This window comes from Polyangium sp. 15x6, from assembly GCF_029960785.1.
In the GTDB taxonomy this organism is placed as follows: Bacteria; Myxococcota_A; Polyangia; order Polyangiales; family Polyangiaceae; genus Polyangium.
Genome location: NZ_JASBQE010000047.1, coordinates 1 through 94,460 on the forward strand (window position 1 = coordinate 1; position 94,460 = coordinate 94,460).

Below are 94,460 nucleotides of genomic sequence, written 5' to 3' on the forward strand. Positions count from 1 at the left end.
CGAACAGGCCGTTTCAAGACCAGCCACGACCCTGCCAATCAAGACGGCCGCACTGCCATTTCGATCGGCAACGCGGTCCAACGGGCCCGTTGGAAGAACTGCGCATCGCGCAGTTCTTCCACCCCGAGTCCAGCGCTTGCGCTGGTCCGGGTCGAGGGGCGGATAGCCCCCGCGGGGTCCGGGGCAGAGCCCCGGCGCACCGGCCCCCAGCCACGATTCCCGCGGCGGCTTCCGCGGGCTAGCATCACGGCCCGATGACCGATCTCTCCGGGACTGTCGATACGCTTCGGTTTCGTGTGCTGGTCGTCGAGGACGAGTGGCCTGCGCGTAATTACCTCGTCGAGCTGCTCGAAGGCTCGCGCCTTGCCGAGGTCGTCGGCGCGGTCGCGAGCGTCGGTGAGGCGCGCCAGGCCTTGCAGCCGGCTCCTGCTGGGCTCGAAGTGGACGTCGTCTTCGTCGACATCGCGCTCGAGGGCGACGACGAGACCGGGCTCGACCTCGTGCGGACTTCGACGCGCAACCCGCGCCGGCCGATGTTCGTGCTGGCGACCGCGTTCAAGGACCACGCGATCGAGGCGTTCGACCTCGGCGTCGACGATTACCTCTTGAAGCCCTTCACCGAGGAGCGCGTCGAGCAGTGCCTCCGGCGCCTCGCTGCCCGACGCCGCCTCGTCGTGCCCCAGAGCCAGAGTCCCCTCCGGATCGTCGCGCGCCGTGGACGAAGCCTCGTGTTCCTCGAACAGAACGAGGTCTGGGCCTTCGAAGCGGCCGACCGGCTCACCTCGGTCCACACGCCCCACGGCACGTTCGACCTCGACCTCTCCTTGTCCGCCATCGAGGCCTCGTTCGGCCGGGCGCTCACGCGTGTCCACCGCAACTGGCTCGTGAACGCCGCCCATATCAAGGAGCTCGAACGGGACGGCGGTGAGACCCGCATCTTCGTCGGCGTCGGCATCGGCCCCGAGCGACGCGGCGTGAGCGTCCCCGTCTCGCGCGAGCGCGCCCAGGCCGTGCGGGAGATGTTGCTCGCCAGCGCCACGGGGCTCCGCCGCATCTGAGCACCGGCGCTCGCGCGTCGGACCTCTGGCCGAGTTTTTTTTCGGTGACCGTGCCATCGCGGCGGCCTCGCGTTCCCAAAGAGGCGACACGGCAACCTCAACGAAGGAGCGCCGCCCATGAACTTGCGTCGTCTTTCTCTTTTTCCTTTCGCCACCCTCGCCATCGCCTCTCTCCCCGTCGCCGGCTGCGGATCGCAAGTCGACCCGACCTACCAGGGCGAGGCCCTCGCCACCGTGCAGGGCTCCGTCGTCAACGACGGCAGCTCCGTCTCGGCCGCCGAGGTGGCCCTGATCTGGTCGCTCCCCCAGCAATCCCCGGACGGCCTCTTCGGCACCAGCGCCGCCGTCAGCGGCCAGTTCCCCGCGGGCTTCACCCTGCCGATCTTCACCCCTCCGCCCGACGGCGCCCTCATCACCGCGGAGGAGACCGGCCAGGACAAGGTCGGCTTGGCCCTCATCCTCGCCGTCGAGCCGGGCATGAGCGAGGGGTCGATCACGGACTTCGAGCAAGTCGAGGCCAACATGCTCGGCATGAGCGAGGACCACGTCCTCGTGTACGTCGACCATGAGCTCGAGCCGAATAGCGTGTGGGAGAGCCTCTTGGGGGGCCGACCCTCGCCCGGCTACCACCTCATGGAGGTCGTGCGCAAAACCCCCGCGGAGAAGGAGGCGATCCAGGCGTGCTACCAGCAGTACGGCGACGCCATCAACGCCTGTTTCGGTGCGTGCGAACAGGGCGCCATGTACGACGCGTGCATCCAGGCGTGCGACGAGCAGAATCCCGAGCCGGACTGCGGCAGCGGGAAGGACACCTTCCGCGAGGCGCCGAACGGGTTCGGCACCACCATCACGGTGCACCTCGGCACGCCGACGCAGGGCATCGACTGGTTCTGAGCGGACGGCATGCTGGCACGGCAGAGCATCGAGCAGGTCTATCGGACGCACGGACACTCGGTGCTCCGCCGCGCCGCGCGCCTCCTCGGCAACGAGGCCGACGCGCGCGAAGCGTTGCAGGAGGTCTTCGCCTCGCTCCTCGAGCGCCCCGATCAGTTCCAGGGGACGAGCTCGCTCACCACGTGGCTCTACAGCGCCACGACGAACCTCTGCCTGAACAAGCTGCGTGATGGCAAGACGCGCTCGCGGATCCTCAACGAGCGCGTCGCGCCCGCCGGCGGCGAGGCCGTGCCGCCCTCCGCGGAGGCCAGCGCGCTCGTGCGCGACCTGCTCGCCAAGCTGCCCGAGGACCTCGCGACGGCCGCCGTCTACTACTACCTCGACGACATGACCCACGAGGAGATCGCCGCGGTCATGGGCTGCTCGCGCCGGCATGTCGGCAACCTGCTCGATCGGCTGAAGACGTGGGCCGCGTCCCACGCGGAGGGTGAACCATGCGACCTGTCCTGACGCGATCGCGACCGGAGACCTGCCTCTCCGATCTGCGCCTCGACCGCCTCGTCGCCGGCGAGCTCGACGCTGCGGCCGGGCGCGATGCGCGCGCCCACCTCGATGGCTGCGCGCGCTGCGCGGCGCGCCTCGCCGAGATCGAAGCCGACCGCCGAGCCTTCCTCGCCGATCCGCCCCCGCTCCCGGCCGCGCGCCCGGTGCCCAAGGCGCGGCGCCTCGCTCGCTGGGCCCCGCGGGTCGCCGTGGCGCTCGCCGCCGCCGCCGCGTTCGCGTTCTGGTTCCGGGCGCGACCCGCCGTCGACGATCCCGAGGAGCCCGGAACGCGCATCAAGGGCCGCCCCCGCGTCGGCTTCTACGTGAAGCACGGCGCTGCGGTGACGCCCGGCGCGGCCGGCGAGAGCGTCTATCCCGGCGACACCCTCCAGTTCACGTACACGATGCAGCGCGACGACGCCTATTTCGCCCTGATCAGCGTCGACGGCGCGCGCAAGGCCAGCGTCTATTACCCCTCCGCGCCGCGGGCCGTGCGCATCACGCGTGGCAACGACGTGCCGCTCGACCAGAGCACGGTGCTCGACGACGTCCTCGGCGCGGAGACCACGTACGCCCTCTTCTGCGCCGATCCGATCGAGCTCGAACCTTTGCGCGTCGCCTTCGAGGCCGCGCCGGACAGCCCGCCGATCCCCGCCGGCTGCGAGGTCGATCGCGTCTCCTTCGTCAAGCGGACCGCTCCATGAAGTCACTCTGGATCCTCGGCGTCTTCCTCGCGACCCTGCTCCAGACAACCTTCGCGTGGGCGCGGATCGAGCGCTTCGCCGTGATCATCGGCAACAACGCGGGCGCCCCGGGCGACGTCGAGCTGCGTTACGCCGAGTCCGACGCGTCGCGGGTTCACGACGTGCTCAAGGACCTCGGCGGCTTCCCCCCGGCGAACATGGTGCTGCTTCGGGGCGAGGGCGCAGACACCGTCCGCGCCACGTTGATCGCGATGAACGATCGGATCCGCCAGGCGGCGGCGCCGGACGTCCAGATCATCGCCGTCGTTTATTACTCGGGGCACGCCGACGCGACGGCGCTGCACCTCGGCAAGACCACGCTCGATCTGCCGCAGCTCGAGCAGCTCGTGCGCGGCTCGGCCGCGAGCTTCCGCATCCTCGTCCTCGACGCTTGCCGCTCCGGCGCGCTCACGCGGGTGAAGGGGGGCAGCCCCGCGGCGCCGGTCGACATCCGCATCGACGGCCGCCTCGCGGGCGAGGGCGTCGTCTTTCTCACGGCGAGCTCGGCCAACGAGGACGCGCAGGAGTCCGATGCCCTCAAGGGCTCCTTCTTCACGCATTACTTCGTCTCCGGCCTGATGGGCGCCGCGGACGACAACGGCGACGGCTTCGTCGAGCTGGAAGAGGCGTACGATCACGCCTACGACAACACCCTGCGCGCCTCGAGCCGCACGCTCGCCGGCACGCAGCACCCCACCTTCCGCTACGAGCTGCGCGGGCAGGGCAAGGTCCTGCTCACCTCGCTCCCGGCCGGGGCCTCCGGCCGCGCGACCCTGGCGTTGCCCGCGGGCCGATCGTACCTGCTCTTCGGGGGGAGCAGCGCCGGCCCGGTGGTCGCCGAGGTCTCCGCGCGTGATGTCGCGCGGAAGATCAGCCTCAAGCCCGGCACCTACTTCGTGCGCGGCCGCGAAACGGACTACCTCCTCGAAGGCTCGATCACGCTGAGCGCCGGCCAGGCGGCCACCCTGCGCGACGACATGCTGACCCAGGTCGCCTACGCGCGCCTGGTGCGCAAGGGGCAGGCTCGCGCGGGCGCCGCGCATGGCCCGCAGGCTGGCTACCGCCTGCGCACGGCGTTCTGGAAGGGCGCGTCGCCTTGCCACGGCTTCTTCGCCGGGTACGCGATCGAGACCGAGCACGTGAGCCTCACGCCGCGTCTCGGCGCCTGCCGCGGCGGCTTCACCAACGACTTCCTTTCGGCGGACACCGACGAGCTCGACCTCTCGTTGCGCGTGGCGCACGCCTGGGATTTCCCCATCGTGAGCCTCGACCTCGGCGTCTCCGCGGGGGCGGCGCTCTTGCACGAGTCGTTCGACACGCGGGGCGTCGCGCCTGCCCGCACGAGCTTCGCCGGTCACGTGGGCGCGGGCCTCGACGCCATGGTGGATCTGCCCGCGGGCTTCTACCTCCTCGGCGAGGTGGCGGCGGAGACGTACTTCTTCCGCCAGCAGGACGCCGTCGATCCGAAGGAGAGCGCGATCACCGCTGCGTTCGCGATGCGTCTGCTAGGCGGTGCGGGCAAGCGCTTCTGAGACCGCGATCACTTCCGCTCTCCCGCGGCATCGATCGGCCATGCGGGTGAGAATGATCGGCCATGCGGTGGCGAATGATCGGCCATGCGGTGGCGAATGATCGGCCATGCGGTGGCGAATGATCCGCCATGCGGGCGGGAAGGATCGGCCGTGCGGGCGGGAAGGATTGGCCGTGCGGTTGGGAAGGATCGGCCATGCGGGCGGGTCTCGACCCTCGATCAGGGCAGACAGAGCCCCGCCAATTCCTGGCAGGCGTTGCAATCGGCGCCCGGGCAGGGGTCGACCGCGACGCCCTCGCACGTCCCGCCGTTGCAGTCCGCGTCCGAGCTGCACCCGTCCACCGGGTAACAGCCCTGCGGGAAACCCCCCTGCACAGCGAAGCAGTCGGGGTAGGCCAGCCAGCGACAACCCTGGGCGTTGCCGCACTGGTTCATGTCCAGCATGGCGCACGCCGAGGTCGGCGTGCACGACGAGGGGCTGGATACCCACACGCCATTTTCGCAGGCAATCTGGGCCGGGCAGCCACTCGCATCGAGGTACGCGCAGGTGTCCGACGAGCAGCATGCGTCGCAAGGCGTGCCGTCGACCGGCAGCGTGTCCGGGCAAGTCCGCTGGCAGGCATAGCCAGTTTCGCTGACGTACCACGTCTCGCCATCACACGACGCCTCGGCGCCGCCCCCGTCGCAGAGCGGATCGGGGTACCAACACCCCGTATAGTTGATGTCGCACGCGCTGCCATGGACGGGCTTCTCGGCAGGGCAAGGCTCCTCGCAGTCGCACCCGCACCCGGCGGGGTCGTAATAGGTGATGTCCCAGGCCCCGTCCGTGCACTCCGCCACGGGGCCGTAGCCGCATTTGTCGGTGTAGCTGCACACCTGGCCCTCGACCGAGCAGAGGCCGAGCGAAAGGCTGAACTCCGGACAGCTCGGCTCGCACTGCGCGGGATCCTGGCACCCACCCGAGCCCCCGCCGCCGCTGTTCGTCGCCCCCGTGCCGCCGTCGCCCCCGTTTCCACCCGAGACCACCGCGTTCCCGCAGGCCGTGGTGACGGCAGCCGCGAGGAAGAGGGCTGCGAGGGCTCCGATGCGCTTCGTCAGGTTCATGGTCTTCAAGCTCCTCATCCAAGGCACAGCCCGGCGCAGGATGGCGCGTCCGGCGTGCATCCCGGGCGCACGTTGCAACATCAGGGCCGGTATGCTCGGGGGCGTCTCGCCGGGGCTCTGCCCCGGGCCCCGCGGGGGCTATCCGCCCCTCGACCCGGACCAGGGCAAGCCCTGGACCTCAGGGGGAAGAACTGCGCGATGCGCAGTTCTTCCCACAGGCCGGTGGGACCGCCCCGCCCGTCGAGACGTCAGCGCTGCTGTCTTGGTTGGCAGGATCGCTCGCCGGTCTTGACTTGGGCCTGTTCGATGAACTGCGCATCGCGCAGTTCATCGACCCCGGGTCCAGCGCTTGCGCTGGTCCGGGTCCAGGGGTGGACAACCCCTGGTCGGGTCCGGGGTGAAACCCCGGCGCCACGGTTCGTGCTCGTCAGCGCTTCTTCGTCGCCCGTGTCTTCGTCGTGCGCGACTTGGTCGTCGTCGCGGGCAGCGCGCGTTTCTTCGTCGTGGCCTTCGTGGGCTTCTTGCGCGTGCCCTCTTCCGTCGTGCCGGGCTTGGTTGCCCGCTTTGCCGGGGCGCGCTTCTTCGTCGTGGTCCGCGCTGCCGCTGCGCGCGTGGCTGCGGGCGTGCGCGAGCTCGGGCGGGGCGAGCGCTTCGCCGTGGTGCGCGCTCGCGCTGGCTTTGGCGCTGGCTCCGAGGGCGCTGCCTCCTCCTCGGCGGGCTCCTCGACGGGGAGAACTGCGCCGTTGCCGTTCGCGTGATGCGGCGGCTCGGGCGCCTCCGGCGTCGGTGCGACCTTCGTGCGCGGCTGCGCGCGGGCTGGCTCGGCAGGTGAGGGCGGGGGAGACACGGGGGCGAGCGTCGAGACGAGCGGCGCGCCTGCGTCGGCGAGGAGCGTGTCGACCTCTGCCGCGAAGGCCGTGACGTGCATGTCGACGTCGCGCGCGTCCTGCTCCGAGAGCGGCGTGTAGACGACACGCACGCTGCGGCCGTCCGGGATCTCCCACTGCGCCGCGTTGCCCGTACGGCGCAGCGTGCGCGTGGCCGCGCGATCGATGAGGCGCGTCAGCCGCGCGCGCTCCGAGGGGCTGACCTCGCGCGTGAGCGGTGCCTTGCGTTCGAGCGTCGGCAGCTCCACCACGCCTTGCTCGACGAGCGCGCAGAGCTCGTCCGCGACGGCCTCTTCCAGCTCGAGGTGCAAGTCCGGATCTGCCGGCGGCTCGGGCACGAACACGGCTTCGCGCGCGGCCGCATCGTAACTGTCGAGACGCGCGCCCGCGACCACCCCGGCGCGCTCGAGCGCGATCACGAGCGACTGCGGTCGCGCGCGTTTGCCCGCGGTGGCGGCGACGTACCCGAGCAGATCGAGCTCGACACGCACGACCGCTTCGTCTTGCGAGGCGCTCGCCTCACGCAATGCGTGGCGGGCCGCGTCGAGCACTTCGCGCTCGACGACGCTGCGATCTGCGAAGACGTCTTCGAGATGCTCGGAGGCGAGCAGCGCTTGCGCCACACGGCCCGTGAGACGCGAGAGCGCCTCGCGTGTGGCTGGATCGTCGGCGGCTGCGTCGGGGCGCAGCGCGCGCTCGGCGAGTGGCTCGACATAACCGGACATCGCGTCGTCCACGGCTCGGACGAGCGCGGCCGTCCCGCCCTTGACGACGAGGATCCGGCCTCGACCTTTGAGGCCCTCGACGATGCGGGAAGCGAGCCTCCGCGAGAGGTTCAGCGCGTTCACGAAGCGTGAAGCTTACACGCTTTGGTGCGCGTGGGCCGCCGATTCGGCCGCGCAGCATGCGTGCAAAAAGATGGCGGCGATACGAGGGGAGGGGACGAGACGAACGTCCGCGCAGAGCGGCGGACGTCCGAGGCGCTAGTCGGCCTCGACGATCTTGACGACGACGTCGCCGACGCGAGCGGGCACGCGGGCCTTCGCCTCGGCGAGCGTTCCGGGGCGAACGCTCACGCGCACGACGAACCCGATGCCGTCTTCGCGCTCGACGCCGACGCCGGCGCAGAAGGGTTCTGCGCCAATCTCGTTCTTCAGTTGTTCCTTCGCGCGGCGCGCGGAGCCGACGTCACTCATGAGATCACTCGCTGTAGCCGACGGCGAGGACGCGGAAGGTGTCGGGCGGAGCGGCGACGTTGTAGATCTTCGCCGTGAAGATGCCGCCCGAGTTCGAGTCGAGATCGTTGCCGGCGACGAGGGCCTGATCCGCGCCGCAGATCTTGCCTTCCTTGTCGTAGAGCGAGACGAGCGCCCACACGCTCTTCGCCTTGAACGCGCTCTCGTTCGTGATCTTGCCCTCGACCTGGTGGGGGTTGAAGCCCTTCTTGGCCGTGAACTTGGTGTCCGAGATCTTGAGCTTCGCGGCCTTGCCCGTGAAGAACGGCTTCATCGGGTTCGACTCGGTCTTGTACGAGGCCCACTTCGTCGTCTTGAAGAGCGAGAACGTGCAGGGGACCTTCTCGCCCGGCGCGAGCTCGCGGATGAGGCTCGAGCAGGTGCCGCTGTCGATCGCGGTGTTCGCGTCGTCGTAGAACGTCACCTTGATGTTCGGGAAGCCGAGCGGATCCTTGCCCGTGTTGTGGATCTCGCCGACGAAGTGGATCGTGCTGCCGTACTCGGCCTTGTAGTGGCGGAGATCCTTCAGCTCGGCCTTGAGATCACCGGGCTTCGCGGGCTTGGTGAGGTCGCCGAGATCGCCGAGCTTCGGGCCGTCCGGGTTCGCAGAGTCGAGCGGGATCGCCGCGATCGCCTCGGACGTCTTCTTGGCCGCGTACCAGAAGAAGCCGACGACGCCGATGATGGTGACCAGGAGGAGGCCGCCGCAGCCGAGGCCGATGATGAGGCCCATGTTCGGGCCCTTCTTCTGCTGGGGCATGATCGGACCGCCCATGGGAGGTCCACCCATCGGAGGCCCGCCCATCGGAGGCCCGCCGAAGTTGCCGCCGGGAGGAGGGCCGTAGCCGCCACCGGGAGGAGGACCGTAGCCGCCGCCGGGAGGCCCGCCGGGAGGACCACCGAAGCCGCCGCCGCCGGGAGGCCCGCCGGGAGGACCACCGAAGCCACCGCCGCCGGGAGGACCGCCGCCGGGAGGACCACCGAAGCCGCCGCCGCCGGGAGGCCCGCCGCCGGGAGGAGGACCGTAGCCGCCGGGAGGCGCGCCGGGAGGAGGACCGTAGCCGCCGGGCGGGCCACCGCCGAAGCCGCCAGGCGGGCCACCGCCGCCGAAGTTGTCACCACCGGAAGGCGGCGCCCCCGGGGGAGGTGCCGGAGGCGGCAATCCACCCCCACCGGGTCCAAATCCATTTGCCATGCGCGGCTCGCCCGTCGTGTGCTCGATCATGGCGACGGAGTATGCCGCAAAATGGGGAAGGACGGGCAAACGGATCCAGACGAGACGAACAGGATCCGCCGGCCGGGGCTGCGCGGCTGCTGCTAGGATCGTCCCTCATGACGAGCCTGTCGCGGAAGGCGACCCGCACTATCCTTGCGATTTCCATGGTCTTCGTGTTCGCCGGGGGAGGCCCGCTCGGCTGCGGAGGGGCCTCCGAGGGCGCGGCCGGGCCCGAGACAGCGGCGAGCCAAACCGCCCCGAAGGCCGAAGAACCGGAGCAGGAGGAAGTCGTGGAGGACTCGGGGACCCTCGACATCCTCTCGGATCCCCCGCAAGACGTGGTGCTCGACGGCAAACCGATCGGAAAGACGCCGCTCACGAACTATCGCGTGAAGGCGGGGAGCCACGACGTGACGTTCCTCGATCCGGCCGAAGGTGATCGGACGATGAGCGTCAATGTTTCGCCGGGCGATCACCAGACGGTGAAGCTCGATCACCCGCCGAAGATTCGCGAGCAGAAGTAACTCGACGTGTGACGAGCAGCGACGTGTCGCTGCGCGAGGTCGCGAAGCGAGCTCGCCTCGGGGGGTGAATCGGCCGGGCTTTGCCCGGACGCGAGGCGTCCCCCTCGGGACTAAAGATGGCGGCGCGCGATCTCGGCCCACGTGCCCGTGGGTTCGATCTCGAGGTACTTGCGCCAGCACGGCCTCGCCTTCGCGCTCTCGCCGACCTGCTCGTACGCCATCGCGAGGTTGAAGTACGCGTCGGCGAAGCGCGGATCACTCTCGATCGCGCCGCGGAAAAACTCGACGGCCTGGGCCGCGTGCCCGCGTTCGAGCATGACGTAGCCGAGGTTGTACTGCGCCTCGGGTTGCTTGCGATCGATCTCGAGCGCGCGTCGATAGAGCGACTCGGCCTGCACCTCGTCGCCGCGACGGAAGCAGATGTTGCCGAGGTTCGTGTACGCGATCGCGAGCCACGGATCGACCTCGAGCGCGCGTCGATAGAGCTCCTCGGCCTCGGTCATCGTGGACGGGTTCTCGTCGAGCTGGCTGGCGCGCACGTAGATCTCGTACGCGGTCTTCGCGCGATCACGACCGACCATCGGACGGAGGACGCGCACGACGTCGTCGCGCAGCGACTTCACGTCGAAGTCGAGCACCATCTGCCCGGTGAGCGGTTCGAACGTGCCCGCCGCGCTCTTCACGACGACGCGTTGTCCATCGGAGACGATGCGCAGCTCGGCGAGCGGGCGCGTGACCTTCGGCAGCGCGCCGCGGATGTTCTCGACCGCGCGCGCGACGTCGCGGAGGCGCACCTTGCGCGCGAGGAGGTCTCGCGCGGCGCGCAGCGCGATCACGTCCGAGAACGTGTACGCGCGGCGGCCCTTGCGGCGGCCGCTCGGCGACACGATGCCCGCGCGATCGAGGGATCGCAGGCGACCCGCGGAGATGCCGAGGAGCCGACAAACCTCGGCGCCGGTGAACATGTCGCTCACGGGCTCGCGCGTCTGCGGCACGGGTAGCTCCGCGGGCAAACGCGCCGGGTCGGGATCGGGTAGGCGCTTCGGAGGCTCGGCGACGCGTCCACCGCCCGGCCCGAAGATCACGTGGATGACCTTGTTTTGCTCGGGGTCGCGGCGTTCTTTGTTGTTCATAACGCTAGAGAGGTCGCGAGGAGCGAGCTTAGCGCGACGCGCCGCTCGCGGCGGAGGCATGTACGACGGCGACGACGTCGACCACGACGGCGACACCCGCGGAGGATGTGCGCACCTCGATCTCGGCGCGCACGGGTCCGAGCTCCCCCTGCACACGTGTACACGCCTCCCTTCGCGCGATGCGGAGCGCGCGGAGCTTGAGGTGCGGGTCACACGCGAGGAGCGCGGCCATGGACGCGAGGTCGGGATCGGGCAGCGTGCCACCGCGGGAGCGCGCGAGCAAAAGGACGCTCGTCGAGCCGTAGTAGACGACGCCGTCTCCTTCGGTGATGGGCATGCCCTCGCTGACGATGTCCGCGCCTTCGACCATGGCACGGACGAGGCCGTCCTCGGCGGCGACGAGCTCGAGCTGCCTGCGCCGGACGAGAGGCCCCGGGCCTGCCTTGACGATGCCCGGACGCTGGAAAGGAGGGCGGTTTGCCATCGGCGGCGGATCGTAGAGATCAAGCGCGCCGGGATCGAAAAACCGGCCACGATCGCGTGGGAACTTGCGCTCGGGGGCACTTCCGTGCCTTGGCGGTTTCGTGCGCGAGGCCGCACGAACTTGGCCCTCGCGCGCGTGGTCTGCGAGGGTCGCGGACGAGGAGCGAAACCGAGATGGGATACCCTGGCGTCGAGCGTCGAAGGCACTGCGTCTACGTCACGCGAAACACGGAGTACCACATGCGCGACGGGGTCTGCGTCGCGGTGCGGGACAGGCGGACGGGGAAGTTCGTCCCCGCGCACATCGCGGTCTCGTTGAAGCTCGAAGGGGGCGTGCGACTGTTCCCGAACGGCGCGGTGATCCCGCGCATCGAGACGCCCGGCGTGGGGGACGCGATCTGGTTCGCGACGGCCGTCGACGCGAGCCGGCAGATCGTGACGAGCCGGATCGAGGCGATCGAGCGTCCGTCGAAGGACGTCGTCGCCTCGTACGCGTGAGCGTGATCAGCCGATGTTGCAGAAGTGTTCGTAGTCGATGTAGCTCGTGATCGTCGGATCCGAGCCGCAGACGGGGCAGGTCTTGTCCTTGCGGAGCTTGAGCTCGCCGAACTTCATGCGCAGCGAATCGTAGGTGAGCAGGCGGCCCACGAGCGGGCTCCCCTGGCCGAGCACGAGCTTGATCGCCTCGGTCGCCTGGATCGTGCCCACGACGCCCGGGAGGATGCCGAGCACGCCGGCCTCCTGGCAGCTCGGCGCGAGGTGCGGCGGCGGCGGCTCGGGGTAGAGGCAGCGATAACAAGGGCCGCCGGCCGCGGGGTGGAAGGTGGTGACCTGACCCTCGAAGCGGAAGATCGAGCCGTGCACGACGGGCTTCTTCATCCACACGGAGGCGTCGTTCACGAGGTAACGCGTGGGGAAGTTGTCGCAGCCGTCCACGATGATGTCGAAGTCGCGGAAGATGCGTTCGACGTTGTGGCTCGTGAGCCGCTCCTCGAACTTCACGACCTTCACGTCGGGGTTGAGATCGCGGATCGTCTTCTCGCCGCTCTCGACCTTGGGCATGCCGACGCGCGACGTGGCGTGCATGATCTGGCGCTGGAGGTTCGAGGCGTCGACGACGTCGGCGTCGACGAGGCCGATGGTGCCGACGCCCGCCGCGGCGAGGTAGAGAGCCGCGGGGCTGCCGAGGCCGCCCGCGCCGAGCAGCAGGATCTTCGACGCGAGGAGCTTGGCTTGCCCTGCTTCGCCGACCTCGGGGAGGAGCAGATGGCGCGAGTACCGATCACGCTGCGCGTCCGAGAGCTGGGGCGGGGTCTCCATCGGATACCCGAGATCCTTCCAGCGCACGAAGCCGGGGTTCGCGCTCTCGACGTGCGTGTAGCCGAGATCGACCAGCGTCTTCGCGGCGAGCGCCGAGCGCGTGCCGCCCGCGCAGTAGAGGACCACGGGCGCGTTCTTGTCGGGGACCTTCTGCTCGATCTGCATCTCGAGGAAGCCACGAGGGACGCTGATCGCGCCCGGGATGTAGCCGGCGCGGTTCTCCTCTTTCTCGCGCACGTCGACGAGCACCATCGGCTCGCGGGCCTCGAGGCGGCGCTTGATCTCCTCCAGAGTCACGGTCGAGATGGTCTTGCGGACCTCGGCGATCAGATCGGTGTAGGTCGTCGGCATGCGGCTCCTCGGTGGGCGGAGACGTGTTCGTCGTTCGGAGGCGTGATGCCGTCAAGGGTGGCCCGGACGGCCGACCCGCGCACGTGGCGGGTCCTTGCTCACTTGGGCGCGGGCAGGTCCTCGGGGCGCGCGCGCAGGCCGGGCAGGACCTCGTCCTTGCGAAGGCCACCCTCGCACACGAGCTTCACCGTGCGCTGATCGGGCAGGATCTCCTCCAGCGTGACGATCTGCGTCTTCGCCTGGCAGAACGCGACGAGCTTCGCGCCCGTCTGGAGGCGGCCGAGGCGCAACGTGCCGCGCTTGACCTGGATCTCCTTGTCGTCGGCGAGGCGCTTGACCGTGACGTCCTGCCCCTTCACGGCCGAGACGATGCCGAGCTCGAGGTTCGCCTCGCCCTGGCGGAGCGGCGCCCAGACGCGCGTGCCGACGAGCTGATCGTCCGGCGGGATCCAGTCGGTCGTGTTCTTCGGGGCGAGCCGCGCGAGGGGCGCCCAGCCGACGGCGCGCTCGAGCTGCACGTCGAGCGAGGCGCCCGCCGGATCGACGTCCGTGACGAGCGCGAGGTCCTTGGTTTGTCCGAGGACCCACACCTCGGTGGCGGCCGCGAGATCCCGCTTCGACGGGGCGTCGCTCTTCGCGGCGGGCAGGACCGCGATCTTGCCGTGCGCCCAGCGCTTCTCGGCCTTCTTGCCGGGCTTCATCTTCACGCGCTGGGCCTCGACCCAGACCGCGAGCGCCTGGCGCTTCTTCGCCACGACCTCGGGCGCCGCCTTGTCCTTGGCGACGGGCGCCATGTCCGGGCCCATGATCTCCCAGCGCGCGAGCTTGATGAGCTTGTCGACGTCTTCGAGCGCCTTCGGCGCCTCGCGGCCTTGCCCCACGGCGCGCGCCGCCATGCCCGCGATCTCGGGCGTGATCGCCGCGCGCACCACGCCGAGCAGGCCCTTCGCGCCCTCGTCGCCGATGTCGCCGTTCTTCTGGGCCTCGTCGATCTTCGCGAGCGCGTCGGCCCAGCGCTTGGCCTTGAGCGGCTCTTCGAGCTCGGCCTTCTTCGCCTCGAAGATCGTGGTGTCGACCTCGCTCACGAGCTTCTTCTGCGCGGCGCCGCCGAGCACCGTCTTCGTATCCTCCGCGGAGACGAGTGCGCGCGCCGAGGCGTACTTGCCCCCCGTCGTGGCCTCGTCGATCCGCGACTGCACGCACGCGAGGGCCTGCGCGCCGATGAGGCGACGGAGCTCGCGGACGAAGACCTCGCTCTCGAGATCCCGCATCGGGCCCGCGATCTCGCCGAACGCGCCCTTGCAGTCGCCGTCCTTCAGCGACGGCTCGATCTCGTTCGCCCAGAGCTTGGCGTGGCGCTTGTCGACCTTCTCGAGCTGCTCGTTGATCTGGTAGCTCAGCGACTCGACGTTCAGGTCCTTCGCCTGTCCGAGGAGCTTTCGCGCCTCGTCGAAGTCCTTGGCGTTGTAGGCCTCGTCGGCCTTCTCCATGAGCTTCTTGGCGTCTTCGATCTTGGACTTCTCGGCGCGCTCTTCCGCGCTCTCCGGCGGCTTCGCGGGCTCCGGCGGCGGGCCGCACGCGACGAAGGTCGCGGCGAGGCAGGCCGCGGTCGCGAAGCGCGCGAGGATCGTCGCGGCGCGCTGCGAGGTGCTCGGGAAGGGGCGGAGGCTCGTTCGCATGGCGCGGGACTCTCCCATCCCACAACCTCGATCGTCAACTCGTGCGAGCGCCGAAACCTCTCGGCTTGACCGAGGTCCCCCGCCGTCCTACGACGGCCGGGCCATGGCGGACGAGTCGAAGCAGGGGGAGCAGGGCCCGACCGAGGGCACCCGCACGTTCAACAAGCCGCGGGTCACCATCAACCGGGTCTACACGAAGAAAGGCGACTCCGGCGACACGGGCCTCGTGGGCGGCCAGCGGGTCCCCAAGGACGACGCGCGGATCGAGGCCTACGGGACGGTGGACGAGCTGAACTCGTTCGTCGGCGCGGCCCGGCAGTCGATCCTGGAGGGGCTCACCGCGGCGAATACGCGCCCCGAGAGCGCGGCGCCGCTCGGGGCGCTCGCCGATTCGCTCCGCCGGGTCCAGCACGAGCTCTTCAACCTGGGCTCGCTCCTCGCGACGCTGCCCGAGGACGTGCACCCGCGCCAGCCCCGGGTCACGGCCGCCGACGTCGAGCGGCTCGAAGAGGAGATGGATCGCTGCCAGGAGGAGCTGCCCGTGCTGCGGTCGTTCGTGCTGCCGGGCGGCTCACGCGCGAACACGGACCTCCACGTTTGTCGGACGGTGTGCCGGCGCGCCGAGCGGCTCTGCGTGTCGCTCGCGCGGGAGACGGAGGTCGATCCGCTCGCCGTGACCTACCTGAACCGCCTGAGCGACGCGCTCTTCGTGTGGAGCCGCTTCGTCGCGCTCCACCTCGGCACGGGCGAGGTGCTCTGGGAGCCGGACAAGTCGGCGACGGGCCAGTCGAAGGCCCGCTGACGAGCCGAGGCCTCGCCCACCGCGAGAAAGAGGCCGTAGACGATCGCCACATACGCGAGCCCGAGCACCACGTCGAGCACGTAGTGGTGCCCGAGGTAGACCGCGGCGAACGGCATCATGAGCGCGTAGGCGATCTGCAAGGCACGCGAGGGCGCGCTCGCGGTGCGAAACGTCGCGATCAAACCATAAAGCGGATACGTGACGTGGAGCGAGGGGAGCGCGCCGAAGACCACGGCGCCGTGCCCGTAGAGCGAGGCGAAGTAGCCGTACCCGAGCCACGCGTCGACACGCGTGAGCGCGGCCGGTGAACCCTGCGCGGCGAGATCGACCGCGCAGCCGTGCGTCGCGACGTACCAGGGCGGCGCCGCGGGCAAGAGTAGGTACGTGGCGAAGCCGAGGACGTGCGTGCCGAGCGCGAGCCGCGTGAAGATCCGCGCCGCCTCGGGCTTTTTCACGCAGAGGTAGGTGTACTGCGCCGCCATGATGCCGAGGTACGAGCCGTACGGCACGGCGCAGAGCAGATCGAGCGCGGGATGCGCGAGGCCCGCGAGCCACTCGTTCGGCGTGACGATCGCGCCATGCACGCTCACGCCGAAGAACGCGAGCTCCACGTCACGCAGCTCGCAGCCGAGGACACGCGAGGCCGAGACGCTCACGGGCCACAGGTACCGCAGCGCGTCGTACAGGACGAAGAGCGTGAGCGCCGGGATCGCGCCGACGTAGAAGCGACGCGCGCGCTCCCCGCAGCAGGCCGCCGTCGTGGCGAGGACCGCGGCGAGCAGGATATCCCAGCGCAGCCTGTCGACGGCCGCGACCAGCGCCGCGTATCCGAGCCAGGGGAGCGCCGGTAGGAAGAACCAGCGCCGCCAGAGAGCGCGCGCTCGCGCCGTCATGGTTCGCCTCAGTGCTCGACGGGGAGCGGACCACGGGCGCCGGCGCCCTTCCGCGCGAACGACTTGCGCGCGTCCTTCGAGGCCGCGGGCCGTGGATCCCGCAGCGCCGCGCGGGTCCGCGCGACGAGCACGATCGACGCGACCGTGCCCACGACCGCCACGAGGCCCACGCCCGCGAGCGTGAGCGGGCGAGGCATGCCGCCGAGCACGTTCGTATACGGGACGAGCGGCCCGAGGAGCAGCGATGCCGAGAGGTACACGACGCGCTCGTGCCTGCGCATGAGCCCGTTCGGGAGCACGAGGTTGTGCTGATCGGCCTTCGCCCGCGCGTAACTCACGAGCGACGAGGCGACCATCGCCGCGAGCGGGATGACGAGCGAGAGGACGTTGTGCCGGTAGTAGATCGCGAGCCCGATGAAGGGCGCCGCGTCCGCGATGCGATCGACGAACGAGTCGAGCACCGCGCCCGACGGCGACGCGACGCCGCGCGCGCGCGCCACCATGCCGTCCAGGGCATCGAGCACCGATCCCACGATGACCACGGCCGCGGCCTCGGCGAAGCGCCCCGTCGCGGCGAGCGGCAGGCTCGCGCAGCAGAACACGAGCGAGGCGTACGTGCAGGCGTCCGGCGAGACGTGCAGCGCGATGAGCGCTCGTCCCGGCGCGTGCATCGCCCAATAGAAGGCCTCGACGAGCCAGCCGGGCAAGAGCGCGCTGCCGGGCGAGGGCCCGAGCCGCGGGTGCGACGCCCGTCCAGAGCGGGCCACACGAGTCGCGTAAGCCGCGACCACCATCGTGCACAGAAGAAGCGCCACGAGCGTGATGACCATGGTCACGACGTCCACTCGTGCACGAGGCGCGCCCGCCCCCGTCATGCGGTTTTCTGGCGGGCGCGCTGCATGGTTTGCTCGCTCGTTCGCTGTCAGTCGCAGCCGACCCGGCGCATCCGGATTCCGGCGTCTTTCTCGGACCACGCCACGCCGAGCTCGCTCCCCGCGAACGCGACCGCCGGGTAGCGGGCGTTTTTGCCCGAGACGCGGAGCGTGGCGCCGTCACGCGCGAGATCCGGGCCGAAGACCGAGAGGAAGATCGAGGGCGGACCGCCCTGGAACTGGTAGTAGGCGACGGCCGTGCGCTCGCCCATGACGGTCACGATGGGCCAGTTCGCGCTGCCCTCCGCGTCCTCGACGCGCACCTCGCCCTGCTTCGCGCCGCTCGAGGACGCGCGCGCGAGATAGATGCGCTCCACTCCCTCGCGCGTGTCCTCCCACGCGACGATCGACGCGCCGCTCGCGTCGATCGCCACGCTCGGCAGCCGCGCCTCGCCGGCGCCCGTCCGCACCACCGTCCCGGTCACCGAGCTTCCGGGCATTCCCGTCGTCCGTGCGATCGAGAGCTCAGCGCCCGAGCTCCACGCCACGGCGAGCTCGTTGCCTCGGCTCGCGAGCGCCGGGAAACGCGCCCCGGGCAGCGCCGTCGTCGAGCTCATGCCCCCGCTGCTCACGAGCCCGAGCCGCGCGCCCGGCGTCTCCATCCACGCCACGGCGAGCCCGCCGGACATCGGCGCCGTCGCGGGGCGTGCTTCCGTCGCATCGCTCGTGCCGAGCTGCATCGGCTGCCCGGTCGGCGCCCCGTCCGCGTCGAGCGTGTGCGCCTGGATCACGAGCCCGGACGGACCCGTGTCCTCCCACGTGATCATCGGCCCGCTGCTCGTCGTCTGCAGCGAGGGGACCGCGTGCACGCCTGCCAGCGTGGCCACGACGTGCGCAGGCGACACACTGCCGTCCGTGCCGATCCGCGCCACCCGCACCTCCTCCGTCCCGCCCGTGAGCGTCTGCCACGCGACGAGGTAGCTCCCGTTCACCCACAGGATCGAGGGCGTCGTCCCGTCCTCCTGGCTCACGACCACCGTCCCGCCGAGCGGCGTGCATGCCGCCTTTTCGCCGCCCGGCCCTGCATCGGTCGTCGCCGGCGGCTCGGGAGGCTTCGCCCCGGACGGCTCCGGCGCCTCGTCGCTCCCGCAACCGAGGGCCCCGAGCGCCGCTCCGAGCCCCAGCACAAACATCAAGGACATCCGCACCATAGGTATCCCCCCTGATCACGCGCCAGCCTGCCCGGGGCGCCGCGCGCGCACGCCGCGCCGCGAGGTTCGTGCGTGGTTCAACGCCCGCATCCCTCGCTCGGACCTCCGGCCAAGATTCGATTCAGTATGCGATGCCACCAACTCTCGGCCACGCCGTACGCTGGCAACGAATTCGTCCGTTCATACACCACGAATGTGCGTGAATGTGTTTGTTGGGGCACAATCGATCGCATGCAGCATCGAGTGCGCGGAGGGGGGCGCTTCCGGTGGATCGGGGCGCTGGGGCTCGTGGGGGTCCTCGGGGGCGGGGAGGCGCGCGCAGAGCCTGCGCGGGGAGGGGCGCCCGCGACGGCGAACCCAACGACGGTGGCGGTCCCGATTCCGGGATCCGATCTCGTGCGAGGGCGCGCGAAGGTGATCGTCGCCGCGCCGATCGACGCCGTGCGCGCGCGGGTGCTCGCGTTCGGCGACTACGCGCGGTTCATGCCGCATTACAGCCGCTCGAAGATCCTCGGCCGCACGAAGAGCGGTGATCGCGAGATCTACATGGAGGTCACGGCGCTGCACGGCGCGGTGCGCTTCTGGGCGCGGATGGCCGTTCGCAAACTCGTGGCAGCAGCGGGAGGCGTCGAGACCTACGACGTCTCGATGCTGGAGGGCAACGTGAAGGACTTCCACGCGGTGTGGCGCCTGCGCGCGATCGACGAAGCGCACACCGAGCTCGAACTCGAGCTCTTCCTCTTGCCGCGCTTGCCGCTGCCCACGACCTTGCTCAACACGGAGAACCTCCAGGGCGCAAGCAAGGGCGTCCGCGCGATGCGATCGTTCGTGGAGGGAAAACGCTGAAGGCTCCCCTGGGAGCCGTTTCGCTGGGGCGTTGCCCCAGGCCCCACCGGGGCTATCCGCCCCTGGACCCGGACCAGCGCAAGCGCTGGACCCAGGGTCGATGAACTGCGCGATGCGCAGTTCATCGAACAGGCCGAGTCAAGACCGGCGAGCGCCCCTGCCCATCAAGACAGCCGCGCTGCCCTTTCGACGGGCAAGGCTCTCTCACGGGCCCGTTGGAAGAACTGCGCATCGCGCAGTTCTTCCACCCCGAGTCCAGGGCTTGCCCTGGTTCGGGTCGAGGGGCGAACAGCCCCCGCGGGGTCCGGGGCAGCGCCCCGGCGAAGCGCCCCAGACGAGACCAATGCTTGGGGGTGAGGGACTCGTCCCGCTACGGACAACCGGCCGGCGCCGTGTCCGTGTACGCCGTGATCACACAGCCTTCGAGCGCTGGGATGAGGTCCTCGCACGTCGCCTTCGCCTTGTAGAACTCGAGGCAACCGTCGACGCTGCCCTTGTCGTACTGCAGGCACTCGGCGCTGAACTCCGCGCGCAAAAAGCCCGGACACGTGCGCGACGAACCCACGCATCCGAGCGAGAGCATCCGATCGCTGTGAGCGTCGATGAGCGTGTTGCACGCGTCGTCCTCGGTCGTGCGCTCGCCGCTCGCTGGCGGACGGAACCTCCCGTCGTCGGGCAGGGGCGTGAGGTCGATATCGTCTCCGCCGCACGCGGCGAGGAGCATGGAGAGGACGATCGCGACGCGGAGCTCTCGCACGGGGCCTACTCTTTCTCGTTGAGGAGGGCTAGCGCGAGCGAGCCGAGCACGTCGCGGGCCGAGGAGACTTTCCGCGGCGGGAGCTTCGAAAGCGAGCGCCGTACGGTGGCCTCTACCGTGCCGATCTTCAGCCCGTCGAGCTCGCGCCCGCGCGCCGTCAACTCGAAGAGCGCGCGACGCGCGTCGTCCGGATCGGGCTTGCGTCCGATGATGCTGCGCGACTCGAGCCGCTTCAGGATCCCCGTGAGCGTGCTCGGGTGGATGTGCAGCACGCTCGCGAGCTCGCCCGCGGAGATCCCCGGGAAGCGCCCCACGATCCGGATCACGAGGCGTTGCGGGCCCGTGACGCCGAGCGACGCCTCCATGCGCTTCGACATCGACTGCAGGGCGTGATCCACGGCCCAGAGCAGGCGCATGAAATCCAGGACCTCGCCGAGCTTCTCGGACTTGTCCGCCTTCTGCTTCTTCTTTTCGCTCTTTTCGCTGGGTGCTGCGCTCATGACCGAGCCAATTCCCTTTCCGCCGAGCGAGCCACGCTAGCCCACCTCGCCCCGTCGATCGAGATCGTCGAAGGGTGCACCGCGCTGAGACTCGCGCGGCGGCGCCAGACGACCCGTCGGAACGAAACGCGTCGAGGTTCCCCACGGACGATCGTTTTTTGCTCCGACGGTTTTTCTTTTGAGGGGCAACGACAGGCAGGCCATCCTTGCCCTGTGCGACTCGAGGATCTTGCCGTCATCGGAAACTGCCAATATTCCGCGCTGATAGACCGCATGGGGTCGATCGTGTGGTGTTGCCTGCCGCGCTTCGACGCCGAGCCGGTCTTCTCCTCTCTGCTGGACGAGCAGGGCGGGGGGGTCTTCACGGTCGGCCCGGCGGGTGGTGAGCCGGGAGTGCAGCGATACCTTCCGAACACCAACATCCTCGAGACGACCTTCCGGTCGTCCTCCGGCGCCTTCCGGGTGCTCGACTTCGCGCCGCGTTACTTCCAAAATGATCGGTTCTTCCGGCCGACCATGATCGTGCGGATCGTCGAGCCGATCTCGGGCATGCCGCGCGTCCGCGTCCGCTGCGAGCCGCGGCTCGGCTGGAGCAAGGGCACCCCCGGCCGGCTCGTCGGCTCGAACCACATCCGCTACGAGGGCTTCGGCGCCCCGCTCCGCCTCACGACGGACATCCCGCTCTCGTACATCACCGACATCCCGTTCGCGCTCACGGGCAGAAAGCACCTCGTGCTCGCGTGGGGCCCGCCGCTCGAGGAGTCGCTCCCCACGGCCTGCGCTCATTTTCTCGGGCAAACGCAGCGCTACTGGGAGCGCTGGGTCATGCACTGCGACATCCCGCCGCTCTTCCAGCAAGAGGTCATCCGCTCGGCGCTCGCGCTCAAGCTTCATTGCTTCGAGGACACGGGCGCGATCGTCGCGGCCATGACGACGAGCATCCCCGAGGCGCCGGGCAGCGGCCGCAACTGGGACTATCGTTACTGCTGGCTGCGCGACGCCTACTACGCGCTCGCGGCGTTCCGGCTGCTCGGCCACTTCGAGGAGCGCGAGCAGTTCATCCAGTACCTCTTCAACATCGCCGAATCCGCCGCGCCTTCGCTCTCGCTCGGCCCGCTCTATCGTGTCGACGGCACGCCCGACCTCGAAGAGTCCATCCTCGACGCCTGGCCCGGCTACGAAGGACATGGCCCGGTGCGCGTCGGCAACGCGGCGTCCACGCAGCTCCAGCACGACGTCTTTGGGGAGATGGTCCTCGCGCTCGCGCCCGTCTTCCTCGACGATCGCTTCGTCGCCGAACGATCGACGCACGGACTCGATCTCCTGGAGCGGCTCGCGCAGAAGGCGATCGAGGTGGCGGGCACGCCGGACGCGGGCATCTGGGAGTTCCGCTCGGACGCGCGCCCGCAGACCTTCTCGAGCCTCATGTGTTTCTGCGCCGCCGAGCGCATGGCGCGCGTCGCCGAGCGCCACCGCCCTGCGCGGGCGAACCATTACCGCGCCGCGGCCGAGCGCATCCGCGCCGAGATCGTGGAGAGGGCCTGGCGCCCGGATCTGAACTCGTTCGTATCGAGCTACGGCGGCGAGGAGCTCGACGCCGCGCTCCTCCAGATGGCGCCCTTGCGCTTCTTGCCGCCGAACGATCCACGCCTGCACGGCACGATCGACGCCATCCGTGATCGCCTCTCGCAGGGCGGCTGGCTCATGCGTTATCGCGGCGACGAGTTCGGCGAAACGAGCGTCGCGTTCATCATCTGCACGTTCTGGCTCTGCGAGGCGCTCGCGGCCGTGGGCCGCAAGGCCGAGGCGCGCGAGGTGCTCGACCGCGCGCGATCCGCGCTCTCGCCGGTCGGCTTGCTCTCGGAGGATTACGAGACCCGAAACCTGCGGATGTGGGGTAATTTCCCCCAGGCCTACTCCCACGTGGGCCTCATCCACGCAGCGTTCGCGTCCTCGCCACCGTGGTCCGACATCCTTTAAGGAGGAGCCTCCTCCTCTTCTTCCTCCTCTTCGGCGCGCTCCTTCCTTCGATCGCCTTCGGCTCGGAGGGGAGCGCGCATGCCGATCCCATCGGCGCCGTCGTCCTTTACCTCGCCGTGATCCTCGCCGCGGCCAAGCTCGGAGGGGATCTCGCGGTCCGGATCGGCCAGCCGGCCGTGCTCGGCGAGCTCGTCTTCGGCGTCTTGCTCGGCAACCTCGGCGCGCTCGGGTTCTCGGGGTTCGAGCCGATCAAGACGGACGCGAGCATCGACATGCTCTCGCGGCTCGGCGTGCTCGTCCTCCTCTTCGAGGTCGGGCTCGAATCGACGGTCGCGCAGATGCTCGAGGTGGGCGTCACGAGCTTCTTCGTGGCCACGCTCGGCGTCGTGGCGCCCTTCGCGCTCGGCTGGCTCCTCGGCGCGTGGATCCTGCCCGATGCGAGCCCGTACGTGCACGCCTTCCTCGGCGCCACGCTCACCGCCACGAGCGTCGGCATCACCGCGCGCGTGCTGCAGGATCTGAAGGAATCGCAGAGCCCGGAGGCGCGCATCATCCTCGGCGCGGCCGTCATCGACGACGTGCTCGGGCTCGTGATCCTCGCGGTCGTCACGGGCATCATCGGCGCGGCCGATCGCGGCGGCTCGATGAGCTACGGCGAGATCGGGATCGTCTTCGGCAAGGCCCTCGCGTTCCTCGTCGGCTCACTCGTGATCGGCGCGAAGGTCTCCCGGCGCCTCTTCTCCATCGCCTCGCGCCTGCGCGCCCGCGGCGTCCTGCTCGCGCTCGGGCTCGCGTTCTGCTTCCTCTTCGCGTGGATCGCGGGCCTCATCGGCCTCGCCCCGATCGTGGGCGCGTTCGCCGCGGGCCTCGTGCTCGAGGACATGCACTTCCGCGACTTCACCCTGCGCGGTGAGTCGACCCTCGAGCACCTCATCCAGCCGATCTCGTCGTTCCTCGTACCGATCTTCTTCGTGCTCATGGGCATGCGCACGGACCTCGGCGCCTTCGCGCAGCCAGGCGTGCCGCTGCTCGCGGCGGCGCTCACGGGCGCGGCGATCGTCGGCAAGCAGGCGTGCTCGCTCGGTGTGGGCAAGGGGGTCGATCGGCTGAGCATCGGGATCGGCATGATCCCCCGCGGCGAGGTCGGGCTCATCTTCGCGAACATCGGCCAGTCGCTCACCGTGGGTGGCAAGCCCGTGGTCTCCGGCGCGGTCTTTTCGGCCGTGGTGGCGATGGTCATCGTCACCACGATGGTCACGCCGCCCGCGCTCGAGTGGAGCCTGGCCCGGCGCGCGGCCAAGCCGCCGAAGACGCCGCTCCCCGACGCGCATTGACCTTGCGAGGCGGTGCTCGTAACACCGATCTGTGGACGCGCTGCGCACCGACCTCTACCAGCTCACGATGGCCGCGGGGTACTTCCACCGCGGCATGCAAGACAGGCGCGCGACGTGCGAGATGTTCGTGCGCCGCTTGCCGCGGAGGCGTCGGTACCTCCTCGCGATGGGGATCGAGCGGCTGCTCGGCTACCTCGAGGACCTCTCCTTCACCGAGGACGAGATTCGCTACCTGCGCGATATCCCGGCGCTACGCGACGCGATGACGGAGCCGTTCGTCGAGTACCTCCGGCGCTTCCGGTTCCGGGGCGACGTCTCGGCCGTCCGTGAGGGCACGGTGGTGTTCGCGAACGAGCCGCTCGTGCGGATCTCGGCGCCGATCATCGAGGCGCAGATCGTCGAGACCTTCCTGCTCTCGGTGGTGAACCACGCGACGATGATCGGGTCGAAGGCGGCGCGCGTGGTGCGCGCGGCGGGGAGCGCGGGCGTGATCGAGTTCGGCACGCGGCGCACGCACCCGGAGGCGGCCGTGGACGCGGCACACAGCGCGTACGCCGCGGGGTTCGTGGGCACGTCGAACGTGGAGGCGGGCAAGCGCTTCGGCATCCCCGTCATGGGCACGGCCGCGCACATCTGGACCATGGCGCACGCCACGGAAGAGGAGGCGTTCGAGAACTACGTCGCCACGTTCCCGAACGCGTCGATCCTGCTCATCGACACATACGACACGCTCCGTGGGGCCGAGCGCGCGGCGCGCATCGCCAAGGACAAGCTGAAGGGCGTGCGGCTCGACTCGGGTGATCTGCTCGCGCTCTCGCGCGCGGTGCGTCCCATCCTCGACGCGGCCGGGTGCACGTCGGCGAAGATCGTCGCGTCGGGGGATCTCAACGAATACAAGATCGAAGCGTTGCGCCGCGCGGGCGCGCCGATCGATCTGTACGGCGTGGGCACGGATCTCGTGGCGAGCATCGACTCGCCCGCGCTCGGCGGCGTCTACAAGCTCGTCGAGATCGAGCAGGAGGGGAATGTCGTCCCGATCTGCAAGTTCTCCGAGGGCAAGGCCACGTTCCCCGGGCCGCACCAGGTCTACCGCTTCGTCGACGGCGCGGGCGTGCTCGCGCGTGACGTGATCGCGCTGGCCGACGAGGATCCGCGCGGGCTCGGCGAAGGAGAGCCCGAGGCGTTGCTCGTGCCGCGCATGACGAACGGAGCGCGCACGGAGCCGGCCGAGGGGCTCGACGTGGTGCGCGCGCGGGTCGCGCGGGAGCTAGCGCGTTTGCCGGAGGCGCTCCACGTGCTCGACGAGGCGCCGCCGCCCACGGAGCGCACGGACGAGCCATTCCGCGCCGTGCCCTCCGCGCGACTGCTCGAGCTCGTGGAAGATGTACGCGCCCGGGTCGTGGGGGCAGCGACGTAGGAGGGAAGGATCATGCGAACGATCTTCGTCGACGTGGATGTGCAGAACGATTTCTGCGAACCGAGCGGCTCGCTTTACGTGAAGGGATCGCCGACCGACGCGATGCGGAAGCTCGTCGCGTACGCGGTCGCGCATCACATCCCGATCGTCGGATCGGTCGACTCGCACGCCTGGGACGCGTGGGAGTTCGCCTCCACCAGCGGCACGGGTCCGAACGGGGAAAAGCCCAACTTTCCGGACCACTGTGTGAAGGGTACGCCGGGCTGGCTGAAGGTCGACGGCACGCTGCCACCGCGCTTCCGGTTCGTGCCGAACGTCGCGGACGCGCCGATCGCGCCGATCGTGGACGAGGTCGTCCGCGGCGCCACGCAAGGCGTGTACTTCGAGAAGGAGGTCTACAGCCTCTTCGTGAATCCACTCGCCGATCCGTTCGTGAAGGCGCTCGCCGCTCGGTACGACGAGCCGCTCTCGTTCGTCGTCTTCGGCGTGGCCACGGACTACTGCGTGCGCGCCGCGGCGCTCGGGCTCGCGGAGCGCGGGTATGCGACGACGCTGGTCACCGATGCGAGCGCAGGCATCACGGAGGAGGGCGTCGCGCGTGCGCTGGAAGAGATGAAGAGCGCCGGCGTGAAACTCGCGAAGTCGTCCCAGGTGATGCGGTGAGCGACAAGGAGTACCCGAAGCCGAGCTTGACGGCGGACGTCGTCACGTTCTCGCTCGACGACGAGGGCCGTATCTCCGTGCTGCTCATCCAGCGCGGCAAGGATCCTTTCGCGGGGCGATGGGCGATCCCCGGCGGGTTCTGCGAGCCCTCGGAGACGGTGCGCGAGAGCGCAGCGCGCGAGCTGGTGGAGGAGACGGGCATTCGAGATCTGCCGATGGTCGAGCTCGGCGTGTTCTCGCGGCCAGGCCGTGATCCACGCGGATGGGTCGTGAGCGTCGCGCACGTCGCGATTCTCCCAGCCGACCGGCGCGACGAGGCGAAGGGCGGCGACGACGCGCGAGCCGCGAAGTTCTTCTCGATCGGCCTGGACGAGCGTGGTCGCGTGACGCTCACGGCCGACGGCGAGGAGGCGGGCCCACTCGCATTCGATCACGACGAGATCCTCGCGCGGTCGATCGCGCGGCTCGAGGCGAGCTCGGACATGCTGGGGCCGATGCTCTTCGGTCGACCCATGTCGGGCGAAGAGGCGCAACGAGCGATCGAGACGGCGCTCTCGCGAGGATGAAATGGCCTTCGTATTCTTCGGCCTGACGGGCGGAATCGCGTGCGGCAAGAGCACGGTCGCAGCGCGCTTGCGCGAGCAAGGCGTGCAGGTGATCGACGCAGACGTGGTGGCGCGTCAGGCCGTCGCACCGGGGACGAGCGGGCTCACGGAGATCGTAAAACTGTTCGGCGAAGGCGTGCTTCGGCACGACGGCACGCTCGATCGAGGCAAGCTCGGGGCAATCGTGTTCGGCGACGAGGAGAAGCGCCGCGCGCTGAACCGGATCCTGCACCCACGCATCGGTGCGCGGACGATGATGCTCGCGCAAGAACTCGCCCAGCGCGGCGAGCCGCTCGCATGTTACGAGGCAGCGCTGCTCGTGGAGAACGGTCTGCAGGACGCCTTCCGCCCGCTCGTCGTGGTGACCGCACCCGAAGAGGTGCAGGTCCAGCGCACGATGGTGCGCGACGGGCTCGACGAGAAGGCAGCACGCGCGCGAATCCGCGCGCAGATGCCAGTCGCCGAGAAGGTAAAGGTCGCCGACTACGTAATCGACACGAGCGGCACGATGGAGCAAACGATCCAGCGCGCCGACGAGGTACTCGCCGCGATCCGCGCGAAGGCAGCCGAGAGCTAGGCGGTTTCAACCTGGGGACGTGGAGCCGGGGCGCTGCCCCGGACCCCGCGGGGGCTGTCCGCCCCTCGACCCGGACCAGGGCAAGCCCTGGACTCGGGGTGGAAGAACTGCGCTCCGCGCAGTTCTTCCAACGGGCCGGTGAGACAGCCTTGCCGGTCGAAATGTCAGCGCGGCGGTCTCAGTTGGCAGGCCTGCTCGCCGGTCTTGCCTCGACCTGTTCGATGAACTGCGCATTGCGCAGTTCATCGACCCCGGGTCCAGCGCTTGCGCTGGTCCGGGTCCAGGGGCGGATAGCCCCGGTGGGGCCTGGGGCAAAGCCCCAGCGAGACGCCTCCGTACTCAAACGCGCCTCGCGCGAAGCGTGGCTTCGTCGCGGGCCCAGGTGACGCGGATGAATGCGGCTGCGTTGCCGCCTTGGTCGGGGTGCGTCTCCAGCGCGAGACGTCGGAAGGCGCGGCGGATGTCGTCTGGGGAGGCGGTCTTTGGCAGGCCGAGGACTTCGAAGGGGCAGATGTCGGGTTCGGCGACGGAGGGCACGAATCTGCGACGTTTCTGTCGTGAATCCTTGGGCGGTGGTTCTTCGTGGCGGGTGCGTTCTTTGGACTCGACCCACGGCGACTGACCTGCTTGCACGCGGATCCAGGCGCGCGCCCAGATGGCTTCGACCTCGCGCAGGGGCTGGCCGGCGGCGCGCTCGGCTTGCTTGCGTGCTTCTTCGAGCGTCTTGGCCCCGCCGGAGAAGGCGTCTGGCTTGCGGAAGGGCGTGCGCGTGGGCTCGCCCGTCCACCAGGCGCACCAGAGATAACGACGGCGCTTGGTGGTGGTGATGGAGACGACGCCGGACATGAGAGACTTCGGCGCGAAGGATGGCTGCGAAGTGGGGGGCTGTCACGTGGTCGACGCTGCGGCGATGCGAGACCACGCTCTTGCTCATGCCGTCGTTGATGTACCGACCTGGGGCTCCGCTGGGTGCGTTCGTCGACTGCTTCTGGCACTACGACGGCGACCCTGCGCCTGCGGCCCGTGAGCGTGCTCTTCCCTCTGGCAGCCTCGATCTCGTCATCAACCTCGACGCCGATTGCCTCGAGTTCTTTGCGGTCGATGCCGTGACGCCGCTCGGGCCGCTGCCTGGCATCGTGCTCAGTGGCGCCGCTGCTGGCTTCGTCACCATCGGCCCGCGACCACGAACCACCGTCATGGGCGTGCACTTCAAGCCGGGCGGCGCGTTTCCTTTTCTTGGTGTTCCGGCTGGTGACCTCGAAGGCGTGCAGGTCCCGCTCGAAGCGCTCTGGGGCCCGAGCGCGCGCGAGCTGCGGGAACGCCTCGCCGAGGCCGCCACGCCAACCCAACGCTTCGCGATGCTCGACGCTTGCTTGCGCGAGCGCGCGCGGAGACCGCTCGAGCGCCATCCCGCTGTCGCCGAAGCGCTCCGCGCCTTCGAGGATCCGTGGCTCGAGAGCGTGGCGCAGGTCAACGCGCGCACCGGCCTGTCGCCGCGCCAGCTCATCGCGCGTTTTCGCGACCAGGTCGGGCTCGCGCCGAAGAGCTACTGGCGCGTGCGACGTTTCCAGGCGGCGCTGCGACATCTGGAAAGCGCGCGCGACGCGCGCGGCGCCGCGATCGCCGCCGAGCATGGCTACTTCGACCAGGCCCACTACAACCGCGACTTCCGCGCGTTCACCGGCATGAGCCCGCGCGAGTATCTCGCGCGCGAATACGCGCGCCCGAACCACGTGCCCTTGCGCGGCAAAAATATCCAAGATCCCACCGCCTGAGCGCGGCACGGTCTGCGCATGGACCATCCCGTCGAGACCACCGCTCTGCTCGTCGCCGCGATGCGCGCCGAGGAATCCACCCGCGGCGATCGCCTCTTCGAAGACCCCTTCGCGCACGACCTCGCAGGCGAGGCTGGACGCGCCGCGCTGCGCGACTACCGCGCCGCCACCGGCGCTTCCATTCCGATCATCGAGGTGCGCACGCGCTACTACGACGAGGCCCTCCTCCGCGCGCAAGACGCGGGCATCACGCAGTTCGTGATCCTCGCCGCCGGCATGGACGCGCGCGCGTATCGCCTCCCGTTTCACGGTCATGCGCGGTTGTTCGAGCTCGATCAACGCGCGATGATCGAGACCAAGGCGCGCGGCCTCTCCGCGGCGGAGCCTCGTTGTGATCGGCGCGCGCTCGCCGTGAATCTCGCCGAAGACTGGCCCGCCGTGCTCCTCGCTGCGGGCCTCGATCCGAACGCGCCTACGGCTTGGCTCGCCGAAGGGCTCTTGCAGTATCTCGAGGCGAGCGTCGTGCATGGCCTCTTCGAGCGGATCGGTCGCCTCTCGGCCCGGGGCTCGGTCTTGCTCTACGACGTCGTCGGCGAAGCGCTCCTCTCGGTCATGCGCGAGTCCGTGCTCCGCTACATGCGCGAGCTCGGCGCGCCGTGGATCTTCGCGACCGACGACCCCGCTTCGCTCGCCGCCGCGCACGGCTTCCAGGCTGACATCACGGACGCGAGCGTGATCGGCAATGCGTGGGGTCGCTGGCCCTTTCCCGCCGCGCCGCCGGGCGTGCCCGGTGTCCCGCGCGGCTACCTCGTGGAAGCCCACAAACGCTGAACGACTGTGCCCTTGCGGGGAGCGACTGTGCCCTTGCGGAAAGCCGTCCCGCCCTTGCGGAACATCGTCCTGCCCTTGCGGGAAGCGACCCCGCCCTTGCGGAACATCGTCCTGCCCTTGCGGGAAGCGACCCCGCCCTTGCGGAACATCGTCCCGCCCTTGCGGGAAGCGACCCCGCCCTTGCGGAACATCGTCCCGCCCTTGCGGAACATCGTCCCGCCCTTGCGGAACATCGTCCCGCCCTTGCGGAACATCGTCCCGCCCTTGCGGAACATCGTCCCGCCCTTGCGGAACATCGTCCCGCCCTTGCGGGAAGCGACCGAGCCCTTGTGGAACGCGACCCCGCCCTTGTGGAACGTGACCCCGTCCTTTGGGTGCCTGTCTTGATGTTCAGTGTTCGTCGTGGCAGCCTGAGCCCCGGGAGCGCATGGCCTCGTTCGCATCCAAGCTCGCCCGCTTGCCGCCGATGCCTGGCGCCGCGCCTGCGCCTGTCGCCGCACCCGCGCCCGCGCCCGCCGCTCCGGCCCCCGAGCCCGTTCCCGTCCCCGAGAACGCCGCGGCCGCGCTCAAGTCAAAGCCGTCGCTCGACGAGCTCCGCGATCGGATCGCCCGCATCATCAGCAAAGCCGCGCCCACCGCGCCGCGGCCCGATCCCACGCGCACCGAGCTTCCATTCTTCGTCGAGCACACGACGCGCGGTCCCCTCTACGTGCGTCGCGACCGCACGCCGCCCGCCGCGCGCGTCGGCCGGGCGCCGCTCGTCGCCGCGCGAGACGCGGAGCCGGGCTTGCTCTCGCTGCTCGCACTCGATCCCGCGCTCGCGACCTGCGACGCGCGGCGCGCGCTCTTCATCGACACCGAGACCACGGGCCTCCAGGGCGGCACGGGCACGGTCGCGTTCCTGCTCGGAATGTCGTTCTACGACGAGGCCCAAGGCGCGTTCATCCTGGAGCAAGCGCTGCTCCGGCGGCTCGGCGAGGAGGGGCCGATCCTGGAGCTGCTCGCGCGCAGGCTCGACGAGGCCTCGATGATCGTGACGTTCAACGGCAAAGCCTTCGACATGCCGCTGCTCCGCGCGCGCTTCGTGATGAACCGCATGTCGCCGCCGCGGGAGCTGCCGCACCTCGATCTCGTGCACGTCGCACGTCGCATCCACGGCCATCGGCTGAAGAGCCGCACGCTCGCCGCCATCGAGAGCGAGGTGCTCGGGCGCGAGCGGGTAGGCGACGTGGGCGGCGCAGACGTGGTCGCCTGTTACATGCACTATCTGCGGACGTCGGACGAGGGCGCGCTCTCCGGCGTGGTGACGCACAACGAGCACGACGTGCTGTCGATGGTGGCGCTCGTGGGTCTCTACGGCGAGCCGATGCACGGCGGGCTGCCCGGCGCAGATCTCGCCGGCGTGGCAAAGACGCTGCGTCGCGCAGGCGAGCTCGATCGCGCCGCCGAGACAGCAGAGGCCGCCGTCGTGCGAGGCGGCGGGGCGCTGGCGAAGCGGACCCGCGGCGACATCGCAAAGGCACGCGGAGACAAGGCGCGCGCGCTGCTCGACTACGAGGCGCTCGCCGAGGAGATCGACGATTCCTCGGTGCGGCTGGAGCTCGCAAAGCTCTACGAGCACCACGTAAAATCATTCGCCGCAGCGCTCGCGCTCGTCGAGCAAGGGACCGGCGAAGCAGAAGCAGCCACGGAGAAGCGTCGCGCGCGGCTCCGGCGCAAGATCGAGAAGAGGCCGTGAAGAGGTTCGTCCTGGCGCTCGCAGCGCTCCTCGCAGCGCCGAGCTGTGGATACCGAGTCGTGGGCGCCGAAGCAGCCTCCGCAAGCCCACTCGCCGTCCTACCCGCACCCGGCGTGGTCGCATCCGCCGTGGCCGAAGAGGGCGTCGTCGCCGGCGCACGCGCCGAGCTGGCCGCCACAGGTCTCCTCGCCTCATGTGATCCCCGCACCGACACACGATGCCCAGCCCTCGTCGTCGAACTCGTACGCGTGGAGGAAGGCGGCGCCGCGCTAGGCGTCGAAACCCGAGACGGCCCACCCCTCGCACGCTCCGTAGTCTTCACACTCCGCGCCCGCGCCTTCATGCGTCGCACAAAAGACGCCCCCCCCGAACGTCTCGGCCCCGACCTCACCGTGCGCGAATTCGCCGCCCGACAGGACGACCCCACAGCGTTCCACGCAACCCGCGAAGAAACCCTCCGCCGCGCAGCCGAGCGCCTCGGCGCGCTACTCGTGCGTCGAGCTCTGGAGTGAGCCACGGCGTAGCGCCGGGGTTTCACCCCGGACCCCGACCAGGGGTTGTCCACCCCTGGACCCGGACCAGCGCAAGCGCTGGACTCGTGGTCGATGAACTGCGCGATGCGCAGTTCATCGAACGGGCCAGGTCAAGACCGGCGACAGTCTTGCCAGTCGAAACCGCAGCGTCGACGTGCCTGCTCGAGCTGGGGCAGCGCTGCTGTCTCGGCTGGCAACACCGCTCCTGGTCTTGCGACGGGCCCGTCCGAGAAACCGCGCATCGCGCGGTTTCTCGGCCCTCGGTCCAGGCCGTGCCTGGTCCGGGGTGCAGGGGGCGGACAGCCCCCTGCTGGGGTGCGGGGCGACGCCCCGCCTCCGCCTCCGCCTCCGCCTGGGGGTTTGCCCACTGGGCTCGACCCGTGTGCGGGTTCCTCGGGGCGGGGCCTTTCTCCAGCAATGACAAACAGCGGCGCGTACGCTACCGTGGGGAGCGATGATTACCGTCGGCTGCGCCGGCTTTCCCGTCCCAGCGACGCGGTACTTCCGCGAATTCATGTTCGTGGAGGTTCAGGAGACCCACATGTCCATGCCTGGCCCTGGCACCATCCGGCGGTGGCGGCGGGAGGCACCGGAGGGGTTTCGGTTTGCGTTGCTTGGTCCGCGTGAGGTGGGGCAGGAGGGGTTCCGGGACGGCAAGGTCATCGAGACGGCGCTGAAGGGACTCGAGGGCGTCGCGGAGGAGCTCGAGGCGAAGACGGCGGTCTTCGTTGCCCCGCCCGAGTTTGCGCCCAGCAAGACCAACAAGGGCATGCTCCGTGAGTTCCTCCACGCTGTCCGCTCGCGCTTCGACCGCGTCGTCTACGAGCCTGCGCCTGGGTGGGATCCTGACGAGTGTGACGAGCTCACGCAGGAGGTCGGGGCCCTCGCGGCGCGGGATCCGCTGGTCTCGGGCCTCTCGAAGCTCCCGACGGGCTACTACCGGCTGCATGGACCTGCGGGCCACAAGTCGCGCTACGAGGACCCGGCCATCGAGAAGCTCGCCGACATTGCCCGCGGCGGAAGACACCACAAGGATGCGACGTACGTGTTCACGAACGTCGACATGTTCGCGGACGCGAAGCGCTTCAAGAAGGCCTTGAAGCTCTAAAGTTCGTGCCTCGCGGGCGGCCGCTTCTCGCGGGCGGGGGCTTGCGTTAGGCTGTCATCGTGCGCGCCTGGCTGGCTTGCTTGTTCATGCTCGCGCCGACCGTGGTGCTGGCGTCGAGTTGTGCCCTCGAAGGCTTCGAGACGTTCACGCCTCCGCCTGAACCCGCGGAGCTCTGCGGCCATGCCTCGGTGCCGGGACCTCCGGCGCCCACGCCGCCGAACGACGCGGAGCCTGAAGAACAGTTCGTCGTGGCGCTGCGCGTCCTCCGGCTGAAGACCGACAAGGACGGCGGTGACCTCGGGCTCGATCTCGACCGGTTCTGTAGCTGCCAGGGCGAGGAGCGGTCGTGCATCCCGCCTGCGGGGCAGCCCGAGAAGTTGAGCTGCGACAAGGCGATGGGGCGGGACAACCAGATGCCTGCGCTGTTCAACCTCGTCGAGCTTGCCTTGCAGGTGCAGGACCTCTCCGAGCGGTACAGCCTCTTCGCCGAGCTCGGCAACTGGGGCATCGTCTTCCACGTCAGCGACTACAACGGCCAGCTCGACGACTCGAAGGTGCGCGTCGCCTGGTACGGCAGCGAGGGGACCGCGGCGACGCCGGCGTGGGACGGCAACGACGCCTGGCCGATCTCGACGAGCACGCTCGAGAACGGGCTGCCGAAGTACTTCGACAACGACGCCTACGTCACCGACGGCACGCTCGTGATCTCGGCGCCGACGGGCGGGATCGCGGTCGCCGGCGGCAACACGCGGCTGCACATCAACCTCTCTTCCGGCACGATCACCGCGAAGATCCTGAAGGACGACTTCGGGCGCTGGGTGCTGCGCGACGGGCTCATCGCCGGTCGCATCCCGCAGATCGAGCTCTTCCGCATGGTGCAGAGCTTCCGCGACGATACGGGCACGCCGTTCTGCACCGACAACATCTTCTGGGGCGCGACGCAGGACGCGTTCTGCCGCGGCCTCGACGTGCAGACCGGCCCGCCCGAGCCGAACAAGCCCTGCAACGCGGTCTCGTTCGCGGCCGGCTTCGACGCTGATCCCGCGCAGCTCGGCATGCCGAAGGATCCGAACCCCGACACGATGGGCTGCCCGCCCGAGACCGATCCGATCGCTTCGTTCCAGATGTTCGGCTGCCCGCCGCCGCCGAACCCCTGACTCATTCGTCCGCGGCGTCGCCCCCGTCACCCGCGTCGGGCGTGGCGGGGGTCGTCGTGCCCGCGTCCACGGGCTTCACGACGAACGCGCAGTCGGCGAGCTGCTCGGGCTTGCGCGTGATCACGAGGCACGGCGCGATCGCGGCGGGATCCGCGGCGGCGATGAGCGGCTCGGCGGGACAGTCGGCCATGGTCGCGGCGCCGGCGCGCGCGCATGCGGCCACGGCGCGCACGGCTTCGACGCAGCGGGCCGTCGCGTCGGCGCTGGGCTCGACGTCGTTCTGGATCCCGTGCAGGCATTGATCGCGGTAGAGGTTGATGCAGAACGTCGCCTCGGCCTCGGTGGCGCCGCAGGCCTGCGTGGCTTCGCACCGCGCCGTCTCGATCTCCCGACACGCGTCGATCCCCACGGCGTCCGTACCGCACGCGCTGGCGACCGTGGCGGCAAGCAGGCCGAGGGCTGCGGCGAGGAGATGGCGGGGTCCGGGGCGCAGGCGCACGGCGGTCGGGTAGCATGGCTCTTGGCCATGCGTCGAGCTTTCGGCAAAGCTACGCGCCGAAGCGCCGCCCCGACGGAAACGTGTGGCCGTCCAGGGCGCTGCTCGAGCCGGAAGAGGCCATGACGACCGCGATGATCCTTTGCGCCGGCCTCGGCACGCGTTTGCGGCCGATCACCGACGAGATGCCCAAGCCCCTGGTTTGGTTCGGCAACAAGCCGTTGCTCTTTCACATCCTCGATCGCCTCGCCGCCGCCGGCGTCGAGCGGGTCGTGCTGAACACGCACCACCTCGCGGAGCGCTTCGAGCGGCGGCTGTTCCTGGGGGCCCCGATCGGGGTGACCCTCGTGCACGAGCCGAAGATCCTCGGCACCGCGGGGGGCGTCGCGGCGGCGGCGCCCGCGCTCGGGCCGGGGGACGTGCTCGTGTGGAATGGCGACATCCTCGCGACGTTCTCCGTCACTGCGCTCGAGGGTGCCCACGCGCGCGCGAAGGCCAAGGGCGCGATCGCCACCCTCGCGGTTGCGTTCCGGGATCCCGAGAAGATGCGGGTCGGGGAGGGTACCGTGGGCCTCGGGGAGGATGGCTCGATCGTGCGGCTGCGCGGCGAGACGTTTGGTCGCGAGGTGCGGGGGGCGGATTTCGTCGGCGTGCAGATCCTCGGCGAGGTGGCGCGCGCACGCTTGCCCAGCGAGGGTTGCCTCGTTGGGGACGTGTACTTGCCGGCGCTCCGCGCGGGCGAGCGGGTCGCGGCGAGCGCGATCGTGTCGCGCTTCTGCGACCTCGGCACGCCCCACGCTTATTTCGAGGAGAGCATGCACTGGCTCGCCGAGTTCGGATCGTGGCGCGGCGAGGACGTGCACGTCGATCCCGAGGTCTCCCTCGCGAGCGTCATCCTCGGCGACGGCGTGACCGTGCGAGGGCGGGGCGAGCTTCGCGAGGTCGTGGCCTGTCCCGGCGCCGCCGTGGAAGCGCCGCTCGAGCGCGCGATCGTCCTCGGGAGCGGAACGATCGTACGGGTCTGAACGAATCGATCAGTCGGGGAAAAACGTCTCCACGTGCAGCGCGGGCGAGCCGTCTTCGAGCACCCCGCCCAGGATCGAGAGCGTCCCGTTCGGCGCGGCCACCACCGTCGCGCCCGATCGTGGCTCCCGGAGCGGCCGCTCTTCCACCGTCGGCCCGCTCAGATCGATCACGAACACCCGCACGTGACGCGGCGGCAGCGGCTCGTGCCCGACCACGATCACGCGTGATCCTCCCAGCGAAAACGCTTGCGCCCGCGTGATCCACACGGGCAGCGTCGCGCCCGAAACCTCCTGGGTCGCGCATCCCGACGTGCAGCTCGGGCTCCACGTCCGCACCTTCGCCGCCGCTCCGGCCGCGTCGATCCCGCCGACGAGCGCCATCTTTCCATCACCCGCCACCACCGCCGCCGCGCCCTCCATCCCGTCCGCCGGCATGTCCCTTTGCACGAACGCCGTCCCGCCCTCCGGCAGCACCTCGAACCCCGTCGCGCTCGCGTTTCCCCCGACCACCACGAGCCCCACGCCCGGCGCCCACGCCGCCGCTGCGCCCTTCCGCGCCGCCGACAGCCGCAGCACCGACAGCGCGCCGCTCGAGCTCACCGCGAGCACCTCGTCCGTCGCCGTCTCCGCTCGCGTCGCCCCCACCACGTAACTCGTGCCGGACGGTGACTCCACCACGAGCCCTCCGGCCACGTCGGCGAACGAGCCCGCGCTCTCCGGCCACGCCACCGCGTACGTTCCGCTCCCGTCCACCGCGCTCGCGCCCGCCTCTCCGACGAGCATCATCCCGCTCGGCCGTCCCACGATCGTCCGCGCCGTGAGCGGAAACGCGGCCATCACGGCCGGCCCCCAGCCGAGCAGATCGTAACAATCTCCGAGCCGCACGTCCCCCGCGCCGTCCGCGCCCGCCGCCGCGCTCCCGCCCGTCGTCACCAGGAACTGCTCGCCGATCACCGCCCCCGGCGCGTCCACGTGCGCCCGCACGAGCTCCCCCGGCGGCCGCGCCCACTTGCCCACGCGTTGCACGAACACCGGCACGTCACGCACGAACGCGCTGGGCACGATCCCCGTGAGCGACCGACCTCGCACGACCGTCGCCCCTTCGGCCGTGGTCCCTGTCACCTCGACACCGAGCGGCTCGTCTTCGGGCACCTCGCCGAGATCGAACGTCCCGCCGGGCGTCGTCTCCGCGGTGAACGTCGTCCCGCTCGCCGTCTTCGCCTCGATCCGGATCTTCGTCACGGCGGGCGCGGCCGAGAACGTGTCCGCCTCGTGGCCCGTCACGATCTGCAACGTCCGCTCGATCGGCTCCTCGCTGCATCCGCTCCCGAGGAGCGCCGCGATCACGAGCCACCCAGCGCGCTGGTCCATTCGAGCGCTCACGCGGCGCGAGCGTACCCCGAGCCCGGCTGCTTTTCATCTCGCCGCCGCGCCGCGCGCGCCCCGTGCTAGCAGGATCTCGCCGTGCTCGTCGGTCGACAGCTCCCCCTCGCGCCCGATCCGGTTGCCCTCGCGGATCGCCTTCGCGCTGCCGGCGCGGACCGCCTCGCCCTGCTCCACACAGCCGACCGCACCCCCGGCCCCTACGCGCGGTTCTCGTACGTCGCGTGTGACCCCGACCGCCAGTCGAGCGCCCTCGATCCGCTTGCCGACGACCCCGATTTTCCGTTCGGCGGCGCGGCGGGCACGTTCCGGTCCGTGCCCCGCTGGATCGGCGTCTTGCCCTACGAGGGACACCGGCACCTCGAACGCCCCGGCTGGACCCCGCGGGAGGGCGATCGACGGCCGCGGGCGATGCTCGAACGACCGCTCTGGCTCCGGTACCCGGCCGTCGTCGTCGTGGACCATGCCGAGGGGCGTGTGTTTGCGGTGGGCGTCACACACGACCACGTCGAGGCGCTCGCGCGGCGCCTGCTCGCGACGCCTGCACCGGGGGGGCGGGGACCGTTCGCGGTCGAGGTCGCGGATGCGGAACCGACACGGCTTCACCTCGAACGGATCCTCGCCGCGAAGGAGCTGATTGCCCGAGGGGAGCTCTACCAGGTCAACTTGGCGCGACGGCTCCTCGTGTCGCTCGTGCGGGGCGAGCCGCTCGATCTGCACCGCCGGCTGAGCGCCGCTGCGCCGTCTCCGTTCGCCGCGTGCCTGCACCTCGGTCGTGATCTGGCCGTCGTGTCCACCTCACCGGAGCTCTTGCTCGAAGCGCGAACGAGGTATTTCCCCGAAGGCAGGGAGTTTCCTGCAGATGGATTGCGATCCTTCATGTCGAACCTGCGAGAGGGTCGAAATCGGCCTGATCGGGGAGGGGATCCACGACGGAAATCCATCCTGAATTCGGTACCTTTCGGCAGATTGTTCACATGTCCTATCAAGGGCACACGGCCGCGCGGAAAAGACGCCCGCGAAGACGCTGCGCTCGTTCAGGAGCTCGACCAGGATCCCAAGGAAAACGCAGAGCTCACGATGATCGTGGATGTGGAACGTAACGATCTCGGTCGTGTCGCGGCCGTGGGATCGGTCCAGGTCCTCCACGGACCCGGTGTGGTGACGCACAGAACCATCCACCACCGCGAGGCCCTGCTCGGGGCGTGGACTCGACCCGGCGCGACCCGGCACGACGTGCTCTCCGCCATGGTCCCGAGCGGCAGCGTCACCGGCGCGCCCAAAATCCGCGCCATGGAGGTCATCGCCCGCCTCGAGAGCGCCCGCCGCGGCCTCTACACCGGCGGCTTCGGCCACGTCGCCCACGACGGCAGCGTCCTCCTCGCCATGGCCATCCGCACCGTCGTGCTCCAGGGCCGTGAGGGCGAATACTTCACCGGCGGCGGCATCGTCGCCGACTCCGACCCCGCCCGCGAGCTCGAAGAGACCCGCTGGAAGGCCCTGCAACTCGAAAAAGCGGCAAATCGGACGTTCGCGGCGTCTTGATGTGCTCTGATGTAAGACTATGTGCTGACAGAAAGTTGGTGGTCCGAGCGGCCTCGGGGTACTAATCCGCCCGTACGATGGGCGTCGAAGAGCAAGTTCGGAATCTGGTGGTGGGTGCACTCACCGATCTGGCGGGGAGTGGGGTCCTGCCGTCGGAAGTTACGTCGGCAGCGTTCTCCGTGGAGCGCCCGAAGCGCCCCGAGCACGGCGACCTGGCGACGAACGCAGCCCTCGCGATCCAGAAGGCAGCGAAGAAGCCGCCTCGGGAGATCGCGACGCTGCTCGCCGAGCGTCTCGGCAAAGAGCCCGACATCCGCGCGGTGGAGATCGCCGGTCCGGGCTTCCTGAACTTGCGCCTCGCGCCGGCGATCTACCAGCGCGTGCTCGGCGACGTGCTCGCCGCGGGGCCGTCGTTCGGGCGAGGGCCCGCGGGGCTCGGCGAGCGGGTGCTCGTGGAGTTCGTCAGCGCAAACCCGACGGGGCCGCTGCTCATCTCGCACGGCCGCGGCGCGATCCTCGGCGACGCGGTCTCGACGCTCCTCGAGGCCGTGGGGCACCGCGTCACGCGCGAGTACTACATCAACGACTTCGGCAACCAGATCCGGCTGCTCGCGGCGAGCGTGCTCGCCGTGGCGCTCGGCCGCGAGCCGCCCGAGGGCGGCTACGGCAAGAACGACTACCTCGAGGATCTCGTCGCCTGGCTGCAGAAGACGCACCCCGAGCTGATCGCCGACGACAAGGTCGAGGAGCTCTCGCGCGTCTGCGTGACGCGCATGCTCGACGGCGTGCCGGGCTCGAAGGCGCTGCCGGGCATCAAGAAGACGCTCGCGTCGCTGCGGATCCAGTTCGACGGCTGGTACTCCGAGGAGAGCCTGCACCGGTGGGGCCGGGTGAGCGCGGCGCTCGCGGAGCTCTCCACGCGCGGTTACCTCGAAGAACGCGAAGGGGCGCTCTTCTTCAAGAGCACCGACGAGGGCGACGACAAGGATCGCGTCGTGAAGAAGCGCGACGGGTACTACACGTACTTCGCGAGCGACATCGCGTACCACGCGGACAAGATCAACCGCGGCTACGACCGGCTCGTGAACGTGCTCGGTGCCGATCACCACGGCTACACGGCGCGTGTGCGCGGCGCGCTCGCGGCGCTCGGTCTGCCGAAGGAGCGCTTCGAGGTGGTGCTCTACCAGCTCGTGAACCTGCTGCGCGACGGCAAGCCCTACAAGATGGGCAAGCGGCTCGGAAACCTCGTCACGATCGAGGAGGTCGTCGACGAGATCGACGAGGCCGCGCGGCGCAAGGGCGCCGGCGCCGACGCCCTCCGCTACTTCTACCTCGCGCGGCGGAGCGACACGACGATCGACCTCGACATCGAGCTCGCCAAGAAGGCCTCGATGGACAATCCGGTCTTCTACCTGCAGTACGGCTACGCGCGCCTCTGCTCGATCCTGCGCCGCGCCCAGGAGAAGTTTGGGCTCCAAGTACCCCGGCACTCGTCCGCGCTCGCGGCGCGCCTCGAGCACCCGGACGAGCTCGCGATCCTCGGTCGGCTCGGGGGCTTCCCGGCGGTCGTGGCGGAGGCGGCGGCGCTGCGCGAGCCGCACCGGATCCTGTTCTACCTGCAGGAGCTCTCGCAGGACTTCCAGAGCTACTTCACGCGGCTGAAGAAGGACGGCGACACGATCCTGCCGCTCGACGCGCAGATGGCGGAGGCGGGCTGGCAGGAGAAGTGGGATCGGCAGAAGAGCGAGGCGCGGCTGCTCTGGATCGAGTCGATCCGCACGGTGTACGCCGCGGGGCTCAAGCTCGCCGGCATCACCGCGCTCGAGCGGATGCACAAGCTCGAAGGCGAGGCCGCCGCGGCGGAAGCAGAAGAGGAGGCCGGAGCGTCATGACCGTACGTTCGGACATCGGGGACGGCGGGGCCATCAAGAACCTGGAGGACATCCAGGAGGCCGATCCCGCCTCGCGCCCGTCGCGCGCCTCGGCGCTCGTGCTCGCCTCGCTCGGCGGCGCGTGCATCGTGTTCGCGGCCGTCGCGCTGCTCCGCGCGCCCGTGAAGGAGAAGCCGACGAACGTGGATCCGCTCGGCGATCTCGTGGCGAAGGCGCACCCCGCGGGCGTGAAGGTGGACAAGAAGCCGGACCTCGCCGGCCACGAGATCACCTTCCCGGGGATGCTCTCCGACACGAAGAACACGACGGCGCTCGAAGCCGTGCGCTCGCCGCAGTCCGCAAAGCAGCCGCCGCCGGAGGCCGCCGCGGCGCCGCTCCCGCTGCCGCCGCCGGAGACGGTCGCGGAGAAGCTCCCGCCGTCGCCGCTGCCGGCGCAGCACATCCTGCAGGCGCCGCCGGACTCGGCCGCGGGTCGCGACACGCTCACGCAGATGGCGAAGCACGTGGCGCGGGAAGACGGGGCCGAGGCCGCGGAGGCCGGCGGGCCGGGGCAGTACCAGCTCCAGGTGAGCTCGTTCAAGACGCAGCAGGAGGCCGACAAGTTCGCCGCCGCGCTGCGTCGACGTGGCCACCGCGCCTACGTCGAGCCCGCGATGGTGAAGGGCCGCGGCCTCTGGTACCGCGTGCGCATCGGCCCCTTCAAGTACAAGCACTCCGCCACGATCTACCGGCAAGATTTCGAGGCGAAGGAGCGGCTCGTCACGTTCATCGTGGAGCCGCCCAAGAAAGACGCCGCCGGCAAGCTCGCCGCGGACGAGAGCGCCGAGCAGTAAACGGCTACCGCCCGATCCCCCAGATCTCGCCCGTCGCCCAGGTCGCGTCGAGCAGCGACAGCGCGCCGTGCACGACCTCCGCGGGCGTGCCGAAGCGGCCGAGGGGAGAGCGGGCGGCGAGCCGGTGCAGGCGCGTCGGATCGGCGTCGGCCTCGGGGTCGGCGACGATGCCGATCGCGAGCAGGTTGACGCGCACCTGCGGCGCGAGCTCGACGGCGAGCGCGCGCAGGCCTGTCTGTAGCGCGCCCTTCGCGGTCAGGTACGCGACGTGGTTCGGGAAGGGCCGCGTGACGCCCGCGTCGACGAGCGCGACGACCGCGCCCTCGGTGCGCGTGAGCTCCTCGGAGAGCGCGTTCACGAGCAGGAGCGGCGCGACCGCGTGCACGGCGAGCGTGTTCTCGAGGTCCTCGCGCGAGAGCTTTTCGAGCGGCGTGTGCGGGAAGGGGCCGCAGGCGAGGATGACGCCGTCGAGCCGGCCGCCTTCGAGCACGCGGCTCGCGATGCGCTCGGGCGCCTCGGGATCACGCAGGTCCGCGCAGACGGTGGTGGGTCGGCTTTCGGGCGCGCGCGAGAGCTCGTCGGCGAGGGCGTCGAGCCGCTCCTGGCTACGGGCCGTGATCGCGACGTGATCGCCGCGTTGCACGAGCGCCTTGGCGATGGCGACGCCGAGCCTGCCGGTGGCGCCGACGACGAGGATACGCTTCGGATCGTGGGGGATCGTCATCCCTGCTCCTGGTCTCGGTCTCTGTCTCTGGAAGGGGAAGCTTGGGCCTCGTTCGGGCGCGTGTCGTCGGCCACGGAGGCGGCGACGCGGAGCTCGCAGGAGAGCACGCCCTTCGTGCCGGCGATCTTGCCGGCGAGCGCGGAGAGGCTCTCGGCATGGCCGCGCAGCACCATCGTGTCGAGGTAGCGCTCGCGATCGATCCGCACGTGCTGGCTCGCGACGACGAGATCGGCGCTGCCGGGTTCGGGCTCGGAGAGGCGCAGGACCTCGCTGCGCACGTGGGGCTTGTAGACGACGGAGAGCGTGGCGACGACGGAGGCGCCGCGGTCCCAGGCGGCGCGCGTGAGATCGGCGCGGACGAGATCGCGGATGGCTTCGGAGCGGTTCTCGTAGCCGAGCGCCGCGATGCGCCGATCGAACTCGGTGAGCAGCGCGCGGTCCATGGCCACGCCGAAGCGGACGAGATCGCTCATCGTTCGAACACCGTATCAGCTCACTGCTTCTTCCGGTCGAGGTGCCTGCGCGCGGCTTCCTGAATCGCCTGGGTGACATTCTTGCTCTTGGCGAGCTGGCGGACGTCCGCGTCGCGCAGGAGCGGGATCAGGCGCGTCGACATGGTGAGGGGCGTCTTCGGGTTCTCCACGAGGTTGCGCTTGATGGTGTAACTCTTCAGCCACTCGGCATTCGATCCGAGGATCCGCAGCACCTCCTCGGAGACGTTGCGGTTCTTCGTGATGAGGTTGACGTCGTCCTCCTGGAGCATGGGACTCCGGGCGACGGCGCTCGCCACGAGGCGGTTTCGGTCGCGCACGAGCAGGAGCCGCTCCTCCTTCGAGCCGAGCTGCGCGCGCCGCACCTTCTGGCTGATGCTCATGTCGGCGATGAGCTTGTAGAGCGGCTTGAACTTCGGTTTTACGGCCTCGGTGCCCTCGTCGCCGGCTTCGTGGGTGTCCTCGGGGGCGGGCGAGGCGAGCGTGTCGGCGAGGGCGGCCGTCTCGGCGAAGAGGACGTCGTCGGGCGTGGGCTCGTCGGAGGCCTCGGGGACGAGCTCGCCTTCGAGCGCCGCCGCGGCCTCGCGGAAGGCGGGGATCCCGGAGAGCTCGAGGCCGTTTCGGCGCGCGAGGTCGACGATGCGATCGGCCGTGGACATGCGCGTCGCCCGGTTCATGTAAAGCAGCTCGATGAGCCGGGGGTGGGCGAGCAGGCGCGCCTCGTTCGTCGCCACGAGCTCGGTGACGAGCTCGGTCCCGGTCCGCGCGAGGTGCTCGACCGTCTCCAGGTTGACGCGCGGCATCGTGACGAGCTTCTCGAGCACGTCGAGCTTGCCTCCCGAGGCCCGCGCGAGGGCGTCGATCACGGCCGGGTGGAGGTCGCTCGCGAGGGCGCCGGCGAGCAGCGGCGGGGGCGGGGCGTCGAGCGTCGAGCGCGCCGTCGTGGCGACCTCGGCACGCTCTCTCTGCGCGAGGAGCACGACCACGGCGAGGACGTCGGCTGGCTTCAGGCCCGGCGCCACGCCGCGCGCGGCGAGCTCTTGCAGCTTCGGCGGCGCGCTCGGGTCGAGGAGCTTCTGGGCGGGGCCTGGCAGGGAGCCGATGTCGATCGGGGCAATCATGGGGGGACCTGTGCTCTTCCGGCCGGCTTGCCATTGCTGGAGACCGTGCTCGGCACTATTCTCACCGACGTCGCGGTCCGTCGCGGCGAAAAGTTCGAGCCATGGGAAGCGGGCCTGCCGAAAGCGGGTTTCGCGTGACGTGGCAAGGCGTCCGTCCCGCCGGCTCGCGGGCGGAGAGCAGGGAGCTCGACATGGGGATCATGGATTTCGTCAAGGGTGGCGTGCGCGAGATGATGATTGCGCGCCCCGATAGGTTCAAAAACCTCATCGTCTACAAGCACCCGGATCAGAACGTCCCGTTCTGGTCGCAGCTCACCGTCGACAGCGACGAGTGCGCGCTCTTCTTCAAGGACGGCAAGTACATGGGTTACCTGCCGCCTGGGCGTCACACGCTGCAGACGCAGAACATCCCGTTCCTGAACAACCTCATCAACAGCTTCACGGGCGGCGACGTCTTCATCGCGGAGATCTACTTCGTGAAGATGCAGCCGATCCGGAGCGTCCCGTTCGGCGGCCCGCTCGAGTCGATGGAGGATCCGATCCTCTACGAGTTCGTCACGCCGCGCATCTTCGGCGAGTTCTCGCTCGTCGTGACGGACCCGGTGCGGTTCGTCATCGGCTACCACGGCCAGGCGGCCGGCGCGCAGGACAACGACGTGATCCTGAACTGGATCAAGGGCCTGTTCTTCATGAGCGTGAAGACGGTCATCGGCCAGATGTGTGCGCAGCAGGGCAAGAGCCTGCTCAACCTCGGCGGCATGAGCATGGAGATCGCCGGGCGCATCCAGCAGAGCGCGCCGAACCTCGACGAGATCGGGGTCAAGATCCTGCAGATCGGCAACTTCAACATCAACTTCGCCGCCGACGATCAGAAGCGCCTCACGGAGGCGAACAAGGCGCGGGCCGAGGCGCGGCGCGGCGTCGGGATCGCGGCGGACACGGCGCGGGCGAACCAGTTCCAGCTCGATCAGAAGTTCCAGCAGGACGCGCGCAACGCGCAGTACCTCGGGACCAACCCGGGTTGGAACAACTACGCGGCGGGGCAGGCGATGATGGGCGCCGGCGAGGGCATGGCCAAGGGCGGCGGGAACACGGGCGTCGCGCAGCTCGGCGCGCAGGCCGCGATCGGCATGGGCATGGCGCAGATGATGCACCCGCAGAACTTCCAGCAGCCGCCGTACGCCCAGCAGCCGCAGGCGCCGCAGCAGCAGGCGCCGGGCGGGGGGCAGAGCGTGGAGGCGCGGCTCCAGAAGCTCGCTTCGCTGAAGCAGCAGGGCCTCATCAGCGACGAGGACTTCAACGCGCGCAAGGCGAAGATCCTCGAAGAGATCTGAGCCGCCGAGCGGCCTCGACGGAGAGCACGGGCGCCTCACGGCAACCGCGGGCGCTCGTGCTTCGTACGTTCGAGAAGGTTGCCCGACCCTCGCGCACATTGATACCGTGGAGACTCGGGGGCAGGGCGGCGGGAGCCGACGGTTTGTCCCCGCGCGGGACACCCATTTTGAGGACGCGGCCTGCCGGTTCCTCGGTTAGAGTTGTTCAGTGGCGCGAACCATCCGCATAGGGAACGACGCTCAGGCGCCTTCGCCCGCACCTCCTCGCGAGCCGAACGGAGCCGCCGCGGACGCATCACTCGTGACCGACGGGAAGCAAAAGCGGGCGCGCGCCCGGCGCTGCCCCGCTTGCGACAAATGCTTCTCCGGTGAGGTGCGCTTCTGCCCGTACGACGGCGACGCGCTCATCGACGCGCCGGACTGGAACCCGAACGCCGATCCGCTCATCGGCCAGATCATCGACAGCCGTTACGAGGTCGTGTCGGTGCTCGGCGAGGGCGGGACGGGCTCGGTGTACGAGGTCCGGCACACGACGCTCGGGCGCAGGTTCGCCCTCAAGGTGCTGCGCGCCGACATCGCGCGCGATGCGCAGATCGTCACGCGCTTCATCCAGGAAGCGAAGGCGGCCGCGGCGATCGGGCATCCGAACATCGTCGCCGTGAGCGACTTCGGCGAGGTCGTCCCGGACAAGAGCGCGCCGCTCAGCTCGAAGGTCCCGTACTTCGTGATGGAGCTGCTCACGGGCAGCTCGCTCGCGAGCGTGCTGCGCAGCGAGCGGATCCTGCCGGCGGATCGCACGGCGGCGATCGGGCTTCAATGCGCGCTCGGCCTCGCGTCGGCGCACGAGGCGGGCGTCATCCACCGCGATCTCAAGCCCGACAACGTCTTCCTCGTTCGCAGCGGTGATCGCGAATTCGTAAAACTGCTCGACTTCGGCCTCGCGAAGATCGCGGGCACGAGCCGCGTCACGCGCCAGGGCATCATCTTCGGCACGCCGCACTACATGAGCCCCGAGCAAGCGATGGGGCAGCCGGTGGATCACCGCACCGACATCTACGCGCTCGGCGTGATCATGTACGAGTGCCTGACCGGCCGCGTGCCCTTCGAGGCCGACAGCTTCAAGGGCGTGCTCGATCAGCACATCCACGGCGCGGCCGTGCCCGTCGAGCAACGCGTCCCGGATCCCACGCAGATCGGGCCGCTCGGCGAGATCATCAACCGTTGCCTCGCGAAAAACCCGGCCGAGCGGTTCGCCACGATGGCGGAGCTCGCGGCGGCGCTGGAAGAGGCGATGGGCCTCATCCCGCAGAGCGGCGACCTCATGTTCGGCGAGGAAGGTCAGGCGATCGGCCCGCCGCGCGTGGAAAAACGCGAGGCGCCTGCCGCGTCGGCCGCGCGGGGGCCGCTCGTCGTGGTGCTCGCCGCGGCCACGGTGATCGCGCTCGGCGTGGTCGCGTATCTCGCGATCCAGCCGCCGCTCAATCAGCAGACGACGGGGGCGACGGCGACGGCTCCGACCGCGCCGACCGCGCCGACGGCGACGGTCCCCGCCACGCCGACGACGCCGGCCGCGGTCGCGACGCCTGCGCCGACGCCGACGGCGACGACGCCGGTCGCGGTCGCGACGGAGGAGCCGACGGCGCCGACGCCGACCGCGCAGGTCCCGCCGACGCCGACGGGCACGCAGACGGCCGTGGTGCGTCCGTTTGGCACGACGACCGGCGGCACGTGGAAGGGCACGGGCTCGCCGCCCACCGCGACCGCGCCTGCGACCACGCCGACGCCGCCGCCGACCACGACGACGAAGAAGAAGTCGGGCGGCGGTGGAGACGTCGTCGATCCGTGGGGCTAGCGAGGACCGCCGGCGTTCTCGATCACTTGCGAATGACGGGCCCTTGCTGCCGGGATCACCCGACTTGACACCCGACGCGCGCCCTCGCCATCCTTCCTGGGCGGAAAACCCTCGTGGCAAAACAACAGCTCCTCCTGGTCGACGCTGACGCCCGCAGCCTGCGGGTGCTCGAAGTAAGCCTCAAAAAGGCCGGTTTCAGCGTCACGACGGCGCAAGACGGAGCGGATGCCCTCTCGAAGATCGAGCTCTCGTCGCCCGACCTGATCCTCACGGATACGCGCCTGCCGAACATGGACGGCTACGCGCTCGTGCGGCGGCTCAAGGAGAACCGCGACTGGGCCTCGATCCCGGTCGTCTTCCTCACGAGCCAGAAGTCGATCGAGGACAAGATCCGGGGCCTCGAGCTCGGCGTCGAGGACTACCTGACGAAGCCGATCTTCGTCCGCGAACTCATCGCGCGCGTGAATCTGCTGATCGCGCGGCGCACGCGCGAGGGCATCGCCACGAAGCAACAGAACCAGACCGGCGGCCGCACGCGCTTCAGCGGCCTCGTCTCGGACATGGGCGTGGTCGACTTGCTGCAGACCTTCGAGGTCAGTCGCAAGAGCGGCATCGTGCACATTCGCTACGAGCGGCACGACGCGCACATCTACTTCCGCGAAGGCAAGGTCGTCGACGCGACGCTCGGTCGGCTCATGGGGGAGGAGGCGGTGTATCGCGCGCTCCTCTGGAACGAGGGGTCGTTCGAGGTCGAGTTCTGCAAGGTCGACAATGTCGACGTGATCGGCACCTCGACGCAGGGCCTCCTGATGGAAGGCATGCGGCGCGTCGACGAGTGGGGGCGGCTGCTCGAAGCGCTTCCGCCGCTGACGACGGTGTTCGAGGTGAACGCCGAGGAGCTCGTCGATCGGTTGAACGAGATCCCCGACGAGCTGAACGGGATCCTTCGGTTGTTCGATGGTCGTCGTGATCTGATGGCCGTCGTCGATGCGTCGCCGTTCGAGGACCTCTCGACGCTGTCGACGATCTCGAAGCTCTTCTTCGAGGGGCTGCTCGTGCCGCGCATGGAACCCTCGGAGCCGCCGGCGCCGCTGGAGGACGCGGTGGTGGGCGAGGGCGCGCACGACGAGGCGGCGCCGCAGACCGCGATGACGCGTTCGCTGCTCGGCGCGACCTCGTCGCAACGCGCGGTCATCCCCGCCGAGCCGATCGCGCCGATGCCGGGGGATCTGCTCTTCGAGGATCCGATCGTGCCGGCCGCGTCGTCGATGATGCTGTCGGCGACGGCGCCGGTGAGCACGCGCGGGCGAGGCGCATGGGGCGGCGTGACGAGCCCGATTCGATCGATCGGGATCTCTCCCGCGCCGGAGAGTCGGCTGAATCCGCCGCGCGGGCCGGAGACGATCCGGCAAGGGACGCCCGGTACGAGCGCGGTGGCGGTCACGCGCGCGGCCGAAGAAGAGCGGCCGCCGCAGACACGTCGCGCAGGGGGGAAGGGAGCGCTCGGCGCGCCAGGTCGGCTCGCTGCGGACGAGGGGGAAGAGACCGCGCCGCCGACGACGGCGTCGGGTCGAGCGCCGGGCGCAGCGCCGCCGCCGGTGTCGGCGCCGGAGCCCGCGGCCGATGCAGCCGCGGAAGCCGCGTCGGAAGAAGCACCGCCCGAGCCGCTGAAGGCCGCCGAGACGACGCAACCCACCGAGCGTGAAGCCGTGCGGCTGCCGGAGCCCGAGGCCGCACCGGAGGAGGCCGCATCGGAGGCGGTCGAGGCGCCGGCGCACGCGGAGGCGACGCAGGAGCAGGAAGAGGCGCCGGCCGAGGCCGCGGAGGCGACGCAGGAAGAGGCGCCTGCCGCGGAGGAAGCAGCGGCGGCAGAGGAGTCGACGGAAGCGGCGGAAGCGGCTCCGGCGGAGGAGAGCGCGAGCGACGAGGGCGCGGCGCCTCCCGCGGAGGAGGCGTACGCGGAGGGATCGGGCGAGCCGCTGGAGGATGCGGCCAGCGCGGAGATGGCGCGCATCAGCGAGGAGCCTCCGTCGAGCGACGTGCTCCCGATCGGCCCATCGCCCGAGCAACGCGCGCGTCAGGCGCGGATGATGAAGATCGTCGGCGGGGTGCTCGCCGTGCTCGCCGTGCTCGTGCTCATCGGCATCGCGAAGCAGCAGTTGTCCGGACGAACCGACACGAAGGGCACGAGCACGACGCTGCCGACGCCGCCCGCGCCCGCGCCCACGCCCACGCCGACGACCACGCAAAACGCGGTCGCGCCCGCGACGACGCAAGCTCCTCCGCCCGCACCGACGGCGGAGCCCACGGCCGCGCCGACGGCGGAGCCCACGGCCGCGCCGACGGCCGAGCCCACGGCGGCCGCGTCGTCCGCGCCGACCTCGCAGCCGGCGTCCACGGGCAAACCTTCGGGCGGCGATGCGCCCGCGTCGGAGCCTGCGCCTCCGCCCACGCCCGCCGACGACTCGGGCCCGCTCCCGGTGCGGATCCAGAAGGCGATGGAGTCCGGCAACATGGGCAAGGCGCGGCAGCTCGCGAAGCAGTACACGCAGCAATCGCCGGGCAGCGCCGAGGCCTGGTACCTGCTCGGCGCGGCGGGCGGCGGCGCGTCTGCGTTCCGCAAGTGCGCCGAGATCGCCGGCCCCGAGTCGGCGCGCGGCGCCGAGTGCCGCGCGCTCGCCGGGATGTGATCACGCGTCGTTCTTCGGAGCGCGGTCGATCCGCGGATCGAGGAGCGGCGCGACGAGGTCGACGACCAAGGTCGAGAGCACGACGGCCGTCGAGGCCACGAGCACCGTCGCGACGATGACGGGCCCGTCGCGGTTCAGGAGCGACTCGACGGCCATCTGCCCCATGCCGGGCCACCGGAAGAGCCGCTCGGTCACGACGGCGCCGCCCACGAGCGCGCCGAGATCGAGCGCGGCGAGCGTGGTGATCGGGACGAGCGTCGTGCGCAGGCCATGCACGACGAGGGCCCGCGTGCGCGAGGCACCCTTGGCGAGCGCGGTGCGCACGTGGTCCTCGGCGAGCGCGGCGCCGAGCTCGGCGCGGACGAGACGCGCGTAGAGAGCGCTGCCGTAGATGCCGAGCGTGAGGGCCGGCAGCACGAGCGAAAGGAGATGCTCGCCGGGGGTTTTTCCGAGCCCGTCGTACGGGAGCACGCCAAGGCGATGCGCGAGCACGTACTGGAGCGCGAGCCCGGTGAGGAACGTGGGCGCGCTGATGCCGAGGAGCGAGAGGCCCGCGCCGAGCTCGTCCCATCGGCTGCCGCGGCGCGCGGCCGTGGTGATGCCGAGGCCGAGGCCGAGGGTGAGCTGCACGAGCAGCGCGGCGAGCGCGAGCTCGAGCGATCGCGGGAGCTTCGTGGCCACGAGGTCCACGACGGGCCTTCGATAATGAAAGCTGTGCCCGAGGTCGACGTGCACCGGCCCTAGCGCCGCGCAGCTTCGGTGTTCGCGCTCCTTGCGAGCTTCCGGCGTGGGGCCCGCGCCGGTGTGCACGAGCCTTCGCATGAAGCGCAGGTACTGCACGCGGAGCGAGTCGCCATGTCCGTAGAGCTCGCGCGCGCGCGCGACGTCGGCGGCCGAGGCCTGTGGGCCGACGAGCATGCGCGCCGGATCGCCGGGGAGCACGTGCACCAGGACGAACGACACCATCGTCACGCCGTAGATGACGACGAGTGCCCAGCCGACGCGGCGCGCCATGCGCGCGAGGATCATCGCCACGGCGCACCTCGTCGGGATGTGAAGGGGAGCAGGAGCGACGCGGGTCCGAGCTTCGATCGAGATTGCGCCTCGGCGAGGGCGATCGTGTCGATCCAGGTGTCGCGGAAGCGCTGCGGGACGATCGGGTGCGGCGTGTAGCCGCGCACGTAGGGTTGCCAGATCTCGAAGACGCGCGGGGAATACACGGGCACCCACGGGGCCTCGTCGCGGACGATCTCCTCGGCGCGCACGAAGAGGCGGCGTCGCGCCTTGGGATCACGCTCGCTCGACGCGGCTTCGAGGACGCGGTCGAGCTCCTCGTGCGCGAAGAAGGCGTAGTTCTGCGAGTGGTCGTCGTCGATCGCGCGTGACGAGAGCGTGGGTTCGAAGAAGTTTCCGGGGTCGGGGAAGTCGGCCTCCCAGCCGGCCCAGCCCATGGGGGTCGTGCGCCTGCGTGAAGCTTCCGCGAGGTAGGTCGCGTAACTCGTGAGCCGCAGCCGCACGCGAAGTCCGATGCGCGCGAGCTGCTCGGCGAAGACTTCGGCCGCTTGTTGCTCGAACGTGTCCGCGGGCGCGAGGTAGTCGACGGGATGCGGGTAGCCGCCGCGGCCCGTCGCCGGGTCGAAGGCGTATCCCGCGCGCCGCATTTCTTCGAGCGCCGCGGCGAGGTCGTGACGGCGCATCGGCGGGATGCCCTCGGCCCCCGGGATGCCTTCGGGGAGCACGCGCGACGTGGCGCGCACTTCGCTGCGCACCTTTTCGAGCACGCTCGGATCGACCGCGAGCGCGACGGCGCGACGCACGGCACGCACGTCGAAGGGCGGGAGCTCGGTGTTCATGAAGATCGCGTTCGTCGCGCGGGAACGTGAGAACGCGTGCTGCCCCGACCACGCGGGGCTCGCGCGGTAGAGGGCGGCATCCTGGCTGCGGAGATCACGCGTGTAGTCGAGCGCGCCGCGTTCGAACTTGTAACGCTGCGAGGTGGAGCGCTCGCTCGTGTGCCACTCGATCGCGTCGAGGTAGGGTTTGCCCGGTTCGAAGTAGGCCATGTGCCGCTCGAGCCGGATCGGACCCTCGGGCTCCCACGACGCGACGCGAAAAGGGCCGGCGCCGCAGGGCAAGGGCGGGCGGGCGGGGTCGACGGTCGCGCCGGACGACGGGCACACGGGCGCGGCGAACGCGAGCGTGAGGAGCGGGAGGAACGTCGGGTCGGGGCGCTCGAGCGTGATCTCCACGGTGAGGTCGCCCGTGGCGCGCACGCCTTCGAGGCGCGGCGTTTTCCCCGCGTGAAAGGCGGAAAAACCGAGGATGGACGCGTAGTGGCTCGCGGCCGGGCAAGGCGTGCGCGGGTGGAGCGTGCGTTCGAGGGAGCGCGCGACGTCGGCGGCGCGGAGAGGCGCGCCGTCGTGGAAGACGACGCCGTCGCGCAGGAAAAACGTGTACGTGCGGCCGTCGGCCGAGACCTGCAGATCTCGCGCGAGCTCGGGGACGATGCGGCCGTCTTCGGCGAAGGTGACGAGGCGCGCGAAGACGAGGTCGGAGAGCGCGGTCGCGGCCTCGTCGTAGGCGAGCGCGGGATCGAGCGTACGCACGTTGACGAGGGTGGCGACGCGGAGCGTGCCGCCACGCATGGGCGCGCGATCGGGCGGATGTGAGGTGAGCGGCGGCGCGACGGGCGCGGGGCGGATGACGGTGAGCAGGAGGAGCGCGGCCGCGACGAGCAGGAGATCGGCGTGCAGGCGCGCCTTCGGCGGGGTTTGTCCCGACGGAGATTCCAACGCGTCGCGCAAACCTTCACCGACGCGACCGAACGCGAGCACGGAGAGGAGGATGGCGATCGCGGGCGCGGCGACGAGGCTGAGGCGCGTGCCGACGAAGGGCTCGGCCTCGTGCAGCATGCGTCCCCACGTGGCCTCGGGCGGAGGCACGCCGAGCGAGAGGTACCCGAGGACGGCCTCGGCGAGCATCATCTGTCCGACGCTCGTCGTGGCGAGCACCACGATGGAGCTCGCGGCGTTCGGAAGGACATGGCGTAAGACGATACGCACGTGCCCCGCGCCGAGCGCGCGCGCGGCCATGACGAAGGAGAGCGAGCGGATCTGCATCGTCTTCGCGCGGAGCACGCGCGCGAAGCCGCCCCAGCCGGAGAGGCCGAGCACGCAGAGCACGGTGAGCGTGTCGGAGCGACCGACGAACGCGCCGATCGCCGTGACGACGAGCAGGAACGGGAGCGCGAGCAGGATGTCGACGATCCGCATGAGCGTGACGTCGATCGCCGCGGCGCGTGTCTGTGCGGCATACCCCGCCATCACGCCGACGGTCGTGCCAACGAGCGTGGCGATCAGCGTGGCGAGGGTCGCGATGCCGAGCGAGAGCCGACCGCCGTGCGCGAGACGCGCGAGCACGTCGCGGTAGAGCGCGTCGGTGCCGAGGAGGTGCGTCTGCGAGGGGCCGGGCGGCGCGCCGAGCGCGTCACGCGCGAGGGAGAAGTCGCTCGTGTTGGGATCGTGCGGGATGAGGAGGGGGCCGAGGAGGGAAAAACCGACGAGGCCGAGCACGAGGAAAAACCCCGTACGTTGCGCGGGGTTCTTGGCGAAGGACCGCGCGGCCTCGCGGAGGTTCACCGTTTGCCCTCCAAGAATTGCGCGGCGAGGTCGGCGAACTCGCGCGGGCGCTCCTCGTGCGGGGCGTGCGCGGCGTCGAGGATCGCGAGCTTGGCCTGGGGCAGCTCGCGCGCGAGGCGCTGCGCCGAGGCCGCCGGAAAGATGCGATCGTCGCGGCCCCACACGACGAGCGTGGGCGTCGTGATGCGCGTGATGCGCGCGACGATGGGTCGCGTGTCGAGGATGGCGCGCAGCACTGCGTACGCGCTTTCGCGCGCGGAGGGGCCGTTGAAGAAGTCGTAGTGCTGATCGATGCGCTCGTGCGGCAGCGCCGCGCCGGGGCGGAAGAACTCGTCGCGGAAGTAGGAGCGGAAGGTCCTGCGTCCGTAGAGCTGCTTGAAGATCGCGCCGCCGATCACGGGCAAGAGCGGCAGGCGGCCGCGGAGGCTCAGCGGGAACGGGTAACAGAGCGCGTCTTCCACGACGAGGCGCGTCACGAGCTCGGGGTGCTCGGCCGCGAGCGTGAGCGCGACGGCCGCGCCCATCCCGTGGCCGATGACGGACGCGCGGCCGACGCCGAAGGCCGCGATGAGATCGGCCATCGACTCGGCGAAGGCCTCGATCCCGTACGGATACCGTGTCGGGCTCGGCTTCTCGCTCTCGCCGAAGCCGGGCAGATCGGGCGCGATGACGTGAAAGCGCGGCGCGAGCGCGTCGATGATGTCGTCGAACGAGCGGTGGCTGACGAGGAAGCCGTGCACGAGCAAGAGCGCGGGCCCCGAGCCTGCTTCGAGGACGCGCATGCGGACGCCGCGGGCATTCACGTCCCGCAGGACCCGCGCGGGGGGGTCAGAGGTCTTGTCGGCCATGGGCATGGGAAGGAGCAAGCCTATCAGTCGTGTGGAAAGCGGCAGTCTGTGTAGGGAAATGCACCAATTGACGGCCCTGGGGGGGATCCTCAGATGCACAAAACGGTCAAGAAAAAACGATCATAGGGCGGACCGAAAATGTCCTAGCGCGTTTCGGAAAATGCGGGATGCGCCGGGTCTTCGTGCATCCGGAAATAATCACAGTCCGTTAGATTGACTGTATTCTACTGAGTGGAATACATTCACGAGCGTCGTTAAGGGAGCTGCCCCGAACGGGGCGGAGGCGGAACCTTGCAGCGGATCTCGGACGACGCGCTCGATCGTCTCGAACGCGAACACGAACAGGGCATCACGTCGGCCGAGATCCTCGACATCTTCGCCGCCCACGGGATCAAATTCAGTGAGGCCACGCTTCGGAAGTACGTACAGCTCGGCCTCCTGCCCCGGAGCGTCCGGGTGGGCAAGAAGGGCAAGCACCAGGGCTCGCAAGGGCTCTACCCAGCGACAGTGGTCAGGCAGATCCAGCGCATCAAGGAAATGATGGCGCAGGACTACACGATCGAGGAGATCCAGCGGGAGTTCCTCTTCGTGAGGGGTGACATCGAGGAGCTCGAGCGGACGATCGGTAAAGTGTTCGATGCGCTTCGTGACGCAGCCAAGGATCGGCGAAGCGAGACGAGCGATCGAGCCATCAATCAGGAGCTCTCCATGGCGGAGAGGCTCGCCAAGGACCTCGTGGCCAAGCTCTCGGCGATCGAAGAGCGATTGATGGCCCAGGCCCGGCTCTCGCGAAGAGCAGCGGCGACAGGCTCCTGAAGGACCGAAAAAGAAGATTTTTCCGCGGCGTCGCGATTGACGTCTCGGGGCTGATTTCAAGTCGATGAAGGACGGCTGGACCGTCCTCCATCGATGAAGACGAAAACGTAATCGACAGGGAGCAGGACCCCTGCACTCGTCCGGACCGGTCTCCGAACGGGCAGGGGGACGTGCGCGCGCAGTACGGAAGGATCAGCGGGAGGCAGCGCATGGCAACGATGGGTGATGGCGAGCTCGGCGGTTTCGGAGAGCTCGAGGACGATATGGACGGCGGCATGAACGACGCGCAGACGAGGGAGACCGGCGACGAGAACCTCGTCGAGGGCGCGCTCGCCCGAAAGGCAGCCCCCGCGACGTCCGCAACCGCGATCACGCGCGAGCAGAGGCGCTCGCGTCGCAAGCGTGAGGTCCGCGCCCGCACGATCAGCGTCAAGCGCATGACCAAGCGCGAGCTCGAGATCGGGCGGATGCTCTATCCGGAGACGGACTACTGGAAGCCCCGCACGCGCGCCGAGTGCGTGGACGGTCCGCGGCCGTGCCCGTACGTGTCGTGCAAGCACCACCTGTTCCTCGACGTGTCGGCGAGGACGGGGGCGATCAAGCTGAACTTCCCGGATCTCGAAGCCTGGGAGATGAGCGAGAGCTGCGCGCTCGACGTGGCCGATCGTGGTGGCACGACGCTCGAAGACGTGGGCGCAATCATGAACCTGACGCGCGAGCGGATCCGTCAGGTCGAGGTGAAAGCTCTCGCGAAGCTGCAAGCGCTGCGCGACATGATGGGGCTACGCGACTACGTGGACGAGGGTCCCGTCGGGAAGCGTCGTCTGCCGGTGCTCGCCCAGAGCGACGACGAGGACATCGACGAGGAAGAGCGCGACGAGGACGAGGACGACGACGATTTCGATGACGACGACGCGGACGCCGAGGCGAAGGCGGAGTCGGAGTCGGATGAGCCGCAGCTCCTCGAGGAGTCGGACGATCTGTTTTGAGTAGGTGCCCTACGGCAGCGTAGTGCCGGGGTTTCACCCCGGGCCCGACCAGGGGCTGTCCGCCCCTGGACCCGGACCAGCGCAAGCGCTGGACCGCTGGTGCATCGACCGCGATGCGGTCGATGCATTCAGGGATCGGGGTGCGCTTCGACGACGAGGAGCGCGTTTTCAGCGAGGGACGTCGCGAGGAAGGCAGCGAGCGCCTGGGCCGTGGGTGTTTCGCGGGGCGTTTGGCTGCGGCCGGACCAGAGCTGGATGAGGCGGCGGCGCGGGTCGGCGCGTGACTCGGTGTCACGTCGCGACGCGAGCGCCGCAGCGCGGCTGAACTCCGGCGCGCCAAGGCCCGAGCGCGAGAGCCGGCCAAGGAGCGCGCGGACGTCGTTCACCGCAGACACGAGCAAATCCGAGGGCGCGCGGACGTCGATGACGAGCGCAGCCGCTTGATTCGTGCCGACGATGCGCGCAGCCGCGCGGACGCCATTCGAAGGCGGGAGCGCAGCTTCGAGGAGGCCACCTTCGCCGCCGAGCGCAAGCGCCACGAAGAGCGCGAGGTCGTGGCCGGACGCAGAGACGGCCGGCATGGGCGCCGCGATGAGCGCCTGCGCGAGGCCCGCGTCGCGCGCGAGGCGCGCCGTGAGCGGGCCCGCGCGAGGTGCGCCACGTGTCGGGGTCGGACAAGCGCGCGCAGGCGGGCGCGGGACGAGCCATCGATCGACGGCCTGCGCGACCTCCGCGGCCTGCGCAGCGTCCGCGTTCGCGAGCACCGCGAGGCGGAGCGGTCCTTCGAGGAGCGTGCGCAGGCGGAGGCGCGTGCCTTCGAGGCCCGCGCCGGAGACACGCGTGTAGACGCCGAGCGGATCGAGCCACGATGGATGTTCGGGCACGAGCGCGGACGCGAGCGCCTCGAAGGCGACGCCGCCGCGGCCGGTCGTGCGCTCGATGTGCCCGAGCGCCGAGGTGCGCGCGTCGGTGAGCGCGATCGAGGTGAGCGCGGACGGCGACAAGGCACGCGCGGCCGCGTCGCCGACACGTCGCGCGAGCTCGACGGGCGTCTCGTGTTCGTCACGCGGCGCGGCATGCGCGACGAGGCCGACGCCATCCGGTCCGATCCACGGTTCGAGGGCGACGCCCGCATTCGGATCTCGCGAGGCCGCGGCCGCGAGCATCGCGAGGGCCGTCGAGCCAGCGTCGGTCGCGCCTTCGTCGACGATGCCACAAGGGCTCGCGACGAGGGCCCAGAGCTCCCCCTGGCCACGCTCGACGGCGGCGCGACGCTCGACGACGGGCTCGCTCGCCTTCGTCCACGCGCTGTCGAGCTCGGCGGCGAAGGTGCGTCCGAACGAACCAGGCGCGGGCGTTCCGCGCGGCGGCAAGGCGAGCGCGACGGCGAGACGCGGAGGCGCGGAAGGGACGGGGGTCGTGAGATCCCACCAGGCGGCGCGGGATGCGGCATCGCGCGGGTCGGCCGCGGAGAGGATCTGGCGCATCGCGACGGAGGCGTTCGCAGGGGCCGCGCTCTCGAGGCGGATCTCGTGACGCGTGATGGCAGCCGCGCGGGCAGCTGCGCGCTCGAGCGCGGCGGGGTCGAGGCGCGCTTCGGGTTCGATGGTGACGCTGACGCAGCCGCCGCGGGCGCGCGCGACGCCGACGACCTCGACGGCGTGGAACGCCTCCGGCAAGTTGCCGAGCCGCGCATGGAGCGGTGAGCCCGGGGCCGCGAGGCGTTCCGCGGTGGCGACCGCGCCGAGGGCATCGCCGAGTCGAACGGCGAGCGTGACCTGACCACGCGGCGCGCTCTGCGGCGGCGCGACGTAACTCGCGACGGTGTCGGCGGTCGGGAAGGGATCGGCGGCGGGCTCGCCGATGGGCCAGCCTTCACTTGCTTCGAGGGCCTTCGCGACGAGCGCGCCGAACGACGCGGGGCCGACGGCGGCGATGGCGGCGCGTCCTGCGTGCAGACCTTCGCGGCGCTGTCCTTCGAGCTCGCCGGCGAACGTGGGCGCGGCGGGATCGGGCACGGGCTCGCTCGGCGAGAGGCCGAGGCGCCCCGTGCACGCGGAGGCGGCCGCGAGCTCGGGCGCGTCGAGCGGCGTCTTGCGCAAGGCCGAAAGGCGACGCGTGATGAGCGGCGTCTCGGGCCCGTTCGCGACGACGGGATCACGCATCGCGCGGACGAGCGCACCGAAGAAGGGCGCGATGCGCGTGGTGTTGTCGACGAGCCACTCGACGCGGAAGCCGGTGCGATCGGCGCGCACGCGTGTCTCGAACCCCGCGGTCGTGAGGCGCGCCTCGACGAGCGCAGAGAGCGCTGCGGCCGTGGCAGGGCCCGGATCCGTGGCGAACGCGACGGCGATGGCGGGCGCGGGATCGCCGTCGCGGTTCACGAGCGTGAGGCGCGGGCGTTCGTCGAGGGCGTGGACCTCGATCCCCGCGATCGGCGCGCCCCCGGGCGCGGTGAGCACCGAAGGACCACCCCGCCTGGATGTTCCATTCGCGCCGCTGCAAGAGGTGAGCACGAGGGTCGCGGCGAGCGCGGCGAAGCACACGAACGTTCGCGACGGAGGCCGCCGCGGGTTGTTCTCGGGCGGGGTCTCGGGCGTCGTCTTCATGGCCGGTGCGAGGCGCGAGCTCGGGGATCAGAGCTCGAAGTCGGCCGCGGAGCGAGGCGCGATCTTGAAGCCGTAGAAGTAGGTGACGACGCCGGTGACGGCCTTGAACTTCACGCCCTCGGCGAGGAGCGGGCCCTTGTTCTTCAGGTCGAAGAGCTCGTTCGAGATGCTCGGGACGTCGATCTGGCTGATGCCGCCGCCGACGTCGATCGGCGCGGAGTAGCGGCCGCTGCTCTCGTACGCCTTGTCGGCGATCTCGACGTTCTCGATGCGCACGAGCATGCCGAGCCACTGGCGCGCGCCTTCATACGTCTTGAGGTCGGTGGTCGGGATCGTCCTCGCGGGCAGGTCCGGGCCGAGCTCGAAGCGGAACGTCATGGTGCCGCCGATCTCCGGCAGGGTGCGGCACTGCGGGAACGGGCCGCTCGTGGGGCCGGGGAACTCCATGAGGTTGCCGAGCACGTCGACGACATCGCCCTCGGCGAGGCGCAGATCCGGCGGGCTGAACGAGGGCGCGTACACCGTCATGCCCGAATAGGGTCCGATCGGATCGGCGCAGCCGTCTTGCACGTAGTAGTTGCCCGACGCGCCGTTCCCGGTCTCGTCGAAGCGATCGATGGCGACGATACGCAGGCCCGAGAGGCTGACCGGCCGATCGGGCGGGTAGCTGCACGAATTGCTCATCGCCTGATCGGGATCGACCCAGGTCGGCTCCGAGACGACGTCGGGCAGTCGGTCGCCTCCACCACACGGATCGGCGGCGGGCTTGCTGGGCGGATCCCCCGTGCCACCGTCGCCCGTGCCGCTGCAGGCCGTGGCGGCCAGGGCGACGAGGAGCGCGAAAAGGGAAGGCCGCGCGGCAACGCGGGTCGGGGCGCACGTGGCGAGGCAGTCGCGAAAGAAGCGCATCTCCTGTCCGGGTCTTACCACGTCTCGGGCGATGCTTGGATCCAAAGGCCCGGGTGGCTCGTTCGTGTTGCCTTCGAAACCATGCCTGCCCCGAGGCGCGCACGTTGCTATAGGGAGAACGTGCTCTCCGGTCGCGCGCTCGCTCTCGTGGTGCTTGCCTGGTCGCTGATCAAGGTCCTCGTCGGGAGGCTGTTCGGGCGGAAGACGGGCCTGCCGCTGTTCCATGAGAACTACGACGCCGACGGCCTGCCGGCGCTCGATCCGTCGGAGCGCGAGCGCGTCGCGAGTTTTTCGCGGTGCATCGCGTGCGGGCGTTGCGACGTGGGCGAGGCGGATCGCATCGCGGCCTCGGCCGGGGAGTACCCCGGGCTCATGACGATCGTGCTCTCGTCGTCGCGCAGCATGCCGGACTACGACGCCGCGGCGCGCTCGCTCGCACACGTGCCGATGGAGGTGCTCGCGCAGAAGGAAGAGATCTGCCCGACGCGCGTGCCCTTCGTCGAGCTCGCTCGGTTCGTGCGATCGAAGGCCGGCGCGAAGCAGCTCCCGGCGCCAAGCGTCATGGCCGCGACGACCGCGGAAGCCGCGGAGGCAACTCCAGCGCAACGCGAGCATCCTCCGGCCACGGCCCCGACGTAGGATTTGCTTTTCGTCCCCAGCATGTCGGGATAGACGGGAAGTACGGCCGCGCCTCGGGCGCGCCTCCCGCTCATGCTGGTTCGACGTCTTTTTCAAGGGCTCGCGCTCGCAACGCTTCTCGGCCTGTCCACGGGCTGCGGCGGCGGCGCGGAAACGACGGGGCGAGGCGCAGTCACGCCGGACGCGGTGTCCGCAGGCTCGGCCGATGCGGGGCGTGAAGAGCGCGGCAAGGCGAGTTATTACGCGGACAAGCTGAAGGGCCGGCCGACCGCGAGCGGCGAGCCATACGAGCCGACCGAGCTCACGGCCGCGCACAAGACGCTGCCGTTCGGCGCGATCGTGCGGGTCGAGCGCGAGGGGCATTCGGTCGAGGTGCGGATCAACGATCGAGGTCCTCACGTGCGAGGACGGATCATCGATCTGTCACGGCGCGCGGCCGAGGCGCTGGGGATCGTGCGGATGGGCGTCGCCGACGTGGTGCTGCGCGTGGTGTCGATGCCGCCGCCGAAGACAGCGAAGAAGAAGAAGCGTCGCTGATACAGGCATCGCCTTGCGCCGGGGTTTCACCCCGGACCCGACCAGGGGTTGTCCACCCCTGGACCCGGACCAGCGCAAGCGCTGGACTCGGGGTCGATGAACTGCGCTCCGCGCAGTTCATCGAACGGTCGCCGTCAAGAGGCCCGTCATCCTGCCGAACACGTGCCCTCTGCCGTCGACGGTGCGTGTTCGGCGGCGCAACAGATGCCTCCGGCTGGCGACCGCCCGAGGGACGTTGTCCGCCCTCCTGACGTTGGCCTCGACGCTGGCTGATCGTCCCCCGCGACAAGGCTCATCAACGGCCGACGGTCCGTGTTCGGCTGCTCGACAAGGCTCGTCGGCCGCCTTCGGCCCGTGTCTTCGGGCTCGACCTTCCCCGGGGAACACGCCTCGCCCCTTGTCCGTCGGCGAGACACTTGCCCTGTCGCGCCGACGATCCTTGTTCGGCTTCGCGACCGAGGTCGGGCGACGGTGACGTGGCATGTCGCGGAGCAGAACAGACGAGGACGACTGCCGATGTCACCTGTCAGCGCTGCGACCTTGATCGGCAGGGTCGTCGCTGGTCTTGCCATCGGCCGTTCGATGAACTGCGCATCGCGCAGTTCATCGACCCCGAGTCCAGCGCTTGCGCTGGTCCGGGTCCAGGGGCGGACAGCCCCTGGTGGGGCCTGGGGCAACGCCCCAGCGCTACGCCGCCCCGAGAGCCTCTCACACGAGCCGGAGACGTGGACCGGTGGAGAACGCGGCGATGTGTCCGCTCTCCTCGACGACGTAGACGTCGCACCGCTCGTCCACGCGGAAGAGATCCGGCACCAGGTCGGCCGGGACGCGGCCGAGGAGCTTTCCGTCACGAGGACGCACGACGAACAGCTCGCTCTGCGGGACGAAGAGCGCGCCTGAGCGGAGCATCGGTTCGAGCCTTCGCGGCTTGTCGCCCTCGGCGCCGCCGAAGACGTGACGGTAACGCGTCGTGCCGTCCTTTGCGTCGATGGCCACGAGCTCGCCGCCCTCGCTGTTGAGGATGACGGTACCGTCGACGACGAGGGACGAGGCCGCCGAGGCGCAGGCGACGATGTCGAAGCGCGGGGCGCCCGTGGCGCGATCGAAGCCGACGAGACCCGTGCCGCGGCGGCCGTGCGTCTGGATGACCACGGTGTCCGGCGCGAGCAGGGGCGCGCCGAGGGGGCGCGTATCGGCGGGAAGATCGATGCTCCAGCGCGCGGCGCCGGACCAGGGATCGATGTGGTGCAGGCCCGCGCTGCCACGATCCACGAACGCGCCGTCTCCGCTCACTGCGAAGAGCGCGTCGTGATCGACGGCGACGTGCGAGGCGAAGCGGCGACGATCGCAGAACCGCCAGACGACCTCACCCGTGAGCACGTCGAGCGCGACGAGCGCGGACTCGCCCGAGGCCACGACGAGCAACTTGCCCGCGCGCCGCAGCCGGAACATCCCGCTCCTCCGCGACGCGTAGCGCCACCGCACCTCGCCGCCGTGCAGATCGATCGCGGCGAGGTGGCGCGCGCCCTCGTTGACGACGAGCATGCGCGGCAGACCCGGCGTGCTCACGACGACGCCCGACGCGCTCGCGCCGGCGCGCGGCGTGAGGCTCGTGGTCCAGAGGACGTCGCCCGTCTGCAGGTCGTGCAGGTGGAGCGCCCCTTCCGCCTCCATGCGCGCGAGGCCGAGCGGCGTCATCACGCTCGCGGCGCGAGGCACGGGCCGCGTCCACGCGAGCTCGCCCGTGCGACGATCGATGCACGAGAGCTCGCGCGTGGCGCCGACGACGAGCGCGTCGCCGCAGAGGAAGGTAGCGCGCAGATCGATCGAGGGAATCGCGGCGAACCAGCGCGGCGTGTAACGCAGGCGGCTCGAGGCGAGCGTCTCGTCCTCGGGCGGAGCCGGCGGCTGGCGGAGGGACGCGGCGAAGGCGCGGTAGCCCTCGGGGGCGTCGTTGATCTTCGAGTCGTCGCGCGTGAGGTCGCGCATGCGCTCACCGAGATCACGCACCTTCGTGCGGAACGCGGAGAGACGGAGGTTCTGCGCCTGCGCGCGGTTGCGGCGCACGACGCTCCGCGCGAGCGCGCGGCCGAAGGCGACGACGCTCTGCACGAGCGCGCCCACGTCGACGGCGGGGAAGGTCCACACGTGCCCACGCTCGTCGCTGCCGCGGCGCGGCATGCCGATCGTGAGCGAGGCGTGGCCCTCACCCTGGATACGCACGGCGCAGATGGCGCCGCCGATGGTGAGGCGGCGGTAGTAGGGCCGGCCGAGCGCCCACGCGGAGAGCGCCTCGAGCGTGATCTCGACGAGCTGCTCGGCGAAGAGGAACACGAACACGTCGGGCAGCTCTCGCGCATGCTCGCCGACGATGACGCGCAGCTTGCCGCGGAAGAGGAGCGCGAAGAGATCGGCGCGCTGCACGGCCGTCTCCGCCGCGGCCGAAGGCGCGGGCGTGCGCATGAGGATGTCGGCCGCGATCGTGATCGGCACGTCACCCGTCGGCTCGACCGCGACGACGGCAGGCTCGGTGAGGTCTTCCCCCGGGCCGAAGGGCGCGCTCGCGGCGAGGTGCTCGCGCGCCGCGGCGATACGAGCGGCTTCGCCGTAGAGCTGCGACCGCGGCCCTTCGCCGTCGAGGGCGGCGAGCGAGGCGATGGCGCTCTGCTCCGAGCGACCCGCGAGCGCGTCGAGGATCCGCGTGGAGAGCGCGTCGCCGTCGACACGTCGCTCGTGGAGCGCCACCTCGGGCTTCGAGCTCGTCTGCGCGAGGGAGACGAGCACGTCTCCTCCGGCGCGCTCGAGGCCGAGCTCCCAGGGCTCGCCGCCGAGGCTCACGCGGACGGCGGCGCGGCGCCTGCGAGAAGCGCATAGGTCCGCGACGGAGTAAGCGAGGTCGATCACGAGCGCGGTCGCGTCACGCTCGGGAAGGACGGTGGCGTCGGGGGCGCGATCGAGCACGAGGTCGAAGAGCGCGCGTAGCGCCGGGCTGTCGACCGAGGTGGTCGAGGCAGGCTGGATCTCGGGGCGTCGGGCAACGAGAGTTAGGCCGGTCATCCGTGGGCCGAATGCTAGAGAGGCTTCCGTCGCTTCCTAAGTTTTGTGCATCGATCGTCGCGGAGTGGACAAACCGATGGAGTGTCGCTAGGAGCCCCTCCGTGCCGGTTTCTTGGCCGCGCGCCCTTGGATTCGCCGCGCTCGGCGCGGCGCTCGCGCTCCTGCCGGCGCTCGTCCTGTACGGCTTCACGGTCGACGACGCGCTCATCCCCGCGCGCTACGCGACGCACATCGCACGTGGCCTCGGCTACCGCTGGAACATGCACGGGCCGAGCACCGACGCCGTGACGCCGCTCGGGCTTCCTTACTTGCTCGCGCCGTTCGCCGCGCGTGGACCCCTCGACGCGCTCGCAGCCGCGAAGCTCCTCGGGCTGCTCGCATGGACAGCGGCGGCGGCGCTGCTCGCGGTCACGATCGATCGTGCCTCCTCGTCTCGCGCGCGCTGGTCCGCGCTCGTGATGTTGCCCGCGTCGGCGCCGCTCGCGGCCTGGAGCGTCGCAGGGCTGGAAACGGGCCTCGCGACGGCGCTCGTGTCGATCGCGGTGTGCCTCGTCGCGCTCGGATGCCCAAGGGCAGGCGTGTTTCCGCTCGGGCTCGCGGCCGCGCTTCGGCCAGAGCTCTTGCCGTTCGTGCTCGTCGTCGCGATCACCCCGCCGCCGGGGGAGCGAATGCGCCTCGGACCTGCCGAAATCTTGCGCGCAGCCATCGCAGGCGCGCCTTTTTTCCTCGTCGTCGCGATTCGCCTCGCCGTGTTTGGTCGTCCCACGCCGCTCGCGGTGCTCGCCAAGCCCTCGGATCCCTGGCTCGGCGCGAAGTACGCGCTCGCGTGTTTTTTGCTCACGGGCCCGCTCGCGCTCGTCGCGCCGCGCGCGCTCCTGCGATCGACAGCCTTCGTGCGCGGGCTCGTGCTCGCCGTCGCCGTGCACTTCGCCGCGGTCGCCGTCGCGGGCGGCGACTGGATGCCGCTCTCGCGCCTCGTCGTCCCCGTGCTCCCCGCGGTGATCCTCGCCGCTGCGCACCTCGCCTCCGTCGCGGATGCGCGCGTGACGGCGGCGCGCGTCGCGCTCGCGCTCGCGGGCGAGCTCTTCGTCATGATCAAGATCGGCCCCGCGGCCGCGCGTGTCGGGGCGGATCGGAGCGCGCTCGTGCGCGAGCTCGGTCCCGCGCTCGAAGGCGCTCGTGTCGTGGCTTCGCTCGATGCCGGCTGGGTCGGCGCGGCGACCGAGGCGAGCATCGTGGATCTCGCGGGGCTCACCGATCCGGCGATCGCTGCCTTGCCCGGCGGGCACACGACGAAGCGCATCGCGCCGGCGATGCTCGACGCGCGCGGCGTGGACACGCTCGTCCTCCTGCTCGCGCCGGGCGCGCGAGTCGAGACGCCATGGACGGCTTCGTTCTTCGATCGCGGCGTCGAGGCGCGAATCGCGCGTTTTCCGGAGATGGCTGCGAACTTCGAGGTGACCGCGGAGAGCCGCGTGCCCGGCTTGCCGTACGTGGTGCTGCGCCTTCGAGCCGACGCGGCGAGGGACGTCAGGGGCGAAGCCCCTTGATCCGAGGCCACGGCCGGCCTTTGATGCGGTCATGGCGCGGCTCGTCGAAAGCCTGTCGAACTTCTTCGGACGGGTCGAAATCCTGGCGCGGGGGCTCGAAAACGAGCGCCGCGCCGCAGAGCTCTCGCTCGCGCGGGGCCGTCCGCTCGAAGCGCGCGACCTCGCGCGGACCATCCTCGCGAGCGTGCCCGGCTCGCCGCTCGGGCTCGCGCTCTGGGCAGACGCCGCCGAGGATGCGGGCCTCGATCACGAGGCCGCCGAAGCGCTCGCGGAGCTCGCCACGTTCGTCCCCTGGCGCGCCGACGTGTGGCTCCGGCTCGGTCAAGCGCGGGCGCGCATGGGCGACGTGCGCGCCTCCGAGGCGCTCGAGCGCGCCGCCGACGCGCCCGAGGAGCGCGAGGCCGCGCGGCTCGCGCTGCTCGACCTGTGTGATCGTGACCTATGGGCCGGGGATCCGGCGCGGGCCGGCCGCTGGCTCGATCGTATCGGCACGTCGCTCGCGGCGCTCGCGACGACCGGGACCGAGCTGCCTGCGGCGCCGGACCGGGAAGTCGCGCTGCGACGCGCCGAGTGCGCGCTCGCGCTCGGCGACGTGACCGCGGCGACGCGTCATGCGCCCGTCATCGATCCCGAGCGAATCGACGGCCGCGGCGCGCTCGTCCTCGCGCGGCTCGCGTTCGCCGGAGGGCAGTGGTCGACCGCGCTCGATCTCGGCCTGCGTGCCTGCATTCTCGACGCGCCTGGCTCCGCCGAGCTGCTCTCCGCGCTCATCGCGGGCTGCCGTGACGTCGTGCTCGTCGATCGGGCGCGGCGCGTCGTCACGGCGGCGGGCCTCATCGAGGAGCCTGCATGGGCCGCGGCGTTCGCATTCGCCGAGGGCCGGCGGGCCGACGCGCGCGCCGCGCTCTCACGAGGCCTCTCCGCCGGGCATGCGGGCGCCGCCGCCGCGCTGCTCCGGCTCGCCACCGAGACGCGGGATCTCGACGCGCTGCATACGCTCGCCGCGCGCGATCCGGGCCGCCTGCCCGAGGACCTGCGCACGCTCCGCGAGGGCGCCGTGCTCGCGGCCGAAGGACGTCATCGCGCGGCGCTCGCCAAGCTCGAGCGCGTCTCGGGCGAGGCCGCGGCGTGGGCGGCCGAGATCGCGAGCGGCATCATCCGGAGCTGGGTCCCGGGCGATGGCATCGCCTCCTGGCCCGACTTGCTCGACGAGCTCGGCCGCTCGGCGCGCGCGCTCGAGCGGCTCGACGTCGTCACGGGCGTCGAGGCGATCGCCGTCGAGCGCGAGCGTCCGCTGCGCGTCGCCGTGGTGGGCGAGTTCAACGCCGGCAAGAGCACCTTCCTGAACGCGCTCCTCGGCGAGGACGTCGCGCCGACGGGCGTCTTGCCGACGACCGCGACGATGCACTGGGTCGCGTGGGCGCCGGATCCTTTCGCGCGGATCGTGGTGCGCGGCGCGCCCGATCGCGTCGTGCCGCACGCCGGGTTGAAGGCCGCATTGAAGAGCCTTTCCGGCAGCGGCGAGCGGGTCGAGCGGGTCTTCATCTACGCGCCGATCGAGCGACTCAAGCGCGTGGAGATCCTCGACACGCCGGGCTTCAACGCGCCCGATCCCGATCACATCGCGGCGGCGCGGCAGGCCTTCGACGAGGCGCACGTCGCCGTCTGGCTGCTCGACGCGAGCGGCCCGATGAAGGAGAGCGAGCGGCGCGTGCTCTCCGAGATCAAAGGCCTCGGCGTGCCCGTGCAGATCCTCGTCAACAAGGCCGATCGCCTCTCGCCCGACGAGCTCGCGCGTGTCCTCGTGCACGTGCAGAAGAGCCTCGAAGAGACGGGGATCGGCTCCTACGCGCCGCCGCTCGCGTTCTCGGCGCGGCTCTCCTTGAAGGGCAAGCTCGGCGACGCGGCCGCGCTCGAAGCTTCGGGATGGGCGGACGTCGAGGCGCTCTTCGCCGAGCGGATCGTCGATCGCTCGGCGGAGCTGCGCGAGCGCGCCCTTCGCCGCAGGGCGCTTCGTATCGCGCGCGAGCTCGCGTCGGTCGCGGCCGCGCGCGCCGCGGAGGATCGCGCGAAGAGCGAGGAGGCGCGCGCGACGCACGAGGCGCTCCTCGCGTCCGCGGCGAAGCTTCGCCACGACCGACGCACGATCGCGGCCTCGATCGAGAACGCGCTCGAGCATGCGCGGCGCGTGCTCGCGGCGGATCTTCGGCCCCTCGGCGATCTCGCGGACGAGCGAAAGCGCACCGATCCGGGGCTCGAGGCCTACGTCGAAGAGCGCTTCGTTTCCAGGCTCACGGACCCCTTGGTGCAGGAGATCGCGCGGCACGCCGGCGTTCCGGTGCCGCCCGCGGCCGCGGCTTCCGTGCGCGCCGCGCTCATGGGCGCGGTGGCTGCGCTGGAGAGGCCCGCCGAGCGGGTCGATCAACCGCTCGGACGCGTGATCGAAGCTGCGATCGTGGCCTTCGCGGCGGCGCTCGTGGCCGCGACGGAGGTGGGCCTGCCTGCGGCGCCGTTCGCGCTCCTCGAGCAACGCGCGGCGATGGTGGAGCGCGCGCTCTCCGCGAAGACGTGAGCGACCCGGCCCGGAAAAACACTTTGGAGGCTCGCGGGCCGCGTATTTCGTACCCCGCTCGTCTGCACGCGGGTATCATCGCGCCCAAGAATTTTGCGGGATCGAGGCAAGATCATGGATTTGTCGTTTGGCGGAAGCAGTGACACGCAGAAGCGAAATTCGTATCGGCGGGGCCTCCTCGGCGGGCTCGCGCTCGCGCTCGGTATCGTCGCGATCACGCCCTCCTGCTCCGTCATCGTCGACACGGGCACGAAGCAGTGCGAGGTGAACACGGATTGCCCGAACGGCATGAAGTGCGAGGCAGGCGTCTGCGTCGGCGGCGGCGACGTTCTCTGCGCGAAGACGAGCGACTGCAGCGCGGCCGGCGAAAAGCAGTTCTGCCGCAAGGGGCCTGGTGATGCGTCCGGCGTCTGCAGGCCGCTGCTGTCCCCCGAGTGTCAGGTCGTCGAAGGGGATCCGACGGCCGACAACGTCTTCCTGATCGGCTCGATCCACCCGACCACGGCGACGGGCTTCGACGGCGAGATCGGCGTGTCGATGGAGAACAGCATCCGGCTCGCGGTCCGGGACATAAAGCAGAACGTCGGCGGTCTGCCGCCGGCCGCGGGAGGGGGCACGCGCCCCGTCGTGATGATCGGCTGCACCGATGCGGGTGAGGGCAGCGTGAGCGTCAAGGCGGCCAAGCACCTCATCGACGACCTCGGCGTCCAGGCCATCATCGGCGGCGCCTTCAGCGGCGTCGCGATCCAGACGGCCAACGAGGCGACGGTCCCGGGGGGCGCGCTGTTCATCAGCGCGTCCGCCACGGGCATCGCGTTGACGGACCTCTCCGACAAGCCGGCCGGCGCGACGGCCGGGCTCCTGTGGCGCACGGTCCCTTCGGACATCTTCCAGGCGAACGCGATCTTGCAGTACGTGCCGAAGCTCGAGGAGCGGATCCGCACGGAACTCGGGCTGATGGATAGCGAGCAGATCAAGCTCGCGCTCGTCCACAAGGGGGACGCATACGGCCAGGGCCTCCGAACCGCCCTCGAGACGACGCTGACCTTCAACGACAAGACCGCGCTCAACAACGGCGAGAACTTCCTCATCGTCGACTACGGCGATCCCGAGGGCACGACCAAGTACCCCGAGACGATCGAAGCGGTGAAGAACCACGGCTCGCACATCGTCCTGCTCATCGGGACGGGCGAGGCGGTGTCGTCGCTGTATGGCCCCATCGAGATCGGGTGGAACAGCGCGCTCGGGTACAAGCCGCGGTACGTCTTCTCCGACTCGAACTACAACACCGGCGCGCTCGCGGGTGCCATCGACGTCGGGGCGGATGCCGTGGCCAAGGCCGACTGGCGCAGGCGCACCACGGGCGTCGTGCCCGGTCCGCAGAACACCGACCAGAACTACCAGCTCTTCGTGAACCTGTACGGGACGACGTTCGGGACCGAGAACGGCGACCCCTCGATCCTCGGCGCCGCGAGCGCGTATGACGCCGCCTACTTGCTGTTCTACAGCGCGTCGACGATCGCCGACGGCGTCATCACGGGGCGGAAACTCGCCGTGGGGATGACGAAGATGTCGAACGCGGATCCTCCGGGGGACGAGATCAACTCCGGCTCGAGCAAGCTCAGCGATACGATGAACAAGCTCATGTCGGGCGAATACAAGTCCATCGATTACAACGGCGCCTTCGGCCCGCTCGACTTCGACCCCAAGACGAATGATCCCGCGGCGAACGTCCAGGTGTTCTGCCTGTCCGACGACGGAACCGGCAAGACCAAGGAGCAGCTCTCCGGCCTGTACTACGACGCGGAATCGCACGCGCTCGAGGGCACGTTCACCGACGACTGCAAGTAAAGCGACTCGCTGAAACGAACGAAACGCCGTCCTCCGGGGCGGCGTTTTCGTTTCGAATGCGCTCGCAAAGGTGCGGACATGAAAAAGGCCGCGGTGCTCTCTGGCGCCGCGGCCTTCGTCGAGGGGCAGGGAAGGGGGTTAGAAGGTGCCCTTCAGCGTGAAGCCCGTCGGCGAAACACCGACGTCGACGCTCTTGATCAAGCCCGTCTTGGGTTGCTCCTTTGCAGGCGCGGGATCACGCACCGTGAAGTAGAGCGTCACGGCGCCCGCCACGACGGCAGCGCCCGTGAAAATGTCGCTGACGAGCGCGAGGGTCGCCGTGGAGCTCGAAGCGTCGTCGAGCTGCGCCTTCGTCGCGCCCGAGTCGGGCTTGCGCAGATCCGCGAGCTCGCCGTTCTTCGAGAGCGCGAGCACGCCCGTGGCGACCGCGCCGATCGCGAGCGCGCCCGTCACGCCCCAACCGGCCCACGGGACCGACTTCGGGGGCGGGGGAGGCGGGGTCATGGGCGCGGTGTTCGTCGGCGACGTCGTCGGCGCCGCCGAGGCCGTGGGAAGCGACGTGGGAATCGTCCCCGTCTCGGCCGGCCTCGGCGCGATCTCGGGCAGATCGAGCGTCACTCTCTCCGAGTCGAAGCTCGCCACCTCGATGGTCTTCGAAGCGCTCGTCCGGCCTTCTTTCGTCGCCACGATCCGGTGGCGACCCGGGTTCACGAGCAGCGGCTTCGTGAAGGGCGACTTGCCGACGGGCACGTCGTCGATCGTCACGTCTGCGTCGGGGACGCTCGTCACGATCTCCACGCGCGCCACGCGGGTGCGCAGCTTCTCGATGTCCTTGTCCACGTCGGCGCGGCGCTTCGCGTCGATGTTCGCGCCGCCCTCGGCCAGGTATTTCTCGAACGAGACGAGCGCGTTCGCGTAGTCCTGGAGCTGGAAGTAGACGTTCCCGATGTTGTAGAGGACGTTGTAATTCGGGGCGAGCTCGTTCGCGCGCCGGAACTCGATGAGCGCGGCGCGGTAGTCACCTTCGCCGAACAGCTCGATGCCGCGCTTGAAGCGCCGCGACGCTTCTTCCTTGGCTTCTTTCGAGGGTTCGGCTTTCGCCTGGGCCGGCGCCGCGGCCGGGCCCGCGGGCTGCTGGGCCGAGACGACGAAGGGAATGACGGGGAGCGAGAGGGCGACCGCGAGGGCGATACGTCGGGATGTCTTCATCACTGATACGGGTTGTTCGGGTCGACGGTGCGGTTCGTCTTCTTGGTGCCGCCGGTCTTCATCGGATCCTCGGCGGTCGTGGTCGGCTGCGGGACGAAGATGACCTTGGTCTTTTCCTTCGAGGTGTCCGTGGGTTGCGGCGTCGCCACCGGCGTCGCGGCCTGCTGCTCGAGGACCATCTCGATCGTGCGGTCCTTGTCGAACGTCACGTCGCGGCTGCGCGTGGTGAAACCCAAAGCCTCGGCCTTGATGATATGCGTCTTGTCTTCGCGGGGAAACTTGCCGACGAAGGGGTTCGTCGCGAGCTCCTTGCCATCGAGGAAGATCTTCGCGTTCGGCGGCGTGACCGTGATCGTCACCTCGATCTCACCCGCGATCGGCGCGGCCGTCGCCTGCGTCGGCGGCGCAGGCGGAGGCTTTTGCGTCATGAACCAGACGCCCGCCCCGATCGCGGCGACCGCGATGAGCGCGACCGCGCCGAGCAGACCACGATTCGGCCCTGCGGCCGTCTGCGAGCCCGTGCTCGTCGCGGACGCCGTCGAGGCCGTGAGCGAGGTCGGCGACGACACGCCGTTCGTGCGGCGCGTGCCGGGCGACGAGAGATCCTGGCTCGACATCGCCTCGCGCGCCCCTGTCCGATCGACGGACATCGGGCCCGACGCCGACGTGCCGTCGAGGTGCGGGAGGCCGATCGACTGGAACTCCGTCGTCGCCAGCGACTTCGCGGCCTTGAGCTGGGCCTCGACGATCTGCTTGATCTTCGAGCGGTTCTCGTCGAAGTGCCTCGCGACGAGCTTGCCGACCTCGCGCAGCGAGGTCTTGTCGCCCATCTGATCCAGGAGCTCTTCGAGCGCAGCCGCGAGATCCGTCGAGGTCGCATAACGATCCTCGCGGCGCAGCGCGAGCGCCTTCATCACGATCTTCTCGAGGCCCTCGGGTACGTCGGGATCCACCGAGCGAGGCGAGGGGATGTCGCCGTTGATCAGGCGATGCAAGACCGTCAGATCCGGGATGCCCTTCCAGAGGCGCCGGCCCGTGGCGGCTTCCCAGAGCATCACGCCCGCGGAGAAGATGTCCGCGCGCCGATCCACGCGCTCACCGCGCGCCTGCTCGGGCGCCATGTACGCGACTTTGCCCTTCACCACGCCGAGGCGCGTCTCGGCCGACGAGTTCATCGCCTTCGCGATGCCGAAGTCGACGACCTTGACCTGACCTTCGTACGTGACGAACACGTTGTGCGGCGTGACGTCGCGATGCACGACGTTGAGCGGCGTGCCATCGAAATCCGTGAGCTCGTGCGCGTGGTTCAGGCCCGAGAGCATGTCGACGATGATGCGCAGGTGCATCGCGAGCGTGAGCCCGCCGTCCCGGCCGATCCGGTGCAGGATGCGGTTCAGCGGCTGCCCTTCGAGGTACTCCATCGCGATGAAGTACCGCTCGCCCTCCTGACCGACCTCGTTCGTCTGCACGACGTTCGGGTGCGAGAGGCGCGCCGCGAGCCGTGCTTCATCGAGGAACATGCCGAGGAACTCGGGATCCGTCGCGAGCTGCGGACGGATCTGCTTGATCACGCAGAGCTTGTTGAACCCTGCAGGTCCCTGCACGACGGCCAGATAGACCTCGGCCATACCGCCATGGCCGAGCTCGGCGATGAGCCTGTATTTGCCGAGGGTATTGGCCTCGGGCCCCTTCGTGACGCTGGACCCCTCCATGGTCGACATTCACCTCGCTGGAGAGCCGGATCGGATCTGGGCGTGCGTGCTCCAGTACGCACCCCCACGTCAAAGCATGGTACCGAAGAGTGCCCCTAGAGCGCAATCGATGCGAGTTTTCGGTGCGCAAAAAAAACCAGATCACGGTTCGCCCCGGAAGCGTGGATCCAGGCTCGCGCACGACGTGGTGTCGCAGGGTACATCGAGCCCGGCAAAGGACCGAAAGGGAGGTCCTCGCGCGGCGTGGCTCGCCGTCCGAGGCCGTCCGGGGGGCGGTTGACGGAGGGGCCCGAGGTCGGGCACCGTGGCTCTCGTCGCATCGACGGGAGGCGCGCATGACGACCAGGGCCGGTGTCGGTTTCTCGAACGAATCGTCCTCGACCGACGCGGGGACGGCGGCCGCGCAAGAGGCGCTGCGCACGCTCGACAGAGGGGAAGCCGACATCGTCTTCGTCTTCGCGTCGACGAACCACGACTACGGCAAGCTCCTGCCCGCCATCCGCAAGATCACCGGCCCCGTGCCGCTCGTCGGGTGTTCGACCGCGGGCGAGTTCACGCACGCCCACGTCGGACACGGCTCGGTGGCCGTGATGGCCGTCAAGAGCGACGTCATCCGGTTCCGCGTGGGCTTCGGCCGCGGCCTCAAGAACACGCGCCAGGGCGCGACGACCGAGGCGCTCCGATCGTTCGCCGCCGAGCATCGCGCCGCGCGCGCGGCTGGATTCGGTCACGCGACGTGTATCGTGCTGAGCGACGGCCTCGCCGGGCAAGGCGAGGACATCGTCGAGTCCGTCCACGCGAGCGCAGGGATGCTCGCGCAGGTCGTCGGCGGCGCCGCGGCGGACGACGCGAAGTTCGCCCGGACCGATGTGTTCCTCGACGAGCGGCACTTCACGGACGCGCTCGTCGTGGTGTCCGCGTTCTCGAAGACGCCGATCGGCATCGGCGTGAGGCACGGCCTGACGCCCGCGTGTCCGAGCATGATCGTGACGCGCGCCGTGGACAACGTGATCCACGAGATCGACGGCCGCCCGGCGCTCCACGCCTACGAGCGTTTCGCGGCGGACAACCGCGAGTCGTTCACGGAAGCGAACCGCGATGCGTTCATGATCACGCACGAGCTCGGCATGCTGACGTCGAGCGGCGAGTACAAGATCCGTGCGCCGCTCAAGGCGACCGAGGACGGCGCGATCGTGATGGCCTCCGAGGTGCCGGTGGGCGCGAGCGTCACGATCATGCGCGGCAGCGAGGAAAAGCTCGTGTCGGCGGCGGAGCATGCCGCGCGCAGCGCGCTCGCGAACCTCGCGGGGGGTCGGCCGGGCGCGGTGATGGTCTTCGACTGCATTTGCCGCCGGATTTTCCTCGGCGAGCAGTACAAGCGTCAGGTCGACGCGTTCCGCTCGGTCGTGGGTCAGGACGTGCCGCTGATCGGCTGGGAGACGTACGGCGAAATCGCGCTCACGCCCGGGCAGCAGTCCGGCTGGCACAACTCGACCTCGGTCGTCGCGATCTTGCCCCACTGAGGCAGACGATCCGGGTTGAAAAACGGTCCGACCGATCCGAAGCTGAGAAGCGGAGAGCAAGTGGCTGACAAGACGGATTCGAACGAGCAGAAAGAGCGCGATCCCGCGGCACGCCGCGCGGTCACGCGGCGCAAGATCGACGTCTACCTCGATCGCATCGTCAACGACGTCGAGGCCATCGCGCGAGGCGATGACGGACGCGAGCTCTCGCCCCCGCCGGCGGACGAGCCGCGCGCGGCCCGCCTCCACGCGGCGCTTTCTTCGCTCGTCGAGTCGAACCGGAAGGCCGGCCGCGGGATCGTCGCGGCGACGCGCTTCCGCACGCTGGGCCAGCAGGTCGCGGGCACGCTGGCGGAGCTGCTCGCGAGCACGCGCCAGCAGGCCGCGAGCGGCAGCCAGCAGGCCGGGATGGTCAACGACATCACGACGACCATCGAGGAGCTCAACGAGGTCGGGATCCAGAACGTCGAGAAGGCCGAAGGGATCATCCAGATCGCCGAGCAATCGGAGCAGATCTCGCAGGACGGCCAGCGCGACGTCGTCGCGGCCATCGAGGGCATCGACCGGCTGCGCCAGCAGGTCGAGCTCATCGCGGCCAAGATCCTCGACCTGACCGAGCGCACGCAGCAGATCGGCGAGATCATCAGCAGCGTCAACGAGATCGCCGAGCAGAGCAAGCTGCTCGCCCTGAACGCCTCGATCGAAGCCGCGAAGGCCGGCGAGCATGGGCGCGGCTTCGCCGTCGTTGCGCTCGAGATCCGCACGCTCGCCGAGCAGTCGAAGCAAGCGACGCAGCAGGTGCGCTCGATCCTCGGCGAGATCCAGAAGGCGAGCCACAGCGCCGCGATGGTGACCGAGGAGGGCTCGAAGGCCGCGACGGAGGGCAGCTCGAAGGTGCGCCGCATCGGCGAGCGCCTCGGGCAGCTCGTCTACGTCATCAACCAGACGACACGCGCGGCCCGGCAGATCACGGGCGCGATGCGGCAGCAGAGCCTCGGGCTCGAGCAGATCGCCCAGGGCATGAAGCAGATCAACATGGCCACGCAGGAGACGAAGATCAGCGTGGAGCAGGCCGAGGTCGCGCTCGATCGGCTGGCCCGGTTGACGGAGCCGATCCGGACCCACGACCACGGCACGGAGGCTTGAGCTTGGACGGCGGGGTGACGAACCTCGTCCTCACGCGGATGGGCGGCCGCCCGTGCGCGATCCCGTGCGAGCACGTGGTCGAGATCATCCCGCGTGTGCAGCTCGATCACGTGCCCGACGCGCCGTCCGAGGTGCTCGGCGTGATCAACCTCCGCGGCCGCGTGGTGCCCGTGATCGATCTGCGCGGGCGGCTCTCGCAAGTGAAGCCGCTGCCGTTCTATCAGCACCTCGTGATCGTCCGGGCCGCGAATGGAAAACTCCTCGGGCTCGCGGTCGACGAGGTCCGGGACGTGGTGACCGTGCAGGAGGACGCGATCGAGAAGCCGGGCGATATCGCCGGCGTACGTTCGCCGGGCGTCGTGCGTATCGAGGACGACCTCGTGCTCGTGCTCGGTCCGGAGGACGCCTACCATGGCTCGAGCTGAGGCCCGGCGCGCCCCGGATCCGGGTGTCGTGCGGCGCCTCGGCGAGCTCTTGCGCGCGCGGACGCGGCTGCAGATGCGCCCGCGCAACCTGGAGATCCTCGAGCGCGTGGCCGAGCGTCGCGCTGCCGAGCGCGGCACCCCCGTGGGCGCGTACCTCGAGCACGTGATCCTCTCGCACGACACGGCCGAGCTCGAGTCGTTCATCGCGGAGATCACGGTCGGCGAGACCCACTTCTTCCGCGGCCCTCCGCAATTCGAAGCGCTTCGCAACGAGATCGCCCCGTCGCTCCTCCACAAGCGCCGCAAGGAGCGCGTGGTCACGGCGCTCTCGGCCGGCTGCGCCACGGGCGAAGAGGCCTACTCGCTCGCGATCGTGCTTCGCGAGGCCGCGATGAACGACACGTTCCGCGTCGAGGTCACGGGCATCGACGTCAACCCGCGCGCCCTGCAGAAGGCCGAATCCGCGCGGTACTCGGCGTGGTCGCTGCGCGACGTCCCCGAGGTCGTGCGCCGCATGTATTTCCGCACCGAAGGCGAGAGCTTCCAGCTCTCCGAGGACGTGCGCCGCCTCGTGCGCTTCCGCCGCTTCGGGCTCACCGAAGGCCCGCTCGTGAACGTCTTTCCGAAGGGCTTCGATCTCATCACCTGTCAGAACGTCCTTTACTACCTGGAGCCCGAAGCGCGGCCCGAGGTGATCGCCTCGCTCGCGGCCGCGCTCGCGCCGGGCGGCGTCTTGATGTTCGGCCCCGTGGACCACGCCGGTGACGTGCCCGGGTGCCGAGCGGTGCACGTGGGTGAGGTCGTGGTGCACGAGCGCTTCGGGCCCGTGAGCGTGCCGCCTCCGTCGCCGCGCGGCCGCAGGTACGCGCTCCTCTCGATCCCGCCTGCGCCCTTGCCCGAGCTGCGCATGGAGGCCGCGGCCGCGCCTCCGAGCGTCCCCGCAGCGCCGCCGCCTCCGTCGCCCGAGCCTGCGCCCGAGGCTCCGGCTCCGGCCGCGGCGCCCTCGCTCGCGAGCGCCTTCGCGCACGCCGACGCGGGGAACCTCGAAAACGCCCTCGCCGAGCTCGAAGCGCTCCTCGAAGAGGAACCCGAGGAGCCGCGGGCGCACTTGCTGGAAGGGCTCCTCTTGGTCGAGCTCGGCGGCTTCGAAGCAGCGCTCGACGCCTTCCGCCGCTGCGTGTACCTCGATCCGTCGATGATGCTCGCGCACGCGGGCGCGGCCGTCGCGGGCCTTCGCCTCGGCCGCCCCGATCTCGTCGAACGCCACGCCGCACGCCTGCGCGCCCTCACGGTCGCGCGCGGCAAGGGCGCCGACGCGCCGATCGAAGGATGGGACGGCATGACCGTGGGCCGGCTGCTCCGGCTGTTTCGAGACACCGAGATCCAATGAGCGCCCGGGAAGAGAGCGTCTACGAGAAGCTGCGCACCTCGCTCGCCGAGCTCGAGGAGAAGCTGCGCGAGGGCAAGAGCGGCGAGCGCGAAGTCCATCCGCGCATCCTCGCCGAACGTACGCGTCGCATCGCGCGTGAGCCGACGCGCCTCGAGCGCGCGCCCGACTCCATCAGCTGCATCGTCTTCGAGCGAAGCGGCCGGCGCTACGCCGTGCAGCTCGAGTCCGTCGACGAGGTCGGCCCGATGAGCCGGATCACGCGTGTCCCTGGCGTGCCCGACTATTTCCTCGGCGTCGCGGCGCGCCGCGGCCGCATCGTCGCCGTCGTCGATCTGCCGCTGCTCTTCACGCCCGACGCGCGCTCCGAGACGTCTGCCGAGCACCTCGTCATGGCGTCGAACGCGGAGGTCGTCTGCGCGGTGGCGGCGGACGCGCTCCACAATATCATCGAGGTCAACCGCCGCACGATCGCCAAGGCCATGCCCACGTTTCCCCCGCTGGTCCAGCGTCACACGCTGGGCGTGCTCGAGGATCGCACCGTCGTCCTCGATCTCGGATCGCTCCTTTCCGACCGCTCGTTGCGCGTCGAGGAGCGCGGCTGATGGCCCTCGACGACGCGGCGTTCGAGGCCCTCTGCGAGACCCTTCGCAACGAGGCCGTCGAGCAGGTCGAGCGCATCGGGACGGCCCTGCTCCTCGTGGAGCGAGGCGCCGAGGGCAGCGCGCGCGAGCAGCTCATCGACGAGGCGTTCCGGCAGGCGCACAACATGAAGGGCGCCGCGAGCTCGCTCGGGTTCGCGCACACCGCGCGCCTCGCGCACGCGATCGAGTCCGTGCTCGCCTCGCTCCGCGCGATGGACTACGAGCGCACGCCCGAGGTCTTCGACACGCTGAACGCGGGCCTCTCGACCGTGCATCACGCGCTCCGCGTGGATCCGAACCCGGATCCGGATCCCGTCATCATGGAGGCGATCGAGGGGCTCGAAGCCGTGCTCCTCGCGTCGAAACCCTCGCCGGGCCTGCCCTTGCCGGCGCCGCCGCCTCCGCCCGTCGTGCGGCCGGTCGATGGGATCACCGTCGCGACGAGATCGAGAAGCCCCCAGTCGATCCTGCGGCAGCACCGAGCCGCCGCCGAGGCCGCGGCGCCGTCGCGCAACGTGGGCCCGGGCTACAACGAGCCGAAGACGAAGCACAGCGAGCCGCCGCCGAACCCGCACGCGGGCGGGCCTCTCGTCTCCTCGCATTACGATGCCGCCCCGCTCCCTGCGGGCTTCGGTCCTCCGCCCGTCGCGTTCAGCCCTCCCGCGATCGGCCCCTATGGACCACCGACGGGATACGTCGCGCGCGCGGACCTCGCGATCCCGGGCGGCGTCACGCCGCCGCCGGCGCCCGTCGTCACGCCTGGAACGTCGGGCGGCGTCAACGCGCCCGGCACCTCCGCGGGCTCGCCCGGCACTTCGGCCGGCGTCGCGGTGGCCGCGGCCCGTGCGAGCGCTGCAGGCAGCGATCGCGGCGCGAACCCGACGGGGCAACTCCCGAAGATCCCGAACGCCCCTGCGCCGCTCCGCTCGAGCACCGAAGAGACGCTGCGCGTCTCCATGAAAAAACTTTCGGCGCTCATGGCGCAGGTCGGCGAGCTCCTCGCCGCGCGCGTGCGCACCGATCAGCGCCTCGCCGAGCTTCGCGCCGTCCTCGCCGCGGAAGAAGAGCGCCTCAAGGCGCAGACCGCGATCCGCGCGATGGTACGCGACGAGGCGCCGGCGAAGCTCGAAGGCTGGTCCGAGCGCCTCGTCGAGGTCCAGAACGAGGACCTCGAGCATGAGCGGCTCCTCGTGCGCAGGCTGCGCGAGATCGTCCGCGCCTTCGAGGCCGACGCGCTCCAGTCGACGATCCTCTCGGGTCAGCTCCAGGAGGACATCCGCCGCATCCAGACCTTCCCGCTCGCGAGCGTGCTCGAACCGCTCCCGCGCGCGGTCCGCAACATGGCGCGCGAGGCCGGCAAGATGGTCGACCTCGTCATCACGGGCGCCGAGCTCGAGCTCGACAAGAAGGTCCTCGAAGAGCTCCGCGATCCGCTCTACCACCTCCTCCGCAACGCGATCGATCACGGCTGCGAGCACCCGAGTGTTCGCGCCGCCGCGGGCAAACCCTCGCGCGGCACCATCCGCATTCGCGCCGAGCACCGCGGCGACGTCGTCACCATCACGGTGAGCGACGACGGCCCCGGCGTGGACATCGCCGGCGTGCGCCGCGCGGCCATCGCGTCGGGCCTCGCGACCGCGCTCGAGGCGGCGGAGTTGCCCGAGCACCGCGTCCTCGAGATGCTCTTCGCCCCGGGACTCACGACGCGATCCGAGGTCGGCGAGCTCTCGGGCCGCGGCGTCGGACTCGACGCGGTCCGCACGAACATCGAGCGGCTCCACGGCACCGTCACGGTCGAGTCCCGGCAGGGCGTCGGGACCTCGTTCGTCATCGTCCTGCCGCTCACGATCTATGTCGTCCACTCGCTGCTCCTGCGCGTCGGCGAGGAGCAGTTCGCGATGCCGATCTCCTCGATCCAGCGCATCTTGCGCATCAGCGCCTCGGATGTGCTGGAGGTCGAGCGCACGCACGCGATCGTCGTCGATGGCCGCCCGATCGCGCTCGTCCCGCTGGCCACGCTCCTCGGCTTGCCGGTGGAACTGCCCCCGCCGCCCGAGCGCATCCCGGTTCTGGTCATCGGCATCGGCGAAACCCGATGCGCGCTCGCGGTCCGGGAGATCGTCAGTGATCAGACGGTCCTGGCGAAAAACCTCGAACCGCCGCTGGTTCGTGTACGGAACATCGCAGGTGCGACCATCCTGGGGGACGGCCGCGTCGTGTTGATGTTAAATCCCATCGATCTCCTCCGCTCGGCCTCCGGACGCGATGCCGACCGCTTCCGGGCGCTTTTGCCGAGGGTCGAAAACCGCCCCAAGCCGAGGCTCCTTTTGGTCGACGATTCTTTCACCACCCGCGCGCTCGAGCGATCGGTGCTCGAGGTCGCCGGCTTCGATGTCGTAGCGGTCGCCGACGGCAACGAGGCGCTCTCGGCGCTCGAGCTCGAGACGTTCGACATTGTCGTCAGTGACGTTTCGATGCCCGAGATGTCCGGGCTCGAGTTGTGCTCGCAGATCCGGCAAAACGATCGCCTTCGAAGGCTCCCGGTCGTCCTGGTCACGTCGCTCGGATCCGACGAAGATCGCCGCGCTGGCCTCGCCGTCGGCGCCGACGCCTATATCGTCAAGAGCGAGTTCGATCACGAGGTGTTCGTGAAGACCGTGAACGAGCTCGTGGGGAGGGCTTGATGGCACGCGTTCTCATCGTCGACGACTCGGTCGTGATGCGCGACATCGTGCGCGCGCACCTCGCCGGACTTGCGCTCGATCTCGAGGTCGCGAGCAACGGTGAGGATGCGCTCGCGCGCATCGGCACGTCGAGCCAGCCCTTCGACCTCGTCATCACCGACTACGCGATGCCCAACATGAACGGGCTCGAGCTCGCGCGCCGCGTGAAGGAGAGGGGAGGCACGCTCGCGCCGAAGGTCATCCTGATCAGCGCGAACAAGGAGCTCCGCGAGCGCGATCTTCTCGCCACGGGCTACATCGACGCCTTCTTCCCGAAGCCCGTCGATGGCTCGCAGCTTGCCGCGCGTGTCTCCACGATCCTCGCGCTCACCATCCCGTCTGCGCCGGTCGTCCCTTCGAGCCGCAGGGTGCGCCCCGTGATCCGCGTGGTCATCGCCGACGACACCGAGGTCGGCCGCACGCTGCTCGCGCGTGTCCTCAAGGTCGATCCCGAGATCGACGTCGTCGGCATGGCGCGCGATGGTCAGGGCGCCGTTGATCTCGCCGTGCGCGAGAACCCGCAGATCATCCTGCTCGACGCGATGATGCCCGGCCTCGACGGCGTCGCCGCCACCCGCCGCATCATGGCGCTCGCGCCGACGCGCGTCGTCATCGTCTCCGATCAGCAAGGGAGCCGCCCGGCCGCGCAGATCTTCTCCGCGACCGAGGCCGGCGCGCTCGACGTGATCGCGCGGCCGAGCTGGGGCGATCCGATGGGCCCGCAGGCCGTCGCCTTGCGCGACAAGATCAAGATGCTCGCCGAGATCCCCGTGGTTCGTCGCTGGGCCGACGGACCGCGCTCGGTGCGATCACGCCGCGGCAGCAGCCACCGCGCGCAGAACCGCGCCACCGTCGTCGGGATCTGCGCCTCGACCGGCGGCCCCGCGGCCATCGCCGCGATGTTGCCGGGCCTCGCCGCGGCCACCTCGTCCGTTCCGGTCTTGATCGTGCAGCACGTCCTCGCGGGCTTCGACGAGGCGCTCGCCGAGTGGCTCGCCGAGGTCACGCAGCTCCCCGTTCGCCTCGCCACGCACGGCATGCCTTTGCGTGGCGGCGTCATCGCGCTCGCCCCCGAAGGCAAGCATCTCGTCGCGCAATCGCCGCTCACGATCGGCGTCATCGAGGGCCCGCCCGTCGGCAATCATCGGCCCTCGGGCACGCCGCTCTTCGAGTCGCTCGCGCGCCACTTCGGTGACGGTGCCCTCGGCGTGATGCTCACGGGGATGGGCAACGATGGGGTCGAGGGCCTGCGCGCAATCAAAGCGGCCGGCGGAAGTGTGCTCGTCCAGTCGCCGGATTCCTGCGTGGTGAGCGGGATGCCCGGAGCCGCGATTTCCCGCGGTTACGCGGATGCCGTTCTGTCCCTCGACGAACTCGGCCCCGAAATCGTCGAGCGCGTCCGTGCACCGGCGCGCTCGCGTCATTGAAGGAGCAAAGGAGCTGATATGGTTCCTCCGATGCAGGAGCCGGAGCTCCCGGAGCGGCTGGGGAAGTATCAAATCATCCGCAGGCTCGCCTATGGCGGCATGGCCGAGGTACTCCTCGGCCGCCTGACGGGGACCGACGGCTTCATGAAAGAAGTCGTCGTCAAGCGGGTACTGCCTCAGTACGCGTCGAACAGCGAGTTCATCGCGATGTTCCGCGACGAGGCGCGCATCACGGCGCGCCTTCATCACGGCAACATCGTGCAGGTCGTCGAGTTCGCGGAGGAGGGCGGCCAGTACTACCTCGTGCTCGAGTACGTCGACGGCCCGAGCCTCGGCGCCGCGCTCTACGAGCTCCGCAAGCGCGGCGAGCGCCTCAGCATCCCCGAGGTCGCGCACATCGCGGTCGAGACCGCGCGCGGCCTCGACTACGCGCACCACAAGCTCGGCGAGGACGGCCGCCCGCTCCTCATCGTCCATCGCGACGTGAGCCCCTCGAACATCCTCCTCTCGCGCGAGGGCGTCGTGAAGCTCGCGGACTTCGGCATCGCGCGCGCCCGCGAGCGCCTCTCGCCCACGCAGGGCGGCGCAGGCACGCTCAAAGGCAAATTCGCGTACATGGCGCCCGAGACCATCTTGCGCGGCCGCCTCGACGCGCGCTCGGATCTCTTCTCGTTCGGCGTGGTCCTCTTCGAGATGCTCACGGGTCGGAGCGCGTTCACCGGCGAGACCGAGGCGCACACCATCCAGCGCGTCACGACCGAGGACTTGCCCCCCGCGTCGAGCCAGAACCGCGCCGTCCCGCCCGAGTTCGACGAGATCGTCCATCGCCTTCTCGATCGCGACCCGGACAACCGGCCTTCACGAGGCCTCGAGATCGTCGACGCGATCGGCAAGCTCCGCCTTCATACCTCGCCGCCGCCGAGCGAGCTGCTCATGGAGACGCTCACGCGCCTCTTCCCGATCCACCGACACGAAGCTCGTGATCGGGCCACGGTTCGTCCGGCGAAACCGCGTGTCATCGTCGTCGACGAGTCGCGCACGCTGCGCGCGCTCGTGCGTGCGAGCCTCGGCCAGCGGTACAACGTCATCGAGGCCTCGACGGGCGACGAGGCGCGCTCCGCGATGCGTGGCGCCGTCCCCGACGCGGTCGTCTGTCAGCGGACGCTGCAGGGCATGTCGGGGCTCGAGCTCTGCCTTGCGATGCGCGAGAACCCGCGCCTCGCCGACGTCCCGTTCATCTTGCTCGCGTCCGACATCACGCCGGAGCTCGAAGCGGAGGCGCGGGTGATCGGCGTGCAAGCCGTCCTGCCGAAGCGCTTCGATCCACGCCAGCTCGAAGCTACGCTGCAGAAGATTCTCGAATCTTGACGGGGGCCGATCGGGCGGCCGCTCGTCATTTCCTGGGGGAGGGGAGCGCGGCATGAACGACACGGAGCGCCTGTTCCGACAGCGACCTCGCTCCGACGAGGAGCTCTACGAGCGGCTCGCGGAGATCACGAAGGACGAGCTCCGCAGGGACCTCGTCGCGCGCCTCGCCGCGCAGGGAGCGCTCCCGCGCGAGGTCCCGCTTTACGTGCGCGCCTTCTCCTTCCTCGGCCTCACCACGTCGGACCTGCCCGCGCTCACGAGCGTGCTCCTCGACGCGCGGGCGCCGATCGAGGGGCGCGCCGTCGCGCTCGCGCTCGTGCGATCGGTCGATCCGACGCGCGCGCAGGAGCTCGCGCGGCAGGTCACGCAGGCCGAGCTCCTCGCGATGAACGACGCGCAGCTCCTCGTGGTGATCGCGGGCCTCGCGGCGACGCCCGCGCGCTTGCCCGAGATCACCGAGAAGATCGCCCGCCAGCCGCTCGAGTCTCGCCTCGCGCGCTTCGAGCAGATCGATCGCCTGCGCAAGCGCGCCCGGGTTCCCGCGGCATTTCTTTACGAGGACCTCGTTCGTCGAGACGACCTCGGCATCGGCGACGTCGCCGTCGATCGCATCGTCGAGGAGGGCGGAGCTTCGGCCGTGTGGCTCTGCGAATCGCTCTGGCACGAGGCGTCGAGCAAGGCGCCGCGCGCGCGCTGGGCCGATGTCCTGGCGCGTGTTTTCCGTTCGTCGACACGTCCGAACGTGGAGGGCCCGCGCGCCCTCGCGTTCGCCTCCGAGCGGAGCGAGGACGGCGCGCGCACGGCCGTGCTCTCCGTCGAGAGCCCGCTCGATGGTTCTCTCACGCTCGCGCGCGTGCGCGTGGACGCGGGCGGCGCCCTCGCGGGCGGCGTGCTCACGACGCTCGCGGACGAACGTGACCTCGAAGATTGGCTCTCCGAAGGTCCGGAGCTCTTGCCTCGTGTACCCGCGCCGATGGCCTCGGTCGCGCCCTGGGTCGAGGACGCCATACGCCGCACGAGCACGCCGCCGCGCTCCGCGCTGCACCTCTTCGCGGCGGCGTGCTGGTTCTCGCTCGCGGCCCGTAGTTAGCAGGCTGTCGAGAAACTTGCTGCGCGCCCAGGATCGTCGGTCGTCGTCCTCGGAATACGCCTGTATTCCTGCGTCCTCCTCCCTAGCTCCAGGACGCTCGCGGCGTTTCTCGACAGCCTGCTAACCCACGATCGCGTCGTCCACTTCGACGCCCACGGGGCAGTGATCGCTGCCTGTCACGTGTGGCGAGAGGAACGCGCCCTTGAGGTGCTTCGCCGCGCCTTCCGACGCGAGCACGTAGTCGATGCGCCACCCCACGTTCTTCGCGCGCACGCCGAACCGCTGGCTCCACCACGAGTAGTGCCCGGGCCCCGGCTCGAAGACGCGGAACGTGTCCACGTAGCCGGCGCGGATCCATCGGTCGAGCTCCTCGCGCTCCTCGGGCGTGAACCCGCTCGTCTTCACGTTGTCCTTCGGCCGCGCGAGATCGATCTCGCGGTGGGCCGTGTTGAAATCGCCCATCACGAGGATCGGCTCGCCGCGGCGCCGCCGCGCCTCCAGCACGTCGAAGAGGCGCCGGTAGAACGCGAGCTTGAAAGGGATGCGGCTGTTGTCACGGTTCGGCCCGCTGCCGTTCGGGAAGTACACGTTCGCCAGCGTGAGCCGCCCGTAACGCGCGATCTGCACGCGCCCCTCGGCGTCGAACGCCTCGTCCTTCAACGACGTCGAGATCCGGTCCGCGGGCAAACGCGAGAGCAGCCCCACGCCGCTGTAGCCGGGCCGCTCGGCCGCCGAGAACGCGCGTAGCCACGCGCCGCCGATCGACTCCAGGCACGGCCCGAGCTGCGCCTCCTGCGCGCGCACCTCCTGGATGCCCACGATGTCGGCCTGCACGTTCGCGAGCCACGTGCAGAACCCTTTCCCCAGGACCGACCGCAGCCCGTTCACGTTCCAGCTCACGATCTTCATGTGTCGAAGACTGCTCTCTAGGGTTTGGCCGGGCCATGTCAAGCGAATCCGGCCTCCCGCCGTCGCCGCCGGACGCTCGCTCGTTTTTACCCGCGCGGCGGCTCGCGTGTCGAAAGCACCCGGACATCCCATCGAGGAGGGACTCGCATGCACACGCGCACTTTCGCCATCGCCCTGTTGATCCCCGCCGCGCTCGCCACCACGTCCTGCCGCAAGCAAGAAGAGATGACGACGGCCGAGGCGCTGCAAGCCGTGCAGGAGGCCAGCATCTCGGGCGACGCCGAGAACGTCATCTCGGGGAGCATCGAGATCTCCACCGACTTCACCATCGGTCAGGCCGCCGAGGCCGCGGCGCAGGAGATCCGCGACTTCGTCACCTCCGAGCTCCCATGCGCCGCCGTCACGCTCACGGGCGCCACGCTCGAGGTCGAGTACGGCAAGAACCCCGGGAGCTGCACCTACAAGGGCAACACGTACAGCGGCACGCACGCGATCACGGTGACGAAGAACGACATGAGCGACGTCGTCGTGAATCATACGTGGACAAAGCTTTCGAATGGTCGCGTCGAGGTGAGCGGCACGGCCGAGGTCACCTGGAGCGCGGCCGACGAGACGCGCCACGTCGTGCACGAGCTCGAGTGGACGCGAATCGAAGACGGCAAGACCGGCAAAGGCACGGGCGACCGCACGATGCGCGCGCTCGAAGGTGGGCTCGTCGAGGGGTTTCGAGTCGACGGCTCGCGCGCGTGGACGGGGCAGGGCGGGACGTGGGATCTCTCGATCGAGGGCGTCGAGTTCCGCTGGGTCGACCCCGTGCCGCAGGCGGGGACCTACAGGCTCGCGGATCCGAAGGAGCGCTCGATCGCGATGAGCTTCGAGCGCGTCGACGAGGACACGATCAAGGTCACCGTGACGAGCGGCGCGAAGTCGTTCTCGTTCGACGTCTCGAAGGCGGGCGCCGTCTCCGAGTCCTGATTTCCCGCGGCGACGTGGCGAGCGTACACTCCGTACCTTGGGCGTGATCGATCCCTCGCGACCCGCGTCGCGCCCGAGCCGGGAGCCATCGAATGATCGTCGTCGACATCAAGCGGCTGATTCGGAAGTTGTCTCGCGCCTGCGTGACGGCGCTCGAGGGGGCGGTCCTGCGGACCGTGAACGCGAAGAACCCCGAGGTCACGCCGGTGCACATGCTCCTCGCGCTCCTCGACGACGCGACGTGTGATGTCTCGATCGTCGTCGAGCAGCAGGGCATCGATCGCGCGGCGCTCAGGCATGCCCTCCTCGCAGCCGAAGCCGCTTTGCCGGGAGGGCACACGGGTCGGCCGATCTTCTCGCCGGTGCTCATCGAGCTCCTGCAGGACGCGTGGACCTTCGGCTCGATCCGCCACGAGTACACGACGGTCCGCAGCGGCATGCTCCTCGCGCTGATCCGCCGGATGCCCACGCGATACGACCTCGCCGCGATCGATCGCCACGTGCGCCCCGGTGCCGACGCGGCACCGGACTCCACGGCGCTACCGCGCATCTGCGCGACCTCGGGCGAGGCGCAAGAAGCGGCGCGGCCGCGCGCTCCGCAGAGCAACCTGCCGGGGCCGCGCGAGGAGGTGCTTTATCGTGTCCGCGCGGGCGACACCTTGCTCGGCGTCGCGCGGGAGTTCGCGCTCGACGTCGAGCAGGTGGCCGAGGAGAACCGGCTGCACATCCACGACGAGCTCCTGCCCGGGACCCTCCTGCGGCTGCGCGTGCTGCCCGACGTCATCGAGCAGAACGACGCCGCGGCCCGGCGACTTCACTAGCGACCCGCCGGACGAACCGGGACGTGGCAGGGGAGCGCGAAGCAGGCGGACAAAAGCAAAACAGCCGAACCCTTTCGGGATCGGCTGTTTTGTACTGCATACAAGGGGAGCGGGGTGGACGGGACTCGAACCCGCGGCCTCCGGCGTGACAGGCCGGCGTTATAACCGACTTAACTACCACCCCAATGTGGCGAACTGCGTGTCGCTGTTTCGTTCTCGCTGACGGGGCCGGTGTCTACCAGCCTTGTTTCCCGTTTGCAAGCCCCTGTTTTCTTTTTTTTTTCCGCCTCCGACTCTCATCAAACTTCGATGAGGAGCCGGGTGGGCGGGACAGGGGTCGAACCTGCGACCATCGGCTTGTAAGGCCAACGCTCTACCGCTGAGCTACCCGCCCTGTCGGAGAGGCCGCGGAGTCTACTCGGGGAGCCTTTTCCGTCAAGAGTTTTTTTTCTGGGGCGGATCACGCCACGCCAAACTTCCGCCTGCACGGACAATCGGGCTAGAGTCGACGCGCGGGCGCACAATCGACGGCGCGCGCCTTGGCCGCGACGGGCGGCCCGAGGAGGAACGGAGAGTCGCATGACGGAGCGGATCGGCATTCTCGCGGGCTGGGAGCAGTCCTTCCCCCAGGCGTTCATCGAGCGCTGCAACCGGGTCCCGGGCATCCAGGCGGAGTTCGCGAAGATCGGAGGGACGCCGGAGCGCTTCGTCTCCCCGTATCGCGTCCTCGTCGACCGCATCAGCCAGGAGGTCAAGCACTACCGCTTCTACCTCAAGGCCGCGGCCCTCGGCGGCTCGTACGTGATCAACGACCCCTTCTGGTGGAGCGCCGACGACAAGTTCTTCGGCTACTCGCTCGCCTCGCGCCTCGGCGTCGCCACGCCGCGCACGGTGATGCTCCCGCAGAAGGACTACATCCCCGCGATCGACAAGAACCGGTCGCTCCGCAACCTCGAGTTCCCGCTGAACTGGGACGCCATCGTCGAGTACGTAGGGTTCCCCGCGATCCTGAAGCCCGCCGACGGCGGCGGCTGGAAGGACGTGACGGTCGTGCGCACCCCGATGGATCTGCTCCGCGCCTACGACGCCTCGAACCTCAACGTGATGACGCTGCAGGAGTTCATCGACTTCGACGACTACGCGCGCTGCATCTGCATCGGCCGCGAGCGCGTCCTCACGATCCAGTACGACCCGAAGCAGATCGGCCCGACGGGCCTCCGCGGTCGTTACATCTTCCGCGACCAGGAGCGCTGGCTGCCGCAGGACCTGCACGACCGCATCGTCAACGACGCGCTGCGCCTGAACCACGCGCTCGGCTACGACATGAACTCGGTCGAGTTCGCCATCAAGGACGGCGTCCCCTACGCCATCGACTTCACGAACCCCGCGCCCGACATGCACATCGAGCACCTCGGCGAGCGCTTCTTCGACACGGTCACCGACTGGATGGTCGACTTCTGCGTCCGCGCCGCCAAGGAGGGCCGCACGATCCGCGACCGCTACGCCTGGAGCAAGATGGCGGCCGAGGTCGACCCCATCCGGTGGGATAGAGGCACGTGACCACCCACGAGCGGCCGTTGAAGCACCCCTTCACCGCCGCGCTCGACGCAGCCGTCGACCGCTACCACGACGCGCTCACGGCTTACGTGGATCGAGGGGGCGAGGATCACCTCGCCCTGCTCGAGCGCATGGTGGCGCGAGGCGCGGTCTTCGCCGGTCGGCCTCTCTGCACGTTCCTCCGCCCGAACTTCATCCTCCGCGCCCAGTACAACCTGCTCGTCGGGGCGCTCAGGCACTTCCGCAGCGCCGTCATCAAGGCGAAGGACCTCATCCTCGCAGACCCCACGCTCCTCGAGCTCATGGGCCTGACGGACGGCGAACGGCGGCTCCTTTCCTACAACCCCGCGTTCGAGTCCGTCGGCGTCGTCACGCGCCTCGACGCGGTCCTCACGGGCCACGATCTCTCGTTCGTCGAGCTCAACGCCGAGGGCGCCTTCGGCCCGAGTTATGCCGACAGGCTCACCGAGCTCTTCGAGGCCTTCCAGCCGATGCGCGAGTTCGCCCGCGTCGCGCTGGCCAGGCCCGTCTATGCGGGCAACTCTCTCGTCGGCTCGATCCTCGACGCTTGGCACGAGTTCGGCGGGACGCACGTCCCGAAGGTCGCCGTCGTCGACTGGCAGGAGGTCGCGACGCGGACCGAGTTCGACATGATCTGCGAGCGCTTCCGGCTGCACGGCATCCCGGCGCGTTTCGTCGATCCGCGCGAGCTCGAGTATCGCGACGGCAAGCTCTCGGCGAAGGGCGAGGAGATCGATCTCGTCTACCGCCGCGTGCTCACGAGCGAGCTGCTCGGCCGCGAGGACGAGGTGCGCCCGCTCATCGAGGCGTACAAGGCGCGTGTCGTGTGCGTCGTCAACAGCTTCCGCGCGAAGCTCCTCGACAAGAAGGTCCTCTTCGCCCTGCTCTTCGATCCGCGCGTGACGGCGCTCTACACGAAGGACGAAAGCGTGGCCGTGCGCCAGTTCATCCCCTGGACGAGGCGCGTCGAGGAGGTGAAGACCGAAGGGCCGGACGGCGTGGAGATCGACCTCATCCCGTGGGCCCGCGACAACCGCGCGCGCCTCGTGCTCAAGCCGAACGACGAGGTCGGTGGTCGCGGCGTGGTGATCGGCGCGAACGTGGAGAGCAGCGTGTGGGAGCGAGCGCTCAAGCTCGCGCTCGTCGATCCGTCCGTTTTGCAGCGCCGCGTTTCGTTACCGACGTCGATGTTCCCGGAGGTCGGCGCGGCGGGCGAGCTCTACTTCTCGCGGCGTCACATCGAGCTCGATCCGATCCTGTTTCGCGGCGACCTCGGCGGTATGCTGAGCAGGTTATCCGCGACGAACATGTGCAACGTCCATGCGGGGGCGGGAACGGTCCCCACGTTCATCATCGAGGGAGATTCATGAGCACCACGGTCCAGGGTCTGCTCGACGGTCAATTCACGCTCGGCATCGAGGAAGAGTTCCAGATCGTCCACCCCGACACGCGCGAGCTCCGCTCCTACGTGAGTCAGCTCCTCGAGGGCGGGAAGCACTCGATCCTGCGCGAGCGCGTGCGGCCCGAGATGCACCAGTCCGTCGTGGAGACGGGCACGGGCATCTGCCGGGACATCAGGCAGGCGCGCCAGGAGATCTGCGAGCTGCGTGGTGAGCTCAGCGCGCTCGCGGGCAAGCACGGCCTGCGCATCGTCGCGGCCGGCACGCACCCCTTCAGCGACTGGAAGAAGCAGGAGATCACCGACGGCGAGCGCTACAAGGTGATCGTCGAGGACCTGCAGGACGTCGCGCGCGCGAACCTGATCTTCGGCCTCCACGTCCACGTCGGCATCAAGGACAAGGAGGTCGCGATGGCGCTCGCGAACCAGGTCCGTTACTTCCTGCCGCACATCCTCGCGCTCTCGACGAGCTCGCCGTTCTGGCTCGGACGCGCGACGGGCCTGAAGAGCATCCGCAGCGAGATCTTCAAGCGCTTCCCGCGCACGGGCATCCCGGGCCACTTCGACTCGTACGCGCAGTTCCAGTCGTACGTCGATCTGCTCGTGAAGACGGGCTGTATCGACAACGCGAAGAAGATCTGGTGGGACGTCCGCGCCCATCCGTTCTTCGACACGGTCGAGGTGCGCATCTGCGACATGACGACGCGCATCGACGACACCGTCGCGCTGACGGCGCTCATCCAGGCGCTCATGGGCAAGCTCTACCTGCTCTACCGGAAGAACATGGGCTTCCGCGAGTACGCGCGCGAGCTCATCGAGGAGAACAAGTGGCGCGCGCTGCGCTACGGCATCGACGGCCAGCTCATCGATTTCGGCAAGCAGGAGCAGTTGCCCGTGCGCGTGCTCATCGGCGAGCTGCTCGATTTCGTCGAGGAGGCGGCGGTGATCTTCAAGTCCGAGGCCGACCTCGACCGCGTCCGCGGCATCCTCAAGGAGGGCACGAGCGCCGACAAACAGCTCGCCGTCTTCCAGAAGACGCAGAGCGTGCAGGCCATCGTCGATCACCTGATCGAGCAGACCGCGATGGGCGCCTGAGCCCCGCGCTTCCCCGCCTCCGCACCTCTCCGTTTCCCGCCCAAAAACCAAGAAGATACGGCTACTTGACCTTCGGTCAGGCGCCTTTCGTCACCGAGGATTTCTGTCCGGGCCCTCCGCGGTGATACCGTGCGCTCGTGGGTACGAAGAGCGCGTTGCATCGGATCGCCGCCCTCGCCGTGACGGGGCTCGTGGTGACTGTGGGAGCGGTGAGCTGCACGTCCACGGAGTTCATCCAGGAGCCGCCGGGCCAGCCGAGCGATCGCGCCTCGGGCGCGGTGCCCGCGGGCGCGATCGGCGTGTGCAAGCGCGAGGGGACGAAGCGCCCGCCCGTCGTGAGCGAGAAGCTCTGGGAGCACGCCAAGCCGTGCACGACGAAGACGCCCGAGAAGTACATCCGGCTCGGCTACTCCGACAAAGAGGACCCCGGCGTCGAGCAGCAGAACGAGCAGATCCTCGCAGCGCTGCGCGAAGGGCCGAAGGAAGACGGCGGCAACAACCAGTTCGTCGCGATGCTGCGGGGCGTGCGTCAACGCTCGCTCGACATCCCCACGCTGCGCTACCGCGTCTCGCGCGACTCGACCTCGGCAGGCGCCTGCGACTTCACGTACATGCTCAACACGATGGGGAAGTCGCGCGAGAAGATCGAGCGCGACGCCTGCACGGCCGAGGTCTTCGATCCGGAGGAGCGCAAGGAGGTCTGCCTCTTCGACAAACCCGAGGGCCTGTGGCTCACGTCGGGCTGGGCTTGCCTCATGAACGTGCGCGCGCTCGGGTCGGATCAGTCCTGCCATCGTTTGTGTGCATACGATGATTACTGCGCGCGGCAGGTGAGCTGCGCGGGCGCGGACATCGATCTTTTGCTCTGCTCGATGGGCGTCTGTTTGCCCGAGCAGACGGGCCTGTACTGAGGAGGCGCGCGGCCCGTCACGAGGGCGGCGGGCTAGTCGCCGTACGGATCGTTCGGGTCGACCTTGGGCGCGGCGTTCGTCGGCGCCGGGGCCGTCGTGGCTCCGCCCGGCAGGCGTGACGGCGGCTTCCACCACGGGGGCGGATACCAGAGGCCATCGATGCGCTTCCAGCCGCCGCCGGGGTTCGACGGGAGAAACCTGTAGCCGCCGCCGTCGGGCAAGCCGCCGTCGAGAGCGTCGGAGCCGGCGTCACCCGCGTCGGTGCCCGCATCACCCGCGTCGCTCCCGGCGTCGCCTGTGTCGGATCCCGCGTCGCTCGACGCGCCTGCATCGAGGGCCAGCGCTTCCTCGCTCGGCGCGCTCGCGCTCGTCGCGGCACTCGCGCTCGGCGCGGGCGCGACGCTCGCAGGCGGCGGAGGTGGCGCGGGCGCGGCCGTGGTCTTCGGCGAAGGCAAAAGCCAGCGAAGCGCCGGCGGAACGAATGGCTCGGCCCAGGGCAAGTGGCCCAGGTGCAGTGCAGCGCCCGCGCCGCCGAGCGCCGCGACGAGGGTGAGGCCGAGCCATGGCCAGACCGATCGCTTGCGCTTCGACGTGACGAGCGCCGGCGCCGCGGACGGCGGGGGAGGGGGCACGCTCGGGACGACGATCGCCGGCGGCGGAGGCGGCACGGACTCGCCGTCGTCGAGTGAGATCGGGATGATGCCTTCGAGCGAAGCGCCGCGCGACGACGGCGTCCCGCCGCGCGACGACGGCGTCCCGCCGCGCCTTCGCGACGTAGGCCCTTCGGTCCGCCGCGACGCAGGCACCTCCGCGGCTTCGAGCCCGCGCGTATCCGCGGCCTGGATCGCGGCGGTGAGCTCGGCGCGACGTTGCGCCGAGCGCTCGCCCATCAGCTTGCTCACGAACGAAGACATGTCGCCGTCGGTCACGGCCGCGCCGATGGCGTTCGTGATCTGATCGAGCGCGCGTTGCATCTCGGCGCAGTCGGACCAGCGATCCTCGACGCGCTTCGCGAGCGCGCGCATGACCACGGCCTCGAGATCGGGGCGCACCGAGGGCACGAGCTCGCGGACCGGGACGGGCTCGGTGCCGACGATGTTGTCCATCGTCTGCTTGTCCGTGGTCGCCTTGAACGGGTGACGCCCGGTGATCATCACGTACATGAGGATCCCGAGCGAGAAGATGTCGGAGCGACGATCGAGCCGCTCGCCGCGGATCTGCTCGGGCGACATGTAGTGCGCTTTGCCCTTCATCATGCCGGGCACGCGCGTGATGGTGACGCTCGCCGTGGCCTTCGCGACGCCGAAGTCGACGATCTTCACGATCCCGTCGTACGAGACCATGACGTTCGCGGGGTTCACGTCGCGGTGCACGAGGCCGAGCGGGCGGCCGTCGTCGTCGCGCATCTCGTGCGCGGCGTGCAGGCCCGCGCAGGCGCTCGAGAGCATGCGCAGGAGCAAGGGGAGGGGGAAGCCGCCTTGATCCTTGGCATTGCGGTTGATCACGAAGAGCGACTCTCCGTTGATCCACTCCATCACGATGTAGAGCACGCCGTTCTCGTCGCCGAGGTCGAGGATCTCGGCGACGTGCGGGTGCCGGATGCGCGCCGCGAGCCGCGCCTCGTCGAGGAACATCGCCTCGAACTCGGGATCTTCCGAGAGGCCCGGCAGCATCGTCTTGATGGCGACGATCTTCTGGAAGCCGCGCGAGCCGACCATGCGAGCGGCCCACACGGCGGCCATCCCGCCGTGCGCCACGGGCATGAGGATCTCGTAGCGTCCTAGCGTGACGCCGGGCTTGAGATCTCGGTTATGAAGCAACAACGAGGATCCTCTGGGATGCGTCGTCCTCGGCAGCGGGACCGCGAAGGACAAGGGGACCGAAGGCTACCGCGCATGGGAGGGTGTCACGATCGCCGCTCGCGGCTCAAGAGGAAGCAGCGGAATCGCCATGCGAAGGCGAGTGCGCGCACGGCGAGGGGGGCGAGTGAGGAAAATTCGAGCGGTTTCCAGCAGAGCCGCGGCGCGCGTCGGGGCGGGCCCGTGCGCGGCGGGAGACGGCGCGAGGAGAGTCGTGGTATTGGGCAAACTGCGAGGCAAACGAGCGCGACGACCATGGTTGATAGCCCGATCCCGGCCCCGAAAGACGACGACGACGAGGATGTCCACTGGGCGCTGTCGACGGCCTCCGCGCTGTGGGGCCGCGGGGAGCGAGCCGAAGCGCTGCGCTGGCTGAAGCGCGCCGCCGAGCAGGCCTCGGACGCGGACAAGGACATGCGTTCGCTCGAGCTCTTCAAGGCGGCCGCGGACATCGCGCCCTTGCTCGCCGCGGCGCCCGCGCCCGCGCCCGCGCCGCAAGCCGCGCCTGCGCCGGAGCCGGCCCCCGCGGCGCCTCCCGCGCCCCCACCGCAAGCCGCG

At 70.0% G+C, this 94,460-nt stretch carries 79 protein-coding genes, 2 tRNA genes and 2 pseudogenes; 51 read left to right on the plus strand and 32 right to left on the minus strand.

Annotated elements, in window-relative coordinates; translation table 11 throughout:
* The first annotated feature begins 254 nt into the window (after positions 1-254).
* From QHF83_RS29565 to QHF83_RS29585, 5 genes are all read left to right on the plus strand, one after another.
* Entirely contained in the window at positions 255-1,058 is an 804-nt protein-coding gene (locus QHF83_RS29565; protein WP_282421328.1) for a LytTR family DNA-binding domain-containing protein, read from the plus strand.
* A 117-nt stretch (positions 1,059-1,175) separates the two neighbouring features.
* Entirely contained in the window at positions 1,176-1,952 is a 777-nt protein-coding gene (locus QHF83_RS29570; protein WP_282421329.1) for a hypothetical protein, read from the plus strand.
* Between the two features lie 9 nt (positions 1,953-1,961).
* Positions 1,962-2,462, plus strand: coding sequence for an RNA polymerase sigma factor (locus QHF83_RS29575; protein ID WP_282421330.1), 501 nt, complete (start codon positions 1,962-1,964; stop codon positions 2,460-2,462).
* A complete protein-coding gene (locus tag QHF83_RS29580; RefSeq protein ID WP_282421331.1) occupies positions 2,447-3,199 on the plus strand; it encodes a DUF4384 domain-containing protein in 753 nt (250 codons plus the stop codon). The genes QHF83_RS29575 and QHF83_RS29580 overlap by 16 nt, the downstream gene beginning before the upstream one ends.
* Positions 3,196-4,770 carry a caspase family protein gene (locus QHF83_RS29585; protein ID WP_282421332.1) on the plus strand — a complete coding sequence of 525 codons (1,575 nt, stop codon included), beginning with the start codon at positions 3,196-3,198 and terminating at the stop codon, positions 4,768-4,770. Before QHF83_RS29580 ends, QHF83_RS29585 begins: the two co-directional genes overlap by 4 nt.
* A 218-nt stretch (positions 4,771-4,988) precedes the next feature.
* Here the strand turns inward: QHF83_RS29585 and QHF83_RS29590 are convergent, their stop codons facing one another.
* From QHF83_RS29590 to QHF83_RS29605, 4 genes are all read right to left on the minus strand, one after another.
* Positions 4,989-5,873 (minus strand): hypothetical protein, encoded by an 885-nt coding sequence (locus tag QHF83_RS29590; RefSeq protein ID WP_282421333.1) that lies wholly within the window; start codon positions 5,871-5,873, stop codon positions 4,989-4,991.
* A 427-nt stretch (positions 5,874-6,300) separates the two neighbouring features.
* Positions 6,301-7,608 carry a hypothetical protein gene (locus tag QHF83_RS29595; protein ID WP_282421334.1) on the minus strand — a complete coding sequence of 436 codons (1,308 nt, stop codon included), beginning with the start codon at positions 7,606-7,608 and terminating at the stop codon, positions 6,301-6,303.
* Between the two features lie 135 nt (positions 7,609-7,743).
* A complete protein-coding gene (locus QHF83_RS29600) occupies positions 7,744-7,956 on the minus strand; it encodes a hypothetical protein (RefSeq protein ID WP_282421335.1) in 213 nt (70 codons plus the stop codon).
* Between the two features lie 4 nt (positions 7,957-7,960).
* Positions 7,961-9,220 carry an FxLYD domain-containing protein gene (locus QHF83_RS29605; protein ID WP_282421336.1) on the minus strand — a complete coding sequence of 420 codons (1,260 nt, stop codon included), beginning with the start codon at positions 9,218-9,220 and terminating at the stop codon, positions 7,961-7,963.
* 155 nt (positions 9,221-9,375) lie between these two features.
* Between QHF83_RS29605 and QHF83_RS29610 the strand changes: the two genes are divergently transcribed.
* The gene (locus QHF83_RS29610; RefSeq protein WP_282421337.1) at positions 9,376-9,735 is read left to right on the plus strand and encodes a PEGA domain-containing protein; all 360 of its coding nucleotides are present in this window, start codon (positions 9,376-9,378) and stop codon (positions 9,733-9,735) included.
* A gap of 110 nt (positions 9,736-9,845) precedes the next feature.
* Here QHF83_RS29610 and QHF83_RS29615 read toward each other — a convergent pair whose 3' ends face one another.
* Entirely contained in the window at positions 9,846-10,868 is a 1,023-nt protein-coding gene (locus tag QHF83_RS29615; RefSeq protein ID WP_282421338.1) for a tetratricopeptide repeat protein, read from the minus strand.
* Between the two features lie 28 nt (positions 10,869-10,896).
* Entirely contained in the window at positions 10,897-11,352 is a 456-nt protein-coding gene (locus tag QHF83_RS29620) for a hypothetical protein (RefSeq protein ID WP_282421339.1), read from the minus strand.
* Positions 11,353-11,525: 173 nt separating this feature from the next.
* Here QHF83_RS29620 and QHF83_RS29625 point away from each other — a divergent pair, with 173 nt between their 5' ends.
* A complete protein-coding gene (locus QHF83_RS29625) occupies positions 11,526-11,849 on the plus strand; it encodes a hypothetical protein (RefSeq protein WP_272423209.1) in 324 nt (107 codons plus the stop codon).
* Between the two features lie 6 nt (positions 11,850-11,855).
* Here the strand turns inward: QHF83_RS29625 and moeB are convergent, their stop codons facing one another.
* Positions 11,856-13,022, minus strand: coding sequence for a molybdopterin-synthase adenylyltransferase MoeB (moeB, locus tag QHF83_RS29630; protein ID WP_282421340.1), 1,167 nt, complete (start codon positions 13,020-13,022; stop codon positions 11,856-11,858).
* Between the two features lie 98 nt (positions 13,023-13,120).
* Positions 13,121-14,701 (minus strand): hypothetical protein, encoded by a 1,581-nt coding sequence (locus QHF83_RS29635; protein WP_282421341.1) that lies wholly within the window; start codon positions 14,699-14,701, stop codon positions 13,121-13,123.
* A 103-nt stretch (positions 14,702-14,804) separates the two neighbouring features.
* Here QHF83_RS29635 and QHF83_RS29640 point away from each other — a divergent pair, with 103 nt between their 5' ends.
* Positions 14,805-15,503 carry a cob(I)yrinic acid a,c-diamide adenosyltransferase gene (locus QHF83_RS29640; RefSeq protein WP_282421342.1) on the plus strand — a complete coding sequence of 233 codons (699 nt, stop codon included), beginning with the start codon at positions 14,805-14,807 and terminating at the stop codon, positions 15,501-15,503.
* A gap of 44 nt (positions 15,504-15,547) precedes the next feature.
* Here QHF83_RS29640 and QHF83_RS29645 read toward each other — a convergent pair.
* The 3 genes and pseudogenes from QHF83_RS29645 to QHF83_RS29655 all read right to left on the minus strand — a co-directional run.
* Positions 15,548-16,396, minus strand: a pseudogene (locus QHF83_RS29645) (phosphatase PAP2 family protein); the annotation flags it as partial.
* An 8-nt stretch (positions 16,397-16,404) separates the two neighbouring features.
* The gene (locus tag QHF83_RS29650) at positions 16,405-17,226 is read right to left on the minus strand and encodes a CDP-alcohol phosphatidyltransferase family protein (RefSeq protein WP_282421403.1); all 822 of its coding nucleotides are present in this window, start codon (positions 17,224-17,226) and stop codon (positions 16,405-16,407) included.
* A gap of 92 nt (positions 17,227-17,318) precedes the next feature.
* A complete protein-coding gene (locus QHF83_RS29655; RefSeq protein ID WP_282421343.1) occupies positions 17,319-18,470 on the minus strand; it encodes a hypothetical protein in 1,152 nt (383 codons plus the stop codon).
* 240 nt (positions 18,471-18,710) lie between these two features.
* Here QHF83_RS29655 and QHF83_RS29660 point away from each other — a divergent pair, with 240 nt between their 5' ends.
* Positions 18,711-19,325 (plus strand): SRPBCC family protein, encoded by a 615-nt coding sequence (locus QHF83_RS29660; protein WP_282421344.1) that lies wholly within the window; start codon positions 18,711-18,713, stop codon positions 19,323-19,325.
* Positions 19,326-19,695: 370 nt separating this feature from the next.
* Here QHF83_RS29660 and QHF83_RS29665 read toward each other — a convergent pair whose 3' ends face one another.
* Positions 19,696-20,082, minus strand: a complete 387-nt coding sequence (locus tag QHF83_RS29665; RefSeq protein ID WP_282421345.1) for a hypothetical protein — start codon at positions 20,080-20,082, stop codon at positions 19,696-19,698.
* Between the two features lie 5 nt (positions 20,083-20,087).
* Positions 20,088-20,582 (minus strand): MarR family transcriptional regulator, encoded by a 495-nt coding sequence (locus QHF83_RS29670; protein WP_282421346.1) that lies wholly within the window; start codon positions 20,580-20,582, stop codon positions 20,088-20,090.
* 213 nt (positions 20,583-20,795) lie between these two features.
* Between QHF83_RS29670 and QHF83_RS29675 the strand changes: the two genes are divergently transcribed.
* The 6 genes from QHF83_RS29675 to coaE are packed head-to-tail and all read left to right on the plus strand — an operon-like array spanning position 20,796 to position 27,158.
* Complete coding sequence (locus QHF83_RS29675) at positions 20,796-22,562, plus strand: glycoside hydrolase family 15 protein (protein WP_282421347.1); 1,767 nt, start codon at positions 20,796-20,798, stop codon at positions 22,560-22,562.
* Positions 22,544-23,896: a cation:proton antiporter gene (locus tag QHF83_RS29680; protein WP_282421348.1), complete on the plus strand. Its 1,353-nt coding sequence runs from the start codon at positions 22,544-22,546 to the stop codon at positions 23,894-23,896. Before QHF83_RS29675 ends, QHF83_RS29680 begins: the two co-directional genes overlap by 19 nt.
* A gap of 31 nt (positions 23,897-23,927) precedes the next feature.
* Positions 23,928-25,313 carry a nicotinate phosphoribosyltransferase gene (locus QHF83_RS29685; protein ID WP_282421349.1) on the plus strand — a complete coding sequence of 462 codons (1,386 nt, stop codon included), beginning with the start codon at positions 23,928-23,930 and terminating at the stop codon, positions 25,311-25,313.
* A gap of 12 nt (positions 25,314-25,325) precedes the next feature.
* On the plus strand, positions 25,326-25,976 hold the full coding sequence (locus QHF83_RS29690; protein WP_282421350.1) for an isochorismatase family protein: 651 nt from the start codon (positions 25,326-25,328) through the stop codon (positions 25,974-25,976).
* Positions 25,973-26,542 (plus strand): NUDIX hydrolase, encoded by a 570-nt coding sequence (locus tag QHF83_RS29695; RefSeq protein ID WP_282421351.1) that lies wholly within the window; start codon positions 25,973-25,975, stop codon positions 26,540-26,542. Before QHF83_RS29690 ends, QHF83_RS29695 begins: the two co-directional genes overlap by 4 nt.
* Position 26,543: 1 nt before the next feature.
* The gene (gene coaE / locus QHF83_RS29700; RefSeq protein WP_282421352.1) at positions 26,544-27,158 is read left to right on the plus strand and encodes a dephospho-CoA kinase; all 615 of its coding nucleotides are present in this window, start codon (positions 26,544-26,546) and stop codon (positions 27,156-27,158) included.
* A 339-nt stretch (positions 27,159-27,497) separates the two neighbouring features.
* Here the strand turns inward: coaE and QHF83_RS29705 are convergent, their stop codons facing one another.
* Entirely contained in the window at positions 27,498-28,004 is a 507-nt protein-coding gene (locus QHF83_RS29705; protein ID WP_282421353.1) for a J domain-containing protein, read from the minus strand.
* Between the two features lie 20 nt (positions 28,005-28,024).
* Here QHF83_RS29705 and QHF83_RS29710 point away from each other — a divergent pair, with 20 nt between their 5' ends.
* Complete coding sequence (locus tag QHF83_RS29710) at positions 28,025-28,933, plus strand: helix-turn-helix domain-containing protein (protein WP_282421354.1); 909 nt, start codon at positions 28,025-28,027, stop codon at positions 28,931-28,933.
* An 18-nt stretch (positions 28,934-28,951) separates the two neighbouring features.
* Positions 28,952-29,764, plus strand: a complete 813-nt coding sequence (locus QHF83_RS29715; protein ID WP_282421355.1) for an SAM-dependent methyltransferase — start codon at positions 28,952-28,954, stop codon at positions 29,762-29,764.
* Here QHF83_RS29715 and QHF83_RS29720 read toward each other — a convergent pair.
* Entirely contained in the window at positions 29,737-30,060 is a 324-nt protein-coding gene (locus QHF83_RS29720; protein ID WP_282421356.1) for a hypothetical protein, read from the minus strand. The two genes, QHF83_RS29715 and QHF83_RS29720, sit on opposite strands and share 28 nt — an antisense overlap.
* Before the next feature lie 131 nt (positions 30,061-30,191).
* On the opposite strand from QHF83_RS29720, the gene QHF83_RS29725 reads away from it, so the two are divergent.
* From QHF83_RS29725 to QHF83_RS29740, 4 genes are all read left to right on the plus strand, one after another.
* A complete protein-coding gene (locus QHF83_RS29725; protein ID WP_282421357.1) occupies positions 30,192-31,502 on the plus strand; it encodes a ribonuclease H-like domain-containing protein in 1,311 nt (436 codons plus the stop codon).
* Entirely contained in the window at positions 31,499-32,014 is a 516-nt protein-coding gene (locus QHF83_RS29730) for a hypothetical protein (protein ID WP_282421358.1), read from the plus strand. Before QHF83_RS29725 ends, QHF83_RS29730 begins: the two co-directional genes overlap by 4 nt.
* Positions 32,015-32,489: 475 nt before the next feature.
* A complete protein-coding gene (locus QHF83_RS29735; protein WP_136929637.1) occupies positions 32,490-33,143 on the plus strand; it encodes a DUF72 domain-containing protein in 654 nt (217 codons plus the stop codon).
* A gap of 59 nt (positions 33,144-33,202) precedes the next feature.
* Positions 33,203-34,300 carry a hypothetical protein gene (locus QHF83_RS29740; protein WP_282421359.1) on the plus strand — a complete coding sequence of 366 codons (1,098 nt, stop codon included), beginning with the start codon at positions 33,203-33,205 and terminating at the stop codon, positions 34,298-34,300.
* Position 34,301: 1 nt separating this feature from the next.
* Here the strand turns inward: QHF83_RS29740 and QHF83_RS29745 are convergent, their stop codons facing one another.
* Positions 34,302-34,799, minus strand: coding sequence for a hypothetical protein (locus tag QHF83_RS29745; protein ID WP_282421360.1), 498 nt, complete (start codon positions 34,797-34,799; stop codon positions 34,302-34,304).
* 119 nt (positions 34,800-34,918) lie between these two features.
* Here QHF83_RS29745 and QHF83_RS29750 point away from each other — a divergent pair, with 119 nt between their 5' ends.
* A complete protein-coding gene (locus QHF83_RS29750; RefSeq protein WP_282421361.1) occupies positions 34,919-35,821 on the plus strand; it encodes a sugar phosphate nucleotidyltransferase in 903 nt (300 codons plus the stop codon).
* A 9-nt stretch (positions 35,822-35,830) separates the two neighbouring features.
* Here QHF83_RS29750 and QHF83_RS29755 read toward each other — a convergent pair whose 3' ends face one another.
* The gene (locus tag QHF83_RS29755) at positions 35,831-37,204 is read right to left on the minus strand and encodes a hypothetical protein (protein WP_282421362.1); all 1,374 of its coding nucleotides are present in this window, start codon (positions 37,202-37,204) and stop codon (positions 35,831-35,833) included.
* A gap of 81 nt (positions 37,205-37,285) precedes the next feature.
* Between QHF83_RS29755 and QHF83_RS29760 the strand changes: the two genes are divergently transcribed.
* From QHF83_RS29760 to QHF83_RS29770, 3 genes are all read left to right on the plus strand, one after another.
* Complete coding sequence (locus QHF83_RS29760; RefSeq protein ID WP_282421363.1) at positions 37,286-38,749, plus strand: anthranilate synthase component I family protein; 1,464 nt, start codon at positions 37,286-37,288, stop codon at positions 38,747-38,749.
* 77 nt (positions 38,750-38,826) lie between these two features.
* Entirely contained in the window at positions 38,827-40,641 is a 1,815-nt protein-coding gene (gene argS / locus QHF83_RS29765) for an arginine--tRNA ligase (RefSeq protein WP_282421364.1), read from the plus strand.
* The gene (locus QHF83_RS29770) at positions 40,638-41,474 is read left to right on the plus strand and encodes an SPOR domain-containing protein (RefSeq protein ID WP_282421365.1); all 837 of its coding nucleotides are present in this window, start codon (positions 40,638-40,640) and stop codon (positions 41,472-41,474) included. The genes argS and QHF83_RS29770 overlap by 4 nt, the downstream gene beginning before the upstream one ends.
* A 4-nt stretch (positions 41,475-41,478) precedes the next feature.
* On the opposite strand, the gene QHF83_RS29775 is transcribed toward QHF83_RS29770, so the two are convergent.
* From QHF83_RS29775 to QHF83_RS29785, 3 genes are read right to left on the minus strand one after another with little or no spacing between them, the layout of a single operon-like run.
* On the minus strand, positions 41,479-42,198 hold the full coding sequence (locus QHF83_RS29775; RefSeq protein WP_282421366.1) for an SDR family oxidoreductase: 720 nt from the start codon (positions 42,196-42,198) through the stop codon (positions 41,479-41,481).
* Positions 42,195-42,671: a nickel-responsive transcriptional regulator NikR gene (gene nikR / locus QHF83_RS29780; protein WP_282421367.1), complete on the minus strand. Its 477-nt coding sequence runs from the start codon at positions 42,669-42,671 to the stop codon at positions 42,195-42,197. The genes QHF83_RS29775 and nikR overlap by 4 nt, the downstream gene beginning before the upstream one ends.
* A gap of 20 nt (positions 42,672-42,691) precedes the next feature.
* Positions 42,692-43,810: a hypothetical protein gene (locus QHF83_RS29785; RefSeq protein ID WP_282421368.1), complete on the minus strand. Its 1,119-nt coding sequence runs from the start codon at positions 43,808-43,810 to the stop codon at positions 42,692-42,694.
* Positions 43,811-43,911: 101 nt separating this feature from the next.
* Here QHF83_RS29785 and QHF83_RS29790 point away from each other — a divergent pair, with 101 nt between their 5' ends.
* The 3 genes from QHF83_RS29790 to QHF83_RS29800 all read left to right on the plus strand — a co-directional run bounded on the left by QHF83_RS29790 (position 43,912) and on the right by QHF83_RS29800 (position 49,686).
* Positions 43,912-45,144 carry an SPFH domain-containing protein gene (locus QHF83_RS29790; RefSeq protein ID WP_282421369.1) on the plus strand — a complete coding sequence of 411 codons (1,233 nt, stop codon included), beginning with the start codon at positions 43,912-43,914 and terminating at the stop codon, positions 45,142-45,144.
* A 301-nt stretch (positions 45,145-45,445) separates the two neighbouring features.
* Entirely contained in the window at positions 45,446-46,996 is a 1,551-nt protein-coding gene (locus QHF83_RS29795; protein WP_282421370.1) for a serine/threonine-protein kinase, read from the plus strand.
* A 113-nt stretch (positions 46,997-47,109) separates the two neighbouring features.
* Positions 47,110-49,686, plus strand: a complete 2,577-nt coding sequence (locus tag QHF83_RS29800) for a response regulator (RefSeq protein ID WP_282421371.1) — start codon at positions 47,110-47,112, stop codon at positions 49,684-49,686.
* On the opposite strand, the gene QHF83_RS29805 is transcribed toward QHF83_RS29800, so the two are convergent.
* From QHF83_RS29805 to QHF83_RS29815, 3 genes are read right to left on the minus strand one after another with little or no spacing between them, the layout of a single operon-like run.
* Positions 49,687-50,715: an ABC transporter permease gene (locus tag QHF83_RS29805; RefSeq protein WP_282421404.1), complete on the minus strand. Its 1,029-nt coding sequence runs from the start codon at positions 50,713-50,715 to the stop codon at positions 49,687-49,689.
* The gene (locus QHF83_RS29810; RefSeq protein ID WP_282421372.1) at positions 50,712-53,324 is read right to left on the minus strand and encodes an ABC transporter substrate-binding protein; all 2,613 of its coding nucleotides are present in this window, start codon (positions 53,322-53,324) and stop codon (positions 50,712-50,714) included. Before QHF83_RS29810 ends, QHF83_RS29805 begins: the two co-directional genes overlap by 4 nt.
* Positions 53,321-54,172: an alpha/beta hydrolase gene (locus tag QHF83_RS29815; RefSeq protein WP_282421373.1), complete on the minus strand. Its 852-nt coding sequence runs from the start codon at positions 54,170-54,172 to the stop codon at positions 53,321-53,323. The genes QHF83_RS29810 and QHF83_RS29815 overlap by 4 nt, the downstream gene beginning before the upstream one ends.
* A 291-nt stretch (positions 54,173-54,463) precedes the next feature.
* Here QHF83_RS29815 and QHF83_RS29820 point away from each other — a divergent pair, with 291 nt between their 5' ends.
* Together QHF83_RS29820 and QHF83_RS29825 are read left to right on the plus strand one after the other, a co-directional pair.
* Entirely contained in the window at positions 54,464-54,988 is a 525-nt protein-coding gene (locus QHF83_RS29820) for a MerR family transcriptional regulator (protein WP_282421374.1), read from the plus strand.
* 209 nt (positions 54,989-55,197) lie between these two features.
* Complete coding sequence (locus QHF83_RS29825; protein ID WP_282421375.1) at positions 55,198-55,977, plus strand: sigma factor-like helix-turn-helix DNA-binding protein; 780 nt, start codon at positions 55,198-55,200, stop codon at positions 55,975-55,977.
* Between the two features lie 128 nt (positions 55,978-56,105).
* Here QHF83_RS29825 and QHF83_RS29830 read toward each other — a convergent pair whose 3' ends face one another.
* Entirely contained in the window at positions 56,106-58,586 is a 2,481-nt protein-coding gene (locus QHF83_RS29830) for a hypothetical protein (RefSeq protein ID WP_282421376.1), read from the minus strand.
* A 27-nt stretch (positions 58,587-58,613) separates the two neighbouring features.
* Positions 58,614-59,495, minus strand: a complete 882-nt coding sequence (locus QHF83_RS29835) for a hypothetical protein (RefSeq protein ID WP_282421377.1) — start codon at positions 59,493-59,495, stop codon at positions 58,614-58,616.
* Positions 59,496-59,615: 120 nt separating this feature from the next.
* On the opposite strand from QHF83_RS29835, the gene QHF83_RS29840 reads away from it, so the two are divergent.
* Both QHF83_RS29840 and QHF83_RS29845 read left to right on the plus strand, forming a co-directional pair.
* Complete coding sequence (locus QHF83_RS29840; protein WP_282421378.1) at positions 59,616-60,134, plus strand: hypothetical protein; 519 nt, start codon at positions 59,616-59,618, stop codon at positions 60,132-60,134.
* Between the two features lie 72 nt (positions 60,135-60,206).
* Positions 60,207-60,671: a septal ring lytic transglycosylase RlpA family protein gene (locus QHF83_RS29845; protein ID WP_282421379.1), complete on the plus strand. Its 465-nt coding sequence runs from the start codon at positions 60,207-60,209 to the stop codon at positions 60,669-60,671.
* A 708-nt stretch (positions 60,672-61,379) separates the two neighbouring features.
* Here QHF83_RS29845 and QHF83_RS29850 read toward each other — a convergent pair.
* A complete protein-coding gene (locus QHF83_RS29850) occupies positions 61,380-63,728 on the minus strand; it encodes a PQQ-binding-like beta-propeller repeat protein (RefSeq protein WP_282421380.1) in 2,349 nt (782 codons plus the stop codon).
* Positions 63,729-63,829: 101 nt separating this feature from the next.
* On the opposite strand from QHF83_RS29850, the gene QHF83_RS29855 reads away from it, so the two are divergent.
* The 3 genes from QHF83_RS29855 to QHF83_RS29865 all read left to right on the plus strand — a co-directional run bounded on the left by QHF83_RS29855 (position 63,830) and on the right by QHF83_RS29865 (position 69,701).
* Entirely contained in the window at positions 63,830-65,278 is a 1,449-nt protein-coding gene (locus QHF83_RS29855; protein ID WP_282421381.1) for a hypothetical protein, read from the plus strand.
* Between the two features lie 31 nt (positions 65,279-65,309).
* Positions 65,310-67,850: a dynamin family protein gene (locus tag QHF83_RS29860; protein WP_282421382.1), complete on the plus strand. Its 2,541-nt coding sequence runs from the start codon at positions 65,310-65,312 to the stop codon at positions 67,848-67,850.
* A 114-nt stretch (positions 67,851-67,964) separates the two neighbouring features.
* Positions 67,965-69,701 carry an ABC transporter substrate-binding protein gene (locus QHF83_RS29865; protein ID WP_282421383.1) on the plus strand — a complete coding sequence of 579 codons (1,737 nt, stop codon included), beginning with the start codon at positions 67,965-67,967 and terminating at the stop codon, positions 69,699-69,701.
* A 138-nt stretch (positions 69,702-69,839) separates the two neighbouring features.
* On the opposite strand, the gene QHF83_RS29870 is transcribed toward QHF83_RS29865, so the two are convergent.
* Together QHF83_RS29870 and QHF83_RS29875 are read right to left on the minus strand one after the other, a co-directional pair.
* A complete protein-coding gene (locus tag QHF83_RS29870) occupies positions 69,840-70,910 on the minus strand; it encodes a PEGA domain-containing protein (protein WP_282421384.1) in 1,071 nt (356 codons plus the stop codon).
* Positions 70,910-72,622 carry a serine/threonine-protein kinase gene (locus QHF83_RS29875; protein WP_282421385.1) on the minus strand — a complete coding sequence of 571 codons (1,713 nt, stop codon included), beginning with the start codon at positions 72,620-72,622 and terminating at the stop codon, positions 70,910-70,912. The genes QHF83_RS29870 and QHF83_RS29875 overlap by 1 nt, the downstream gene beginning before the upstream one ends.
* A gap of 335 nt (positions 72,623-72,957) precedes the next feature.
* Between QHF83_RS29875 and QHF83_RS29880 the strand changes: the two genes are divergently transcribed.
* The 9 genes from QHF83_RS29880 to QHF83_RS29920 are packed head-to-tail and all read left to right on the plus strand — an operon-like array spanning position 72,958 to position 84,355.
* Positions 72,958-74,145, plus strand: a complete 1,188-nt coding sequence (locus QHF83_RS29880) for an FIST N-terminal domain-containing protein (RefSeq protein WP_282421386.1) — start codon at positions 72,958-72,960, stop codon at positions 74,143-74,145.
* 60 nt (positions 74,146-74,205) lie between these two features.
* Entirely contained in the window at positions 74,206-75,291 is a 1,086-nt protein-coding gene (locus QHF83_RS29885) for a methyl-accepting chemotaxis protein (RefSeq protein ID WP_282421387.1), read from the plus strand.
* A 14-nt stretch (positions 75,292-75,305) separates the two neighbouring features.
* Positions 75,306-75,716 (plus strand): chemotaxis protein CheW, encoded by a 411-nt coding sequence (locus QHF83_RS29890; RefSeq protein WP_282421388.1) that lies wholly within the window; start codon positions 75,306-75,308, stop codon positions 75,714-75,716.
* Complete coding sequence (locus QHF83_RS29895) at positions 75,703-77,106, plus strand: CheR family methyltransferase (protein WP_282421389.1); 1,404 nt, start codon at positions 75,703-75,705, stop codon at positions 77,104-77,106. Before QHF83_RS29890 ends, QHF83_RS29895 begins: the two co-directional genes overlap by 14 nt.
* Complete coding sequence (locus QHF83_RS29900) at positions 77,103-77,708, plus strand: CheW domain-containing protein (protein WP_281314792.1); 606 nt, start codon at positions 77,103-77,105, stop codon at positions 77,706-77,708. The genes QHF83_RS29895 and QHF83_RS29900 overlap by 4 nt, the downstream gene beginning before the upstream one ends.
* Complete coding sequence (locus QHF83_RS29905) at positions 77,708-80,431, plus strand: response regulator (protein ID WP_282421390.1); 2,724 nt, start codon at positions 77,708-77,710, stop codon at positions 80,429-80,431. Before QHF83_RS29900 ends, QHF83_RS29905 begins: the two co-directional genes overlap by 1 nt.
* Complete coding sequence (locus tag QHF83_RS29910) at positions 80,431-81,897, plus strand: chemotaxis protein CheB (RefSeq protein ID WP_282421391.1); 1,467 nt, start codon at positions 80,431-80,433, stop codon at positions 81,895-81,897. Before QHF83_RS29905 ends, QHF83_RS29910 begins: the two co-directional genes overlap by 1 nt.
* Positions 81,898-81,927: 30 nt before the next feature.
* Positions 81,928-83,265, plus strand: a complete 1,338-nt coding sequence (locus tag QHF83_RS29915; protein WP_282421392.1) for a serine/threonine-protein kinase — start codon at positions 81,928-81,930, stop codon at positions 83,263-83,265.
* Positions 83,266-83,317: 52 nt separating this feature from the next.
* Positions 83,318-84,355: a hypothetical protein gene (locus tag QHF83_RS29920; protein ID WP_282421393.1), complete on the plus strand. Its 1,038-nt coding sequence runs from the start codon at positions 83,318-83,320 to the stop codon at positions 84,353-84,355.
* A gap of 120 nt (positions 84,356-84,475) precedes the next feature.
* Here the strand turns inward: QHF83_RS29920 and QHF83_RS29925 are convergent, their stop codons facing one another.
* A complete protein-coding gene (locus QHF83_RS29925; RefSeq protein ID WP_282421394.1) occupies positions 84,476-85,264 on the minus strand; it encodes an exodeoxyribonuclease III in 789 nt (262 codons plus the stop codon).
* A gap of 147 nt (positions 85,265-85,411) precedes the next feature.
* Here QHF83_RS29925 and QHF83_RS29930 point away from each other — a divergent pair, with 147 nt between their 5' ends.
* Together QHF83_RS29930 and QHF83_RS29935 are read left to right on the plus strand one after the other, a co-directional pair.
* Positions 85,412-86,239: a hypothetical protein gene (locus tag QHF83_RS29930; RefSeq protein ID WP_282421395.1), complete on the plus strand. Its 828-nt coding sequence runs from the start codon at positions 85,412-85,414 to the stop codon at positions 86,237-86,239.
* A 92-nt stretch (positions 86,240-86,331) separates the two neighbouring features.
* Positions 86,332-87,060, plus strand: coding sequence for a LysM peptidoglycan-binding domain-containing protein (locus tag QHF83_RS29935; RefSeq protein WP_282421396.1), 729 nt, complete (start codon positions 86,332-86,334; stop codon positions 87,058-87,060).
* Between the two features lie 110 nt (positions 87,061-87,170).
* On the opposite strand, the gene QHF83_RS29940 is transcribed toward QHF83_RS29935, so the two are convergent.
* Positions 87,171-87,244 (minus strand) — tRNA-Asp (locus QHF83_RS29940).
* A 138-nt stretch (positions 87,245-87,382) separates the two neighbouring features.
* Positions 87,383-87,454 (minus strand) — tRNA-Val (locus QHF83_RS29945).
* Positions 87,455-87,639: 185 nt separating this feature from the next.
* On the opposite strand from QHF83_RS29945, the gene QHF83_RS29950 reads away from it, so the two are divergent.
* From QHF83_RS29950 to QHF83_RS29965, 4 genes are all read left to right on the plus strand, one after another.
* A complete protein-coding gene (locus tag QHF83_RS29950) occupies positions 87,640-88,620 on the plus strand; it encodes a hypothetical protein (RefSeq protein WP_282421397.1) in 981 nt (326 codons plus the stop codon).
* The gene (locus tag QHF83_RS29955; RefSeq protein WP_282421398.1) at positions 88,617-90,008 is read left to right on the plus strand and encodes a hypothetical protein; all 1,392 of its coding nucleotides are present in this window, start codon (positions 88,617-88,619) and stop codon (positions 90,006-90,008) included. The genes QHF83_RS29950 and QHF83_RS29955 overlap by 4 nt, the downstream gene beginning before the upstream one ends.
* Positions 90,005-91,132 carry a carboxylate-amine ligase gene (locus tag QHF83_RS29960; protein ID WP_282421399.1) on the plus strand — a complete coding sequence of 376 codons (1,128 nt, stop codon included), beginning with the start codon at positions 90,005-90,007 and terminating at the stop codon, positions 91,130-91,132. Before QHF83_RS29955 ends, QHF83_RS29960 begins: the two co-directional genes overlap by 4 nt.
* Before the next feature lie 137 nt (positions 91,133-91,269).
* Positions 91,270-92,043 carry a hypothetical protein gene (locus QHF83_RS29965; RefSeq protein ID WP_282421400.1) on the plus strand — a complete coding sequence of 258 codons (774 nt, stop codon included), beginning with the start codon at positions 91,270-91,272 and terminating at the stop codon, positions 92,041-92,043.
* A gap of 32 nt (positions 92,044-92,075) precedes the next feature.
* Here QHF83_RS29965 and QHF83_RS29970 read toward each other — a convergent pair whose 3' ends face one another.
* Positions 92,076-93,863, minus strand: coding sequence for a serine/threonine-protein kinase (locus QHF83_RS29970; protein ID WP_282421401.1), 1,788 nt, complete (start codon positions 93,861-93,863; stop codon positions 92,076-92,078).
* A 294-nt stretch (positions 93,864-94,157) separates the two neighbouring features.
* On the opposite strand from QHF83_RS29970, the pseudogene QHF83_RS29975 reads away from it, so the two are divergent.
* A pseudogene (locus tag QHF83_RS29975) lies at positions 94,158-94,460 on the plus strand (hypothetical protein); the annotation flags it as partial.

What these genes read in the sequence shown, in the direction of transcription:
- QHF83_RS29565 (WP_282421328.1), top strand. Translation starts at nt 255, where the DNA reads ATGACCGATCTCTCCGGGACTGTCGATACGCTTCGGTTTCGTGTGCTG.
- QHF83_RS29570 (WP_282421329.1), top strand. Translation starts at nt 1,176, where the DNA reads ATGAACTTGCGTCGTCTTTCTCTTTTTCCTTTCGCCACCCTCGCCATC.
- QHF83_RS29575 (WP_282421330.1), top strand. Translation starts at nt 1,962, where the DNA reads ATGCTGGCACGGCAGAGCATCGAGCAGGTCTATCGGACGCACGGACAC.
- QHF83_RS29580 (WP_282421331.1), top strand. Translation starts at nt 2,447, where the DNA reads ATGCGACCTGTCCTGACGCGATCGCGACCGGAGACCTGCCTCTCCGAT.
- QHF83_RS29585 (WP_282421332.1), top strand. Translation starts at nt 3,196, where the DNA reads ATGAAGTCACTCTGGATCCTCGGCGTCTTCCTCGCGACCCTGCTCCAG.
- QHF83_RS29590 (WP_282421333.1), bottom strand. Translation starts at nt 5,873, where the DNA reads ATGAACCTGACGAAGCGCATCGGAGCCCTCGCAGCCCTCTTCCTCGCG.
- QHF83_RS29600 (WP_282421335.1), bottom strand. Translation starts at nt 7,956, where the DNA reads ATGAGTGACGTCGGCTCCGCGCGCCGCGCGAAGGAACAACTGAAGAAC.
- QHF83_RS29605 (WP_282421336.1), bottom strand. Translation starts at nt 9,220, where the DNA reads ATGATCGAGCACACGACGGGCGAGCCGCGCATGGCAAATGGATTTGGA.
- QHF83_RS29610 (WP_282421337.1), top strand. Translation starts at nt 9,376, where the DNA reads ATGGTCTTCGTGTTCGCCGGGGGAGGCCCGCTCGGCTGCGGAGGGGCC.
- QHF83_RS29615 (WP_282421338.1), bottom strand. Translation starts at nt 10,868, where the DNA reads ATGAACAACAAAGAACGCCGCGACCCCGAGCAAAACAAGGTCATCCAC.
- QHF83_RS29620 (WP_282421339.1), bottom strand. Translation starts at nt 11,352, where the DNA reads ATGGCAAACCGCCCTCCTTTCCAGCGTCCGGGCATCGTCAAGGCAGGC.
- QHF83_RS29625 (WP_272423209.1), top strand. Translation starts at nt 11,526, where the DNA reads ATGGGATACCCTGGCGTCGAGCGTCGAAGGCACTGCGTCTACGTCACG.
- moeB (WP_282421340.1), bottom strand. Translation starts at nt 13,022, where the DNA reads ATGCCGACGACCTACACCGATCTGATCGCCGAGGTCCGCAAGACCATC.
- QHF83_RS29635 (WP_282421341.1), bottom strand. Translation starts at nt 14,701, where the DNA reads ATGCGAACGAGCCTCCGCCCCTTCCCGAGCACCTCGCAGCGCGCCGCG.
- QHF83_RS29640 (WP_282421342.1), top strand. Translation starts at nt 14,805, where the DNA reads ATGGCGGACGAGTCGAAGCAGGGGGAGCAGGGCCCGACCGAGGGCACC.
- QHF83_RS29650 (WP_282421403.1), bottom strand. Translation starts at nt 17,226, where the DNA reads ATGGTCATCACGCTCGTGGCGCTTCTTCTGTGCACGATGGTGGTCGCG.
- QHF83_RS29655 (WP_282421343.1), bottom strand. Translation starts at nt 18,470, where the DNA reads ATGTCCTTGATGTTTGTGCTGGGGCTCGGAGCGGCGCTCGGGGCCCTC.
- QHF83_RS29660 (WP_282421344.1), top strand. Translation starts at nt 18,711, where the DNA reads ATGCAGCATCGAGTGCGCGGAGGGGGGCGCTTCCGGTGGATCGGGGCG.
- QHF83_RS29670 (WP_282421346.1), bottom strand. Translation starts at nt 20,582, where the DNA reads ATGAGCGCAGCACCCAGCGAAAAGAGCGAAAAGAAGAAGCAGAAGGCG.
- QHF83_RS29690 (WP_282421350.1), top strand. Translation starts at nt 25,326, where the DNA reads ATGCGAACGATCTTCGTCGACGTGGATGTGCAGAACGATTTCTGCGAA.
- coaE (WP_282421352.1), top strand. Translation starts at nt 26,544, where the DNA reads ATGGCCTTCGTATTCTTCGGCCTGACGGGCGGAATCGCGTGCGGCAAG.
- QHF83_RS29705 (WP_282421353.1), bottom strand. Translation starts at nt 28,004, where the DNA reads ATGTCCGGCGTCGTCTCCATCACCACCACCAAGCGCCGTCGTTATCTC.
- QHF83_RS29710 (WP_282421354.1), top strand. Translation starts at nt 28,025, where the DNA reads ATGGCTGCGAAGTGGGGGGCTGTCACGTGGTCGACGCTGCGGCGATGC.
- QHF83_RS29715 (WP_282421355.1), top strand. Translation starts at nt 28,952, where the DNA reads ATGGACCATCCCGTCGAGACCACCGCTCTGCTCGTCGCCGCGATGCGC.
- QHF83_RS29720 (WP_282421356.1), bottom strand. Translation starts at nt 30,060, where the DNA reads ATGTTCCGCAAGGGCGGGACGATGTTCCGCAAGGGCGGGACGATGTTC.
- QHF83_RS29725 (WP_282421357.1), top strand. Translation starts at nt 30,192, where the DNA reads ATGGCCTCGTTCGCATCCAAGCTCGCCCGCTTGCCGCCGATGCCTGGC.
- QHF83_RS29735 (WP_136929637.1), top strand. Translation starts at nt 32,490, where the DNA reads ATGATTACCGTCGGCTGCGCCGGCTTTCCCGTCCCAGCGACGCGGTAC.
- QHF83_RS29750 (WP_282421361.1), top strand. Translation starts at nt 34,919, where the DNA reads ATGACGACCGCGATGATCCTTTGCGCCGGCCTCGGCACGCGTTTGCGG.
- argS (WP_282421364.1), top strand. Translation starts at nt 38,827, where the DNA reads ATGGGCGTCGAAGAGCAAGTTCGGAATCTGGTGGTGGGTGCACTCACC.
- QHF83_RS29770 (WP_282421365.1), top strand. Translation starts at nt 40,638, where the DNA reads ATGACCGTACGTTCGGACATCGGGGACGGCGGGGCCATCAAGAACCTG.
- QHF83_RS29775 (WP_282421366.1), bottom strand. Translation starts at nt 42,198, where the DNA reads ATGACGATCCCCCACGATCCGAAGCGTATCCTCGTCGTCGGCGCCACC.
- nikR (WP_282421367.1), bottom strand. Translation starts at nt 42,671, where the DNA reads ATGAGCGATCTCGTCCGCTTCGGCGTGGCCATGGACCGCGCGCTGCTC.
- QHF83_RS29785 (WP_282421368.1), bottom strand. Translation starts at nt 43,810, where the DNA reads ATGATTGCCCCGATCGACATCGGCTCCCTGCCAGGCCCCGCCCAGAAG.
- QHF83_RS29790 (WP_282421369.1), top strand. Translation starts at nt 43,912, where the DNA reads ATGGGAAGCGGGCCTGCCGAAAGCGGGTTTCGCGTGACGTGGCAAGGC.
- QHF83_RS29805 (WP_282421404.1), bottom strand. Translation starts at nt 50,715, where the DNA reads ATGATCCTCGCGCGCATGGCGCGCCGCGTCGGCTGGGCACTCGTCGTC.
- QHF83_RS29815 (WP_282421373.1), bottom strand. Translation starts at nt 54,172, where the DNA reads ATGGCCGACAAGACCTCTGACCCCCCCGCGCGGGTCCTGCGGGACGTG.
- QHF83_RS29825 (WP_282421375.1), top strand. Translation starts at nt 55,198, where the DNA reads ATGGCAACGATGGGTGATGGCGAGCTCGGCGGTTTCGGAGAGCTCGAG.
- QHF83_RS29830 (WP_282421376.1), bottom strand. Translation starts at nt 58,586, where the DNA reads ATGAAGACGACGCCCGAGACCCCGCCCGAGAACAACCCGCGGCGGCCT.
- QHF83_RS29835 (WP_282421377.1), bottom strand. Translation starts at nt 59,495, where the DNA reads ATGCGCTTCTTTCGCGACTGCCTCGCCACGTGCGCCCCGACCCGCGTT.
- QHF83_RS29845 (WP_282421379.1), top strand. Translation starts at nt 60,207, where the DNA reads ATGCTGGTTCGACGTCTTTTTCAAGGGCTCGCGCTCGCAACGCTTCTC.
- QHF83_RS29850 (WP_282421380.1), bottom strand. Translation starts at nt 63,728, where the DNA reads ATGACCGGCCTAACTCTCGTTGCCCGACGCCCCGAGATCCAGCCTGCC.
- QHF83_RS29860 (WP_282421382.1), top strand. Translation starts at nt 65,310, where the DNA reads ATGGCGCGGCTCGTCGAAAGCCTGTCGAACTTCTTCGGACGGGTCGAA.
- QHF83_RS29865 (WP_282421383.1), top strand. Translation starts at nt 67,965, where the DNA reads ATGGATTTGTCGTTTGGCGGAAGCAGTGACACGCAGAAGCGAAATTCG.
- QHF83_RS29870 (WP_282421384.1), bottom strand. Translation starts at nt 70,910, where the DNA reads ATGAAGACATCCCGACGTATCGCCCTCGCGGTCGCCCTCTCGCTCCCC.
- QHF83_RS29875 (WP_282421385.1), bottom strand. Translation starts at nt 72,622, where the DNA reads ATGGAGGGGTCCAGCGTCACGAAGGGGCCCGAGGCCAATACCCTCGGC.
- QHF83_RS29880 (WP_282421386.1), top strand. Translation starts at nt 72,958, where the DNA reads ATGACGACCAGGGCCGGTGTCGGTTTCTCGAACGAATCGTCCTCGACC.
- QHF83_RS29895 (WP_282421389.1), top strand. Translation starts at nt 75,703, where the DNA reads ATGGCTCGAGCTGAGGCCCGGCGCGCCCCGGATCCGGGTGTCGTGCGG.
- QHF83_RS29900 (WP_281314792.1), top strand. Translation starts at nt 77,103, where the DNA reads ATGAGCGCCCGGGAAGAGAGCGTCTACGAGAAGCTGCGCACCTCGCTC.
- QHF83_RS29905 (WP_282421390.1), top strand. Translation starts at nt 77,708, where the DNA reads ATGGCCCTCGACGACGCGGCGTTCGAGGCCCTCTGCGAGACCCTTCGC.
- QHF83_RS29910 (WP_282421391.1), top strand. Translation starts at nt 80,431, where the DNA reads ATGGCACGCGTTCTCATCGTCGACGACTCGGTCGTGATGCGCGACATC.
- QHF83_RS29915 (WP_282421392.1), top strand. Translation starts at nt 81,928, where the DNA reads ATGCAGGAGCCGGAGCTCCCGGAGCGGCTGGGGAAGTATCAAATCATC.
- QHF83_RS29920 (WP_282421393.1), top strand. Translation starts at nt 83,318, where the DNA reads ATGAACGACACGGAGCGCCTGTTCCGACAGCGACCTCGCTCCGACGAG.
- QHF83_RS29925 (WP_282421394.1), bottom strand. Translation starts at nt 85,264, where the DNA reads ATGAAGATCGTGAGCTGGAACGTGAACGGGCTGCGGTCGGTCCTGGGG.
- QHF83_RS29930 (WP_282421395.1), top strand. Translation starts at nt 85,412, where the DNA reads ATGCACACGCGCACTTTCGCCATCGCCCTGTTGATCCCCGCCGCGCTC.
- QHF83_RS29935 (WP_282421396.1), top strand. Translation starts at nt 86,332, where the DNA reads ATGATCGTCGTCGACATCAAGCGGCTGATTCGGAAGTTGTCTCGCGCC.
- QHF83_RS29950 (WP_282421397.1), top strand. Translation starts at nt 87,640, where the DNA reads ATGACGGAGCGGATCGGCATTCTCGCGGGCTGGGAGCAGTCCTTCCCC.
- QHF83_RS29960 (WP_282421399.1), top strand. Translation starts at nt 90,005, where the DNA reads ATGAGCACCACGGTCCAGGGTCTGCTCGACGGTCAATTCACGCTCGGC.